91 protein-coding genes (1 of these 91 running past the window's edge) are annotated in these 92,719 nt (G+C 26.7%); 43 read left to right on the top strand and 48 right to left on the bottom strand.

Annotated features, from left to right (window positions below):
• Positions 1 to 1,065, top strand: a 1,065-nt coding sequence (locus CRU93_RS03030) for a DUF4153 domain-containing protein (protein ID WP_164967607.1), incomplete at its 5' end; no start/stop codon positions are given.
• A 429-nt stretch (positions 1,066 to 1,494) separates the two neighbouring features.
• Entirely contained in the window at positions 1,495 to 4,230 is a 2,736-nt protein-coding gene (locus tag CRU93_RS03025; protein WP_129102704.1) for a restriction endonuclease, read from the top strand.
• A 229-nt stretch (positions 4,231 to 4,459) separates the two neighbouring features.
• Here CRU93_RS03025 and recQ read toward each other — a convergent pair whose 3' ends face one another.
• The gene (gene recQ / locus CRU93_RS03020; RefSeq protein WP_129102703.1) at positions 4,460 to 6,568 is read right to left on the bottom strand and encodes a DNA helicase RecQ; all 2,109 of its coding nucleotides are present in this window, start codon (positions 6,566 to 6,568) and stop codon (positions 4,460 to 4,462) included.
• A 167-nt stretch (positions 6,569 to 6,735) separates the two neighbouring features.
• Between recQ and CRU93_RS03015 the strand changes: the two genes are divergently transcribed.
• Both CRU93_RS03015 and CRU93_RS03010 read left to right on the top strand, forming a co-directional pair.
• A complete protein-coding gene (locus tag CRU93_RS03015) occupies positions 6,736 to 7,059 on the top strand; it encodes a hypothetical protein (protein ID WP_129102702.1) in 324 nt (107 codons plus the stop codon).
• Positions 7,060 to 7,276: 217 nt separating this feature from the next.
• Entirely contained in the window at positions 7,277 to 7,825 is a 549-nt protein-coding gene (locus CRU93_RS03010; RefSeq protein WP_129102701.1) for a hypothetical protein, read from the top strand.
• A 19-nt stretch (positions 7,826 to 7,844) separates the two neighbouring features.
• Here CRU93_RS03010 and CRU93_RS03005 read toward each other — a convergent pair whose 3' ends face one another.
• The 3 genes from CRU93_RS03005 to CRU93_RS02995 all read right to left on the bottom strand — a co-directional run bounded on the left by CRU93_RS03005 (position 7,845) and on the right by CRU93_RS02995 (position 10,460).
• Entirely contained in the window at positions 7,845 to 8,672 is an 828-nt protein-coding gene (locus tag CRU93_RS03005) for a GyrI-like domain-containing protein (RefSeq protein WP_129102700.1), read from the bottom strand.
• Positions 8,673 to 8,851: 179 nt separating this feature from the next.
• Positions 8,852 to 9,481: a LysE family translocator gene (locus CRU93_RS03000; protein WP_258238813.1), complete on the bottom strand. Its 630-nt coding sequence runs from the start codon at positions 9,479 to 9,481 to the stop codon at positions 8,852 to 8,854.
• A gap of 1 nt (position 9,482) precedes the next feature.
• The gene (locus tag CRU93_RS02995) at positions 9,483 to 10,460 is read right to left on the bottom strand and encodes a hypothetical protein (protein ID WP_129102699.1); all 978 of its coding nucleotides are present in this window, start codon (positions 10,458 to 10,460) and stop codon (positions 9,483 to 9,485) included.
• Positions 10,461 to 10,638: 178 nt separating this feature from the next.
• Here CRU93_RS02995 and prpB point away from each other — a divergent pair, with 178 nt between their 5' ends.
• From prpB to CRU93_RS02970, 5 genes are all read left to right on the top strand, one after another.
• Positions 10,639 to 11,517, top strand: coding sequence for a methylisocitrate lyase (gene prpB / locus CRU93_RS02990; RefSeq protein ID WP_129102698.1), 879 nt, complete (start codon positions 10,639 to 10,641; stop codon positions 11,515 to 11,517).
• Between the two features lie 36 nt (positions 11,518 to 11,553).
• Positions 11,554 to 12,699, top strand: coding sequence for a 2-methylcitrate synthase (prpC, locus tag CRU93_RS02985; protein WP_129102697.1), 1,146 nt, complete (start codon positions 11,554 to 11,556; stop codon positions 12,697 to 12,699).
• 113 nt (positions 12,700 to 12,812) lie between these two features.
• On the top strand, positions 12,813 to 15,404 hold the full coding sequence (acnD, locus tag CRU93_RS02980) for a Fe/S-dependent 2-methylisocitrate dehydratase AcnD (protein ID WP_129102696.1): 2,592 nt from the start codon (positions 12,813 to 12,815) through the stop codon (positions 15,402 to 15,404).
• Positions 15,405 to 15,414: 10 nt separating this feature from the next.
• Positions 15,415 to 16,590, top strand: coding sequence for a 2-methylaconitate cis-trans isomerase PrpF (gene prpF / locus CRU93_RS02975; RefSeq protein ID WP_129102695.1), 1,176 nt, complete (start codon positions 15,415 to 15,417; stop codon positions 16,588 to 16,590).
• Positions 16,591 to 16,694: 104 nt separating this feature from the next.
• A complete protein-coding gene (locus tag CRU93_RS02970; protein WP_129102694.1) occupies positions 16,695 to 17,861 on the top strand; it encodes an NnrS family protein in 1,167 nt (388 codons plus the stop codon).
• Between the two features lie 25 nt (positions 17,862 to 17,886).
• Here CRU93_RS02970 and CRU93_RS02965 read toward each other — a convergent pair whose 3' ends face one another.
• The 5 genes from CRU93_RS02965 to murI all read right to left on the bottom strand — a co-directional run bounded on the left by CRU93_RS02965 (position 17,887) and on the right by murI (position 23,308).
• Positions 17,887 to 18,429: a hydrolase gene (locus CRU93_RS02965; protein WP_129102693.1), complete on the bottom strand. Its 543-nt coding sequence runs from the start codon at positions 18,427 to 18,429 to the stop codon at positions 17,887 to 17,889.
• A 43-nt stretch (positions 18,430 to 18,472) separates the two neighbouring features.
• A complete protein-coding gene (gene hemC, locus CRU93_RS02960) occupies positions 18,473 to 19,414 on the bottom strand; it encodes a hydroxymethylbilane synthase (protein ID WP_129102692.1) in 942 nt (313 codons plus the stop codon).
• Complete coding sequence (locus CRU93_RS02955) at positions 19,415 to 20,251, bottom strand: thioredoxin domain-containing protein (protein WP_129102691.1); 837 nt, start codon at positions 20,249 to 20,251, stop codon at positions 19,415 to 19,417.
• A 67-nt stretch (positions 20,252 to 20,318) separates the two neighbouring features.
• On the bottom strand, positions 20,319 to 22,520 hold the full coding sequence (locus CRU93_RS02950) for a DNA polymerase III subunit gamma/tau (RefSeq protein ID WP_129102690.1): 2,202 nt from the start codon (positions 22,518 to 22,520) through the stop codon (positions 20,319 to 20,321).
• Positions 22,517 to 23,308, bottom strand: coding sequence for a glutamate racemase (gene murI / locus CRU93_RS02945; RefSeq protein WP_129102689.1), 792 nt, complete (start codon positions 23,306 to 23,308; stop codon positions 22,517 to 22,519). Before murI ends, CRU93_RS02950 begins: the two co-directional genes overlap by 4 nt.
• Before the next feature lie 102 nt (positions 23,309 to 23,410).
• Here murI and CRU93_RS02940 point away from each other — a divergent pair, with 102 nt between their 5' ends.
• Positions 23,411 to 24,076, top strand: a complete 666-nt coding sequence (locus CRU93_RS02940; RefSeq protein WP_129102688.1) for a uracil-DNA glycosylase family protein — start codon at positions 23,411 to 23,413, stop codon at positions 24,074 to 24,076.
• A gap of 306 nt (positions 24,077 to 24,382) precedes the next feature.
• Here the strand turns inward: CRU93_RS02940 and rho are convergent, their stop codons facing one another.
• Together rho and CRU93_RS02930 are read right to left on the bottom strand one after the other, a co-directional pair.
• Positions 24,383 to 25,726, bottom strand: coding sequence for a transcription termination factor Rho (rho, locus tag CRU93_RS02935; RefSeq protein ID WP_129102687.1), 1,344 nt, complete (start codon positions 25,724 to 25,726; stop codon positions 24,383 to 24,385).
• A gap of 163 nt (positions 25,727 to 25,889) precedes the next feature.
• Positions 25,890 to 26,486 (bottom strand): peroxiredoxin, encoded by a 597-nt coding sequence (locus CRU93_RS02930; RefSeq protein WP_129102686.1) that lies wholly within the window; start codon positions 26,484 to 26,486, stop codon positions 25,890 to 25,892.
• 142 nt (positions 26,487 to 26,628) lie between these two features.
• On the opposite strand from CRU93_RS02930, the gene metK reads away from it, so the two are divergent.
• The 8 genes from metK (at position 26,629) to CRU93_RS02890 (ending at position 31,719) form a co-directional block, all read left to right on the top strand.
• On the top strand, positions 26,629 to 27,780 hold the full coding sequence (gene metK / locus CRU93_RS02925) for a methionine adenosyltransferase (RefSeq protein ID WP_129102685.1): 1,152 nt from the start codon (positions 26,629 to 26,631) through the stop codon (positions 27,778 to 27,780).
• 112 nt (positions 27,781 to 27,892) lie between these two features.
• Positions 27,893 to 28,168: an NADH-quinone oxidoreductase subunit I gene (locus CRU93_RS02920; RefSeq protein ID WP_129102684.1), complete on the top strand. Its 276-nt coding sequence runs from the start codon at positions 27,893 to 27,895 to the stop codon at positions 28,166 to 28,168.
• Between the two features lie 119 nt (positions 28,169 to 28,287).
• The gene (gene ndk / locus CRU93_RS02915; protein WP_129102683.1) at positions 28,288 to 28,701 is read left to right on the top strand and encodes a nucleoside-diphosphate kinase; all 414 of its coding nucleotides are present in this window, start codon (positions 28,288 to 28,290) and stop codon (positions 28,699 to 28,701) included.
• Positions 28,702 to 28,711: 10 nt separating this feature from the next.
• Positions 28,712 to 29,089 (top strand): hypothetical protein, encoded by a 378-nt coding sequence (locus CRU93_RS02910; RefSeq protein WP_129102682.1) that lies wholly within the window; start codon positions 28,712 to 28,714, stop codon positions 29,087 to 29,089.
• 11 nt (positions 29,090 to 29,100) lie between these two features.
• A complete protein-coding gene (gene rpmF / locus CRU93_RS02905) occupies positions 29,101 to 29,253 on the top strand; it encodes a 50S ribosomal protein L32 (RefSeq protein WP_099342659.1) in 153 nt (50 codons plus the stop codon).
• Positions 29,253 to 30,245: a phosphate acyltransferase PlsX gene (gene plsX / locus CRU93_RS02900; protein ID WP_129102681.1), complete on the top strand. Its 993-nt coding sequence runs from the start codon at positions 29,253 to 29,255 to the stop codon at positions 30,243 to 30,245. Before rpmF ends, plsX begins: the two co-directional genes overlap by 1 nt.
• Positions 30,246 to 30,261: 16 nt before the next feature.
• Complete coding sequence (locus CRU93_RS02895) at positions 30,262 to 31,260, top strand: beta-ketoacyl-ACP synthase III (protein WP_129102680.1); 999 nt, start codon at positions 30,262 to 30,264, stop codon at positions 31,258 to 31,260.
• Between the two features lie 96 nt (positions 31,261 to 31,356).
• Positions 31,357 to 31,719: a hypothetical protein gene (locus tag CRU93_RS02890; protein WP_129102679.1), complete on the top strand. Its 363-nt coding sequence runs from the start codon at positions 31,357 to 31,359 to the stop codon at positions 31,717 to 31,719.
• On the opposite strand, the gene CRU93_RS02885 is transcribed toward CRU93_RS02890, so the two are convergent.
• The 3 genes from CRU93_RS02885 to CRU93_RS02875 are packed head-to-tail and all read right to left on the bottom strand — an operon-like array spanning position 31,714 to position 33,151.
• Complete coding sequence (locus tag CRU93_RS02885) at positions 31,714 to 32,034, bottom strand: branched-chain amino acid transporter permease (protein ID WP_129102678.1); 321 nt, start codon at positions 32,032 to 32,034, stop codon at positions 31,714 to 31,716. The genes CRU93_RS02890 and CRU93_RS02885 overlap by 6 nt on opposite strands.
• Complete coding sequence (locus tag CRU93_RS02880; protein WP_129102677.1) at positions 32,027 to 32,713, bottom strand: AzlC family ABC transporter permease; 687 nt, start codon at positions 32,711 to 32,713, stop codon at positions 32,027 to 32,029. The genes CRU93_RS02885 and CRU93_RS02880 overlap by 8 nt, the downstream gene beginning before the upstream one ends.
• The gene (locus CRU93_RS02875) at positions 32,714 to 33,151 is read right to left on the bottom strand and encodes a hypothetical protein (protein WP_129102676.1); all 438 of its coding nucleotides are present in this window, start codon (positions 33,149 to 33,151) and stop codon (positions 32,714 to 32,716) included. It abuts the gene before it with no gap.
• A 42-nt stretch (positions 33,152 to 33,193) separates the two neighbouring features.
• On the opposite strand from CRU93_RS02875, the gene CRU93_RS02870 reads away from it, so the two are divergent.
• Positions 33,194 to 33,835 (top strand): transglutaminase-like cysteine peptidase, encoded by a 642-nt coding sequence (locus tag CRU93_RS02870; protein WP_129102675.1) that lies wholly within the window; start codon positions 33,194 to 33,196, stop codon positions 33,833 to 33,835.
• Here CRU93_RS02870 and CRU93_RS02865 read toward each other — a convergent pair.
• Positions 33,817 to 34,407, bottom strand: coding sequence for an aminotransferase class IV (locus tag CRU93_RS02865; RefSeq protein WP_258238812.1), 591 nt, complete (start codon positions 34,405 to 34,407; stop codon positions 33,817 to 33,819). The genes CRU93_RS02870 and CRU93_RS02865 overlap by 19 nt on opposite strands.
• Positions 34,408 to 34,457: 50 nt before the next feature.
• Here CRU93_RS02865 and CRU93_RS02860 point away from each other — a divergent pair, with 50 nt between their 5' ends.
• A complete protein-coding gene (locus tag CRU93_RS02860) occupies positions 34,458 to 35,222 on the top strand; it encodes a hypothetical protein (RefSeq protein WP_129102674.1) in 765 nt (254 codons plus the stop codon).
• On the opposite strand, the gene CRU93_RS02855 is transcribed toward CRU93_RS02860, so the two are convergent.
• The 3 genes from CRU93_RS02855 to CRU93_RS02845 all read right to left on the bottom strand — a co-directional run bounded on the left by CRU93_RS02855 (position 35,219) and on the right by CRU93_RS02845 (position 38,211).
• Entirely contained in the window at positions 35,219 to 36,289 is a 1,071-nt protein-coding gene (locus CRU93_RS02855; protein WP_129102673.1) for a Cj0069 family protein, read from the bottom strand. The two genes, CRU93_RS02860 and CRU93_RS02855, sit on opposite strands and share 4 nt — an antisense overlap.
• Before the next feature lie 82 nt (positions 36,290 to 36,371).
• On the bottom strand, positions 36,372 to 37,328 hold the full coding sequence (locus tag CRU93_RS02850; RefSeq protein ID WP_129102672.1) for an aminodeoxychorismate synthase component I: 957 nt from the start codon (positions 37,326 to 37,328) through the stop codon (positions 36,372 to 36,374).
• A 7-nt stretch (positions 37,329 to 37,335) separates the two neighbouring features.
• Positions 37,336 to 38,211, bottom strand: a complete 876-nt coding sequence (locus CRU93_RS02845; RefSeq protein ID WP_129102671.1) for an aspartate carbamoyltransferase catalytic subunit — start codon at positions 38,209 to 38,211, stop codon at positions 37,336 to 37,338.
• A gap of 156 nt (positions 38,212 to 38,367) precedes the next feature.
• Here CRU93_RS02845 and CRU93_RS02840 point away from each other — a divergent pair, with 156 nt between their 5' ends.
• Positions 38,368 to 39,561, top strand: coding sequence for an aspartate aminotransferase family protein (locus CRU93_RS02840; protein ID WP_129102670.1), 1,194 nt, complete (start codon positions 38,368 to 38,370; stop codon positions 39,559 to 39,561).
• Positions 39,539 to 40,720, top strand: coding sequence for a TolC family protein (locus CRU93_RS02835; protein ID WP_129102669.1), 1,182 nt, complete (start codon positions 39,539 to 39,541; stop codon positions 40,718 to 40,720). Before CRU93_RS02840 ends, CRU93_RS02835 begins: the two co-directional genes overlap by 23 nt.
• Before the next feature lie 77 nt (positions 40,721 to 40,797).
• Here the strand turns inward: CRU93_RS02835 and CRU93_RS02830 are convergent, their stop codons facing one another.
• The 9 genes from CRU93_RS02830 to pyk form a co-directional block, all read right to left on the bottom strand.
• A complete protein-coding gene (locus tag CRU93_RS02830; RefSeq protein WP_129102668.1) occupies positions 40,798 to 42,180 on the bottom strand; it encodes a tetratricopeptide repeat protein in 1,383 nt (460 codons plus the stop codon).
• Positions 42,177 to 44,291: a DUF3137 domain-containing protein gene (locus CRU93_RS02825; protein ID WP_129102667.1), complete on the bottom strand. Its 2,115-nt coding sequence runs from the start codon at positions 44,289 to 44,291 to the stop codon at positions 42,177 to 42,179. The genes CRU93_RS02830 and CRU93_RS02825 overlap by 4 nt, the downstream gene beginning before the upstream one ends.
• Entirely contained in the window at positions 44,288 to 44,863 is a 576-nt protein-coding gene (locus CRU93_RS02820) for a LemA family protein (protein ID WP_129102666.1), read from the bottom strand. The genes CRU93_RS02825 and CRU93_RS02820 overlap by 4 nt, the downstream gene beginning before the upstream one ends.
• Before the next feature lie 24 nt (positions 44,864 to 44,887).
• Positions 44,888 to 47,323, bottom strand: coding sequence for an ankyrin repeat domain-containing protein (locus tag CRU93_RS02815; protein WP_129102665.1), 2,436 nt, complete (start codon positions 47,321 to 47,323; stop codon positions 44,888 to 44,890).
• Positions 47,324 to 47,461: 138 nt separating this feature from the next.
• A complete protein-coding gene (locus CRU93_RS02810; RefSeq protein WP_129102664.1) occupies positions 47,462 to 48,502 on the bottom strand; it encodes a tetratricopeptide repeat protein in 1,041 nt (346 codons plus the stop codon).
• 2 nt (positions 48,503 to 48,504) lie between these two features.
• Complete coding sequence (locus tag CRU93_RS02805) at positions 48,505 to 49,191, bottom strand: tetratricopeptide repeat protein (protein WP_129102663.1); 687 nt, start codon at positions 49,189 to 49,191, stop codon at positions 48,505 to 48,507.
• A complete protein-coding gene (locus CRU93_RS02800) occupies positions 49,184 to 52,129 on the bottom strand; it encodes a hypothetical protein (RefSeq protein WP_129102662.1) in 2,946 nt (981 codons plus the stop codon). The genes CRU93_RS02805 and CRU93_RS02800 overlap by 8 nt, the downstream gene beginning before the upstream one ends.
• Positions 52,130 to 52,270: 141 nt before the next feature.
• Positions 52,271 to 53,137 (bottom strand): hypothetical protein, encoded by an 867-nt coding sequence (locus tag CRU93_RS02795; protein WP_129102661.1) that lies wholly within the window; start codon positions 53,135 to 53,137, stop codon positions 52,271 to 52,273.
• A gap of 167 nt (positions 53,138 to 53,304) precedes the next feature.
• The gene (gene pyk / locus CRU93_RS02790) at positions 53,305 to 54,756 is read right to left on the bottom strand and encodes a pyruvate kinase (protein ID WP_129102660.1); all 1,452 of its coding nucleotides are present in this window, start codon (positions 54,754 to 54,756) and stop codon (positions 53,305 to 53,307) included.
• 120 nt (positions 54,757 to 54,876) lie between these two features.
• Here pyk and CRU93_RS02785 point away from each other — a divergent pair, with 120 nt between their 5' ends.
• Positions 54,877 to 55,617 carry an OmpA family protein gene (locus CRU93_RS02785; RefSeq protein WP_129102659.1) on the top strand — a complete coding sequence of 247 codons (741 nt, stop codon included), beginning with the start codon at positions 54,877 to 54,879 and terminating at the stop codon, positions 55,615 to 55,617.
• 31 nt (positions 55,618 to 55,648) lie between these two features.
• Entirely contained in the window at positions 55,649 to 56,659 is a 1,011-nt protein-coding gene (locus CRU93_RS02780; protein ID WP_258238811.1) for an SAM-dependent methyltransferase, read from the top strand.
• Positions 56,660 to 56,663: 4 nt separating this feature from the next.
• Here CRU93_RS02780 and CRU93_RS02775 read toward each other — a convergent pair whose 3' ends face one another.
• Both CRU93_RS02775 and CRU93_RS02770 read right to left on the bottom strand, forming a co-directional pair.
• Complete coding sequence (locus CRU93_RS02775) at positions 56,664 to 57,041, bottom strand: DUF779 domain-containing protein (protein WP_129102658.1); 378 nt, start codon at positions 57,039 to 57,041, stop codon at positions 56,664 to 56,666.
• Between the two features lie 58 nt (positions 57,042 to 57,099).
• Positions 57,100 to 58,596 carry an aldehyde dehydrogenase family protein gene (locus CRU93_RS02770; RefSeq protein WP_129102657.1) on the bottom strand — a complete coding sequence of 499 codons (1,497 nt, stop codon included), beginning with the start codon at positions 58,594 to 58,596 and terminating at the stop codon, positions 57,100 to 57,102.
• A 178-nt stretch (positions 58,597 to 58,774) separates the two neighbouring features.
• Here CRU93_RS02770 and CRU93_RS02765 point away from each other — a divergent pair, with 178 nt between their 5' ends.
• The 4 genes from CRU93_RS02765 (at position 58,775) to CRU93_RS02750 (ending at position 61,969) form a co-directional block, all read left to right on the top strand.
• Entirely contained in the window at positions 58,775 to 60,697 is a 1,923-nt protein-coding gene (locus tag CRU93_RS02765; protein ID WP_129102656.1) for an FIST N-terminal domain-containing protein, read from the top strand.
• Entirely contained in the window at positions 60,678 to 61,337 is a 660-nt protein-coding gene (locus tag CRU93_RS02760) for a response regulator transcription factor (RefSeq protein ID WP_129102655.1), read from the top strand. Before CRU93_RS02765 ends, CRU93_RS02760 begins: the two co-directional genes overlap by 20 nt.
• 80 nt (positions 61,338 to 61,417) lie before the next feature.
• Positions 61,418 to 61,618 (top strand): sulfur carrier protein ThiS, encoded by a 201-nt coding sequence (gene thiS / locus CRU93_RS02755; RefSeq protein WP_129102654.1) that lies wholly within the window; start codon positions 61,418 to 61,420, stop codon positions 61,616 to 61,618.
• 18 nt (positions 61,619 to 61,636) lie between these two features.
• The gene (locus CRU93_RS02750) at positions 61,637 to 61,969 is read left to right on the top strand and encodes a YraN family protein (protein ID WP_129102653.1); all 333 of its coding nucleotides are present in this window, start codon (positions 61,637 to 61,639) and stop codon (positions 61,967 to 61,969) included.
• On the opposite strand, the gene CRU93_RS02745 is transcribed toward CRU93_RS02750, so the two are convergent.
• Entirely contained in the window at positions 61,959 to 62,627 is a 669-nt protein-coding gene (locus tag CRU93_RS02745) for a DUF502 domain-containing protein (protein ID WP_129102652.1), read from the bottom strand. The two genes, CRU93_RS02750 and CRU93_RS02745, sit on opposite strands and share 11 nt — an antisense overlap.
• A gap of 233 nt (positions 62,628 to 62,860) precedes the next feature.
• Between CRU93_RS02745 and CRU93_RS02740 the strand changes: the two genes are divergently transcribed.
• The 5 genes from CRU93_RS02740 to mqnE are packed head-to-tail and all read left to right on the top strand — an operon-like array spanning position 62,861 to position 66,246.
• Complete coding sequence (locus CRU93_RS02740; protein WP_129102651.1) at positions 62,861 to 63,955, top strand: pyridoxal phosphate-dependent aminotransferase family protein; 1,095 nt, start codon at positions 62,861 to 62,863, stop codon at positions 63,953 to 63,955.
• Positions 63,952 to 64,194 carry a hypothetical protein gene (locus CRU93_RS02735; RefSeq protein WP_129102650.1) on the top strand — a complete coding sequence of 81 codons (243 nt, stop codon included), beginning with the start codon at positions 63,952 to 63,954 and terminating at the stop codon, positions 64,192 to 64,194. The genes CRU93_RS02740 and CRU93_RS02735 overlap by 4 nt, the downstream gene beginning before the upstream one ends.
• 56 nt (positions 64,195 to 64,250) lie before the next feature.
• Positions 64,251 to 64,847: a carbonic anhydrase gene (locus CRU93_RS02730; protein ID WP_129102709.1), complete on the top strand. Its 597-nt coding sequence runs from the start codon at positions 64,251 to 64,253 to the stop codon at positions 64,845 to 64,847.
• Positions 64,848 to 64,849: 2 nt separating this feature from the next.
• On the top strand, positions 64,850 to 65,182 hold the full coding sequence (locus CRU93_RS02725; protein ID WP_129102649.1) for a hypothetical protein: 333 nt from the start codon (positions 64,850 to 64,852) through the stop codon (positions 65,180 to 65,182).
• Between the two features lie 2 nt (positions 65,183 to 65,184).
• On the top strand, positions 65,185 to 66,246 hold the full coding sequence (mqnE, locus tag CRU93_RS02720) for an aminofutalosine synthase MqnE (RefSeq protein ID WP_129102648.1): 1,062 nt from the start codon (positions 65,185 to 65,187) through the stop codon (positions 66,244 to 66,246).
• Between the two features lie 50 nt (positions 66,247 to 66,296).
• On the opposite strand, the gene CRU93_RS02715 is transcribed toward mqnE, so the two are convergent.
• Genes CRU93_RS02715 through CRU93_RS02700 form a run of 4 tightly spaced genes read right to left on the bottom strand, consistent with a single transcriptional unit; the run spans position 66,297 to position 70,077 of the window.
• Positions 66,297 to 67,862 (bottom strand): hypothetical protein, encoded by a 1,566-nt coding sequence (locus tag CRU93_RS02715; RefSeq protein WP_129102647.1) that lies wholly within the window; start codon positions 67,860 to 67,862, stop codon positions 66,297 to 66,299.
• A 9-nt stretch (positions 67,863 to 67,871) separates the two neighbouring features.
• A complete protein-coding gene (locus CRU93_RS02710) occupies positions 67,872 to 68,498 on the bottom strand; it encodes a lysophospholipid acyltransferase family protein (protein ID WP_129102646.1) in 627 nt (208 codons plus the stop codon).
• Positions 68,499 to 68,500: 2 nt separating this feature from the next.
• Positions 68,501 to 69,817 carry a tRNA (N6-isopentenyl adenosine(37)-C2)-methylthiotransferase MiaB gene (gene miaB, locus CRU93_RS02705; protein ID WP_129102645.1) on the bottom strand — a complete coding sequence of 439 codons (1,317 nt, stop codon included), beginning with the start codon at positions 69,815 to 69,817 and terminating at the stop codon, positions 68,501 to 68,503.
• A gap of 8 nt (positions 69,818 to 69,825) precedes the next feature.
• Positions 69,826 to 70,077, bottom strand: a complete 252-nt coding sequence (locus CRU93_RS02700; RefSeq protein WP_129102644.1) for an HP0268 family nuclease — start codon at positions 70,075 to 70,077, stop codon at positions 69,826 to 69,828.
• Positions 70,078 to 70,230: 153 nt separating this feature from the next.
• Here CRU93_RS02700 and nusA point away from each other — a divergent pair, with 153 nt between their 5' ends.
• Positions 70,231 to 71,415 (top strand): transcription termination factor NusA, encoded by a 1,185-nt coding sequence (nusA, locus tag CRU93_RS02695; protein WP_129102643.1) that lies wholly within the window; start codon positions 70,231 to 70,233, stop codon positions 71,413 to 71,415.
• Complete coding sequence (cysS, locus tag CRU93_RS02690) at positions 71,415 to 72,821, top strand: cysteine--tRNA ligase (protein WP_129102642.1); 1,407 nt, start codon at positions 71,415 to 71,417, stop codon at positions 72,819 to 72,821. Before nusA ends, cysS begins: the two co-directional genes overlap by 1 nt.
• A 78-nt stretch (positions 72,822 to 72,899) precedes the next feature.
• Here cysS and rpsR read toward each other — a convergent pair whose 3' ends face one another.
• The 4 genes from rpsR to holA form a co-directional block, all read right to left on the bottom strand.
• Positions 72,900 to 73,157 carry a 30S ribosomal protein S18 gene (rpsR, locus tag CRU93_RS02685; protein WP_099342693.1) on the bottom strand — a complete coding sequence of 86 codons (258 nt, stop codon included), beginning with the start codon at positions 73,155 to 73,157 and terminating at the stop codon, positions 72,900 to 72,902.
• Between the two features lie 16 nt (positions 73,158 to 73,173).
• Positions 73,174 to 73,722 carry a single-stranded DNA-binding protein gene (locus CRU93_RS02680; protein ID WP_129102641.1) on the bottom strand — a complete coding sequence of 183 codons (549 nt, stop codon included), beginning with the start codon at positions 73,720 to 73,722 and terminating at the stop codon, positions 73,174 to 73,176.
• 23 nt (positions 73,723 to 73,745) lie between these two features.
• Positions 73,746 to 74,099: a 30S ribosomal protein S6 gene (rpsF, locus tag CRU93_RS02675; RefSeq protein WP_129102640.1), complete on the bottom strand. Its 354-nt coding sequence runs from the start codon at positions 74,097 to 74,099 to the stop codon at positions 73,746 to 73,748.
• A 73-nt stretch (positions 74,100 to 74,172) separates the two neighbouring features.
• Positions 74,173 to 75,153 (bottom strand): DNA polymerase III subunit delta, encoded by a 981-nt coding sequence (gene holA / locus CRU93_RS02670; RefSeq protein ID WP_129102639.1) that lies wholly within the window; start codon positions 75,151 to 75,153, stop codon positions 74,173 to 74,175.
• A gap of 77 nt (positions 75,154 to 75,230) precedes the next feature.
• On the opposite strand from holA, the gene fliW reads away from it, so the two are divergent.
• Positions 75,231 to 75,599: a flagellar assembly protein FliW gene (gene fliW, locus CRU93_RS02665; RefSeq protein ID WP_164967606.1), complete on the top strand. Its 369-nt coding sequence runs from the start codon at positions 75,231 to 75,233 to the stop codon at positions 75,597 to 75,599.
• Here the strand turns inward: fliW and CRU93_RS02660 are convergent.
• Positions 75,589 to 77,442, bottom strand: a complete 1,854-nt coding sequence (locus CRU93_RS02660) for a ribonuclease R family protein (protein WP_129102637.1) — start codon at positions 77,440 to 77,442, stop codon at positions 75,589 to 75,591. The two genes, fliW and CRU93_RS02660, sit on opposite strands and share 11 nt — an antisense overlap.
• A gap of 169 nt (positions 77,443 to 77,611) precedes the next feature.
• On the opposite strand from CRU93_RS02660, the gene ilvC reads away from it, so the two are divergent.
• From ilvC to CRU93_RS02645, 3 genes are read left to right on the top strand one after another with little or no spacing between them, the layout of a single operon-like run.
• Positions 77,612 to 78,634, top strand: a complete 1,023-nt coding sequence (ilvC, locus tag CRU93_RS02655) for a ketol-acid reductoisomerase (protein ID WP_129102636.1) — start codon at positions 77,612 to 77,614, stop codon at positions 78,632 to 78,634.
• 40 nt (positions 78,635 to 78,674) lie between these two features.
• Positions 78,675 to 79,790 (top strand): divergent polysaccharide deacetylase family protein, encoded by a 1,116-nt coding sequence (locus tag CRU93_RS02650; protein WP_258238810.1) that lies wholly within the window; start codon positions 78,675 to 78,677, stop codon positions 79,788 to 79,790.
• A gap of 34 nt (positions 79,791 to 79,824) precedes the next feature.
• The gene (locus tag CRU93_RS02645) at positions 79,825 to 80,601 is read left to right on the top strand and encodes a DNA-processing protein DprA (protein WP_129102635.1); all 777 of its coding nucleotides are present in this window, start codon (positions 79,825 to 79,827) and stop codon (positions 80,599 to 80,601) included.
• On the opposite strand, the gene nhaA (CRU93_RS02640) is transcribed toward CRU93_RS02645, so the two are convergent.
• The 6 genes from nhaA (CRU93_RS02640) to CRU93_RS02615 form a co-directional block, all read right to left on the bottom strand.
• Positions 80,591 to 81,757 carry a Na+/H+ antiporter NhaA gene (gene nhaA, locus CRU93_RS02640; protein WP_129102634.1) on the bottom strand — a complete coding sequence of 389 codons (1,167 nt, stop codon included), beginning with the start codon at positions 81,755 to 81,757 and terminating at the stop codon, positions 80,591 to 80,593. The genes CRU93_RS02645 and nhaA (CRU93_RS02640) overlap by 11 nt on opposite strands.
• Positions 81,758 to 81,850: 93 nt before the next feature.
• The gene (nhaA, locus tag CRU93_RS02635) at positions 81,851 to 83,038 is read right to left on the bottom strand and encodes a Na+/H+ antiporter NhaA (protein WP_129102633.1); all 1,188 of its coding nucleotides are present in this window, start codon (positions 83,036 to 83,038) and stop codon (positions 81,851 to 81,853) included.
• Positions 83,039 to 83,110: 72 nt separating this feature from the next.
• Positions 83,111 to 84,418 (bottom strand): UDP-N-acetylmuramate--L-alanine ligase, encoded by a 1,308-nt coding sequence (gene murC / locus CRU93_RS02630; protein WP_129102632.1) that lies wholly within the window; start codon positions 84,416 to 84,418, stop codon positions 83,111 to 83,113.
• Positions 84,419 to 84,422: 4 nt separating this feature from the next.
• Positions 84,423 to 84,998 carry a hypothetical protein gene (locus CRU93_RS02625; RefSeq protein WP_129102708.1) on the bottom strand — a complete coding sequence of 192 codons (576 nt, stop codon included), beginning with the start codon at positions 84,996 to 84,998 and terminating at the stop codon, positions 84,423 to 84,425.
• The gene (locus tag CRU93_RS02620) at positions 84,991 to 86,121 is read right to left on the bottom strand and encodes a succinyldiaminopimelate transaminase (protein WP_129102631.1); all 1,131 of its coding nucleotides are present in this window, start codon (positions 86,119 to 86,121) and stop codon (positions 84,991 to 84,993) included. The genes CRU93_RS02625 and CRU93_RS02620 overlap by 8 nt, the downstream gene beginning before the upstream one ends.
• Positions 86,122 to 86,130: 9 nt before the next feature.
• On the bottom strand, positions 86,131 to 87,555 hold the full coding sequence (locus CRU93_RS02615; protein ID WP_129102630.1) for a COG3400 family protein: 1,425 nt from the start codon (positions 87,553 to 87,555) through the stop codon (positions 86,131 to 86,133).
• Positions 87,556 to 87,696: 141 nt separating this feature from the next.
• Between CRU93_RS02615 and tgt the strand changes: the two genes are divergently transcribed.
• The 3 genes from tgt to CRU93_RS02600 are packed head-to-tail and all read left to right on the top strand — an operon-like array spanning position 87,697 to position 89,520.
• Entirely contained in the window at positions 87,697 to 88,827 is a 1,131-nt protein-coding gene (gene tgt / locus CRU93_RS02610; protein WP_129102629.1) for a tRNA guanosine(34) transglycosylase Tgt, read from the top strand.
• Between the two features lie 57 nt (positions 88,828 to 88,884).
• Positions 88,885 to 89,175 (top strand): Asp-tRNA(Asn)/Glu-tRNA(Gln) amidotransferase subunit GatC, encoded by a 291-nt coding sequence (gene gatC / locus CRU93_RS02605; protein WP_129102628.1) that lies wholly within the window; start codon positions 88,885 to 88,887, stop codon positions 89,173 to 89,175.
• A gap of 3 nt (positions 89,176 to 89,178) precedes the next feature.
• Positions 89,179 to 89,520: an arsenate reductase family protein gene (locus tag CRU93_RS02600; protein ID WP_129102627.1), complete on the top strand. Its 342-nt coding sequence runs from the start codon at positions 89,179 to 89,181 to the stop codon at positions 89,518 to 89,520.
• 20 nt (positions 89,521 to 89,540) lie between these two features.
• Here the strand turns inward: CRU93_RS02600 and CRU93_RS02595 are convergent, their stop codons facing one another.
• The 3 genes from CRU93_RS02595 to serB all read right to left on the bottom strand — a co-directional run bounded on the left by CRU93_RS02595 (position 89,541) and on the right by serB (position 92,640).
• Positions 89,541 to 90,908, bottom strand: coding sequence for a class II 3-deoxy-7-phosphoheptulonate synthase (locus CRU93_RS02595; RefSeq protein WP_375153641.1), 1,368 nt, complete (start codon positions 90,906 to 90,908; stop codon positions 89,541 to 89,543).
• Between the two features lie 70 nt (positions 90,909 to 90,978).
• Positions 90,979 to 91,971, bottom strand: a complete 993-nt coding sequence (locus CRU93_RS02590) for a transaldolase (protein WP_129102625.1) — start codon at positions 91,969 to 91,971, stop codon at positions 90,979 to 90,981.
• A 24-nt stretch (positions 91,972 to 91,995) separates the two neighbouring features.
• A complete protein-coding gene (gene serB / locus CRU93_RS02585) occupies positions 91,996 to 92,640 on the bottom strand; it encodes a phosphoserine phosphatase SerB (protein WP_258238815.1) in 645 nt (214 codons plus the stop codon).
• Positions 92,641 to 92,699: 59 nt separating this feature from the next.
• On the opposite strand from serB, the gene CRU93_RS02580 reads away from it, so the two are divergent.
• Positions 92,700 to 92,719, top strand: the 5' end (the start) of a protein-coding gene (locus tag CRU93_RS02580) for a methylenetetrahydrofolate reductase (RefSeq protein WP_129102623.1). It continues 892 nt past the right edge of the window; 20 of the gene's 912 nt are visible here — the first part of the coding sequence; its start codon is at positions 92,700 to 92,702; its stop codon lies off the right edge, out of view.

Below are 92,719 nucleotides of genomic sequence, written 5' to 3'. Positions count from 1 at the left end.
GTTTTTGTATATACAATTATTTTATATATATATTTTGCCAAAATAACTATTTTACAAGAACTTCCAAAAGGAAACTTAGCATTTATAATTTGCTTATTTTTTACTATAGTTATAGTTGTAAAAAGTTTACTAATAGGTTTAAAAAAGCACAATAAACTAACTAACTTTATACTTAAATTTTCAACTTATTTTTCAATTATCCCTATAATATTTTTATCTATCTCAATATATACTAGAATTTCTGAATATGGAATAACACCTTCAAGATACGTTCTTATTGCTTGTGCTATTTGGTTTATTTATCTATTAATTTATGAATTAATAAAAAAACAATTTAATATAAAAAATGCTGTTATATCTCTTTTTATACTTTCTATATTTAGCTCAATAACTCCATTTAATGCTCATAATGTATCTATTTATTCACAAATTAATAGATTAAAAAATATATTTATAAAAAATGATATGTATATAAATAAAAAAGTAATTCCTGCAAAAAATGAACTTCCAAAACAACAAAGAGTAGAAATAACATCTCTTTTGAATTATCTAGAAAATAGTAGAAAAGGGAAAGAAGAATTAAAAAAAATATTTAAAACAAAAATGAATACAAAATCTCATTTAAAATACTTAAATATAGAATATACAACAAAATACTCTTTAAAACAAAAAAAATACCTTAAAAACTTCAAGCTTGATGATATTGCAATAAATTCTAAAAACTATAACTATTCATTTGTATTTAATTTTTCAAGTTATATAAAAAAAGCATATTATGGAACTAAATATTTTACATACTGGTTAGAGAAACATTCAATATTAAACCTTAAAATAGAAAATAAACTTTTTCAACTTGATTTAAGACATATTTTAGAAAAACTAAAAAAAGAAAAAATCAAAGTTATTGATAAAACAAACTATAAAAAAATGATTTTTAAAATAGAACATAAAGATCTAATAATCAAATTATTTATTAAAGATATTTATTTTTCAAATAAAGATAATAAAGTAGAAATTTATTCTGGTAATGGACTACTTTTATTTAATATAAAAAATAAAAAATAAAATTTTATATTACAACTTCAATTTGATAAAGAAAAATTGAAGTTGTTGAGACTGTTCAGAATTTTGTGTCAAAATTTGATAGTCCTAGAATTTATTTTACTTAACCAAATTTGTGCAAAAAAGTACAGGTTATTGAACTTATTTTTATGACTCATATTTGTATCAATTATTATCTACATTTCACCTCTTAATATATTTAACATTTCGCAGGTTTATGGCTGTTTCAACATATAATATCTTTATCTACGTTATTTATTTTCAGGCTATCTTGTATATAATGTATGTTTAGGAAATAGTTAGAACAAAGAATTGAAATGTCAATAAAGTAATACAGAAGGTAATTACTTTAAAATCGTACCAATAAAGATATAATCTAGCCAATAGTTATTTAACTACCATGTTGAACACAATAGAAGGGATATTAAGATAATGAAAATAGAAGTTGCTTGTAAAGATGATGATAGTAATAAGAAAAAAGGTGACTTACTAGAATCCCTTTCAAAAAAGTTACTGAAAGCATATGGTTACTATGTAATAGAAGAGATTCGAATAGTAGGAGCTGAACTTGATTTATTATGTGAACATAAGGTTAATGGTAAAAAAATTTATGTTGAGTGTAAAGCTCAAAAAGCTCCTATCGCAGCTCCTATTCTAAGACAATTATGGGGTACAGTTGATTCTGAAGAATATACAGAAGGATGGTTAATATCAACATCTGACTTTACTAAAGATGCAAAAGGTTTTATTGAGAAATGGAAGACAAAGCCAGAAAATAAATCATCAAGATTGAGTTTTTATTCACCAAATCACGTAATATCTTCATTACAAGATTCTTCAATAATTACAACTCCACCAACTTCTAAAGCTGAAGAATTTGTTAGTGGTTCAGAATTTTTGGGTGATTGGACTTTATTAGTTACCAAATATGGAATATTTTGGTGTGTTTATACATTAAAGGGTGGAACACCATATGGTGTTCTAGTATACAATGCTTCAAATGGAAGGCAAATAGAAGAAAAAGAAACATTAGATAATTTATCAAGTCTCGAAACAGTATTAGCAGATTTTGATTTAAATATAGGCTTACAAAAAAAGGAAAGCAGTGAACTTAAAATTCCTTCAAAATTACCTACAGTTATAGAAGTTCAAACTGGAGAATCTTGGAATGACTACAGACCTGCACGACCTCAAGATTTTGTAGGAAGAGATTCCACACAAAAAGATATTTTTAATTTCTTGGAGTCAGCAAAAAACTCTAATGGAAGTAGAGTATTTGCAATTACTGGAAATTCAGGACTTGGAAAAAGTTCACTAATTGCAAAACTTCGAGATAGGTCTAAGAACCAACATTATAAGAAAAAATACTTTGTATATGCAGTTGATATTCGTGGTGCTAGATCTCCATTATATATTTTATCTTCTTTCATTTCATGTTTAAAAGAAGCTCAAAAAAATGGATTTGGAGATAAAATGGATTTGAATTTAACTGACCCCACAACACCATTAAGTTCTCCAAATATTCAAAAATACTTTGACTCTTTGGAGGCTAAAGGACAAGTTATTTGTTTAGTATTTGATCAATTTGAAGAATTGTATTCTAAACCAGAGTTATTTGGTGTATTTAAATCTGCAAGAGATTTAATGCTAGATGTAGCGGGAAGTAAAAGAAATTTTGTTTTGGGCTTTGCGTGGAAGACAGATAGCACTACTCATCAGGATCATCCTGCATATCATATGTGGCATGAACTTTCAGATCACAGACGTGAATATAGGCTTGATGTATTTGATAATGGAGAAATTTCTAAATCTATTACTAAATTTCAAAAAGAAATAGGACATAATATTACTGCTGAAACTAGACATCAAATTACACAGTCTAGTCAAGGTTTCCCCTGGCTATTAAAAAAACTATGTATTAATTTACATGAAGGAATAATTAAAGGAGAAGGCTCGGAATCAATACTAGTTGATTTAGATGCTGGTCGTATATTTGAATCTGATTTGGAATTATTATCACCACAAGAACTAACATGTCTTAAGTTAGTTGCACAAAAAGCTCCTGCTGACTGGAGTGAAATTATAGAAATCTCTGGAATTTCTATTTTAAATAATTTAGTGAATAAGCGGTTGGTAGTAAGAAGTGGTGATCGACTTAATATATATTGGGATATATTTAAAGATTACTTGCTTACAGGTAGAACACCTATTATACCATTTAACTATATACCAACCTCTGATCCATCTTCTATGCTTAATATTTGTAAAAGACTTGTCAATGATAGATTTATCGACTCAATTGATTTAGCAAAAGAAGCTTCTTTAAAAGATAGAACTATATGGAACATAGGCGCTGATTTAGTAATGTTTGGTTTAGCTGAAAGGGATAGTATAGCATTTAAGCTTCACCGAAATATGCATATTTATACAGAAGAAGTCGCACTAAAATTATTAAGAGATAAACTGAATAAACATTCTTTAAAAATATTACTATATAAAAAATACGCAGGAAAGACTATTCAGCAAAATGATATTAAAGAAACTTTGATAGAGAGTTTACCAAAAGCAAAATTTGGTGAAAAAACATGGTCAACATATTCTAATAAACTAACAAATTTTCTTATATATTCTGGTTTTCTTTCAAGAGCTGGTAAAAATGTGATTGTTCAAGATTCTGGTTCACCTATCTCTAATATAGAACAAGTAGTTAGAAGTGGAAAGCAAAGAGGTAATGTGTTTTCTGTTTCTGTTTCACCGTATTCTGTTTATGAAGCAATTGAAGCTATTAGTAAAGGAACAAAAGAAGTAAAAGATGTAAGTCGGAATGCATTGACAGTTTTAAAGAGATTTGAACTTGTCTCATTAAATAATGACTACGTAACTATACAAAATGAATCAATTAAAAAGTACGGTGGTAAATTAGAAGCAATTTGGTCTGTAGCAAAAAATGAAGGTTCATTAAATAGGTGTGTTGAAATACTTACTGAAACACCAAAAATTTCAAATAAAGATTTAGCTGAACGAATATCTGATGAATTTCAATTGAATTGGTCCGAAGGATCAAAAACAAGAAATGGTGGAATATTAAGCCAATGGTCTCGTTGGATAAAAGAAGGAATAGAAACCTCAAGTATACCAATTCCTCCTGGTCGTTCTAACAAATCATAGAAGCTAACAAGTAACCTTTTGCTACTTGTAGCTTAACTTTAACGTTAGTTCAAATACTTCTTATATTTGGAACAAAATTAAAAAATCTAATTTATTGGCTTTATAACCTTTATTTACAGATATAATTTGTTCCAAGAAGTGTTCAAGAAGTAGAATTTAGAGATTCTCTCAAACCCTTAGTACTTTTTGAACAACAAAAATCACTTTTTTTGTTCATCATCAAATAATTTCAATCATTTTCTTTATTTAGATACTCATATAAATATAAGTATTGTCTTAGTTCTTTTAAACTCTCATACTCTAAACCAGTTTTTATCCAATTTTGAATTTCATCTGGAATAGTAAGTGAGCTTAAAAGTTGTTCTTTTCTCTCTTTTGATATTTTGTTATGTTCAAATAAAAGTGAAACATGAGATAAAATAGAACTAGTTGATAATTGTCTAATTTGAGATATTTCTTCTAAAGTTTTATTTTCATTAATAAGCTCTAAAGTTTCAAGATAAGTTTTTGTTAGTTTTTTTAACTCTTTTTTTTGTTCAATTTGTTCACTAAATTGCTCTTTTATATCTTTACATAATTGCAAAAAACTCTCACCATATTTCTCATATTTTACAAGCCCTACTCCATTTACATCTAACATCTGCTCTTTTGTAGTTGGAAGTTTTGAACTAAACTCTTTTAATGTCTTATCTGAAAAAATCACATAAGCTGGAACTTCATGCTCTAAAGCTATCTCTCTTCTTAATTCTCTAAATTTTTCATATAACTCTTCATCAAATGTAAGTTCTGTTTTTTCTTCTTCTATTTGATTTGCAATTCCAAGTTTATCACTATCTATTAATAACTTTTCATTTCCTTTTAGTATCTGCATTCCCAAATTTGTAAGCTTTAAAACTCTAAATTCACCTAAACTTAAAGCTTCAATATCTATTAGTTTATCAACTATTGCTATCCACTCATTTTTACTTTTGTCTTTTCCTAATGCATATACATTTAACTTATCATGCTCAAACTCTAATATTTTTTGATTTTTAGAACCTCTTAGTACATCAATTATATGATTTGTTCCAAAACGCTGTTGTGTTCTATAAACTGCACTCAAAAATTTCTGCGCATCAATTGTCACATCAACTTGTGTTACTTCGCCTTTTGTGCAGTTATCACATATACTTTTGCAATCTTCTATCTCATCTTCAAAATACTTAGCAATCATCTTATGTCTACACTTATTTGATACACAATATCTATACATTGCTTCTAATTTATCAAGACCTATTTGCTTGTAGTTACTATCAATAGCCTCTTGGATTTGTATCTTTCTTTTTACCTCATCAGATTTTGAGTAAAGCAAATATACATAAGACATCTCACCATCTCTTCCTGCTCTACCTATTTCTTGATAATAGTTCTCTAAAGTTTTTGGAAGTGAAGTATGTATTACAAATCTTATATTTGATTTGTCTATTCCCATTCCAAAAGCAATCGTAGCTACTACAATATCAATATTTTCATAAATAAAATCATTATAAACTTCATCTTTTATTTCTGCTTTTAAACCTGCATGATAAGCTCTTGCTTTGTATCCATTTTCACATAAAAATTGTGCTGTTGATTCTGCTTCTTTTCTAGTAAAAGTATATATTATTCCACATAGACCTTTGTGACTTTTCAAAAAATTTAAAATCTGTTTTTTACCATTTGAAACTCTTGGCTCTACTTTTATATCTAAGTTATCTCTTTTGGTTTTAGCTCTAAAATGTCTTGGATTGTCTAAATTTAAACTTGCAGCAATATCACTTTGCACTTTTTTAGTAGCAGTTGCAGTAAATGCACAAATTGAAGTATTTGGAAAATATCTTTTTAGTTTATCTAAGTTTCGATACTCAGCTCTAAACTCATGTCCCCATCCACTAACACAATGGGCTTCATCTATTACAAAATAATTTATATTTACTCTTTGTAAAACAGATATAAACTCTTCTGAAGTAAATCTTTCTGGTGCAACATAAATAAACTTTAACTGTTCATCTAAAAGCATCTGCATTGTAAGATTGTTATCTTCATTTGTTTGAGAAGAACTAATCATCGCAGCTTTTATATTTAAATCATTTAAAGCTTTTACTTGGTCTTGCATCAAAGCAATCAAAGGAGAAACTACAACAGTCACACCATCCATCAATAATGTTGGAAGTTGATAACAAAGTGACTTACCACCACCAGTTGGCAAAATAGTCAATACATCTTGCTTATTAATAATACAATCAACTACATCTTCTTGAAAACTTCTAAAATGCTCATGTCCAAAAACATCTTTTAATATTTGGTATTTGTTATTCATAGTGTGATGTTAGCATAGTTTGAGTTATGGGCATATGAAAATTTGCATAAAATACAAAATAGTAAATTATAGTTTTTAAATGATATTTTTGTAATATATTTGAAAAATAATAATATCAGTCTAATTGATAATATAAATTAAATAAAAATAGTTAAGAAATTTAAATAATGAATGATAAAACAAAAGAGATAAAATTAAAAAAATATGCCATGGGAAATGTTTCTTGCTTACTTTTTATGTTTGTTATCTCAATTTTTTTTGGAAAAGAGTATGGCAGATTAATCCTTTTTACAATTATTCCATTGTATTCAATTTTTTATATTTTTATATATCGTAAAATATCTAAAAGTTATAAAAGTGCTGATAAAAGATTACTTGCCTTTGGTATGGTTGCAAGAGGCACTTTCACAGGATCAATATATTACTTATCTATTTTTATATTTGTATTAATATCAAGTCTATTTATTTTAACTTTTATACAATATTTATAAAATTTAAATAATATTTTTATATTAATTATTTTATAAAAATCAATATTCATTAATTTAAATAAATAATATTTTATTTATTTTATTAAATCTTCATATTTCCCTATACTAAAAGCTATAGATTATCATACTTTTATTTTTATATTTCAAAACCTTATAAAATAATTAAATAATTTAAGTATTATTAAAATATAATACAAAAAATTTTTTAAGGAAACAAATGAAAAAAAGTGTTATTTTAATTACAAGTTTACTTGTTGTATTTTTATTTACTGGTTGTGCAAATAAAGTGTATGACTATTCTATGTCAACAGATAATATACTTAATTTAAAATCTATAGCAAAAAATGGACAAAAAATAAACCTTGGTGATTTTGTAGATGAAAATAATGAATCTACATTAATGTGTAGACTTGCAACTCCTGTAGGAACTGCAAAAGGGTCTACTTTTATTTCTTATATAAAAGACGCTTTTAAAAAAGAATTAGTAGTTTCTGATTTACTTGATACTCAAGCAAAAACAACAATTGGAATGAAATTAAATGATATATATGGAAGTACAGTATTTGGTAATGCATATTGGAAATTTGATGTAACAGTTAATTCATCAAATGGAGAAAAAATGTCTATAATCTCAAGATATGATTATGAATCTAGTTACTTAGCAACTTCAGCTTGTTCAGAAATGCAAAGAAGTTTTGTCCCAGCAGTACAAAAACTTATTGGTGAAATTGTTAAAAATCATAAATTTAAAGATCTTTTAAAATAAAATAAATATATTCCAATTATCAAATAATTGGAATATAAATCTCTGTTCTTAAATCCTGTTTATCACAAGTAATTGGATTCTTATTTAAATATTTTTCAATAATAGGTAAATCTCTTAACTCTACGCCACTTTGAATAATCCAATTTGATACTCCATCATAAGTATTTATCAACTCTTTATAATCACCCTTATGTAAAAATACAGCATATTTTCCACCATCTATTATTTTACTTTGAATCTCACCTTTTTCTTGAATTGATTTATCTACCCAAGAAAGGCAAGCATCGTATCTAAGTTTATCTATCTGCGTAATGTTAGGATTATCATGTCCTATTCCAAACATCATTACATCATCTCTTATAAAATACTCTGTACCTACAAAGTTTATAAGATTTTCCCATGCTTCAATACTACATTTTGTATACTCACCTGTTTTTCTTACATACAAAATCTCTATATCTTCAAGCTTTATTATTTTTGGCTCTAACATCTTATTTCCTCTTTTTAATTTTGCATTTTTTGCAAACTCTTTAGGAGTTATTCCAAAATGCTTTTTAAAAGCTTTTGAAAAAGAGGCATTAGTTTCATAACCACTATTCATAGCTATTTGAGTAATTTTTTGATTTGTCTTAAACTGTAAAGTAGTACTTTGAAGTCTCACTCTTCTAATATACTCACCCATACTCTCACCAACAATTGATTTAAAAATACGGTGAAAATGGTATTTAGAAAAACTAGCATGTTTTGATAATATATCAAGAGTTAACTCACTATTATAATTTTGTTCAATATATAAAATTACTCTACATATACTTTGAACATAATCATCTTTAGTACTATTTCCCATTTGCCCTCTTTCAAACTCTTTTATGTAAAAATTATATTAAGATTTAGAAATTAAAACTACTCCAAGATTGCTATTATAATATATTTACTTGAAGAGCTACACAAAAAAGTATTTTAAAGCTATTAGTGAAGAGTTGGACTTGATATGATACTTATAAATAAATATGCTAAAAAGCATATTTATTTACTAAACGCTACTTTTAATCCTAATCCAATCAATACAAAACCAACTGTTCTATCAAACCAAACTCCAAATTTACTAAAGAAGTTTCTAACTTTACTATGGCTTAGTATCAAAGATACAAAAATAAACCAAACTGTTGTTGCTAAGATACAAAACAATCCGTAAAGACTTTGAATATAAAGTGGTGTATTTATATTTATTACAACTGTAAACATTGATAAGAAAAATAGCGTTGCTTTAGGATTCAAGGCATTACATAAAAATCCAGATGTAAATGATTTTAAATCACTAATCTCTTTATTTGTTGATTTATCTTTATTATCTAGTTTTATTCCTTTTGATTTCAAGCTTTGAATTCCTAAGTAGATTAAATATGCTGCACCCAAATACTTAATAATATTAAATAAAATTATTGATTTAGAAATAATCAGCCCTATTCCTAAAATTGAGTATATAATATGTACTGAAATTCCAAGTCCTATTCCAATACTTGTAAAAATAGAGCTTCTTTTTCCATATGTGATACTTTGTTTTACAATCATTGCAAAATCTGGGCCTGGAGATAAAAGGGCAATAAACATAGCAGCAGCTAAAATAAAAAATTGATGCAAATATAATGCTTCCATATTAATTCCTTCTTTGTCCTGGTTTTGGAGGAGTCACCTCTTTTTGTAAGTCAACTGATAAGTTATGATAAAAAAGCTCACCATAATCTGTTGTTCTGTTTATTGTTTCATAAGCTTGTGCTAAAGTATTATTGTACTTTAATGCATCTTGTAAAATCTTAATAATTTTAACTGATTCTAAAAAATTAACATGACTTGGTGCTTCAATGGGAGAAGAATAATATCTGTGCATTCTCTCAACTAAACTTCTATTTCTTATTTCAATAAATACTGATTCTATTGGTGATTTAAAAAATAGAATTTTTTGTTTTACATTTATTGAAATATATGTTGTTTCCATTCCATATATTTTTCTTGAAAAAGAATCAAAGAAAAAAAGCTTTTTATTATAGTTATTATTAAATAACTCATAAATTAGTTCTAATATTTTTATTTTTTCCTCTTTTGTAAAAAAGTTACCAATTTTTGCATAACAAAAACTAAGAATTGATTTGATTGAATACCACTCTGTTGTATCATAATCATATCTTAGCATTTGATCAATTCTTTTTTGTTTTAAATCTTCAATATTTTTATCTGTTCTATTTCTAAAAACACTTTGAACAGCAGTATCTCTATACATTGGTCCAGGAAATTGTGCTTGAATAACAAATCTTCTGTTTTTTTCCACATCCATTATATATTTGAGTCTTCCTTGATAATCCTCATCTATTATTCTTACTTCTTTTTGAGGAATTTGAGTAATTGATTTAAGAAACTCATCACCGCTACATCCAGATTCCCAAATATAATCAGGATATCTAAATAAACTACAGATTCTTTTTTTTACTTCATCATTTGGTTCAACATCGGTTAATCCATCTACCCAAGAAGTAACAGTTCTTCTATCTTTTTGAATTAATGATGAAAATTTTGATATACTTAAATGAGATCTTTTATATATTTCAATTATCTTTTCTATTCCTGTTTTAAATGACATTACTCTTCCCTTAGTAAAATTTATCATTTATTGTACTATTCTTAAACATAAAAACAAATATTGTACATTTTTTACTTTTTTGTAAAAAAATTGAGTTTTCTCTTACAAAAATTATACAATCTTTAATTTATTCAATGATGTATAATTAATGTATAAAATATAAAGGAAGGACTATTATATGAGCGCAGGAAAAAAATTTAGAGAGGCATTAAAAGAAGAAACTCCACTACAAATTGTAGGCACAATAAATGCTTACCAAGCATTACAAGCTACAAGAGTAGGTTTTAAAGCTATTTACATTTCTGGTGGAGGTGTTGCAAATGCTTCTTATGGTTTACCAGATTTAGGTATGACAATGATTGAAGATGTATGTATTGATATTAGAAGAATTACTTCAATTTGTGATACTCCTTTAATTGTTGATGCAGATACTGGATGGGGACATGCATTTAATGTCGCAAGAACAGTAAAAGAGTTTATTAGAGCTGGAGCTGCTGGATTACATATAGAAGATCAAGTTGCGGCAAAAAGATGTGGACACAGACCAAATAAAGAGTTAGTATCAACACAAGAGATGTGTGACAGAATTACAGCTGCAGTTGATGCAAAAAAAGATTTAGATCCTGATTTTTATATTATTGCAAGAACTGATGCTCACGCAAGTGAAGGTCAAGAATCTGCAATTGCTAGAGCAAAAGCATATGTTGAAGCTGGAGCAGATGCAATTTTTGCTGAAGCAATTCATACTTTAAAAGAGTACCAAGAGTTTACAAATGCAATAAATGTACCAGTATTAGCAAATATTACTGAATTTGGTGCAACTCCAATGTTCACAGTTGAAGAACTTGGAAGTGTTGGAATTGATATGGTTCTTTATCCATTATCAGCATTTAGAGCGATGAATAAAGCTGCATTAAATGTATATCAAGAATTAAGAGAAAAGGGAACTCAAGAGGGAGTTCTTGATACGATGCAAACAAGAATGGAGCTTTATGATATGTTAGATTATCATAAATATGAGCAAAAAATGGATGAACTTTTTGCTAAAAGCAAATAATAATATCAATTAATAACACTAGATTAAGGAGAAAAAATGAGTACTAATACAGGATTTAAACCAAAAAAATCAGTTGCATTATCTGGACATGCAGCAGGTAATACTGCAATTTGTACAGTTGGTAAAACAGGAAATGATCTTCACTATAGAGGTTATGATATTTTAGAGTTTGCTGACAATTCAGAATTTGAAGAAATTGCATATTTAATAGTACATGAAAAGCTACCTAATAAAGAAGAATTAAAAGCGTATAAAGAAAAACTAAAAGGAATGAGAGATTTACCAGATGGCGTAAAAGTTGCTTTGGAACAACTACCAAAAACTGCCCATCCAATGGATGTTATGAGAACTGGTTGTTCTGTTCTTGGAGCAATTATGTCTGAAGATGAAGCTCATCCTAAAGAAGAAGCTCAAAATATAATTGATAAATTAATGGCTTGTTTTGGTTCGATGTTAACTTATTGGTATCACTACGCATTTAATGGAAAAAGAATTGATGTTGTAACTGATGATGATACAATCGGTGGACATTTCTTACATCTATTACATGGTGAAAAACCAAGAGAATCTTGGGTAAAAGCAATGCATACTTCACTAATCTTATATGCAGAGCATGAATTTAATGCATCAACATTTACTTCAAGAGTAATTGCTGGAACAAATTCAGATATGTTCTCATGTATAACTGGTTCTATTGGAGCATTAAGAGGTCCAAAACATGGTGGAGCAAATGAAGTTGCATTTAGAATTCAAGAAAGATATTCAAGTGCTGATGAAGCCCAAAAAGATATCAAAGAAAGAATGGCAAGAAAAGAGATTATTATTGGATTTGGACACCCAGTTTATACTACAAGTGATCCAAGAAATGTAGTAATTAAAGAAGTTGCTAGAAGACTTTCAGAAGAAAACAATGACATGTTAATGTATGATGTAGCAGAAAGAATTGAGTCAATTATGTGGGAACAAAAGAAAATGTTTCCAAATCTTGATTGGTTCTCTGCAGTATCTTATAATCAAATGGGAATTCCAACTGATATGTTTACTCCAATATTTGTTATTTCAAGAGTTACAGGATGGGGTGCACACGTAATTGAACAAAGAGAAGATGGTAAAATCATCAGACCTTCTGCAAATTATACAGGACCTGAAAATTTAAAATTTGTTCCATTAGAAGAAAGATAAAATCATCAAATTAGTGACTTTTCACTAAATAAAAATAGTGCTAAGTTTAGCAAAATATAGGATTGTCTATAGTTATAGGCAATCCTTTTAAATTTAAAATAGGATATATTAATATGAATAATGAAAAATATCTTAAACAATTAGATAATTTAGATGTAAAATATTATGATGTAAAAAGTGCAGTTGAAGATATACAAGAAGGTTCTTTTGAAAAGTTAAATTATACTTCAAGAGTTTTAGCAGAAAACTTAATTAGAAAATGCCCAAGTGAAGACTTAGAAGATTCACTTATTCAACTAATTGAAAAAAGAACGGACAAAGATTTCCCTTGGTACCCAAGTAGAGTTATATGTCATGATATTTTAGGTTTAACTGCTTTTGTTGATCTTGCAGGACTTAGAGAAGCAGTTGCTGCAAAAGGTGGAAACCCTGATAAAGTAAACCCTGTAGTTCCTACTCAACTTATTGTTGATCACTCACTTGCAGTTGAATGTGGAGGATATGATCCAGAAGCATTTCAAAAAAATAGAGATATCGAAGATAGAAGAAATGCAGATAGATTTCACTTTATTAACTGGACTAAAGAGGCATTTAATAATGTAGATGTAATTCCTCCTGGAAATGGAATTATGCACCAAATAAACCTAGAAAAAATGTCTCCAGTTGTACATTTAAATGATGGTATTGCAAGTCCAGATACATTAGTAGGAACTGATTCACATACTCCTCATGTTGATGCACTTGGAGTTATTGCAGTTGGTGTTGGTGGATTAGAAGCAGAAAATGTAATGTTGGGAAATCCATCTTTTATGAGAGTTCCAGAAATCATCGGAGTTGAAATTATTGGTAAAAGAGCAGCTGGAATCACTGCAACTGATATTGCACTATCTTTAACTTCATTTTTAAGAGAGCAAGGTGTAATCTCTGCATATTTAGAGTTCTTTGGTGAAGGTGTAAAATATCTAAACTTAGGAGATAGAGCAACTATTTCAAATATGACTCCTGAATATGGTGCAAGTGCAGCTATGTTTGGAATTGATGAACAAACAATTGATTATTTAAAATTAACAGGTAGAGAACCAAAACAAGTTGAATTAGTTGAAAAGTATGCTAAAGCAAATGGTTTATGGGCAGACCAATTCAAAAATGCAACATATGCAAAAACTTTAACTTTTGATTTAAGTTCAGTTACAAGAAGTTTAGCAGGTCCATCAAAACCACATAAACTTGTACCTACTTCAACTTTAAAACAAGAAGGTATTATAAAAGACTTTGTTCAAGAAGGTGATAAAATGCCTGATGGTGCAATTTTAATTGCAGCTATTACTTCATGTACAAATACTTCAAATCCTAGAAATGTTGTGGCAGCTGGATTATTAGCTAAAAAAGCAAATGAATTGGGATTAAGTAGAAAACCATGGGTTAAATCTTCCCTTGCACCTGGTTCAAAAGTTGCACAAACTTATTTAAAAGAAGCAAAATTATTACCAGAGCTTGAAAAACTTGGATTTGGTATTGTAGGTTTTGCTTGTACTACTTGTAATGGTATGAGTGGGGCACTTGATCCAGCTATTCAAAAAGAAGCTGTTGACAATGATATTTATACCACTGCAGTATTATCAGGAAATAGAAACTTTGATGGAAGAATTCATCCATATGTAAAAGAGGCATTTTTAGCTTCACCTCCACTTGTTATTGCATATGCACTTGCTGGAAGTATTAGATTTGATATTGAAAATGGTGTTTTAGGTAAAGATAAAGATGGCAATGATATTAAATTAAAAGATTTATGGCCAAGTGATGAAGAGATTGATGCAGTTATTGAATCATCTGTTAAACCTGAAATGTTTAATGAAGTATATGATCCAATGTTTGCAAGAAATCCACTTGAAAATATAAAAGTTGAACCATTTTATAAATGGAATAAAAAATCAACATATATTCAAAAACCACCATATTGGAATGATGAGTTTATGAGTATGCCAGCACTTAAAGATTTAAGACCATTAGGTGTATTCCCAGATAATATTACAACAGATCACTTATCTCCTTCAAATGCAATTTTACCAGATAGTGCATCAGGTGAATATTGTATAAAAATGGGATTACCAATTGAAGATTTAAACTCTTATGCAACACATAGAGGTGATCACAATACTGCTTCAAGAGCAACATTAGCAAATCCAAAACTATTTAATGAAATGGTTAAAGATGAAAATGGAAATGTAAAACAAGGAAGCTTAACTAAGATTATGCCAGAAGGTACTGAATCTAGAATGTGGGAAGCAATAGAGACTTATAGAAACAGAAAACAAGGTCTTATTATAATTGCAGGTACAAACTATGGACAAGGAAGTTCAAGAGATTGGGCTGCTAAAGGTGTAAGACTTGCTGGGGTTGAAGTTGTAATTGCTGAATCTATTGAAAGAATTCATAGAACAAACTTAGTAGGAATGGGTGTTTTACCATTACAATTTAAAGATGGAGATACAAGACACACTTACAATATTGAAGGAACAGAAACTTTTGAAATTGTAGGAAAAATAACTCCTAGATGTGATTTAACAGTTCTTATGACAAAAGCAAATGGTGTAAAAGTTGAAATTCCTGTTACTTGTAGATTAGATACAAGTGCTGAAGTTGAAGTTTATAAAGCTGGTGGTATTTTACAAAAATTTGCAAAAGATGTAATTGCAAATAGCTAAAGGAATAGTAATGAGTTATGAGTCACAAATCACTGTAAAAGCCACTTATATGCGTGGTGGTACAAGTAAAGGTACATTTTTTAATATAAAAGATTTACCACTTGAAGCACAAAATAATCAAGAGGCAAAAGACAAACTTTTATTAAGAGTTGTTGGAAGCCCTGATCCATATGGCAAACAAATAGATGGAATGGGAGGAGCAACTTCTAGTACTTCTAAAACTGTTCTTGTAGGTAAAAGTCAAAAAGATGACCATGATGTGGATTATTATTTTGGACAAGTATCAATTGATAAACCATTTATGGATTGGTCAGGAAATTGTGGAAACTTATCAAGTGCTGTTGGACCATTTGCAATAAAAAGTGGTTTAGTAGATAATGTGCCCCAAGAAGGAATTTGTTGTGTTAAGATTTGGCAAGCAAATATTAAAAAAACAATTCTTTGCTATGTTCCTATTAAAAATGGAGTTGTACAAGAGATTGGCGATTATGAAATTGATGGTGTTGCGTTTCCTGCGGCTGAAATAAAATTAGAATTTGTAGAACCAGTTGATCCAAGTGAAGAGCTTTTTCCAACTGGTAATTTAATTGATGATTTAGAAGTTCCAGGAATTGGAACTTTTAAAGCAACTATGATTACTGCTGGTATTCCTACAATCTTTTTAAATGCAGATGAATTAGGATATAAAGGAACAGAGCTACAACCTGATATTAATTCAGATGAAGAAGCTTTAAAAAAATTTGAAACAATTAGAGCTTATGGTGCTATAAAAATGGGATTAATTTCTGATATTAAAGAAGCACAAACAAGAGCACATACTCCAAAAATTGCTTTTGTTTCTAAACCACAAGAATATACAGCATCAAGTGGTAAACAAATTACTACATCTGATATTGATTTAAATGTTAGAGCTTTATCTATGGGACAATTACATCATGCTATGATGGGTACAGCTTCAGTTGCCATTGGTGTTGCAGCTTGTGTTCCTGGAACTTTAGTAAATATAGCTGCAGGTGCTGAAGAAAAAGATAATGTAACTTTTGGGCATCCATCTGGAACGCTAAAAGTTGGTGCAATATTAAGCCAAAACAACGGTAAATACAAAGTAGAAAAAGCTAGTATGAGTAGAAGTGCAAGAGTTATCATGGATGGCTTTGTACATGTACCTGCTGATACAATGAAATAATTTTAAATATAAGTAGTGAATCTTTTCACTACTTTTAGCATTGATATTAATCAATGATTAGAACTTCTTGTTATGTCATACTTCCTAAAAACAAAGGATGACATATGCAATTTAATACAGCTCCTAACCAACCAATTATTGAAAAAACTTGGTGGGGAAGATTTACTTCACAACCTCATCAAATGTTTTTCTCATCTGCAATATTTTTTGCACTGCTTGTTATGACTTTAACACTATTTACATTTATAGGTATTGGTAATTTTGATTTTAGTTTAATTCATGGATTTGGATTAAATTATGCACTTTTTACAAATGCTTTTTTAGGCTTTTTAATAACTGTAATGCCAAAATATAACTCAACAGCTGTAATAGCAAAAAATAAATACATATATTCATGGATATTTTATCAATTAGGCTTAATAATTGCACTATTTGTAAATGAATTATTTGGAAAAATAATTGTAAGTTTTATTATATTTTATTTTGTAAAATTATTTTATGAAATAATAAAAAATGCAAATGCAATAATAAAAGAAGATAGTATATATATAAACTCTATTTTATTTTTTGGTGGGATTTTATTATTAATTGAAGCACTGTTTTCAACTAATCTATCAAATTTGATATTTTTTGCTTATCTTTTATCTATGGTATTTATCATTTCATTAAGAATGATTCCTGCTTTCTTTTTTTCATTTACAAGAGTTCCTATGTGGCAACTTCCAAAATATGTGAAACCTATATCAATATTATTACTTATAACTACTGGTTTTGCTTTGCATACTAATAACAGCATATTTATTAGTGTTACATCATTTCTTGGTTCAATCTTTTTTGGTTTTGTAATTTATAAATTAAACCTTTTTAGAAAAGTACCTGCAATTTTATACATATTAAGTATTGCATTATTTTGGTTTGAAGTTGCATATATTTGTCTATTTTTAGAAAATATATTTATAGAATATAGCTTTAAATTATCTTTTCATATTTTTGCTTTAGGATTTGTTACTACACTTCTTATTGGATTTGGTTCAAGAGTTAGCTTAGGTCATGCAGTACCAGCTCAACCAATAGTTGCAGATTCATTTACTAAATTGCTTTTTGTATTAACACAAATTGTTTTATTTTTAAGAGTGATGACTTCAATTGGTTTTATTTTAAATAGTAATATTTATACTATGTTTTTACATGCAAGTTCAACACTATGGATTTTACTTTTTATATTATGGTTATTTAAATTTGGTAAATACTTACTAAGAATAAAAGCGTAAAATAGTTAGTAAAATAGAAAAAATTCTATTTTACTAATTTTGATATATCTTTAAATGCTGGATGTTTTGCATTTACTGTAAGTTCAAATAATAAAGATTCATATGTTGTAGGAATTACTCCTGCTTGAATCAATCTATCTACTGCTACTTTTGTATCATGTTCTTTTCTAGAACCAACACAATCAATAACTAATACAGGTTGTAATCCAGCTTCTAATAAATCAATACAAGTTTGTAATACACAAACATGTGTTTCTATACCTGCAACAATTACAAATTTTCTTTTTAGATTTTTTATTGCTTCAAATGTTGGTTCATTTTTACAACAAGAAAAAGTAGTTTTTTCAAAATGAGGATAAGACTCAACTAGTTCATTTAAACTTGGTATTGTCTCACCTATTCCTTTTTTATATTGTTCATTTATAATAAAAGGCATTTCGTGCAGTTGTAAACCTTTAACAAGTGTTAAAAGATTTTTTTCCAACTGCTCATTTTCTTTTATATGCGGGAATAATCTCTCTTGTACATCAACAAGACAAAATAAAGCGTCATTTGCATGAATTCTCATATGGCTCTCCTATTTAAAAAGATGTACACTAATTATACATAATTTATTGGAAAGCTACCTTTTCTGCTTTTGCTAATAACTCTTTTGCACCTTTTGATATGAATTTTTGTGCCATTTCTTTTCCAACTGTTTCAAATTTACCTATTTCAACAGTTTTACTATCTTGAATATATTCACTAGCATCTGGCATTCCAACTATTGCATCAACTTTTACACTCTTTTTATCTTCACTAATTGTTGCTTTTACACCAATTGGAACTTGACAACCACCTTCAAGAACTCTTACAAAATCTCTTTCAATTGTAGCTTCAATATGTGCATCTTCATCATGTAAAGCAGACAAAATATCAATTACTTCTTTATTATCTAAAGTTTCAATTCCCAAAATTGCTTGTCCCATTGAAGGAGTCATTTTATCAGTTGAAATAGGTGCAAAATATTTAACTTCATCTTCAATTTGAAGTTTTTGCACACCAGTTGCTGCTAAGATAATAGCATCATACTCACCTGCTTTTAGTTTTGCAATTCTTGTATTAATGTTACCTCTTAAATCTTTTAGATTTATATCAGGTCTTAACATTTTTAATTCCATTCTTCTTCTAAGACTTGTAGTTCCTACAACTGCACCTTGTGGCAATTCATCAATACAAGAGTATTTCTCACTTAAAAATGCATCCCTTGGGTCAAATCTTTTTGTAACAGCTGCAAGTTTAAATCCATCTTCAAATACAACTGGAACATCTTTTAAACTATGAACTGCAATATCTGCTTCTTTGTTTAATAGTGCAACTTCTAACTCTTTTGTAAATAAACCTTTACCACCAATTTTTGCCAATGGCACATCTAAAATTTTATCTGCTTTTGTTGCTATTTCATTTAACTCAATTGTCATATCTGGGTATAATTCAAGTAATCTATCTTTAATATATTCACTTTGCCATAACGCTAATTTACTTCTTCTTGTCGCAATTACTAATTTTTTCATCTACTCTTTTCCTAACATCTCATATTCTAATTTTGTTTTATCTTGTTTTCCATTAACAAATATTGTAGGTGTTCCTTCAACCATCACATTTTCACCCATATTTATATCTGTAAAAACTTCTTCATCAATAGATTTTTTATTTATTTCATCTAGTTTTATATTTGTTTTAAGAACTTTATTGAATGCTTTTAAGATTTTACTTACATCTTTTTCATCAGGTTCAAAATATTTATTGAAGTTTGCTTTGTAAACTTTTAATTCTACATCTTTAACACCTTTTTGCTTAGCAACAATCATAGCTCTTACAATTGTTTTAGATGCTGGATGAAGTTGAAAAAGTGGGAAATGATAATAATATAAAGCAATATCTTTATGCTCTTTTACATACTCAATTACTTTTGGAATAAACTCTATACAAAAAGGACATAACGGATCTGAAAATACAACTAATTTATCACTAGCATTATCTGTTCCTGCAATTAGTCTTTTTTTACTATAATAAATACTAGTTAAATCTGGAGTCATTAAGTCTTTATATGACTTTCCAGTTTTAATATCAACTAATTGAGGAGCCATAACTTCCCCATTTGAAAATATAATATCTTTAGCATTTAAGTTTTTGTTTGCAATTTGTGCATTTACATCAATAATAAATCCATACCAACCTTTTAAAGGCAACTCTTTTTTCAAACTTATTGATAAATCTTTTATTTCTACTCTTTTATTTTTAGAAAATCTATTTTTTTCAAAATTTATAACTTTATCATCTATACTGTTTGCATATGCACTACTAAAAAGAAGTGAACTTATAAGTAGCATCTTTGTTGTTAAAGACATAAATAAATCTCCTTAATTAAATTTAAAACATTATATTAAAACATGACTTAAAGCCCAAAAATTGGTTTTAACTCTTTGTTTTAACTGTGATTTTCTTGATATCAAAAAGTTCTTTTGCTTTATTTAGCATTTTTGAGTTCAAGATGTCATTTATTTCTAGTTCTTGTTGAGAAGGTTTAGGTTTTTCAGTATTGTGCATAGTTGCAACACACCCAGAACCTCCTTGTAAATCATCTTCAATAGCTTTTGGTTCACTATCATGAGGAATATCAACTGGTGGTTGATTATTTTCCTCAGTTTCTTGTTTTTCTTCTACTTTATTCTCTAAATCAGTTTTTTTTTTTTGATTTGGTGAATCATCTTTTATAAAATCTAATTCAGTATCACTACCAAATACATCATAAATAAATGTTTTTAATATTCCAAAATGTTTAAATAAAAATTTTCTTTCATCACCTTGTGCATATGAGATAATTTCTAATTTTTTATTTTCATAACTTTTATAAACAAAATTATCTTCAAAACACTCACCTAATCTTACATCTCTATCATAAACTCTATTTATTACTATTTCATACAGTTCAAAAGATGGATCTTTATCTTTTTCTAACTGAGAATTAAGTGCATCAGATAATGCATCTTCACTACTTTCATTTTCCGTGTTAATAATTTCTGGCTTTTCTTGTGTATTTGAAAGTTGATTATTCTGTTCTTGATCGTTCACTACAGGTTCTTCTACTTCTTGTTGGTTCTCAACTTGATTAGAAACTTGTTCTTGTGTGTTAACATTTTCTTCAGGTATAAAAGCTGTTTCTTGAAAATCTTCATCAAAAGGTGTAACAAAAGGTACGGCATCAATAGATTCTATAGATATATTACTTTCATTACTACTTAATGCAAGATCAACAACTGTAGGCTCTTCGATTTTCGTTTCAGATAACTCTTGATTTTGTGTCTCAAATGGATTTGAATCAGATTGAATACTATTTTCTTGTTCACTTTTATTTTTTATACTATTTAAATCTTCTTCTAATTTTTGTCTAATTTCTTCTTTTGAAGGTTCTTGTTTTATTGGTTCTTGTTTTACAACTTCTTCTTTTTTAGGTTCATCATTAATAACTTCACTACTCATCTGACTTATATTACTATTTTCAACTATATTTTGTTTTGAAATAACTTCTTTTACAGCAGGTTGTACTTCAACTTCTTCTACTTGATTAATAATATCTTGAATTGATTTTAAATTTGTTGCTTCTTGCATTTTTAATAAACTTAAAATCAATACAAAACTTGCATCTGAATTTAATGCTAATAAATGTTTCGCATCAGCTAATATTCTAAAAAATCTATCAAATAAAAGTAAATCAAATTTTGCATCTTTTTCAAGCATTTTTTGTTTTAAATAAATAGTCATTTCATCACAAACTTGTGAAACTTCATAGTTTTCTAGTTTTTTAACAAGAGTTGTAACATCTTTTTTATTTAAAATAATATCAAAAATTTCATCCATAACTTTTGGTTCAATAAGTCCTAGCATTTCAACAACTGAAATTGTGTTTACTTTACCTTTAGAAAAAATAATAGCTTGGTCAAGTAAAGTTAAAGTATCTCTTAAACTTCCTTGTCCACTTCTTGCTAATATTTCTAAAGCATCTGTTTCATACTCTACATCTTCTTGTATTAATATATGTGCTAAATGATGAACAACATCAGCATTTGATATTTTATTAAATCTAAAGTGTTGTGTTCTACTTAAAATTGTTGCTGGAAGTTTTAAAGGATCAGTTGTTGCTAAAATAAATTTAACAAAACTTGGTGGCTCTTCTAAAGTTTTTAATAGTGCATTAAATGCTTGAGTTGTAAGCATATGAACTTCATCGATTATAAATACTTTAAATCTTGCACTACTTGGCTTATATTTAGTATGTTCAATCAAATCTTTAATATCATCAATTCCTCTATTACTTGCAGCATCCATCTCAATAATATCAAGATGTCTATTTGCATTTGCACTTTGACAATTTTCACAAACTTCACAAGGTTTTGATGTTGGGCCATTTGAACAAAGTAAAGCTTTTGCCATAATTCTTGCAGTACTTGTTTTTCCACTTCCTCTTAACCCACTAAAAAGGTATGCATGAGATAATCTATTTGAGTCTAATGCCAAAGATAGTGTTTGAGAGATTGTACTTTGACCTACTAAATCTTCAAATCTTTTTGGTCTATATTTCAGTGCTAAAACTTTTTTATCTGCTATTGGTTCACTCATATCTTGCATTTCCTTATTTCTATCTTATTTTTATAATTTTTAAAAATTTTATTTATCATATTTTTGTTTATATCACCTGTGTGACAAATCGATATTTTTAAAGGTTTTATATCATTATGCCCTTTTAAAGAAGATAAATAAATTAATCTATTAGCAATTGCTTCACCTGTTTCAATTAAGTTTATTTCATTCCCCATAATATCTTTTATAATTTCACTAACTAAAGGGTAATGTGTACAACCTAAAACAATTGTATCAACACCATTCTTTTTCATTGGTAAAAGCCAATTATTTAACATATTATAAGTTTGCTCTGAATTAATTTCACCCTTTTCAATTTGCTCTACTAATCCAACACAAGCTTTTTCATATAAAGTTATATTTTTACCTTCTGAAAGCTGTTTTACTAACTGTTGATACTTTTCACCTTTTAATGTCGCTTTTGTTGCTAGTACTGCTACATGAGAACTTTTTGTCAAACTAAGTGCAGGTTTAATTCCAGGTTCTGTTCCAATTACAATTAGTTCTTTATAAGTTTGTCTTAAATACTTTATTGCTGCAGAGGTTGCTGTATTACAAGCGACAATTAAAGCTTCTATATTATGTTTATTTATTAAAAATTCAGTGATTTGAACACATCTTTGTTTTATCTCATTTTGTGTTTTATCCCCATATGGAGCATACTGTGTGTCTGCTATATAAAAAATATCTGCACCTTTAAATTTTTCACTAATTGCTTTTACAACAGTTAAACCTCCAAGTCCAGAATCAAATACTCCTATTTTCAACTTCTACCTTATATCAATTTTGTTGATTATAACAAAAAATTGATAACTACTTTGTTAAAATAATTAATATTAAATCAAAATTACAAAATCAAAAGGAAGCCCTTGTTTAATCACTTTCATCCATATGAACCCTTTTTATATAAAGAGTGCGAAACTTTAATTGTTGGAACATTACCTCCACCAAGATTTTGTACAAAAATATTAAAAAAAGATGATGTTGATTTTTGTTATGGTTCTAAAGATAATCTACTTTGGCCTATATTAGAAAATATTTTTCATCAAAACTTTACATATGACAATTCTAATATTGCAATAAAACAAAGAATTAATTTTTTAAAAGAAAACAAAATTGGAATATGTGATATAGTAGATTCATGCAAAAGAGATAAAATAGATGCAAGTGATTTAGGAATGAAAGATATAAAACTTAGAGATATTATTAGTGTTTTAAAAAGTTTTACAAAAATAAAAAAGATTATTTTTACTGGAAAAAGTAGTAAAAATTCACCAGAATTTTTTTTCAATAAAATAATAAAAAAGCAAAATTTACAACTAAATTTTATAAAAAATAAAAAAATTAGAGAACATAGTTTAATTTTAAATAATAGATTTATAAAAATATATAGTTTAACTTCTCCTTCAAATGCTGCAAATAGATCGATTGGGGCAAATAAAATATATAAAGAAAAGAAGTTAATAAACCCAAATTATTCAACACTTGATTTTAGAATTGATGAATATAAATTAGCTTTTTTATCTCATATTTAATTTTATTCTAATTTAAAATGCCCTAAAATTCTTTATTATGTTTATGAATGACTATTCATTTATAATATAAGGAAAGGGGACATTATGTTTATCACAGAGATACTACTTTTTATTGTTTCAGGGCTATTAGCATTTGCAGGTTTTAGCTGGATAGTGGGACTTTTTGTAAAAGAAAAGTAACTTTGTATCTACATTATAAAAGAGGTATGTTTACCTCTTTTTATTCTATAATTTACTAATAAAAATCAATATATCAAGTTAAATAAATTATTTAAATAGATAAAATTCTAATATTTAGAATTTTATCTACTCATTCATAGAAGCAAAAAACTCTTCATTATTATCTGTTCTTTGCATTTTTGAGTATAAGAATTTAAGTGCTTCTACTTCATCCATTGATGAAATCGCATTTCTTAAAATCCATGTTTTTTGTAATACTTCAGGAGTCAATAATAACTCTTCTTTTCTAGTACCAGATTTAATAATATCAAGTGCTGGATAAACTCTTCTATTAGCTGCATTTCTACTTAATACAACTTCACTATTACCAGTACCTTTAAACTCTTCAAAAATTACTTCATCCATTTTTGAACCAGTTTCAATAAGTGCTGTTGAGATAATAGTTAAAGAACCACCCTCTTCTATATTTCTAGCTGCACCAAAAAATCTTTTTGGTTTATGTAATGCATTTGCATCAACACCACCAGAAAGAACTTTACCAGAACTTGGAGTTACTGTATTATATGCTCTTGCTAATCTTGTGATTGAATCAAGTAAGATTACTACATCTTTTTTCATTTCAACAAGTCTTTTTGCTTTTTCAATAACAATTTCGGCAACTCTTACATGATTATGTGCAGGTAAATCAAAAGTAGAAGAGTAAACTTCACCTTTAACACATCTTTGCATATCAGTTACTTCTTCAGGTCTTTCATCAATTAATAAAACCATTAGATGAGTTTCAGGATGATTCTTTGTAATACCATATGCTAAATCTTTTAATAACTCTGTTTTACCAGTTTTTGGTGGTGCAACAATTAATCCTCTTTGACCTTTACCCATAGGAGCAAATAAATCAAGTATTCTTCCTGTCATTTTTTTTGAATTGTATTCAAATTTAAATCTTTCAGTTGAATATAAAGGAGTTAAGTTATCAAATAGTGGTCTATTTTTAGATTCATTTACAGGTAAGTAATTAATAGCTTCAATTTTTAATAAAGCATAATACTTTTCACTCTCTTTGTTTGGAGGCCTTACTTGACCAGTAACAATATCACCTGTTCTTAATGCAAACTTTCTAATTTGAGTTGCAGATACATATGAATCACTTGACGTATCTGAAAAATTGCCATCAATTGCTCTTAAAAAACCAAATCCACCCTCTTTTATCTCTAAAATACCAGTAAATAATACAAATCCACCTGCATCAATTTGATTTTTCAAAATTGAGAACATTAAATCTTGTCGTTTTAATTCTTGGGGATTTTCTACTTTTAATTCTTTAGCTATTTTTAACAGATCTTCTAAAGGATATTCTCTTAGTTTTTCAATTGTATGCCCTTCTACAGGAATATGAGTTCTAGTTTTTCTACTAGAATTCCCATTAGTCTTGGGACTTTTTGTTTTAGATTGAGTTTTTGACTCTTCCATAAGTTTATTTAACCTTTTATTTCGATACACATAAAGTATGTAGTTTTTGAAGTTTTAGTTTAAAATTAAGTTCTGTAATTGTAGTGTTTATTTAAAAAAAAGTCAATTAAAAGGAGGAAGCACCATAAAATGGTACTTCCTTTAAGATGAATACAATTAAATATTATAAATTATCTTCATTTTTAGCAAGATAAGAAGCAACACCTTCTCTATCTGCTTTCATTCCTTCATCACCTTTGTTCCATCCAGCAGGACAAACTTCACCATGCTCATTAGTAAATAACATTGTATCTACCATTCTTACCATTTCGTCTATATTTCTTCCTAATGGTAAGTCATTTATTACTGCATGTCTTACTGTTCCATCTTTGTCTATTAAAAATGATCCTCTTAGTGCAACTGATTCTTCGAATAATACATCAAAGTCTCTTGAAATTTGTTTTGTTATATCTGCAACTAATGGGAAATTTACTCTTCCAATTCCACCTTGTTCTACTGGTGTTTCTCTCCATGCAAAGTGTGAAAATTGTGAATCTACTGATACACCAATTACATTCACTCCTCTTTCACTAAATTCTGCTGCTCTTTTTGAGAATGCTATAATCTCTGATGGGCATACAAATGTAAAGTCCATTGGATAGAAAAATACTACTGCACCTTTTTCTCCTATATTATCATATAAATTAAAATCCTCTACAATTTGACCATCTGCTAATACAGCTGCTGCTGTGAAATCTGGAGCTTTTTTTGTAACTAACATGTTCTTTCCTTTCAAAGTTAAAATTAATTAAGTTGTGTAATTATATAATAATATCCTAAAAGAAAACATTATAATTTAGTTAGATTTTTAATTTAAGAAAAATTTTACTTATTAATAATATTTTTCCAGAAGGAAATATTTTATGACTAATAACTATTTATTTACAAGCGAATCAGTAACAGAAGGTCATCCAGATAAAATTGCAGATCAAATATCTGATGCAGTTCTTGATTACATAATAAAAAAAGATAAAAATGCTAGAGTTGCTTGCGAAACAGTCTTAACAAATGGATTGTGTTTAGTAGCAGGCGAATTAAAAACTGAAGTCTATGCTCCAATACAAGATATAGTAAGAGAAGTAATAAGAGAAATTGGATATACAAATTCAGCATATGGACTTGATTATAGAAGTGCAGGTGTTTTAAATGCAATTGCAGAACAAAGTATAGATATATCAAGTGCAGTTGATAAACAAAATGGAGAGATTGGTGCAGGTGACCAAGGAATGATGTTTGGGTATGCTTGTAATGAGACTAAAGAATTAATGCCTTTACCTATAAATTTAGCACATAAATTAACTAAAAGATTAAGTGATGTAAGAAAAAAAGGAATATTACCTTACTTAAGACCAGATGGCAAAGCTCAAGTAACAGTTGAATACATTAATAATAAACCAACAAAAGTAAAAACAGTAGTTATTTCAGCTCAACATTCAGACACTATTAAATCAGATATATTAAAAGAAGATATATTAGAAGAAGTAATTTATGAAGTAATACCAAAAGAGTTAATAAATAAAGATACAGTTTTTCATATCAATCCAACAGGAAGATTTGTAATTGGTGGTCCACAAGCTGATGCAGGCCTTACTGGAAGAAAAATTATTGTAGATAGTTATGGTGGAAGTTGTCCTCATGGAGGTGGAGCTTTTTCAGGTAAAGACCCAACTAAAGTTGATAGAAGTGCAGCATACATGGCAAGATATATTGCAAAAAATTTAGTTGCTGCAAAATTATGTGAAAGAATAGTAATTCAACTATCTTATGCAATTGGTATAAGTAATCCTACATCTATAATGATAGATACATATAAAACAAATAATATAGAAGAATCAAAAATTCTTGAAATTATTAATAAAGTATTTGATTTAACACCAAGGGGAATTATAAATCAATTAGATTTATTAAGACCTATATATAAGCAAACTGCTTCATATGGGCACTTTGGAAGGGATGATATTGAACTTCCATGGGAAAAAATAGATAAAGTAAAACAGATAAAATCATTAGTATAACTTATTATTAATGTACAATTTCATTACATATACTTATCAAATTACGGATAATATTTAATTATATATTTATTTACAGTATGATAAAGTTTCTAAAATTTTCCAAGGAGATAACATGGCAGTTAAAATTACTGACATTTGTATTAGTTGTGACGCTTGTTTAGATGAGTGTCCTGTTGAAGCTATCGTTGACAATGATGAAAATCCAACAGGTGAAGATATCTATTTTGTTCACGCTGATAAATGTGTAGAATGTGTAGGTCATCATGATTCTCCAGCATGTGCCGATGCATGTCCAACAGAGGGATGTATTGTATGGGATGAACCAGGTGTAGGTTCAGTAGAAAGCCCAGAAAGAGGACAAGCTGGAACTCCTGTAGTAGAAGACTAATATATAAATTTTACAGATTTTTACTAAAAAAAGGCAAGTAGATGTAATTCTGCTTGCCTTTTTTTTATTTTTTAGGTATAATCCGCGACTTAATAAAATTAGTAGAGGAATATACTTAAATGGAACAAACATTATCAATCATCAAACCTGATGCAGTGAAAAAAAACGTAGTAGGAAAAATCCTTGACAGATTTGAATCTGCTGGATTAAAAATTGCAGCTACAAAAAGACTTCAATTATCAAAAGCTGATGCTGAAGCATTTTATGCAGTACACGCAGAAAGACCTTTTTTCAACGATTTAGTTGAATTTATGATTTCTGGTCCAGTTGTAGTTTCAGTTTTAGAAGGTGAAGATGCAATGGCAAAAAACAGAGATTTAATGGGTGCAACAAACCCAAAAGAAGCAGCAGCTGGAACAATTAGAGCAGATTTTGCAGACTCAATTGATGCAAATGCGGTTCATGGTTCAGATTCTTTAGAAAATGCAGCTAATGAAATTAAATTTTTCTTTTCAGATAGAGAAATTTGTTAAGAATCTTTAAATGAAAATTGAATTTAGAAAAGTACCTACAACTCCAAAAGAGTTTACTAATAATTTTGCTTCAGTAAAATTAGAGGGTTCTTTTTGTAAAATATCGCCAACTCTAATCAAAGTAGATGCACAATTAACAGGAGAAACTCCTGTTTTATGTATAAGATGTGGCGAAGAAGAGAACATTAATTTAGATGAAAAACTTGATTTTCTTCTAAGTGATGGGATGTTTAAAGATAACGAATCAGAAGATTTAGTTATTGAAATAGAAAATGGTATAATTGATTTTGATGAAATTTGTGAAAGTGAACTTTCATCAATTGAGAGCGATTATCATATTTGTAAAAATTGTCTTGATGACAACATAAAAATTGAAAAAGAATTTTAAGGAGATAAATTATGGCAGTACCTAAGAGAAGAGTATCTCATACTAGAGCAGCTAAAAGAAGAACTCACTACAAAATAGCTTTAAAAAGACCTGTTAAAGATAGTGATGGAACTTGGAAAATGCCTCATACTGTTAACCCAAATACGGGTGAATACAAAAGCTAATGATTAAAATAGCTATTGATGCGATGGGAGGGGACTTTGGTCCTGAGCCCATTGTTGATGGACTTGTTGCAGCTTTAAGAAGCAACACAAACTTCAAAGCAATTGCTGTTGGAGACAAAGAAGAACTACTAAACCTTATACCTAACAATTTTCTTAATAGAATTGAAATTCTTGACACAAAAGATGTAATATCAATGAGTGATAGTGCAACTGATGCGTTAAAAAGAAAAGATTCTACAATATATAAAGCAATTGAATTAGTAAAAGAAGGAACAGCTGATGCTTTAGTATCTGCTGGACACTCTGGTGCTACAATGTCACTTGCAACACTTAGAATTGGTAGAATTAAAGGTATTTCAAGACCAGCTATTGCAACATTAATGCCAACTATTGAAAATCATAATACATTAGTATTAGATGTTGGTGCAAATGTTGATTGTGACGCAAAAAACCTTTTTGAATTTGCTATTATGGGACAAATGTATGCTCAAGATGTGTTAAAACAAGAAGAGCCTATTGTTGGACTATTAAGTAATGGTGAAGAACCAAGCAAAGGTAATGAAGTTACAAAAGAAGCCTTTAAACTAATTTCTAAAATTCCTAACTTTGGTGGGAATGTAGAAGGAAGTGATGTATTTAAAGGTTCAGTAGATGTTGTTGTTTGTGATGGTTTTATTGGTAATATATTACTTAAAACAGCTGAAGGTGTAGCTGATACTATCGGAACAATTATAAAGAAAAATCTTAAAAGATCACTTATTTCTATTGCCGGTGCAGTGTTAATGAGAAAAGTATTTAAAAGGCTTAAAGTAAGAGTTGATTATGCAGAATATGGTGGTGCACCATTATTAGGTGTAAAAGCTCCTGTTATTATTGCCCATGGCAAATCTAACGCTAAAGCAGTAAAAAATGCAATTTTTCAAGCTATAACTGCGGCAAGTTCTAACTTAAATATTAATATTGAAGATAGAATAAATGAGTATAAACAATAATTAAGGATTTAATATAATGGCTTACGCAGCTTTTAGGTCTATTGGTGCTTATATACCACCAAAGATAATGACAAACCATGATTTTGAAAAAATCATAGATACAAGTGATGAATGGATCACAAAAAGAACAGGAATAAAAGAAAGAAGAATTGCGGAAGATAATGAAGCTTCATCAGATTTAGCAGTAAGAGCAGCAGAAGTTGCTATACAAAGAGCAAATATTGCAAAAGAAGATATTGACTTAGTTGTTTGTGCTACTGTAACTCCAGATTATTTATGTATGCCTTCAACTGCATGTTTAATTGCATCTAAACTTGGATTACCTCCTGTTATGGCTTTTGATATTAGTGCTGCTTGTACTGGTTTTGTTTATGTTCTAAATGTTGCAAAAGCATTTATTGAATCTGGCATGAAAAAAAATGTATTAATTATTGGAGCTGAAAAATACTCTTCAATATTAGACTATACTGATAGAAGTACTTGTTTCTTATTTGGTGATGGCGCTGGTGCAGCAATAATCTCAGCAACAAATAACAAAGAAGAAGCAATAGTTGATGTTCAATGTTCAAGTGATGGAAATCATAATGATGTGATTCAAACTCCAGGTGGAGGAAGTAAAAATCCTTGTTCACAAGAAGTTTTAGACAATAAAATGGCTTGTATTAAAATGAAAGGTAATGAAACTTTCAAACTTGCAGTTAAAACATTAACTTCTGACGTAAAAGAGATTATGGAAAAAAACAACGTAACTAATGATGATATTGACCATTTTATTCCTCATCAAGCTAATTACAGAATTATAAAATCAGTTGGTGAATCATTAGGATTAAAAAAAGAACAAATCGTTGTTACTGTACATAAATATGGTAATACATCAGCAGCTTCTATTGCAATGGCGATGAATGATGCTTATGAAGAAGGAAAAATAAAAAAAGGCGATACAATTTTATTTGACGCTTTTGGTGCAGGTCTTACTTGGGGAAGTGCACTTTTTAAATTTTCTCCTAAAAACTAGCATTATACTTGGGTTCTTCCCAAGTTTCTTACAACTTGTAATAAAATCAATAAAAAACAATTTATTTTTATATAATCCTTCAAAAGGAGTAATATTATGATATTAGGACAATGCCCTTACTGCAAAGGTAATGTTATATCAAAGAAAATAACAGCACAAGGCAAAAAAATAAAACTTTACAGCTGTGAAAATGCAAAAAAAGAGTATGATGAAAGTGATACATATGTATATACTGCTGATTCAACATGTAGATTTAGAATATATTCAAATGCACTTCTTAGATGGAATAAAAGAAGTATTTCAGAATATGAAGTTAAAAAACTTTTGCAAGATGGACAAACAGTTGTAAGACTACATGGAAGAAAAGGAACAAAAGAGTATTTTAAATATGCAATACCCCATGAAGAGTATGGAGTATCAATTTTATGGGATGAAGAAGTTAATGAAGAGTCACTATAAATATTGTACTAAAGCCATATAAAATATAGTTCCACCAAATATAGATATCAAATAATTTTTTATACTAAGATGCAAAATAGCTGTAAAAAATATACCCAATATCTCTTTTAAACCATATGGATACAAAGAAAAATCGGTATCTTTTAATGTATATACAATTAAAATTACAATAATTACAGCTGGAAAAAATCTTTCAATAAAAACTACAAATTTTGGTGGTTGTTTTTTCATAAAAAAAATAAAAGGAAAAACTCTAGTAAAATAATTAACTAAACTCATAATTGCTATTGCTATAAAAATCTGTGTATTATCCAATTTCTACCTTTTTTCTAAAAAATAGTAACATTAATAGTGATATAAAAATTGAAACAATTAACATTTTATCACTTGGAATAAAAATCAAAGAAAAAATAGAGGCAAATAAACCTATCAAAAATGGATAGATATTTTTTAAATTTTTATACTGTTCTATGCACAGTACAACAAACAAAGCAGTTAATGAAAATTCTAAACCTGCTGTGTCAAATTTTGTAAAAGAACCTACAAAAGAGCCAGCAATTGTACCTATTATCCAATAAATTTGACTTAATAACCCTAAATAAAAATAGAAATATTTTTTATTTATACTATTGTCTTCTTTTATGGTAGTTAAAAGTGCATATACTTCATCTGTTAAACTAAATATCAAATATGGTTTTAACTTTCCACTATTTTTGAACTTTTTTAATAAAGATAATCCATAAAAAGATTGTCTAATATTTACAAACCAAGAAGCAATTGCAATATCAACATATCCAGCTTTTACACTAAAAAAATTAATTGCCACAAACTGAAGTGCACCAGCGTAAATAAAAACGGACATTAAAACTGCAATATACCAAGCATATCCAAAACTTGTAATTAATAAACCAAATGCAAAACCAAGAACTATATATCCCATCAAAATGGGGATTGATATAGTAAAGGCTTTTTTTAATTCAATGGAAAGACTCATTTATTTAATTAAATCTTGATTTTTGGGATTGTTTTTAAATACATTTAAAGATTTAGATTTTGGATCTTTATTAAATTTATCTACTGTTGCTATTGGATTTAAATATAAAATTGAATCATCAATTATTATTTGAAAAATTGAATACAATGGTACATTAACTACTGAACCAAAGTTTTCACTTCCAAAACCTGCTTCAAAACTTAAAAAGCCATTTTCAATTTTTGCAGTTGTATATGTATAATTTGATAATATATATAAAGAAAATTTTGCCAATTGTGATTTTACCCCCAAAGGAAGTTCTGGATTAAATTTTAAAGCATCTAAATTTGCTGTAATTGAAAACTCTTTATTATTTCTTAATAAATATGTAATAACTTCTTCAACTTGTTTACTTATTAAATCTTTATAATCATTTTGTTCTAATATGTTATTAATCATTTAATTTATCCTTTTTTATAAATTAACTTGTTATTATATCTTATGAAACAAATAATCTTACTTATTTTTATTTTTATATCTACAATTGAAGCAAAAAAAATAACTTTAACACAAAGCGAATATAATTCAATTTTAAAAAGTACTAATCATAGGCAAATTGCAATAAGATTAGTAAAATATAATAGATTATTAAAAAAAGCAAAAAACTTTCCTTTAATAAAAAAACTAGGATATACAAATAGTTTTTATAATAAAATACTACCTGTTGATGATGAAGATAAGTATAAAGTTGATGATTATTGGGCAACACCAAAAGAGTTTCTAATTGAAGGGAAAGGGGATTGTGAAGATTATGCAATTGCAAAATACTTTACACTTTTATCACTTGGTGTTAATAAAAAAAATCTTTATTTAGCTGTTGTTCAAGTAAAAGGTGAAACTTCTTACCATATGGTTTTACTATACTTTAAAAATAAAAAAAGCATTCCTTTAGTTTTAGATAATCTAAGTTTTAAAGTAATCACATTTGATAAAAGACCAAAACTTATTCCTAAATACATCTTTAATGAGTTTGGAGCATATATTTTAAAAGATAAAAAAATCTATAAAAAAGTTAAAATAAAATGGGGTAAAACAAACAAATGGAAAGTTATTTTAAATAGAGTCTATAATAAAAATGAATAATCTTCCAAAACATCAAAATCAATCATTGCATTTAATAAAGCAATTTTTTCAGCATTTTTTAACATATCAAAAGTAATATCTGCAGTTTTCAAAATACCTAAATCTAGATATCTTTGTCTAGTTGTCCCATTTAATAAAGGCTTTGAAGGAGTAATCCATAAATCATTATAAAAAATTGCGATATTTGCTATTGATGTATCTGTTAATAAGCCATTTTTAAAAATCATAATTTCATCACAATTATCTTTTTTTTCAAATAGGCAATTTAATTTTTCTCTATTAAGATACTTCTTTTCATAATTAATTTCATCATCATATACAATTTTAAATTTTTTAATATCTCTTTTTTTATATTCAAAAAAATCAATCTTTAATATCTCATCATCATTATAAATAATTTTACAACGTAAAAGTTTTTGGCTTAACGGATAAATATATTCACTTAAATCGAAATTTTTTGCAATTGTTTTTGCAACTCTTTTATTATGATATTCTATATTAAAAATATTATAATCATCACATTTTATTGTTTCAAAGTATTGTTTTTCTTCCATAAAATATTGTAATCCCATTGTTTTTTTCTTCTGTTATAATAACTAAAAATATTTTAGGAATTATAAAAATGAGTAAAATAAAAAAAACAATAAAAAAATATAATAATTTTGAAGAAACATATAAAGAAGCATATATTGCACTTCCAAAAGGATTTGAAGGTATAAAAGAACCACTATTTTTATCTATTAAAAAGTTTAAAGAAAAATTCAACACCTTTAAAAATAAACAAAAATATCCTGTAGTTTTTTATATGCATGGATCAGCAGGACTTTCATATGGAAAAAAATACAAAGATGCAATAGTAGATGAAAATTATATCTTTTTTGCTCCAAACTCTTTTAAATTAAAAAATAGGCCAACATATAAAACTCCTGATAAATTAAAAAAATATGAAGAAGTTCATAAAGTTAGAGTTGCGGAAATTTTCTATAATATCAAAAAATTAAAAGAGTTTGATTTTATTGATTTTAAAAATATATTTTTAATGGGGAGTAGTGAAGGAGCACTTGCTGCTGCAAAATATTCAAGGAATGAGTTTAAAGGTAGAATTATTACAGCATTTGCTTGTGAAAATGGATATTATAGTAATGATTTCAAAATTGGTGCCAAAAAATCAGATCCTTTTTTAAATATAATTGGAACAAAAGATGAATTTTTTAGTAACAATTCAAAATTTGAGCATAATAAAGTGACTGGACACTGTACAAATGCACTTTTAAAATATAAAAATGCTAAAGTAGTAATCTTACCTAAAACAAGACATAATGTGATTGAAAACAAATATACAATTCCTGAAGTATTAAGTTTTCTAAAACTTCATATCAGTAATTAACTTACTGAATATGAAATCAATCCATCATTGATATTATTTATTATTAAATCTCTTTTAAATACAGATGCAACTTCTTTTGCATATTCCAAGTGAGTAGTTATACCAACACAAGAGCAGTTTATTTCACTTAAAATATAAGAATCCTTGCCATTTTCATCATAATCTAAAATATAATCCATTGTCCATAAAAGTGGAAATTCATGTCCTTCACAATATTTTTTCAATTTTTTTAATCCTTTTACACTCAAATCAACAACATCTTTATTTTTGGGATTTTCAACTGATTCATAAATATATTGTGCTCCACTAAAAAGTGTAGCGGAGAATTCACCATTTTTTGGTTTTTTATGAACTACACAAATTGGTCTATTTTTTACAAATAGTACTCTTATTTCACCTTCAGAGATTCTATTTAGGTATTTGCAAGATACAAAACCTTTTTTATTTCTAAAATAGACTGCATTTTCATCATTTTCTTCAAATTTCCATGTAAAATCAGTCATAAAATCTTCAATAGAAGAAAATTTTTCTTTTTCATTATTTACAGCTTCTGTAAGAGTTACACTATTATCACTATTTAACCTAACAAGATAAATGCCCTGACCTGTTGAACCATAATTTGTTTTTAAAACTCTAATTTTTTCTTCTTTTAAAACAGTTGGAAAATCTCGATGAAAATCTTCTACTTTTTGATAAAATTTAGTACTTTTTTCACCTAAACTTGTATCTTTTAATTTATATAAAATATCTTTAAAATCTAAATTAATCATAACATTAGGATGAGTATAAACTTCAATATTTTCCTTGCTTAAATTATTTAAAAATTGAAAATATTCATCAACTTCTTTTAAATTCCCAGGATTAATTCTACTAATTACTGCATATGCTTGTTTTTTTAAATATTCAAAAAGAAGTTCTTTTTTTTGTGAATTATAAAATACAATTTCGGTTTCATATGCACCTACTTTTTGAATCTCATTTAAAATTGGTTTTGTGTCTGCCCTAAAGCCATCAAATCCCTTATCACTCCCTACACTACACTCAATAATAAAGATTTTATCTTTCATAATATGTCCCCTACAACATTTTATTTATAAATAGCAATTATAAAAATTTTATAATAGGTAGGTTACAAAATAATTACATTAATTATGAAGGAATATAAATCTTATCTATAATCTCTTGATACTCTAACTTTGCATCAGAATCACAAGTTATTCCTCCCCCACTTTTGTAGAAGAGTTCACCATTAATATTTTCAATAAATCGAATAAGAACAAAACTATAAAGATTTTCACCATCAAATATTCCTGCAATTCCTGTATAATAATCTCTTTTGTAGTTTTCCACTTCATTTAATATCTCAACACTTTTCTTTTTAGGTGTTCCAGTTATAGATCCTGCTGGTAAAAGTTCAGTAATAATATCACCAATATGATTTTTCCAATTGTTATTAAGTTCTCCTTTTATTTTAGAGCTAACTTGAATTAGTCTTTTTTCTCCAGCATTAATTTCTTCACAATATCTAAATTTTTCAACTCTTACTTTTGAAGATACTATGCTAAGGTCATTTCTTAATAAATCTACTACCATCGTATGTTCAGCCATCTCTTTTTCATTGGATAATATTTTCTTTTTTGCATTTAAAATTGTTGAATCAATTGTTCCTTTCATAGGATATGTATAAATATTATTATTTTTAATTTCAACAAATTTTTCAGGAGAAAAACAAACAAAACTATTTTTATATTTTAATTTAAATCTAGCATTTGCTTTTTTATAAATCTCTTCTAAAGATAAAGGGGTTTGTATTTTTGTCTGAAAAGTTAAATTTAATAGATATGAGTTTCCCTCTTTGATATTATTTTGCAAAATATCAAACTCTTTTTTGTATGTTTGAAAATCAATTGGATTTTTTTTCAATAAAGAAGTATTTGAAGAATTAGAAGAAACACTTTGAGATATTTCAAAATTTATATATGAAGGTAAATCTTTTAATTTAAAGATTTCATATTTATTTAAATCATATGAAACCATAAAAAAAAATGGTTCTTTTGATGAACCATTTTTATTTAAAAGTTTTCGAATATTCTCTTTTTTATTCAATTTTACTTTATTTAACTAATTTTTTTAGAACTGCCATTCTTACAGCAACCCCATTTGATACTTGTTGTAAGACTTTACTTCTAGGATCTAATAACATTTCATCATCTATATCAATATTTCTATTTACAGGACCTGGGTGAAGTAAAATTAGATCTCTATTTGAAAAAGTATCTTTTGTAATACAATAATCTTTTGCATACTCTTGCATTGATGTATAATAAACTTGTGAGTGTCTTTCAAGTTGAGTTCTTAAACTCATAACAACATCAACTTCATCAATTACTTCATCTAATAACGTTACTTGTCTTATACTTTGATCATCAGATTTAAAATGATCAGGTGCAACAAAAATAGGCTCAATTCCAAATCTAGGGAAAAGTTTAGAATCTGATGATGCAACTCTTGAAGTTTTAACATCTCCAACAATTGCAACTTTTTTACCTTCAACTTTTCCATCAAAATTATCAATAATAGTAAATAAATCTAAAAGAGCTTGTGTTGGATGTGCATTAAATCCATCACCTGCATTTAAAATTGGACAATCTACATGTTCTTTAAGGCTTTCAGGTAAACCACATTCACTATGTCTAATAACAATTGCATTTGGTTTCATTGCATTTATATTTGCAACTGTATCAAAAATTGTTTCACCTTTACTTCTTGAACTACTTCCAACATCTAAAGATACCACTTCAGCACCTAATCTCTTAGCAGCTATTTCAAAAGAGCTTCTAGTTCTCGTTGAATTTTCAAAAAAAAGTGTTACTATTAATTTACCTTTTAAATATTCACTAGATTCTAAGTCTCTAAACATTCTTGCATCATCAAATAACTCAATAATTTCATCTTTTGTAAAATCAGAAGTTGTAATCAAGTGTTGCATTTTCTTCCTTTAATTTTAGTTTGAAATTATACCCGAAATGCCATTAAAAAACTCTACATTATATAGTGATTTTTAACTAAAATTTATGAATTAACATTTTGTTTAAATAAATTAGATATAATCTTTAAAATATAAAAAATTATACTAGGATAAGAGATGTCAACGCAGTTAGAAAATCTTGATAAACAGTATGTACTTCATACTTATGCAAGAAACTATGTAAATTTTAAAAAAGGGATTAATGCTACACTTTTTGATGAAGAAGGAAAAGATTATATAGATTTTACTTCAGGTATTGGTGTAGTATCTGTAGGTCATGGTAACAAACAAGTTGCCGATGCAATTTATAACCAAATTAGTAATATCACACATATTTCAAATATATATGCAATTGAACCACAAGCAAAACTTGCACAAAGAATTGCACAATTAAGTGGATATGATGTAGCTACTTTTTTTGCAAATAGTGGTGCTGAAGCTAATGAAGGTGCTATTAAAATTGCAAGAAAATATGGTGAAAAAAACTTTAGTAAAAAAAGATTTAAAGTAATAACATTAGAACATTCATTTCACGGTAGAACAATCACAACAGTAAAAGCTACTGGACAAGATAAATTTCATTCTCCAAGCTTTGCACCATATCCAGAAGGTTTCTCATATGATCATACTATTGATGATATTTATAACTCAATAGATGATGAAACTGTTGCTGTGATGATTGAATTAGTTCAAGGTGAAGGTGGAGTTCAGCCATTTGATAAAAAAGCTATTCAAGAGTTAGCAAAATTTTTAAAAGAACACCAAATATTATTGATTGTAGATGAAGTGCAATCAGGTGTTTTTAGAACAGGTGAATTTTTAGCTTCAAACTTATATGAAATACAACCAGATATTATAACACTTGCAAAAGGTTTAGGTGGAGGTGTTCCAATTGGTGCAGTTTTAACTACACACAAAGATATCTTCTCACCAGGTGATCATGGATCAACTTTTGGAGGAAATTATCTAAGTACAGCAGCTGGAATTGAAGTTGTTGATATTTTAGAAAATTATAAAAATAGTGGAAAATTAGATGAAACTATAATTTATTTTGAAAGAAAACTAAAAGAAATTTATGAAAAATATCAAAATTTATTCATTGATAGTTTAGGACTTGGACTTATGAGAGGATTAAGAGTAAAAGATGAACAAACTCTATCTTCTATAATTTCAAATGCTTTTGAAAATGGAATTTTAGTTTTAAAAGCAGGAAAAAATACCTTAAGATTCCTACCTGTTCTTACTATTTCAAAAGATGAGATGGATGAAGGCTTCAAAAGGTTAGATAATGCACTTGGTAAAATCTCTTAATATTTTACTTCTCATTTCTCTTTGTCCTTTTGCATTATTAAATGCAAAGGATGAAGATATCCTTTCAAAAGATAGACTAAAACAGTTCAAACTAAGCGAGCAACAAGTAATAGAAGATAGTGCAAAACTTGAAAAAAACTGGATTAACCCAATAACAATAACTTATAGTAAAATTGATGGAGAAATAACAGATACAGAAAAAACTGTTATTAGTGTAAATCAACCAATATTTAAAAGTGGTGGTATTTATAAAGCAATTTTATATGCAAAAGCTAATAAAGAGTACTCAAATTTAGATATTGATTTACAAAGAAAAGAGATGATTAGAAAAGCATATAATCTTCTTTTTAATATTCATAAAACAGATTTAGAAATCCAAAAAAGTAAACTTGTTTTAAAAAATGCACAAATTGATATAATCAGAAAAAAAGAGCAAGTTCTAAATGGTTTTTTAGATACTTCATATTTGGATAATGCAATTTTAGATGCAAATACAGCCAAAAAGAACCTTGTAGATTTAAAGTACCAAAAAAAAGAGTTAATTAATAGTTTTAATAATCTTGCTAGTAATGATTATAAAATATTTAAACTTCCTAAATTTAATATTGTTTCACAAAAACAGTTTTTAGATAAAAACTTAGAAATAGAAAAATCAAAAGCAGATATAAATACAAAAAAGCAATTAAAAGGCATGACAATTTCTCAATATCTTCCAACTGTTAGTGCAACATATGATTTTACAAGAAATCACGGAAACTCATCTTCTAATATTGTAGAAAAAGAGGTACAAAATGTTGGTATTTCAATATCCATGCCAATAGATGTTAGTACTTTTAATGATATTGAATCTTCTCAAATTGATTATTTAAAATCTAAACTCTCACTAAAAACAAAAAAACTTGAAGAAGAGAACTTTTTCAAAACAAAAATGCAAAAAATTGATACAATTGAAGAGAAAATAAAAATCACAAAAGATGATTATAAACTTTATGACTCTTTGTTAAGAACAATTACTGAAGAGAAAAATGCAGGTCTAAAAACAAAAAGTGATGTAGACACACTTCTTAATTCATCAAAAGTTAAAAAAGTAGAGTTAAAAATATTTAATATTGATAAACAGTTAGAACTATTAGAGTTATATGCGAAGCTAAAGAAGTAAGAGAATTCTTACTTCTTATTTTTTTCTAGTGTTAAATAGTTAAAAATCACAAGAATTCAAAAGATACTACTTTTTGTTTATAATCCTAGATTACCTTTAAATTTAATAGGAAATTCATCAGAATTTAATTGAAGTTTATAGCCTTTTTTTATTGTTTCATTTGATATTTTCCAGTTATTTTGAAGTAAGTTTAATACTGATTTTTTATCATAAATTGTATTTATTGTGGCAATAAAATATGCTGTTGCTTTTATATCATTTTTTAAATCATCATGGTAAAAATATGAAATATGCTTGTATGCTTCTCTTTTATTATTTTTGATAGCTTTTTTATACCACTTTTCTGATTCTTTATAGTTTTTTAATTTTGAATAAACAAATCCAAGATTTAATTCACTTGTTTTTCCTATTTTTGAAGATTTTAAAAAATATTTTAATGAATTCTCATATTCTCCCAAATAAAAGTAAGTAGTACCAAGTTGAAACAGTGCTTCTTTACTTCCTTGCTTTTTAGCTTTTTTACACCATCTAAGAGCTCTATCATATTCTTTTAGTTTTTGATAACAATAGCAAATATAAGTAGATGTTTTGGGAAGAGGTTTAATAGCATCTGAATATTTATACCAATAAATTGCTTTTTTATAATCCTTCTTATACTTTTTATAAGCATATGCTATTGTAATTGCTGCCTTTGGGTCTTTTTGTGCATTTTCCCACAAACTTTTTAATTTATAATTGAGACTTACTACTTCTTTTAAAGAAGTCGGTTTCTGTGCAATTAACTCAAGCTTCTTTTTATATTTATATTTAAAATCTAAGGAATTTAATTGAACTTTATAACCTTTTAATATATCTTTATTAGATATATGCCAATTCAATTGTAATATATTCAAAACATCTTTTTTATTAAGTTTTTTATCAATAATAGAAATCATATAAGCTGATGCCAATACATCATTAGTAAGTATTTTAGAATAAAACTTTGCTATTTGAAAGTAAGAATTTTCTATATCTTTTTTTATTGCTTTTTTATAAAGAAGTTCTGCTTCATTATAATTTTTAAAAAGTGTATAAATATGTGCTAATTCAAATAATGATTGATTATAATTTAAGCTAATTGCTTTTTTACACCAATCTATAGCCTCATATTTCTTTTTTAATAAAACTAATGTTTTACAAATTAAATATGAATTTTCTCCTGAACTTTTTATTTTATCAGAATATTCAAACCATTGTAATGCATTTTCATAATCTTTGACATCTTTTAAATAAGCATAACCTATTAACATGGCAGCTTTATTGTTTGTATTAGACTTCTTCCAAAAGAATCCTAAATTTAAATTCAATTTTTTTATTTCATCTAAAGAATTAGGTTTTATATTTTTTATTTCATCGTTAGCTTTTAAACTATTTATAAATAAAATAGAGATAATTGTTAATAATCTAATTACTTGAATCATAAAATATCTTTTTTGGCACTAAAATACATTTTTAAAACTATTCCAATAGAACTACTATAAATAAGAAATAATAAAAATATAGAGAATAAATTTCCGAATGAATATCTTAAATCAATTGAATTAATAAACACATAATTTTTATTTTCTTGATGTCTAATATTTTCTATTAATAAAAACATATCTTTTAAATTTTTAGATTTTTCTATAGGTAGATTTTCTTTAAATAAGTCAAGTCTAATATTGTTATATGGAACTAAAATATAATTTATTTTATATTTTTTTATAAGATCATTTTGTACCTTTTTAAAAATATGTTGTAGTTCTTCTTTTAATCTATCATTGAAGTGATCTTTTTTTGATCTTGATATCTCATCATATCTATGAATAAGCATTTTAATATTATTTTTACTTTTTGTCCATCTTTTTATTGAACCTGAAGCATCAAACATATCTCCAAAATATAAATTATAAAAAATATAATTTATTCTATCAAATTCTATATCATCAAACTCTTCAAGTGATTTTTCTAAATCATTAGTTAGTTTATTAGTGACGTGAGTTATCTTAAGATTCCAAATTGTATTTTTATTATAAAAACGACCTGGGACTTCTTGCCCTTCATATAATAAATACCATGAAGACTTTACAAACTTGTAATATTCATCAAAAAGATTTTTATATTTGTATATTTGTTCTTTTAATAAGTCATATTTCTTTTTATCTTTTAATAAACTTATCTCTTTACATTTAGCGAATCTTTTTAGTATATTAAACTTTGTACATAATGCATTAAAAGACAATTTATTAACTTCAAAATTTGATCTTTTTTCTAAATCTTCAAATTTAGTAATCACTTTTGGTTGTGTATAAAAAAGCAAGGTAAGTCTTTCATTAAGGGAATCAATAAAACTCTTTTCTTTTATTAAAGTAGAATTTACAAGTATGAAAATATAAAGACATATTGAAATAAAAATAAATCTACCACCAACATATGGACTATTTGTATTAGCAAAGAATAAATTAAAATATGAATCTCTTGATGGTACATTTGTACTTATATTAAAGCTTAATTTATCTTCTTGTGATAGTTTACTTATTTTATTTAAAGATGTATTTTCTTTATTTTTTGTTTCATTCAAATCAACATCTATTTGTTTATCTTTTTCTTTTAATAATAAATTAGAAATATTGTTTTTTTCAATTTTTAAAGTTTCATTATAAGAACTCTTTTTTATAGATGATAACGTAAATTCAAAACAATCAATTAACTTAAAAATAAAAAATATTCTTTCTTCTATATCTTTTAAGTTTTCATTAATATTTTGAGAATTAATTTCTGTTTCAAATAAATCCTTTTTTATAGAAAAAATATTATAGTTTTTAAAATGTATAATTAATTTATTAGAAAATATATTAATTTCAAATTCTTTATTCATATTTTTATTTATTAATTTAACTAAATTATCCATAACTATTGGGCTTAGGATAAAGTTTATAGTAGTTGCATCACTTCCATTTACATAAAAATTATTCATAAAATCTTTATTACTAAAATTAATTGAATTCTCAAAATATTTTGCTTTTCTTATAATAATAAGATCATCTATAGAAAAAGGCAATCTCATAATAAAAAGAGTTCCATCAAATAATGTACTTTTATATTTATCTTTACCTATTGTTAAATGTGAATAAGCTAATAAAGAACTAAAACCTTTATATTTAAGATCAAAGATATTATTTGAATAATATGAAAATTCTTTTTCTTTATCAAAATCAAAATCAACTAATTGAGAAAATAATTCTTTATATTCTTCATCTTTATTATCTCTAAAAAAGCCATTAAATTTTTTTACTAAAAAGGGTTTTACTAATAGCTTACGATATTCACTATAAAGCTTATATGTTTTACTATTAAATAATATTATAAAAGATATACCTAAAAGTAATACGCCTAGAAGTCCAATTCCTACATTATTTGCTAAGTAACTAATAATTATCATGAAAAATGATATTGAAAATAAAAATCCTACAAACTTATCAATTATTTGATTTATTTTTAGCTTTTTTCTTAACTTTTCTAATATCACCACTTCATCATCAAATTTTATCATAAATAGTCTTCTGCTTTTATCTCTTTCTTTTCTTCATCTTTTATCTCAAACATTGGTTTTGATTTTACTTTTAAAAAAGCATCATTTATGAATTTTCCAGGATATATTTCAATACTATTTTTTAAATATGCAATAGACTGATTATAGTTTCTTCTTGCCGCAGATATATTTCTTTCTACTTCACTATAAGATTGTTGAGCTTCTATTAACAATTTATGAGAATATAAGTCAGGATAATTCTCCAAAGAAATATTTAATTCTTTCATCTTTAAATCTAATTGATCTTCTAATTTAAATCTCTCTTTTATATTTTTGTTATCGTCACTTTCTTTATAGTTTTTCTCAAGCTTTGTACGTATATTTGTAATATCAAGTAATACATTTTTCTCATATTCCATATATTTTTTTGCAATTGTTAAAATATTTGGAATTAAGTCATACCTCTTTTTTAATTGCACATCAACATTTGCATATGCTGCATCTAAAAAATTCTTATTTGATATTATATTAGTGTAACTTCTATATAGTATCAGCCCTATTATAAATATAATAGTATAAAAAAATAAACTCATAATGTCTATACTCCTTTTGATTTATTATATATCTAATATTTTGATAAATGATTCATTCTTACTTAATTTAGCAACTTCTAAAGCTGTATAGCCATTATCATTTTTAATAGTAAGATCAATTTTCTTATTTATTAATTTTCTAGCAATATCTAAAAAGATACTTTTTGATGTCTGGGAATAACGATTAACACATAAATGTAATAATGAATTATTAAACTCATCAGTAACATTAATATCTGCTCCTGCATCAATTAATTTTTCTACCATACTATATTGACCAAAGCCAAGTGCAACAAAAATAGGTTCTTTCATAATATTACTTGTTACTAAATTTAATTCAGGTTTGTACTTTAGTAGTAAATTAAATATTTTTAAATCTTTACTAAATATAGCTCTAATTAATGGTGTTCTTCCATCTGGAGAATAATGATTAATATTTGCTCCATTTTCCAAAAGGACTTTTACTCTAATATATTTTTTATCATCAATTGCATTCATAAGCTCAGAATAACCAATTTCATCAACTTTTTCTTTTGGATTATTTTTATATTTTCTTTTAAAGTAAATATATTTTTTTACAAATTTATTATTATAAAATCTGGATTTTGGATCTTGTGTTGAATCATAAAGATCTGAAGACTTATCTAAATAAGGATTATTCCCTCTTATTTTATTATAATAATCAGTTACGTCTTTATCTGTAATCCCATAATAATCTACATTAGAATTATTATTTGAAATAGGTTTTTCAACTTTTTTTATAGTATTTACATTATTGATATTTGTAGTTTTTTTTAGTGTCTTATCTTTATTTAAAATACCTAGTATTTTTTTTGATGCTAGGTCTCCGTTCTCAACTCCTTTTCTAAACCATTTTTTAGCCTCTTTGATATTCTCTTTTATTGAACTATCAATACTTTTTTGTATGTTATTTAAGTAAGCCATATTGCTTACACCTCTTTCGGGAATGCTTCTTAAATAGCTAGTTTGGTTTATTAAATATAATTTGCCAATATCAGTAGCAAGTTCTTTACATCCAGAATAATAAAATCTTATATAAGAATTAATATTATCTCCAAATTCTTTTTCTGTATAAGCTAGAGAAATAGAATCAAAGTTATTTTTAACACTAGATATATAAAATTTTTTATATTTTTCTAGTTTAATTTTTGCAGCTTCACAATCGCCATTTTCATATGCAATATTAAGCCATTTATAAGAGTTTTCTTTATCTAGTTTATATAAACTAAATGGATTAAAACCTAGCTTATAAGCTTCTTTAAACCAATACTCTTTTTTATTTACTTCAGTATATGCTAATCTTATTGCAGCCATTGGATTTTCTTGATCTACTGATTTTTTGAACCAATATATAGCTTTTTCTTTTTTGCCATGGTTAAGATAAAATAATGCTAATTCAAAAGTTGAATTAGCATCATCTCTATTTTCATATAACAATTTTGCATGTGGGTAATTTTCTAACTCTTCATCATATCCATAAGGATATATATATAAGATAAAACTTAATACTACTATTACTAGAAGTAGTAAGAAAGGTATTATTTTTTTTCTATTTAATTTATATTTATTAGATTTGTCTTTAATAATTTTTTTATCTTTTTTTTCTAAATTATTATCTTCACTTATATTTTTTTTAAAATTAAGTTTTCCTTTATATCTTCTAGGAAGCCTTGGCATTGTTAGTTGTAGTTCATAGCCTTTTTTTATTGTTTCATCATCAATTTCAAAATCTTCTTTTAAGATTTTTAAAACTTCATCTTTTGAATATTTTATATCAATTAATGCTATATAATAAGCACTTGCTCTCACATTATCATTTAAAGTTTTATGATAAAGAAGTGCTAAATTCTGCATAGAATCAAGATTTCCTATTTTTAGTGATTCTATAAAAAACTCTTTTGCTTTATCATTATCATTTAATTTATTTTTATAGATAAGTCCTATAATATTTAGTGAATTTTCATTTCCTTGTATATAAGCTTTTTCATACCAAGAAATTGCTTTTTCATAATCTTTCAATATTTCTTCATAAAATATTGCTAGGTTAAAAGCATCATTATTTTTATAATATTGTAATGCTTCAGGATAATCATTTAATCTTTCATCAATAATATCTTCTTGGGGTAAAAAAGATTTTTTTAGAAGTTCTAATTCTTCTTGAGTGTTAAAAGCATAAATTTTTCTCATAAACAACATATTAAAAGTAATAAATACTATTATTATAAGTACTATTATTTTTAATGGAGGAGCTAAAAAATAACTTAATATAAACAAACCCGAGACAATAATAAACATAATAGGATTTTCTTCATTAAATTTTAAATTTGGGAAATAAGATTGTTTATTACATTTTCTGCAAGTTAATATTTTTTCTTTGTTATTAAAAGCATTAACATCAAAAAAAGACAGACCTTCTTCTTTACAATGAGGACAGTGCATTATTAAATCCTAACTATATATAATAGTTTGGATTCACAATCTCTTTTTATATATTCAAAATTAGACTTATTCATAATTTTCCTAATTATTTTTTTTGCATATAATAGTAAAAAATAATTTAAAATCTTATTATAAAGGTTAAATCCCACCTTTATATCTTCTTGGAAGTCCTGGCATTGTTAGTTGTAGTTCGTAGCCTTTTTTTATTGTTTCATCTGATATGTTCCATCTATTTTTAAAAAAATTAATTAAATCATTTAACTCTTCTTTATCTTTTTCTTTATCTTTTGTAATAGTTAATCTATTTATCATATATGCACTTGCTTTTATATCATCTTTTAAGTTTTCATGATACAACCAAGCTATGCCTCTTCTTGCACCATAAATATATTCTTTTATTGCTATTTCATAATATTTAATTGCATTAGTGTAGTCTTTTAATTTACTTTTATATAATAAGGCAATGTTCATTAATGCATCACTCCTGATTAATCCATCACTTTTCATTAGTTTAAAATACCATTCTATAGCTTCTTCATAATTTTCTAAATCCTCATAAGCTAATGCTATTTTAAAAGCAGCCTTTTCTAAAGAATCAATTTTGTAAGCTTCTTTATAGTATTTAATTGCTTTTATATAATCTTTATATTTATTTATATAAAAATTACCTAAGTTAAATGCAGATTCTGAAAATACTGAAGACTCCTTATACCACTCAACAGCTTCTCTATATCCTTTCAGTCTAATATCCATATCTTTAGTTGATTTAAATACAACTTTTTTGCCTATTGGTTTATCTTCTGATCCATTATTAAAAATAAATACAACTACAGCTATAAATATAAGTACAAAAAAAATAGAAGACGAACTATTTTCCTCTTCATCATATAATTCTTTCTGTGGTTTATATACAATAGTATCTTTATTCATCATTAGATAAATAGCTATTATAATAGCAACTATTAGCATCATTATATTTAAAGGAAAAGAAACATAAAAACTTCCGATAAATAAACCACTTGCTAATGTATATCCTATTGGGTTTTCTTCATATGCTTTTAGCTTTACTATATATGATTTTTTGTTACACCTTTTACATTCAAAGACTTCTACTTCTCTATTCGATAATTTCTCAGAAGATGAGGAAAGTAAGTTTTCATTGCAATAAGGACAATACATTATTAAATCCCACCTTTATATCTTCTTGGAAGTCCTGGCATTGTTAGTTGTAGTTCGTAGCCTTTTTTTATTGTTTCATTATCTATTTTTAAATCATTTCTTAGATAATTTAGTACTTCTTCTTTTGTGTAATTTGGATACTCTATAAGAGTTAATAAATAAGCAGAAGCCTTTATATTATCACCTAATTCATTATATAAAGTTGCTATACTTTTAGTTGCTTCTATGCTCTCTCTCTGTATCGCTAATTTATAATATTTTATAGCATTTGAATAATTTTTTAATTTTTGTATATAAAGTAGTCCCAAGTTACTTAGAGAGTCTACACTATTAGATTTAAGATACCATTTAACTGCTTCATTATAGTTAGCTAAATATTCAAAGACAATTCCTAAGTTATTTGCAGCTTTTTTATATCCCATCTTATATGCAATTAAATACCAATTTTTTGCTTCTTCATAATCTTTGATTTTTGTATGATAAAGGACTCCTAAGTTAAAAGCAGAAACTTTATCCATATCCGAATTCTCATACCACTCAACAGCCTCAGGATAAGCTTTAAGTCTTGGGTCCATTTCTGATTTTAAATTATAGGTATCTTTAGTGATTTTTCCTATAGGTTTTTCTTCACATCCAGTGACAAAGATTAAAAGTGAGAGTATTGCTAGTATTTTTATTAGTTTAGTCATTTGTTATTGTTCCTATAAATTTTTCGTCTTCTTGGTCTATAAAGGCTTCTTCAAAGTTTAATACTGATACATAAACTATTTCTTTTAAAAAATATGTGTAATTATATTTTAATGATATATTTTCTGTTAAAACTATGATTGAATATTTTTTATGATTTAACTCTTTTATTTTTGAAGTATGAACTATATCATTATTTGATAAATCATAAGTATAGAAGTCTTCATAAATTGTTGCTTCAGGTTTCTGCATTACTTTATATTCATTTCTATCAGTTTTTATAATTAGTTTAAACTTACTATCATCAAATATTTGCTTAGGTATTTTAACTCTTGTTGCTTTATACAATCCTGATTTGTTATCTATAAAAAACCTAGAACTAAACAACTCTAAATCCAATCCAAAAAGTGTTTTTTTAAGTACTGATATTTCATTTAATAAAGCTGAGTCGAGTATTCTTTTATTTTTATCATAATTATCTCCTATAAAGTTTTGGATATCTTTAAAGGTATCAAATTGTGGTATGTTTAAATCAGAGTCTTTAAGTGTTTTATGCAAAATTGTTGTCCTAAATTTTAAACCTTCATCTGTTTTTGTTTTGTAAAGTAGTGATTTATTTATATAGTTTTCTATTGGGCTATTTATTATGTGTGTTAAATTTAGGATTAACTGATATGCTAATTCTGTCAAACCAGCCAATACAAAGCCAACCCAAGTTGCTCTTAAAAGAAAGATTACTTGTAGTGTTGTTGTTACTGTTGTTATTACTTTTCCATCTATATCTTCATCATCAAGTTCTACAAATCTATTTACACCAGTTATTATTGTTATAAAGATATCTAATCTATATGCAAATATACCAATATTTAGTTTTGCTTTGTTTGCTGCTTGTGATATCAAAGTTGTGGCTAGTTTTGCATTGTTTCTTGCTTTTTCTAATCCTTCTAAAGCTAAGACAGATAAGGTTGATACATCTGATGCAAAAGCAGTTAGATTTGACAGTTTTAATTTGTCATAAGAGTTATAATAGTTTACTATTCCCATAAGGGCTACTACATTTGAGAGGGCTTTAGTTGAGGCTAGGTTTTTTTTGAAAGTATATGAATCAAAAGTATAAATAATTTGATTTTTACCTCTAAGTCTTACATTAGATATCTTTCCACCAAGTTTACTAATCTTAGATTCTTTCTCTTCTATCAGCTTAATAATCTCTTTTTGTCTTCTCTTTTTAATAGTTCGTCTTGTACTACTATCTAGTTTCATCTTTTTTATTTCATCACTTAAAGCTTTGTTTTCTTCTTTTAAAGCTTTTATATCTTCTAAGACTGAATTCATCTCATTTAATCTTTTTGTGAAACCATTTATTGCACTTAGTGTTAAGTAAAGAGCTTGTGCAGTATCTTGTGATTTTTGAGCCATATCAAAGTTTGTTGAGATAAGTGATTTATAGCTTTGATTTGGATTTTTCTTTTTTTCTTGGGAGAATTCAAAATCAATTTTTGTTTGTAATCCTTGTAGTTTTGAGATTGTATTTAAAAACTCTAAAACATTTTTTTGTCTCTCTTTGAACTTTTTATCTGCATCATTTTGTCCATTTTGTATGCAAGAGTGAGTTACTACTGAGTTTGTTACCATAGAATAAGTTTCAAAAAATAGTTTTTTGTTTTCTCTATATTCAGCCCATTTATTCATATCTTTGATATTTTCTCTTGATTTTGCAAGCTCTTTTATAAATGTTAGAATATGTTTTGAGGATGTATTAAAAATAGAAGAGATATTTAACTCTTCATCCATAAAAGCTATTATTTTTGTTAAATCATATGATAAATTTAACATATTATAATGATATACTATTTCTTCATCTGCATTGTCAAACTCATTTATACCTGAGTATAAACCTAAAAGCTCTTTAATCTTTGGATTTTCTTGTTGCTTTACGATAAGTTTTAGTAATTTATCAGGAGATAATAAAAAGTCATCACTTTTAAAGGATGATAAATCTTTACTTTTATATAAGTCTTCAAATTCCAAAGCTGTTTGAATTTTTATTTTTTTAGCTTCTTTATATGAAAATGATACTTTTTTATGTATATATTCTAGATTATCAAATTGTGATAAAAGTGTATTTTTATCTTTACTCTCTTTTGTAAAAATAAAGCCACTTTTTTTTGTACTTCCTTCAAATATCTCTTTATATAAAGTTTGATCTTTCATCTTATAATTTATATCTTCAATATCATCATCACTTATTGCAGGTAATGCTCTTAAATTTATAAGAAGATTGTAAAACTCAAGTTTCATATCTTCTATATATTTTTGAGCTCTTATTTCATCATCATAATCCCCAGAAAATAAAACAGAAAAAACGATTAATGCAAGTAACTTATTTGAATTTTCTCTATATATTTTATATTCATTATGATAATTTGAAAACTTTAAATATCCATGAACAGGTAAACCCCTTTTTAGTTTAATCTTTTCAATTTCACTATTATTATACTCTACATCTGTACTGCTAAGTCTTGGAGAATACTGATAAATCAAACTGCCTTTTTTAAATACTAAATTTCCAAGGTGATTAGTAAGTAAACTAAAATTAAAAAATGATTTACTTAAAAACTCTATTTGCTTAAAATATCTAGATGCAATATCAAAATTTGGAACAACAATATTTGCCAAATCTAAAGTTCCATCTTCAAATATAATATCTGATAGCTTACCAGACATTATTTCTCTTGCTAAAAACTCATATTGATTTCTTAGTTTTTTTATATTTTTGTCATATTTTTCTTTTCTATCTTTTGGAACATAAAAATAGTTCAATTGATTTGAAACAGTATAAACATAAGCATTTTTATCTCTAATATCATCTATTATACTTTCATTATCAACAAAATTTTTTTTAAAAGAGAATTCATAATATTCTTTTAAATCTTCCAAAACTCCTAACTCATCTTCAATAACTGTAATTATGTTTAATGGATATAATTTAATATTCTTTTCTTTTTCATGTTTAGATAAAGGATCAAATCTCTTTTGTGTTTTTATATCTTGCTTTGTAATTTCACTTAATGCTAAACTTTATACATCTTTGATATAAAAGGCTTTTTCTTTTGTAGAGTCAAGGGTTTTAGGATTTAACTTAATCGCTTTAAATTTTTTAAAATCATTAGCTCTTTTTGATTGTACTTTTCTAAGTTTTATATTTGAATAAATAATTTCTACTTCATCATCATCTTCTAAAGCTATATATTTTTTAAGAATATTTTGTTCATCTTTATAAAATATTTCATTTAAATTTTCAGAACAAAGAGTTCCTCTTGATACAATTTTATATTCATCAATAGACTTTTTTGTTTTTACATATATATATGAGGCTAACTGCGAATATATCCTATCTTTTATTCTTGGATTTATATCTTTATCTACTGAGAAAAAATTTTTTGTTTTTAGAAAAACTCTTGTAGCTCTTAAAGGTTTATATATATCTATATTTTTATTATCTTTTGTTTTTCTTATCAAATATAATTTGTATTTTTCTTTTTCTTTTTTTTCTTCTGCTTCTTTAATTGCTTCTTGCGTAGGTTCTTCAGAAATAATATCTTCAGGAAAGAGAGAAGGAGGAGCAGAAATCTTAGAAGTATATTGTCCTGGATCTACTAAAATTACAGCTCTTCCTTTATCTGTTTTAAATCCATCTGTTCTTAATAAAAAATGATTTGAAGTTGATTTTACATTTGTTTCTGTTCCAGCTGTTGATATTGAAGCTACTTTTGTACACGGGTTTTTACTTCTTGGACAATCTACTGGTGCACCTATTATATCTTTTAAGTATAAAGGTTTTTTTCCTGCTATTCGTTCTACTTTTGCACTAGAAGTTAAAGTTACTTTACCTCCACACGCACATTTTATAAATCCTGATTCTATTACCTTATATTCATTTCCCATAATTTTTCCAATTATTTTTTCATATAATAGTAAAAATGGATTTAAAGTTTTATTATATTTACAGTAGAATTGTAAAATTTTATAGTATAGTTATAATATCTTAATAAAATATAACTTTTGAAATTTTAAATAGTTTGATAAATATGTAAAGAAAACAAATAAGAAGATTAATTCTTCTTATTTGCTGGTAGATTTAAATAATAATCTATTTCACTTTTTGTTAAGATTTTAATTGTATTTGTACTTCCTGGTATTCCTACTGGATAACCAACAGTTGCAACATATGGTCCTTCTTTATCTAGTAAATCTCTTGCTTCTAATGCTTTTAACATCTTTTGAAACATTTTAGTTGTTTGAGACTCTTTTATTGTTCCTATTGGATAAATTCCCCAAACAGCAGTCAAAGAATTTAACACTTTTTTCTTATGAGTAAAAGTAAAAAGTTTTGTATGTGGTCTATATCTTGACATTCTAATAGCAGATTGTCCAGAACTTGTTAAAGCTAGAATACCTTTTGCATTTATATCATCAGCTAGTTTTGTAACTGTTGATTGAATAACATCAAATTGATCAAGATACTCAAATTTATCATGTTTTGCAAATTGATAAATCTCTTCAGTTTTATGAATAATATTACTCATTGTATCAACTACATTTATAGGATCTTCACCAACTGCACTCTCTTCACTTAACATTACAACATCAGTTCCATCTAAAACTGCATTTGCAACATCTGAAATTTCTGCTCTTGTAGCTCTTTCATTTTGAGTCATTGATAAAAGCATTTGAGTTGCTGTAATAACTGGTTTACAAGCCATATTTGCTTTTTTAATCAATCTTTTTTGAATTGTTGGTACTTCATAATAAGGAACTTCAATACCTAAATCACCCCTTGCAACCATTAATCCATCACTCTCTTCTAGAATATCATCAATATTTTCAACTGCATCAAATTTCTCAATTTTTGCAATTAATTTACCTTTATAATCTCCTAAAAGTTTTCTTGCATGTTGCATATCTTTTCTATTTTGGACAAAAGAAATAGCGAAATAATCAACTTTATTCTCTACTCCCCATTTTATATCTTTTTCATCTTTTTTTGTAATTACATCGATATCAATTATTGTATTTGGGAAATTAACTCCTTTTCTAGAGTTTAATATTCCATGGTTTTCAACTTTTGCTTTAATTTCAATTCCAGTTTCAATAACTTTTGCTCTAATTGTTCCATCATATAAATAGATATATTCACCCTCTTTTACTTTGTCTAAAAGTTCAGGATAATTTATTGATACTACATAACTTTTATTGCTTTCTTTATATCCTAAAATTTGTTCTTTTAAAAAAGTAATAACATCCCCTCTATGAAGTTCAAAAGGTTCTTTAATATCACCAATTCTAACTTTTGGTCCAGAAATGTCTTGCAAAATTCCAACTGTAGTATCTAGATTTTTCATAGCAGTTCTAATATTTTTTAATGTTTGTAAATGATATTCATGGTCACCATGAGAAAAATTTAATCTAAACATGTTTGCACCAGCTTTTATAAGCCCTTCAATCATCTCAATACTATCACTAGCTGGCCCTACAGTTGCTAAAATTTTTGTTCTTTTTGTCATGGGCTTCTCCTTTTAATATTTATTAATCTTCGATATTATATCTAAATTCATCTACAAAATAGTTACATTTACTATTTATTCATATATAAATGATATAATTTTTTCAAGAAGGAAAGAATAATGAAAACAAGAAAAATAAAACTAATATCAACAATACTATTAACAAGTTCACTTCTTTTTTCAGGATGTGCACAAAAAAATGAAGATTTATCAACAAATAAAAAAGATGAATATGCAAGTACCAAACAAGGTGCAGTAATGGGTGCTTTTTTAGGTGTTTTAATTGGACTATTAGCAAATGGCAAACATAAAAAACAAAATGCAGCAGTAGGTGCTGTTTTAGGTGCTGGAATTGGTAGTGCAATTGGTTATTCTGTAGATACTCAAGCAAAACAGATTGCAAAAGAGTTAGATACAAAAGTAGATAATAAAAAAGAGGCTTTATCAAATCCAGATAATGATTTAGTAATATCAAATACAGATAAATACGTAAAAATAATGCTAAGAGATAAAATGATGTTTAAAACTAACTCATCTATTCCTACGCAAGAGGCTTCTTTAAAATTAGACAAAATAACAAAAGTTTTAAGAAAATATCCCAATACAATTGTACAAGTTGTAGGATTCACAGATAGTAGAGGTAGTTATGAATACAATCAAAAGCTATCAGAACAAAGAGCAAAAAATGTGGGACATAGAATTTATAACAGTGGAATAGAAAATCTTATTTATTCAAAAGGTTGCTCATATAATAAACCAATAGTTGCAAATAAAACAAAAAAAGATATGGCAATAAACAGAAGAGTTGAAATTTATTTATATCCAAATCAACAAGATATAATTGATGCTTGTAAAAAATAGTAATTTAACAACTTTTAGATAAAATTATTGTATGAATACAAAAATAACTTTTTCAAAATATATGTCATCTTGGTTATACGATAAAGATGGATATTATTCAAATTATAAACAAATAGGTAAGCAGGGTGATTTTTTCACTTCTGTTTCAGTAAGTAAATTTTTTGGTGGAGCAATAGCAAGTAAGATTGTAAAACTAATAGATAAAAAAGAGTTACCAAAGAATTCTACTATAATCGAAATTGGTGCTCATCATGGATATTTACTTGCAGATATTATTCAATTTATTTATACTTTAAAACCTGAGCTTTTAAATACTCTAAATTTTGCAATAGTTGAGCGATTTGGAAATCTACAAAAAAAACAAAAAGATTACTTATATGAATCATTTGGTGATGCGATAAAATTAACTCATTATAATGATATTAAAGAAGTAAAATCTTCAAATGCTTTTATTTTAGCAAATGAAATATTTGATGCTTTTGCATGTGATTTAATCTATAAAAAAGATGATGAACTTTTACAAGCTTATGTTGAAAAAAACTCTATTTTTTTTGATAAAATTGAAAATGAAAATATAAAAGAACATTGTGAAAAGTACAAAATAACAAAAGGTGAAATTTGTCTTGAATATAATGATTTTATAAAAACTCTTACAAGAAATATTGATAATTTTTACTTTTTAACTTTTGATTACGGGGATAAAGATCCAAGAAATGATTTTTCATGTAGAATATATAAAGATCATGAAACAACTCCAATTTTTGAAAAGAATTTAAATCTTGAAAAATTATATAAAAATAGTGATATTACATATGATGTTCACTTTAACTATTTAATAGATTTATTTAAACAAAATAATTGTGAAGTTACTTTTAATACACAAGCCAATGCACTTATTAATTTTGGAATTATTGATTTACTTGAAATTTTAAGAAATAATAGTGATGAAACTACTTATTTAAAAGAGACGCAAAAAATAAAAATGTTGTTAGAACCAACAGGAATGGGAGATAGATTTAAGATACTACTTGTTAAAAAGTAGTATTTTAAGATTCAAGTTTTTCTATTTCTTTGTATTCTTCATCAGTAAAAATTCTTGATTTTGTTAAAAACTGATAACCATAATCTATTTCTAAAGAAAAAGAGTTTCCAAATGCAGATTTTTCCTCTTTTACATCAATTATAATTTGAGAATGTCTAAAATACTCAAATTGATCTTTGTCTATAAAAAATTCACATCCACAAATTTCACCTAATTTTACATTTCTACTAGGTACATAAAAATCGCCTTTTTCATAACACATAGGTGCTGTTCCATCACAACATCCACCACTTTGATTAAATACAAGTTCACCATGCTTTTGTTTTAGCATTTCTACAACTTCTTTTGCTTTGGGTGTTACTTTTACTCTATTTATATCCATAGCATATCCTTTTTAACTTAGGCAAAAAGATACTCTTTTTGCCTAATATGATTATCTATTAAAAGAATCCTAAAGCTTTTTTGTCATATGAAGTTAAAATATTTTTATTTTGTCTATATGCATTTAACATCATCATATGAGTTTCTCTACCAATACCAGATTTTTTATATCCACCAAATGATGCATGAGAAGGATAAATATGGTAACAATTTACCCAAACTCTACCAGCTTCAATTGCTCTACTTACTTTATGTAATTGATGAGCATCTCTTGACCAAACTCCAGAACCTAAACCATAAACTGTATCATTGGCAATTTCAATAGCTTCTGCTTCATCTTTAAATGTAGTAACAGCAAGAACAGGTCCAAAAATCTCTTCTTGGAAAATTCTCATTTTATTATTTCCTTTAAAGATTGTTGGTTTAATATAGTTTCCTTTAGGGAATGCTTTACTTTCATATTGTTCACCACCAATTAAACACTCAGCACCCTCTTCTTTACCAATTTTAATATATTCTAAAATTTTCTCTTTTTGATTAACTGAAGCTTGTGCACCCATCATATTTGTTTCATCAAGTGGATTATCTTGAGTAATTTTTTCTACTCTTTCTAATACTCTTTTCATGAATGGTTCATAAATTGATTCTTGAATAAGTGCTCTAGAAGGACAAGTACAAACCTCACCACTATTAAATGCAAATAAAACTAAACCTTCAATTGCTTTATCAAAGAAATCATCATCTTCATCCATAATTGATTCAAAGAAGATATTAGGAGATTTACCACCTAATTCTAAAGTAGATGGAATAATATTTTCAGTTGCATATTGCATAATTAATTGACCAGTTGTAGTTTCACCAGTAAACGCAACTTTTTTAACATCTGGATGAGTTGATAATGCTTTACCAATTTTCCCACCTGCACCATTAATAATATTAATTGCACCTTTTGGTAATACATCTTGAATTGCTTCCATTAAAAGTAAAATTGACATTGGAGTAGCACTTGCTGGTTTTAATACAATACAATTTCCAGCTGCCAATGCAGGAGCTAATTTCCAAGCTGCCATTAATAATGGGAAATTCCAAGGAATAATTTGAGCAACCACCCCATATGGTTCTTTTATTTCTTGAGATACTGTATTTTCATCTAAATCAGCAACTGTTCCTGCTTCACCTCTAATTACTGAAGCAAAATATCTAAAGTGATCAACAACCAACGGTAAATCTGCATTCAATGTTTCTCTTACAGTTTTACCATTATCTAAAGTCTCAGCAACTGCAAGTGCTTCTAAATTTGCTTCAATTGCATCTGCAACTTTATTTAACATTGTACTTTTTTCAATAACAGAAGTATGTTTATAAGATTCAAATGCTTTTTTTGCTGCTGCAACTGCAAGATTTACATCTTCTTCATTTGATCTTGGAATTCTTGTTAAAAGTTCACCATCAACAGGTGAAAGGTTTTCAAAATATTCACCACTTTTTGGGGCTACCCATTCTCCCCCGATAAAATTTTCATATTGTTTCTTAAATGTAGGTCTTGAATGTATCATTTTAATATCCTTTTTTATTTTAATTTATACTAAGAATTCTACAAGAGAAAAATAGCGTGAATTTAGCAATAAAATAGCATGAAAATAGCGGAGTTTAAAAGCCTATTTTTTGGGTATTTTATATACAAATATTTATTTTTTTTTACTACTTTTGTCTTTTTTATGCTAAAATCTTGCTATGAAAACATACAATTATAGTATTGATAATCAAGATATTAATAAAATTATTGACTTTAACCTATTTAAAAATGAAAAAAATATTCTAATTCAAATATTTTGTGGAGAATCAAAAGATAAACTATCTTTTATTTCAAATATATTAATACAAGAACTACCTCAATCCATTTGTATTGGAACAACAACAGATGGTGAAATATATGAAGAGAGTGTAACTACATTAAATACAGTTATATCAATTAGTATTTTTAAAAATACTACAATAAATTCAACATATATTGAAAATGAAAATTCCTTTGAAAATGGAAAAATAATTGCACAAAATTTAATCAAACAAAAAACTAAACTTCTAATTGTTTTCACTGATGGGATAAAAACAAATGGAGAGGATTTTTTAAAAGGAATTGATTTTGTAAATAAAAATACAATTATATGTGGAGGAATGGCAGCAGATAATGGTAAATTTAAACAAACCTATATATCTTGCCAAAATAAAATTTTTAAATATGGTGCAGTTGCAGTATCACTTGAATCTGATATTTTAAAAGTATTTAATGATTATAGGTTTAACTGGGTACCAATTGGAATTGAGCATACTATTGATGAAGTAAAAGATAATAGAGTTTTTAGTATTTCAAAAATGAACCCAAGTAAATTTTATGCTAAATATTTAGGAGAAGAAGTAGCTAAAGAGTTGCCTTCAACAGGAATTGAATTCCCATTAATCATAAAAAATAAATCTTTAAAAACAGCAAGAGCAGTTATAAAAAAGCATAATGATGGAACACTTAGTTTTACAGGTAACTTTAAAAAAGGTGATATTGTAAAAATAGGATTTGGTAATGCTGAAACAATAATGCAAGATCCAGTTAAGCAGATAAAAAAAGCACTTGATAAATTAAAACCTGAAAGTTTCTTTCTTTATTCATGTATGGCAAGAAGAAGATATATGCAAAATTTGATTAATGCAGAGATTGAACCTTTTAATAATATAGCACCAACTAGTGGATTTTTTACATATGCAGAATTTTTTCATAATCAAGGGCACAATGAATTACTAAATCAATCTTTAACTATTATTGCTTTAAGTGAATATGAACAAACACCTAAACATATATATTTAGAAGATGCAAAAAAAAGTACAAATAGTGATTATGCACGAACAATAAAAGCTTTAACACATTTAATTGAACAATCTGCTATTGATCATGATTTACAAACACTAAAATTAAATACTCAAAAGAAATATTCAAATAGATTACTTGCTTCACAAAAACAATTTTTAAGATATGTTGTTCATGAAACAAATACTCCCCTATCTGTTATTATGAGTAATATTGAATTATATGAGATGAAATATGGGAAAAATAGTTATATTTCAAATATTGAAGTTGCTATGAAAAATATATATTCTATATATGATGATTTAAGTTTTTTAATAAAAAAAGATCAGCTATTTTATAACAAAATAAAAATAGATTTAGTTGATTATATAAGAAGTAGAGTTGATTTTTTTTCACAAGTTGCCTCACAAGCACAATCAAACTTTATTTTTACATCAAATTGTACTAATATGCCTATATTTTTTAATGAAACAAAACTACAAAGAATAATAGATAATAATTTAACAAATGCTATTAAATATACTAGAGAAAAAGAAGATATTTATATCGATTTAAAAAAAACAAACTCAGATTATATTTTTAATATATCAAGTCATTCTTCAATTATTCAAGACCCTAAAAAGATTTTTGAAGAGTATTATAGAGAAGAGAAAACTCAAGAAGGGTTTGGACTTGGATTAAACTTAGTAAAAAGAGTTTGTCAAGAAGAAAATGTCGAAATAAAAGTGATCTCAAATGAAGATTCAACTTGCTTTACATACACTTTTAAAGGAGGTGCAAGTGAAAATACTACTTCTTGAAGATGATATTATGTTAAATAATGCCATCAAACAATATTTAGAATCAGTTAACCATGCAATAATATCAACAAGAGATGGGAAAACATGCTTAGATATATTAGAAGATAATAAATTTGATTTACTGATTTTAGATATAAATGTACCAAAAGTAAATGGTTTAGCTATTCTTGAGGAATTAAATAAAAATAAAAAAGTAATACCTACAATATTCATCTCTGCATTAATAGATATTGAAGATATATCAAAAGCTTTTGATATGGGTTGCTATGATTATTTAAAAAAACCATTTCATCTAAAAGAGTTACATCTAAGAATCAATAGACTTTTACAAAATAAAGTTGTTCCACTTCAACATAAAAGATTATCAAGAAATTATAGTTTTGATTTAGAAACAACAACACTTTATTTCAATAATGAACCACATATTTTACCAAAAAGACAACTTCTAATTATCTCGCTATTAGCTAAAAATAGAAGCTTAGTAGTAAATTATGATATGTTTAGAACTTATGCATATGAAGATGATAATGTAGATATTGCTACAATTAGAGCAGAAGTAAATAGAGTAAAAAAAGTTTTAAAAGAAGATTTTATTATAAATGTAAGAGGTGTAGGATATATGGTTGAAAGACCAAATTAAACAATTTTTTACAAATCTTATTTGAGTTATACTAAAGAATAATTAGCTAAAATTTTACTATTTTAATAAAGGGGTGATAAATGCAATTAATTATTAATGGTGAAACAAAAGAGTTTGCAGAAAATCTTACATTAACAAAAATTATGCAATCTTTAAAAATTGAAGATAAAGTTATGGCAGCAGCTGTTAATATGGAGATTATAAAAAAAGAAAATTGGGATAGATTTATACCAAATAATAAAGATAAATTAGAACTATTACAATTTGTAGGTGGTGGTTGATATTTAAAGGCTGCTATTGTGAGTAAACAAAAAGGTGATTTAGCAGAAAATAAAGCAGTTTTATATTTAGAATCAAAAAAATATAAAATTATAGAAAGAAACTTTTATGCTAAAAAATTAGGGGAGATAGATATTATTGCAAAAATAAATAATATTTATCATTTTTTAGAAGTGAAATCAGCAAATGATTATGAAACAGCTATAAATAATATTACAAAAACTAAACTTTCCAAATTAAAAAGAAGTATTGATTATTATTTACAAATTAATAATTTGGATGAAGCTTATTGTATAGATGCAATTATAGTAATAAATGATGATATTGAACACCTTGAAAATATTACTTTTTAAGATACTCTTCTAATGAAGGAAATTTATCAAGTTCCCTTGGTTCTACATTTAAAATGTCTGCTAAAGATTTTACTCCCATTGAAAGTAAATATTGTAAATTACTATCAAATGTAGCCTCTTGTATTACAAAAATCTTATCTTTTGGTACTTCAAACATAAATCCACCATTTGGAATTGGAGTCATTGACAAGGTTACTGTATAGTGATCTTTAACAATACTTTGTCTTGTAGAGTACATAAGCCCAATATTAAATCCCTCAGTTGTAAAACCTTTGATTAAAACAACCAAAACTTTTTTCTCTCCTGATTTTGAAGTATTAAAAATATTTACTAACTCTTTAATTGTTTTATACCCTGGAATTTTAGAATAGAGTTTTTGAATAAAATCTCCTAATCTTGTTTCAACAAATATACCTACAATATAAGCAACAAGTGCAAGAATAAGTACTCCAAAAATAGTCCATAAAAATGGATGATGAAGTGGATTTATTCCAATAAGCTCAAACATTGTTTTTGTAAGAGCATTTATATTATTATAAATCCAAAGTATAATTAAGGTAATTGCAATAATTGGTGCCAACCAAAATAAACCTTTCAAAATTACAGTAAAAAAATGATCTTTCCCATGTCCAAAATAGTTTTTAATTTTATTTATCATTACCTCTTCCTTTATTAAACATAATTGATTATATCAAATAAAAGTAAAGAGTGTAAAGTTAAGATTAGTAATAAAGAAAGTAACTAGATTTCTCTAGTTACTTTCTAATGTGAAGGAGTACTGATTAAGTACGTAGAAATTATAACTACCTAAAATAGCATAATAGTAGCATCAAAAAATTTACCAAATATTTATATATATTTAAATATAATATTAAAATTTTAGGAGATGCTTTGTACTCTAAAGAATTAAATTCTATAAAAAAATCAAACAGACTTAGAACACGGGAAATTTTCGATGAATCTCTTGTAGATTTAGCTTCAAATGACTACTTAGGACTTACAACAAATAAACAACTTTTTGAAGATGCATATAAAAGAGTATTAAAAGAAAACTACACTGGTCCAAAATCATCACAACTAGTTAATGGTTATAACTCAATTCACAAAGAGTTTGAACAAATGTTATGTAAAGCTAATAAATTTGAAGCTGCAATTACTGTTGGTTCTGGCTTTTTAGCAAATCTTTCAATGATTGAAGCATTAGTTAGAAAAGGCGATAGATTATTCATTGATTCAGATTATCATGCAAGTGGAATTTTAGCTACTAAACTTCTTGAAAAAAACCAAGTTATTTTATTTGATCATAATAATATTGAAGATTTAAAAAATAAATATAAAGAGTTCTCAGGTCCAAAAAGAAATATTATTGCTATTGAAGGTGTTTACTCAATGCAAGGAGATTTAGCAAAAAAAGAGTTTTTTAATTTTGCAGATGAGAAAAATGCACTTTTAATTGTAGATGAAGCCCACTCAAGTGGAGTTTTAGGTGAGAACCTACTTGGTATATTTGATTATTATAAAATAAAACCAAAAGAAAATCACATTAAGATGGGAACTTTAGGAAAAGCATATGGAAGTTATGGCGCATATATTTTAGCTAGTTCACATATTATTGAATATTTACAAAATAGAGCAAAAGCAATTATTTATACAACAGCTCCATCTTTATTTGATATTAGTCTTGCATTACAATCTTTAAAATATATATTAGCTAATCAAAAGCTTATAAAATCTAAGATTTCTGAAAATTTAAATATAGTAAAAGATATTTTAGATATAAACTCAAATAGTTTAATCATCCCAATTGAAATTAATGATAATAAAAAAGTAGTTGAAATTCAAGAAGAGTTAAAACAAAAAGGCTTTTTAGTTGGGGCAATTAGACAACCAACAGTAAAAAGTGCAATTATAAGACTAATTGCAAAAGTTGATATTGATACAAAAGATTTAATATCAGTTTGTAAATTTCTAAAGGAAAAAAGATGAAAAAAATATTAATATTAGCAATTTTTGCTCTTATGTCATACGCAAATGAGAACATTATTAAACCAAAAAAATGTGAAATAATTAAACTTTCAAATTTTACTACATTAGTATCGTGTAATAAACTTGATTATATTGTTCAAACTAAAGAATCAAGAAGAGAAGATGAAGACAACATGAAAAAAATCACAGTTTTATCTAAAAAAGATAGCAAAATTATTGTAAATAAATTAAGTGAGTAGAAGTGAAAGAATTAATAGAAGGTAACAAAAGATTTAGAGAAACTAAGTTTCCAGATATGAAAGAAAATGTTCAAAAGTTAGTAAAAGAAGGTCAAAAACCTGAAGTACTTTTTATTGGATGTTCTGATAGCAGAGTAACACCAGATATAATGCTTGATATAAATCCAGGAGATATGTTCATATTGAGAAATGTGGGTAATTTTGTTCCACCTTTTAAATGTGATGAAGATTATCATGGAAGTGCAGCTGCAATTGAATATGCAGTATCAGTGCTAAATGTAAAACATATTATAGTTTGTGGTCACTCACACTGTGGAGCTTGCCAAAGCTTATATATTGATATTCCACTTGAAGAGCAAAAAGTTGTTCATGTGAAAAAATGGCTAGAACTTGGGGCTAAGGCAAAAGAAAAAACTCTTAGTTTAATTAAAGACCCTAATGATAAAAATAGTCTTTACAGACTTACAGAAAAAATTTCTGTAACATTTCAACTAAAAAATCTATTAACTTATCCAGATGTAAAAAGAAGAATTGATAATGGAACTTTAAAAATTCATGGATGGTATTATAAACTAGAAGATGGTACTATACAATTTTATGATCAAAAAGAGGAAAAATTTAAACTATTAGAAGAGTCTGAATATGGAAAATAAAAATGTCTAATGAAAGCCAAGTAAGAAAAATACCAAAAAAATCTAAGATTATAATAGCTATTTTAATAGTTATTGTAGCAATATTATATGCAGGAACTACATACTTAAAAGATATGAAAATGAAAGAGATTTTAAACTCTTTAGGTTATAAAAATACGGGAAGTATTCAAGTCATTAATAAAATGAATGTTGAAAACAGAAAAACAAATAAAAGAGGTACTTTATATAAAGTAGTATTTGATAATAAACAAACAAATGAAGAATGTATTGGATTTGTGCATAAAGATGCAGAAGGAAAATATTATGATGATTTTGATTGTAAGAAAAGTGAGTAAAAATGAGCGTATTAGAAAAACTTAGAAATAATGAAAGATTAGAATTAGAAGATGCAGTAAAATTGTATGATTTAGAATTATTTGAACTTGCAGAACAAGCAAATAAAATAAGAGAGAACATGCATGGCAAAAAAACGTATTTTAATATTAATAGACATATAAATCCAACAAATATTTGTAAAGATGTTTGTCAATTCTGTGCTTATAGTGCGAGTAGAAAAAATCCACACCAATATACAATGACACATGAACAAATATTAGATGTAGTTGAGAGCTCATCAAAAAATGGTATAAAAGAAGTTCATATAGTATCAGCACACAATCCAAATACTGGATTACAATGGTACTTAGATATTTTTAAAAAAATAAAACAAAATTATCCATCAATTCATATAAAAGCATTAACAGCTGCAGAAATACATTTTTTAGCAACTGAATACAATTTATCCCATGAAGAGATAATAAAAATGATGTTAGAACATGGTGTTGATTCAATGCCAGGTGGAGGTGCTGAAATTTTTGATGAAAAAGTTAGAAAAAGAATCTGTGGAGGTAAAGTGACTTCACAAGAGTGGCTTGATATTCATAGATTATGGCATAAAAGTGGAAAAAAAAGTAACGCAACAATGCTTTTTGGACATATAGAATCAAGAGAAAATAGAATCGATCATATGTTAAGACTAAGAAAATTACAAGATGAAACTGGTGGGTTTAATGCATTTATTCCACTTGTTTTTCAAACACAAAATAACTACTTAAAAGTAAAAGAAGCACTTACAGGTCAAGAAATCCTAAAAACATATGCAATTGCAAGAATTTTACTTGATAACATTCCTAATATAAAAGCATATTGGGCAACATCAACTGTAAAACTAGCATTAGTTGCACAAGAATTTGGTGCAAATGACTTAGATGGTACTATTGAAAAAGAATCGATTCAAAGTGCAGCAGGTGCCAAAAGTGCCCATGGTGTACAAGTAGAACAATTTGTAGATTATATTAAAAACTCTGGATTTACTCCAGTTGAAAGAGATTCAATTTATAACGAAATAAAAGTTTGGTAAAATTAAAGGATAAAAGAGTAAAACTCTTTTTATCCTACTTTATAATTAAACTACTTTGGTTGATGAAATTGTAATATAAAATCGATTTGTATTCCAGCATCTGTATTAGTAAAAGTTATTGGATATGAGATATGAATTGAATATAATTCATTATTTAATACATCAATTAAGTGGAAAAACTCTTTTGGATCTTTAACCACAAAACTTACTGCATAATTAAATGTAATCACATCTGATTTATAACTTGATTTAAAATTCACTTTTGCATTTTTTGGTAGTAATGTTTCTAACTGTTCTGTCACTCTAATAATAGGAATAAATTCATCAGTAATATATGTTTCTTTATATATTTTCATAGATGGTTCAATAATTTTTTCACCACTATTTTCAATTATTCCATGATAAACCACATCTTTTTTTTCTTCAAAATCTATTTTTGAAGTTTTATAAAGTTTTAGTAGTTGTGGCTGCATTGTTTTTATATATATATCATCACTTAAAAAATCTGCACTAATTGTAGAAGTATCTTTTGTTAACTCTAACTCTTTTAAAACAACATCAAAAGGAATAATATTAAATAACTCTTTTACTCGTTGTTCTACAATTAAATTTTTTTCAACATGATTTGGAAGAGTAAATGTTTTTTTAGCATACTCTTGTGTTTGATTCTTTTGATTATTGTTTTCACTTATTAAATCTTGAAATGGAATAGTTAAATATGCAACTAATCCTATGATTACAATTGATAAAAATGTAAGTAAAACTTTTGTTCTATTTTTACTTTTTTTCTTTCTAGCAATAATAAAACTTTTATGTTGTCTTTTATCTTTTACTAGTTCAAATAATTCTTCATCAATTGAAATTGGATGATAAAAAACATCTACTAATAATTCATCTTTAATTTGTTCAATTTGTTTTTCATTTAACTGTTTTACAGTATATAAAAATCTTATCTCTTCAATAAAAATATCATTTGTTGTTTCATAAAATTCATTAATAATAGTATTTATAGTATCAGTAACTTCAAAAAAATGTAATTCATCAAATAGTTTTTGACCTATTACATCATTATCATAAAATTTACTATTTTTTACACTTTCAAATGTCGTAAAAGTTACAACTTTAGCAAAAACAATCTCACCTTTTGCATTTAAAATTACAATATAACCTTTATTATTAAAAAATAGTACTATCAATGAATTTGTATATGGATTTTTTTCTATAAAAGAGTTTAGAATATGAAAAGTAGAATAGATATAATCAATTCCTGTTGCTTCAAAATAATGTCTTGTTTCAAATAATTTACTTTTTGATATTGCAATATCATACTCATTATTTAAATTTGTAGTAGCGTAATCTTTTAATCTTTTTGACAAATTTCTTTTAACTAATTTTGTGTCATCACTCATTAAAAGTGTAGTAATATAAGTCCTATTTATTTCATTTTGAGAAGCATTTATTTTATGAACTGCATCCCTTGGTAATATTTCATCTTTTGAAATAAAAACAGATTGATTTGATTCAACAATTTGTTCATTGTCTAATTTTTTATAATCTAGTCTTAATGAATTATTATTTTTTATAGCACTAATATATAAAGAGTGATCACCAAACATTAAATTTCCCTACTTTAAAGCATTAATCAACATTCTTTCAGTTATTAAAGCTTTTGCATCTTGCATATCCAAATCTTTTATATCAAGTGGCTCTTGAATAAAAAATTCTAATGTACCAAAAGGTTTTGGTACAACAAACTTATCCCATGATTTCATCTGCCAATATTTTGTAGGTTTGCAATTAAAAATTGCAATTCTACAATTACTTTTTTTTGCAATTGCTACAATACCATCTGCAACTGAAAATCTTGGACCCCTTGGACCATCAGGAGTAATTGCAACATCATTTTTTGCTTTTAACTCTTTTATTGTACTAATTAATGCTTTAGCACCACCTTTGGAAGAGGAACCTCTAATTGATCCTATACCTAAATATTCAACAGTTCTTGTAATTGCCTCGCCATCTTTATGTTGACTAATAATTGCTTTTACTAAAGAATTTGGTCTCAATTTTTGATAATTAAAAGGTTGCATTAATAATTCACCATGCCAAAAAGCCACAATTAAGGGCTCTTGGGGGTCAATTTTTGCATGGTGATAAACTTTTTTATTTGTTAAATAAATAAATCTAACTATTAATTGCATTATAAAAGGTATTAATTTTTCTGCAATAAAAGTTTTTATTCTTTTTTTCATTATTATTTTACTATTTCACCTTTTAATGCTGTTCTTGTTACATCTGTAATTTTAACATCTACAAATTTTCCAATAACATCATCACTTCCTTTTGCAAATACTTGCAAATAATTATCTGTATATCCAGATACTTCTCCATTTGGTTTTAAACTCTCAACTAAAATATTTACAGTACTACCAATTAAATCTGGCATGTGTTTTTCTAAATATCTTTTATGAAGTTCAATTAAACCTGTAAGTCTTGCACTTGCAATTTCATCATCAATTTCTAAATCTTCTAGCTTTAAAGCTTCAGTTTCAGGTCTTGGAGAATATTTAAAGTTAAATATTTGATCAAATTTAACTTCATTTACCACATCCAAAGTATCTTCAAAATCTTTTTGTGTTTCCCCTGGAAAAGCTACAATAATGTCAGTAGTAATTCTTAAATTTGGAACTAAATCTCTTAACTTTTTAGCTCTATTTAAAAACCATTCTTTTGTATATCCTCTTTTCATAGCTCTTAAAATTTCTGTAGAACCACTTTGTAATGGCATATGAATACATTTTGATATTTTTGGATTTTTTGCAAATTCCTCAATAAATTCATCATCCATATGTAGTGGATGAGGAGATGTAAATCTTATTCTTTCTAAACCTTCAATTTTTGAAACATCTTGAAGTAATTTTGTAAATGAATATTTAGGTCTTTTATCACTAAATCTTCTTCCGTAAGAGTTTACATTTTGCCCTAAAAGCATCACTTCAACAGCACCTTCTTCAACTGCTTTTCTAACTTGATCTACAATCATTTCAGGAGGAATTGAAATCTCTTCACCTCTTGTATTTGGTACAATACAGTATGTACACTTTTTATCACATCCTATTGAAATATTTACACTTGCTCTATATTTATTAGTTTTTGCAGGTGCAAATTCATAAGTTGACTCATCATTATCAATTGAAATTTCAACTGCACCTTTTACGTCAACTACGTCTTTTATTTTTGAAATATTTCGTGCCCCAACAACAAAATCTACATAAGGGGCTCTTTTTATAATATCTTTTCCAAGATGACTTGCAGTACAGCCACATACTCCAATTTTTGCACCATCTTTTTTCTTTATGTTAAATTGCCCTATTTCAGAAAACAATTTTTGCACTGGCTTTTCTCTTACAGAGCATGTATTAATTATGATTAAATCAGCATCTTCCATATTGTCTGTTTTATCATAATCTTTATACTTTTTTAACTCTGCTGCTATATGTTGGCTGTCAGTATCATTCATCTGACAACCTAGTGTTTGAATAAATAATTTCTTAGTTTCTTCTTTACCCATATATTTGCCTACTTAATTAAAAGTGCATGTACCTCATACATATACTCATCATCAGCTAATCCATATTTTACTTCTCTAAAATATACATTAAACCCTTCTTCTTCTAATGCATCAACCAATGCCATCATATCTTTATGAGAATTATCTCTATCAAAATAGAAGATTTTTTCACCAGCTTTTAATAGCTCTTCTTTAATTTTTTCTAATTGCACTTTTTTTGGTTTTTCATTTAACTCATTTCTTGCAAATAATAATTCCATATACCTAAACCTTTTTGTCATTTAAATTAGCTATATATTCTAGCTTAAAATGGCTTTAATTTGTATAAAAGAACTTTTAGATATAATATGACTCTAACAATAACATTGAAAATCATGAATATACATTTCAATGTCAAATAATAAAGGGTTTTAATGGATAAAATTATTGATATTTTAGACTCAATTGCTTATGAAAAAGGTCTAAAAATTGAGGACGTAGAGCAAGCGTTAAAAGAAGCATTAATCAAAACAGCTGAGAAAATGGTAGATCCATCATTAAATTTCGATGCACAAATCGATAGAGTAAATAAAAAACTTGAACTATTTCAAAAATTAGAAGTAGTAGAAAATGATGATGAGAGATTATCTGGAAACTCATTAGATGAGTATAATAATTTGATTAACCCTGAAAACTTTATCACTTTTGATGAAGCAAAAGAGATAGATCCAGATTTAGAAATTGGTGATAGTGTTAATTATGACTTAGAATTCGAAAATATGGGTAGAAATGCAGCAACTATTTTACATAATAATTTTGAGTATAAAATTCAAAGATTTATTGAAGAAAACCTTGTATCAAAATATAAAAATAAAATTGGAAAAATAGTAAATGGTTCTGTAACTAGAATCGATAGAGCTGAAAATACTTTTATTGAGATTGGTGAAGTTAAAGCTATCTTACCAAGAAAAAATAGAATCAAAGGTGAGTTTTTCAGAATTGGAGACAATCTAAAAGCAGTTGTAAAAGCAGTAAAAATTGATAAGTCTTTGGGATTAATCATTGAGATTTCAAGAACATCTCCAAAATTCCTAGAAGCACTATTAGCACTTGAAGTTCCAGAAATTAAAGATGAAAGAATCACAATTGAAGCCAGTGCAAGAATTCCAGGTAGTAGAGCAAAAATTGCACTATCTACAATAGAACCAAACATTGACCCAATTGGTTCAGTTGTTGGTGTAAAAGGTGTAAGAATATCATCTGTTAGTAGAGAATTAAATGGTGAGAGTATTGACTGCGTTGAGTACTCAACTGTTCCAGAAATGTTTTTATCAAGAGCTTTATCTCCAGCAATTATAAAAAGTGTTGTAATTGATAGAGAAGGTAGTTATGGTAGAAATGCAAAAGCAACTGTTACTATTCCAAGTGATCAAAAATCAAAAGCAATTGGGAAATCTGGATTAAATATCAGATTAGCATCAATGCTTACAAAAACTGATATAGAACTAAATGAAATAGAAGCAACTAATACATTATCTTCAAGTTTTGCATCAAATGATGATGATAAAAAAGAAGAAAAAGTTGCAGATACAAAAGATTTAGAGGCACTATTTAAATAATGAAAACTTTACATCTATTTGACTCTGTAAAAAAAGAAAAATTAGCTTTTGAACCAATTTTTAATAATGATGTAAAAATATATGTATGTGGCCCAACAGTGTATGATGATGCACACTTGGGTCATGCAAGAAGTGCAATTGCCTTTGACTTATTGCATAGGGTTTTAAAAGCAAATAACTACAATGTCACTATGACAAAAAACTTTACTGATATTGATGATAAAATCATAAAAAAAATGAAAGAAACTGGCAAATCTTTAGAAGAGATAACTACTTTTTATATTGATTCATATAAAAAGGACATGAATGCATTAAATGTCTTAAATAATACATTAGAACCAAAAGCAACACAAAACTTAAAAGTTATGATTGATATGATTGAAAACTTAAGAGAAAAAGACATCGCATATGTTATTAGTGATGGAGTATATTTTGATACATCAAAAGATAGTGAGTATGGAAATATAAGTCATAGAGCAAGTGATGAAAATTCACAAGCTAGAGTTGAAGCAAATAGTGAAAAAAGAAACTCAAATGATTTTGCACTTTGGAAATTTCAAAAAGATGAAAATGAAGTAGCCTATGAAGCTGCTTTTGGAAAAGGAAGACCAGGTTGGCATATTGAGTGTAGTGCAATGATAAATGAACATCTAGCATACAAAGATAAAGAGTATGCAATAGATATCCATGGTGGTGGAGCAGATTTACAATTTCCACATCATGAAAATGAAGCAGCTCAAACTAGATGTGCAACACATCAACACCTAGCAAAATATTGGATTCACAATGGTTTTGTAAATATTAATGGTGAGAAAATGAGTAAATCTTTAGGAAATTCATTTTTCTTAAAAGATGTTCTAAAATCTTATAGTGGAGAAGTTATAAGATTTTATTTATTAAGTGCACACTATAGAGCAAACTTTAATTTTAATGAAGAAGATTTACAAGCAAGTAAAAGAAGATTAGATAAAATCTATAGAGTAAAAAAAAGAGTTTATGGACTTGGTAAATCTGCTGTTAATAAAGATTTTAAAGAAGAGCTATTAAATGCATTAAATGATGATTTAAACACTTCTATTGCCCTTTCAATAATTGATGAAATGATAAATAAAGCAAATGAAACATTAAATAATGAACCTAAGAATAAAGCTTTTAAAAAAGAGCTTGTTGCTAATTTAGAATTTATTGAAGATATTTTAGGAATTGCAACTCAAGATGCTTATAAATATTTCCAATTTGGTATTTCAGATGAACAAATAAAACATATTGAAGAGTTAATTAATAAAAGAGTAGAAGCTAAAAAAAATAAAGAGTTTGAAAAAGCTGATGCTTTAAGAGATGAATTAAAACAACTTGATATTTCGATTATGGATACACCAAATGGCGTAGTTTGGGAGAAATTATAATTTTATAATTTCTTTTGATTAAGCATAAAAAAAGGGAAGAAGTTAAACTTCTTCCCTTTTTTATTATCAAATCTCAGACTATTTAATGTGTGCTGGATCAGTAACGTTTTTAGTATCAACAATATATGGAACTAATGCCATGTGTCTAGCTCTTTTAATAGCTTTTTCAACCATTTCTTGAGCATTTTTAGAGTTACCTGTAAGTCTTCTAGGCATAATTTTACCTCTTTCACTCATTGATAACTTTAATAAATCAGTGTTTTTATAATCAATGAAATCAATTTTCATCTCAGTATATTTACAATATTTTTTTCCGTATTTTCTTTTTTCTGCCATTTTTTATCCTTATTTTCTAGAAAGGTATTTCGTCTTCATCAATATCTATTTCAGGTATTTTATGCTCAGGTGCTTGTGCTTGAGTATTCATACCACCATAATTATTCTTTTGACCATACTCGTTTTGAGGATTAGAAGGTGCATTATATTGATTTTGTTGTGGTTGAGAATAACCATTGTTATTGTTATTATTATAGTTATTATATCCACTATCATTATTTTGCATAGATTGTGAATCAGATTTACTATCTAACATTTTCATAGTATCAACTCTTAAAGAGTGTTTACTTCTGTTAGTTCCATCTTGTGCTGTCCACTGCTCTAATACAAGTCTTCCTTCTAATAAAACTTTTGAACCTTTTCTTAAGTATTGATTAGCAACTTCACCAGACCTACCAAAGATATTAAAATCTAGAAAACATACTTCGTCTTTTTGCTCTCCAGTTGAAGTTTTATACTTATAACTAGTAGCAATTGCAGATTTAGCTATTGCTGCTCCACTTGGTAAATATCTAAGTTCTATATCTCTTGTTAGGTTTCCTACCATTACTATTTTATTATACATTTAAAAGGTCCTTGTTAACTTAATTAGTTAGCTTTTTTAGCTGCCTCATCACTCATTTTAGTCCATGCACTAATCTCTTTTTTGCTTTCATATTTAATGAAAATAAATCTTAAGATTTGTTCATTGATTCTGTAGTTTCTTTCTAATTCTAAGATTGCATTAGCAGGAGCTTTAAAATAAATTACGAAGTAATAACCTCTTTTATTTTTTTCAATTTCATAAGCTAATTGTCTAGTTCCCATATCATCAAAAGATGTTACTTCACCACCATTTTTTTCGATATTAGCTTTAACTAATTCGATTTGAGCCTTAGTCTCTTCTTCAGTAAGAGTTGGCTTTAAAATAAACATTGTTTCATAATGTTTTAATTTTGACATTAATTTCTCCTTATAGTGTATGCCGGTATCTTTACATAAATATCAGCAAGGAATTTTTGTAAAGTTCGTGATTTTATCTAAACATAACTGTGAATTTTCTTAGACTTGCTTGTAAAAATAGATTTTGTTTATTAATTTTCGTAGATTTTATTTCTAACTCTAAATTTAACAAAAATTCAAACATTTCTTGAAAAGTTTCAGGTTTAATTGATATTGCTAATTTTGCTTTCTTTTCCCAAATATTTTTAGGTGGCACAAAACCTAAAATTTCTTTTGCATTAGGTGTACCAAAAGATCTTGTATATGCACTAATCATAAATAATTGTTGAACAAAAGAAGTAATCTGTGTTAATAGATATATTTCATTCATTCCCTCTTCTAAAAGAATTTGAAGTTCATCTGAAATATCATTTCCTAAAATTAAATCATTTAAAAAATCTTCAAATGATACATTTCCAATACCAAAACAATGAGAGTTTACAAGTGTTGTTGTAACTCGTTTATTTAAAATAGCTAATTTACTTAAATCATTAAAACATAAACTTAAATCTTGTCTATGCATAAAAAATAGATGATTTAATGCAGAAACATCTATTTGTAAATCTATTTTTCTTGCTTGGCTTTCTAAAAGTTTAATTGCTTCATTAGTAAAAGGAGCAAACATTCTTACACTAACAGAGTTAGTTTTTGTAGTAAAATATGATCCCATAGTTTTAAAATCACTATCCCCAATACAAGAGAAGATAATTGTAGAATCTGGGTTTATATTACAAGCATTAATTAATTCTGTGACTTCATTTTTAGGAAGCTTTTTTTCAATTCTTACTATTATCAAGTTATTTGAAGAGAATAATGAAGATTGCAATAATTGGTCTTTGATATACTTAAAATTATAATCATCATAATAGATTCTTTGAATATCTTCTTTAGATGCAATACTAGTTGCAACTAAATTAGTATAATAATCTATAAGGAAAGTTGATTGCCCATAAAACATGTATGCATCAAACTTTTTATTTTGGTTTAGTAAGTTATCAAATTCTTTTTTATACATTTAGATATAATACTTAATATTAAGTTATTTTTTAATAAAATGGCTCGAAATTCGTAATAATAATGAAAGGTTATATCTTGTATGAAGTAAAAGTACCTATTTTAGGTTTTAATGACAAAAACAAGATGAATATAAAACAACTAGATAATAACTACTATATATTAGAAATGGATAGAAAAGAAGATACAAATATGTATTTATTATCTTCTAACTCTGTTGCAAGTTTTGATATTGATATTAATGATGAAGATTTAAGAAAACTTCAAATTACGGAAAAAACAAAAATATCTATATATTATACTATATTAATAAACAATCCTGTTTCAGATTCACTCGTAAACTTAAGTGCCCCAATTATTATAAATGAAGATAAAAAACTAATGGGACAATGTATTATTAATAGTTCAAACTATTTATATGATACTCTTGGGAAAATCAATATTTAATTGATGCAACAATTTGTTTAGTTACAACATCTGCTGATTTAATAATTACTTTTAATTTACTATATAAAGTTTGTGCTTTATAATTTTCTAAAAGTAATTTCATCCCTGGAATTTTATGATAAACTTTTGCTATACCTCGTTGTTCATCAATTACTTCAGCTTTTAATTCAATTCCAATATTCTTTTGGGCCCATCTTGCATATTTTCTATCTTCAAAATCCCAAACTAATTGATCTATTTTTCTTTCTTGAATAGAGATATGTTCACAAATATCATCAATATTACTTGGTGTTTGTTTAGATTTCAACATTCTATGTAAAACTAGATCAGAGTATCTTCTAATTGGACTTGTAAAATGTGAATATGAATCAAATCCTAAACCAAAATGTCCAGAATTTCTCGATGAGTATTTTGCTTGTGTTTGTGAATGAATTATAAGTTCATCAATCTCTTTTGAAAGAGTAGTTTGTCTTGCTTTTTCTTGAATATGAGTAATTGTATCATGAACATCTGATTGAAGTTTTACACTAACACCTAACATATTTACTTCATCAACTAATTTTGATATTGCTTTAAAAGCAGGTTCATCATGAACTCTAAAAATTCCAACAGTATTTACTTTTTTACTAGCTTCTATATTTGCTAAAAGCATACACTCTTCAACTAGTTGGTGAGATGAAGTAGAGTGTTCTTGTGTAATTGAATCAATTTCACTGTTGTTTGTAAGTTTTAATCTTAATTCACTAGTTCTAAAATCATACCCTTTTTTCAATCTATTTTTTCTATAGGCTTTTGTAACTTTATAAAGTTCTTCAATAGAAATAAATAGCTCTTTTTCCAAGTCAGTACATGTGTCATATTTATTTTCTAAAACTCTATCAATTCTTCCATATGAAAATTTTCTTTTTGATTCAATAATTGCTTCATAAAGTTTTGATTTTTTAATACCAAAATTTTTAATATCCAAATGCAATTCAAAAACATAAGCATATCTTTTTTCATTCTCTCTTAAAGAGCACATATCTTCACTCAATTTTCTTGGTAACATTGGTAAAACTTTTGAAGGTAAATATATTGAACTTGATTTTATAAAAGCCAATTTATCTAAAGGTGAATTTTCCTTTACAAAATAAGATACATCTGCAATTGCAACATATAAAACTTCATTTTTTTCATCATAATAAATTGCATCATCATGATCTTTTGCACTTGCTGGATCAATTGTACAAAAATTCAAATGTGTTAAATCAACTCTTGGATTTTTATCATCCATTTTTGCATCAACATCAATCTCTTTTTCTAATCTAATCAACTCTTTATATAAATATAAACTTATATATTCATCAATTTTAGGATCTGTTAAATTACCAACTTTTTTTATTAGTTCTAAACTATTTGAATCAACTACTAAAACATCGCCATCCTCAAATTTTTCTTTTAATTTAAAACTTAATTCAATATTCTCTTTTACAGTATAAAAAATATTATCTTTAACATAAACTAATAGCTGTTTTTTCTTATCATTAAATACTTCAACTATCTTAGCTTTAATTCTACTTCTTGGATTGAAAACTCTTTTTGCAATGACAAAATCACCATCATAAGCTCCATTTAGATGTTCAAATTCTAATTTTATGCTTTTATGTTCATTAGCTAAGTCATTTAATAATGCATATTTTTTTTCAAAACTTAAAGTACCTACTCTAAATTTTGAATTAATTTCATAATATTTTTCTTGTTTAAAAATTACATCTTTTTTTATTAAACTATTAATTAGGTCAATCTCTTCTTTCGAAAAATTTTCTTGTTTTTTTATAATCTTTTCAAATAGTTTTTTGTACAAAATTATTCCTTGGTATTATTCTTTTATAATATTATCTAAAAAAATTTTAACTTTTTTAATTGATACTATACCATAAATTATATACATCTGTTTGGTTGTCAATCTATTACTTAAATTTTAGAAACATTAGAGTATAATTGCCAAAAAATTAATTAATAGAGGGAAAATAATGGCATTAAATGTTTACTATGATAAAGATTGTAATATCGATTTAATAAAATCAAAAAAAGTTGCAATGATCGGATTTGGTTCGCAAGGACACGCTCATGCTGAAAACTTAAGAGACTCTGGAGCGGAAGTTGTTATCGGTTTAAGAGAAGGTGGAGCATCTTGGAAAAAAGCTGAAGCAAAAGGTTTTGAAGTAAAAACTGTTGCAGAAGCTACAAAAATTTCAGATATCGTTATGATTTTATTACCAGATGAAAATCAAGCATCTGTTTATGCAAATGAAATTGCTCCTAACTTAAAAGATGGTGCAACAATTGCATTTGGTCACGGATTTAATATTCACTATGGAAGAATTACTCCAGCAAAAAATATCAATGTAATGATGGTTGCTCCAAAAGCTCCAGGTCATACAGTAAGAAGTGAATTCCAAAGAGGTGGAGGAATTCCAGATTTAATCGCAGTTGAACAAGACCCAGCTGGAAATACTAAAGAAGTAGCTCTTTCTTATGCATCTGCTATTGGTGGAGGAAGAACTGGAATTATTGAAACTACATTCAAAGATGAAACTGAAACTGACTTATTTGGTGAGCAAGCAGTACTTTGTGGTGGTGTTTCTGCATTAGTTCAAGCTGGATTTGAGACATTAACTGAAGCTGGTTATCCTGCTGAGATGGCATATTTTGAGTGTCTTCATGAATTAAAATTAATCGTTGATTTAATGTTTGAAGGTGGAGTTCATGATATGAGATACTCTATTTCAAATACTGCTGAATATGGTGACATGGTTTCTGGACCAAGAGTTATCAATGAAGAATCTAAAAAAGCTATGAAAGAGATCTTAAAAGAGATCCAAAATGGTAAATTTGCAAAAGACTTTATATTAGAAGGTCAAGCTGGTTACCCAAGAATGACTGCTGAAAGAAATAACTTATTTAATCACCCACTAGAAATCACAGGTAGAAGATTAAGAGATATGATGCCTTGGATTAAAGCAAATAAACTAGTAGACGAAGATAAAAACTAAAAACAAGGGTTTCCCCTTGTTTTACATGAAATTATAATATATGGCAAAAAGAAAAACTACAACTAATAAAACTAAACAAAAAAAAACTAAGACACAGCAGAAAAATTCTAAAAGCAACAATCAAAAATTAAAATTAATCAATCTTGTTTTAGTTATATTAATACTTTCACTAGTAATTTCTATACTAAGTTACTTTTTTATTCTAAATGAACCAAACAAAATTGATACAAAAAAACATGTACAGAAAAAAGAGCATTCAATTAAAAAAGATGTCGATCTAAATAACTATGCAAATAAAAAATTAAATGAATACTTTATGGATAGTGCAAAAGATAATAATGTAAAATATGAAGAATATACAGATGAATTTGAAAAAGAGTATGTTCATAAAAATAACAAAGAAGACAAAAAGATATCAAAATCTAAAGAACAAAAAGAAGATAAAAAACAAACTAATAATAAAGAAGTTGCGGTATTTCCTAAGAAAATAGAGAATAATAAACCAAAACTTGCAATTATAATTGATGACGTAACACTTCAAAGACAAGTAAAAGCAATCAAAAAAATTGGTTATAAAATTACTATGTCTTTTTTACCTCCAACAAAACATCATCCAGACTCAGCAAAAATTGCACAAAATTTACCATTTTATATAATTCACTTTCCAATGCAAGCACAATCTTTCAAATTTGAAGAAGAGCATACATTACATGTAGGAGATTCTTTTAAAAAAATTGAAAATAGAGTTAAGCAGTTAAGACATTGGTACCCAAATGCAGAATATACAAATAATCATACGGGAAGTAAATTTACATCAAATGATAAAAGTATGGACTATTTATTTAAAGCATTAAAAGAGTATAACTTTTTATTTGTAGATAGTAGAACAACAGCAAAAACTGTTGCAAAAAAATATGCAAAAAAATATGATATGCCTTATATCTCAAGAAATATTTTTCTAGATAATAAACAAAAATTTGACTACATTCAAAATCAATTAAAAAAAGCTATTAGAATTGCTAAAAAAACTGGATATGCAATTGCAATTGGACATCCACACTCTATAACTCTTAAAGTTCTTAATGATTCAAAACCACTATTAAAAAATTTAGATTTAGTATATGTAAAAGAATTACCAATTTCAGTTAAACCTTGATATAATAATTTTATAAATTATTTATTGGGGTTTTATGACAAATTGCATTGATTTTAAAATAAAAGAGTTTGAAAAGTTAAAGAAATATCCTAAAGAGCTATTTTATAGGGGTAATTTAGAACTACTAAAAAAACAAAAAGTCTCTATAGTTGGAACAAGACGTCCTATTTCATACACAAAAATCCAAACCCATAATATATCATCACTTTTATCAAGTAGGGATATTTGTATTGTAAGTGGAGGAGCAATGGGAGTAGATGCAATTGCCCATCAAGCTGCAACACCAAAAAATACAATTTGTGTTTTAGCAAATGGCCTTAATATAAAATACCCAAAAGTAAATAAAAACTTATTAGAGCAAATAGAACAAAATGGCCTACTTATAAGTACTTATAAAGACGATACACTTGCAACAAAATATACTTTTGTACATAGAAATGAACTTGTGGTTGCATTAAGCGATATCTTAATAATAATGCAAGCAGATGAAAATTCAGGAAGCATAAGAAGTTTAGAATATGCTATAAAAATGAATAAAAAAATCTATACAATTGCTCATAGAATAGATGAGAATAAAGGATTATTACCTTTTATAAAAAATGGCCAAGTAGAAGTTATTTATGATATAAATGAGTTTTTAAATAGTGTAAAAAAAGATGATTCAAATAATAATAAAGATGAAGTTTTAGAATACTTAAAAACAAATCCAAGTTATGAAGAGGCTATATGTAAATTTCCTGAAAAGATATTTGAGTATGAGTTAAACTCCATTTTCAAAGTAGAAAATGGAGTTTGTAAAGTTATTTTTTAGCAACAACTTTTAGAACTAAATATCCTATAATTCCAGATAAGAATGAACCTAATAAAATTGCTAACTTATCAGTATATGCAAATAATGAATCATCAACAAATGCAAGTGAATCAACAAATAAACTCATTGTAAAACCAATACCTGTTAATATTGCAATTCCATATAATTGCTTAAAATTAGTTCCTTCTGGTAAGCTTGCAAATTTCATTTTTATTGCAAGATAAGAGAACCCAAATACTCCTAATTGTTTACCTAAGAAAAGTCCAAGCATAATTCCTAAAGGAACACTTGTAGTTAATTGGTTTAAAGAAATACTTCTTAAATCTACTCCTGCATTTACAAATGCAAATAAAGGTAAAATAAAAAATACTACCCAATAGTGTAATGAGTGTTCCATATCTTTTAACATTGAAAAAGCAGTACCATCTTTTCTTTTAGAGTGTAAAGGAATTGTAAATGCCAAGGCAACTCCTGCAAGCGTTGCATGTACTCCTGATTTTAGTACAGATACCCAAAGAATAACACCTAATATAATATATGCAGCTGGTTTTATAACTTTAAATTTATTTAATAAAATAAGTCCAATCAATGCTGATCCTGCAATTAAGATTGACATTATTGATAAATCATTTGTATAAAATAGTGCAATAATAACAATTGCTCCTAAGTCATCAATAATAGCTAATGCCATAAGAAATATTTTTAATGATACTGGAATTCTACTTCCAAGAAGTGATAAAATACCTAATGCAAAGGCTATATCAGTTGCTGTTGGAATTGCCCATCCTCTCATTGCAACCTCATCACCTATATTAAAATATACATACACTAATGCAGGAATAACCATTCCTCCAACAGCTGCAATAGCTGGAAGTGTTATTTGCTTAGCACTTGATAAATGACCTTCTAAAATCTCTCTTTTTACTTCAAGCCCAATAAGAAAAAAGAATATAGCCATAAGTCCATCATTTATCCATAACAAAAGAGGCTTTGCAATATTTAATGCGCCAAATCTTATCTCAACTGGAGTATGTAAAAAAGCATCATATGCTGCTGAAAAATCTGTATTTTTCAGTATTAATGCTAAAATAGTCACAAAAATTAAAACTATTCCAGCACTTGACTCCTTTTTTATAAAATCTTCTAATACACCCATTGTTGCCCTTTTTTATTTAAGTTTATATTATTTTACTTTAACTAAGTTTAAAAAAACTCAATAAGATTTTTTAAATATGATAATTAAATAAAACTATAAATCGCAAAGCTTTTTAGTCTTTGTATATCTTAATATCAAATACCCTACAATTCCTGAAACTATTGATCCTATTAAAATAGCCAATTTATCTGTGTATGCATAAACATCGGAATCTTGAAATGCTAATGAATCTATAAAAAGACTCATCGTAAATCCAATTCCTGTTAAAACTGAGACTCCATACATTTGTATCCAATTTGTACATTTAGGTAGTTTTGCAATTTTTAATTTTACTGCAATAAAAACAAAACTCATTACACCCAATTGTTTTCCTAAAAATAATCCTAGCATAATTCCTAAAGAAACATTACTAAATAATTGCTCAAAAGATAATCCTTTTAGACTTACTCCAGCATTTACAAATGCAAAAATTGGTAAAATAAAATATGCAACCCAGAAATGTAGATTATTTTCTAAATTTTTTAAAGGTGAAATAGTTTTATTTTTTTCATCTTTGAGTGCTATTGGAATAGTAAATGCTAAAATTATACCTGCAAGAGTAGCATGAACTCCTGATTTTAAAACAGAAATCCATAAAATAATACCAACTAAAATATATGCAGTTGGTCTAATAATTTTTAATTTATTCATTATGATTAGAACAATAGTACAAGTGACAGCTGCGAAAATAGAAAGAATAGATAAATCACTAGTATAAAATATAGCTATAATTAAAATAGCGCCTAAATCATCAAAAATAGCAAGTGCCATTAAAAAGATTTTTAAAGAAACAGGTACTTTTTTTCCAAGTAAAGATAAAATTCCCAATGCAAATGCAATATCAGTTGCAGTTGGAATTGCCCAGCCTTTCATAGAAAAATCATCACCATAATTAAAAACAGTAAAAATAATTGCAGGTATTGCCATACCACCTATTGCACCTATTGCAGGTAATGCTATTTTTGATTTTGATGATAAATGTCCAGCAAGTAACTCTCTTTTTATTTCCAAACCTACTAATAAAAAGAATATTGTCATTAAACCATCATTTATCCAAAGTATCAATGGTTTTTGTATTAAAAGAAGATCACCAAAAGCAAAAGTAATTTGTGTTTTTAATAGTGTATTATATTCACTTGAAAAATAACTATTTTGGAAAAGTAATGCCAACACTGTAATAAATATTAAAATTACTCCAGATGATGATTCTTTCTTGATATAATCTCTTATTAATATTTTCATATATCTGCCCTACTTTCACTTATAATAATTATTTTATACTTTTAGCCTTTAGTTTTACTTAGAATTATTAATCTATTTTCCTCTTAATTGATATGTAATATCACCTGCACCTACACCTAAAATAATACCTTCAGTATATGTTTGAATAATTTTTTCATTTTTTATTATTTCAATTGCGCCATTTTTTGAATTAATTCTATCTGCAAAAATTGGATTATAAAAATCAAACTCTTTTTCAAAATCTATATCAATTTTTTGTTCTCCTGGAATTGTCCAAATTGGAAGAATAATAAGTTCATCACATCTTCTAAAACATTTTTTAAAACCTTCTAAATTGTCTTTTGTTCTAGAATATTTATGTGGTTGCCATATAACTACTCTTTTATTTATATTTGTAAGATTATCATAAACTTCAACCGATTTTATTGTTGCTTCAATTTCAGTTGGATGATGTGCATAATCATCTATTACAACTAAATTATCATTTTTTTGTACAATATCAAATCTTTTCTTGATACCTTTATAATTTAATAAATTTTTTCTTATTACTTCAATATTAAGTTCATTTAATGCTGCTAATATTGCTAAAGATGCATCAATTACTACATGATAACCAAATCCCCAAACTTCAAATGATCCTAAATCTTTTAAATCAAATTTAGTATATGGTTCTGCATTTTTTAGTAAAAAACATAAATTTCGTATATCTTTACTAGGATATAAAAAATTTGGATTTTTTATATTTAATTTTTTTATATATTTATCTTCACCATTTAAGACATTCTTTTTTGATAAATTAATAAATTTTTCATAAGCTTGAAAAAACTTTTCATAATCATAGTGATAATATTCCATATGTTCAGGTTCTGCATTTGTTACAATAGAACAATAAGGGTTTGATAATAAAAAACTTGCATCAGATTCATCTGCTTCAAAAGCAACTAAATCATTTATATACCTAAAGTTTGAATTAAAATCTTTTGATATTGCACCTATTAATGCTGAACTATTTAAAATTGAAGCTAAAATTGCAGTTGTTGTACTTTTACCGTGTGCACCTGCAACACAATAATTCTTTTTATCACCTAAAATAATAGGTAATGCCTCTTTTCTAGATAGCGTTCTTATTTGTTTTAATCTTGATTCAATTAGTTCTGGGTTCTCATCTGTAACAGCAGCTGAATAAATAACTAAATCTAAATTTTCACTTATATTTGAAGCTTCTTGTGAACAAAAAACTTTTATACCTTCTTCTTTTAAAGCTTTTGTTATTGGTGTACTTTTCATATCTGAACCACTAACATCGTGCCCATCATTTTTCAAAAATCTAGCTAGTGCAGAAAGTCCTATTCCACCAATTCCAATAAAATATATTTTCATCAATTTAATCCAATAAATATTTTAATTTTTCATACTCTTGCTCTAAAATTTGAGCATTTTCGTTTAAGTATTTTTCTATTTCAAAAGTAAAATCTACGATAAAATAACCATATTTTTCATCTTCAACATTTTTAGAATCTACATTTTTTTCATAAAATGAGTCTAAATCCACATTTTTATTCAAATTTATCAAATGAACATTTAAAGCATCCACTAATTTATTATCATCCACAATATTTGAAAGAACAAAGAAAAGTTGTTTTGCTGAATCCATATCACCATAACTCCATTTTTCTATTGCAAATTCATAAAAAGCTCTAATATAAAATAATTCATCACCTTCAAATTTTAATTTTCTACCATTATTTACAATTTCATCAACTTTTGAAAAAGTAATTTTTAGAATATTTTCATAAACTTCATTAATTTTTTCTTCTTGTAAATCAAGTATCAACATAGAATCTAAAACTTCATACAATGCAGATATATTACCTTGGCTTATTGCATCAACTCTTGTCTCTTCTAAATATTTTAAAAAATCAGGATTAGTTCTTGCTTCATTTAGTTCCTCTTTAGTCATCAATAAAATCCTTCAATCTCTTTAAAACATCTTTTGTTTTTATGGCATTTTCTACAAGTGCAATTCTTACATAACCTTTTCCCATACCTTCTCTTCCTAAAAAACTCCCAGGTAGAACTTTTATACTTTTTTCTTCATATAGTTTTTTTGTAAACTCTAATTCATCATCTACTTTTAACCAAATATAAAATGTGGCAACTGGAGGATTTATTCCTAAAATTTCTTTTGCAATTTGAAAATTTTGTCTATATATTTGTCTAAATCCTTCTACATGTTTTTCATCATTCCATGCAGCTACTGCAGCTTTTTGTAAAGGAACAGGACTAGCACATCCAACATAAGTTCTATATTTTAGGTACTCTTTTAAAATTGTCGTATCTCCAGCTATAAAACCACTTCTAAGACCAGGAGCACTACTTCTTTTTGAAATTGAGTTCATTACTAAAATATTTTTAAACTCACCATTTCCAGCTTTTATACTTGCTTCAAGTAGTGACGGTGGTTTTGTTGCTTCATCAAAAAATATCTCACTATAACACTCATCGTTTATTAATATAAAATTAAATTCTAATGCTTTTTTAACCCAAACAGCTAATTCATCAATAGACATAACAGCTGAAGTTGGATTATTAGGATAATTTAATACAACTAAATCACATTTTTTCAACTCTTCATCACTCAAATTTGCTTTAAATTCATTTGAATCATCTAAATTAATATGAATAACTTCTGCTCTACTTGCAATTGCTGAACCTTCATATATTTGATAAAATGGGTTTGTAAATGCCATAACAGGATTTTTTTTATCAAAAAGTGAAAATTGGGGAAAGTTAAATAACACTTCTCTTGTACCAAAAGTCGGGATTATTTGCTCTTGATTTAAAAGAACATTAAATCTTTTTGAAAAGAAACCAATCATTGATTCTTTTAATTCTGGTAATCCTGCACTTGCTGGATACTTTTTTAATAATGTTGAATTAGCTTTTAATTCATCTTGAATAAACTGTGGTGTTTCAAATTGTGGTTCACCAATAGTTAAAGAAGATAGTTCATATTCACTATTTGGTGTAACTCCTTGTAATAATTTATTTAATTTTTCAAATGGATAAATCTCAAAATTCATTTATTTCCTTTAATCTTCAATAACAGGTATTAATAGTTGATTATATTTTGCCATATCAAATGATAATAAGTCTGAGTTTGTATATAAAAAACTCCAAGAAAATCGTTTATGAAACATACTTTTTTTCAATGGCAAGATTTGTAAAATATTCTCTTCTTTTCTTAACTCTCTAATAGGATTTTTTTCACAAGATACTACTTCTATTTTTTGACTGAAAATTTTTGATAAATTTTCAAAATGATCTAAAAGTTTTGATTTATCTTCTTCTTCTATTGGATCCATATCAAATATTTTTGTTTTTGTTTTTAATTGACTAGAAATATCAAAAACAATAGGAGATATTTGTTCGTATGATTTTGTATCATTTAATAAAATAAGAGTATTTTTTGTAGCTCCAACAGGCTCTTTCCCTAGTTTAAACAATGGCATTTTTAACTGCATTAACTCAAGTGAGATATCTTTTATTTTAAACATCTCATTTGTTAACATAAGCATACCTATATCAAACTTTTTAAAATCCATTTTTCTTATTCTTCTAAAGCCTAAATTGTGATAATCTATTTCAATTATCACTGTTGAATCATCTTTAAATTTACTTTTTATCATATTCATAATTCCAACTGTTGTTGGTCTTGTGATTCTTATAATTAACTTACTATTTTTAAGTTTTTTATTTAGATGTTTTGCTTCGTATACTGCTTTTTCTATTCTTGATTTTTTCATCAAAAATAAATCAAGATACAAATATATATTATGTCCAAAAGGCATTGGAAATTGTCCTCTTGTTTTACCAATAGCACTATAAACTTGCATTAATACTTTTGGTTCACCAATTACTAAAATAATATCATTTGGTTTTAAAATAGAAGATGGCTTTAAATCTTTTAGTTTTTCATTTCTATATAATGCAAATATTCTCCAATTTTTTTGCTCAATAGAACCTATATACCTATATGCATAAGAGCTACCAAAAGGTATTCTTATTTCCATAATTTCACCGTGCTTTAATCCTATATTTTGTGCAATTACAGGAATATTTGGAAGTCTTTCAACCATTCCATTTGCTAAAACTTCTATTCCTTTATATACATTAACATAGGGGTCTTCAAGCTCCAAATTCCAATAATCTAAAATATTCATTTGTAAGTTGTGTTTATGTGATTTTATATTACTAATTACACTTAACATATCATCTTTTGAATTAAGAACAATCAACACTTCATAATGAATATTTTTATCTAAAACCATTGCAAGTTTTGATTTTGATGTTGGATCAAATTTATAAAATGTAAAATTTGATAATTTTTGCTCTGGGATTATTGCATCATTAACATATATAATATCATAATAGTTTTCACCTGTATTAGTTTCAACTATCCTTTGCATTAAGTTCTTTGCAACAATACCATCTAATATTACGAGTATCTTTTTCATAAAAAATATTATATCTAAATCTTCTAAATTTTAATTTTATTTATTTTTTTAATTTTGTATGAAAATTCATATCTTTTATACAAAATATAAATTAAACTTGATTTTTGATATAATGTGCGTTTTTTAAAAGGATTTTTTTATATGCAATTTAAAATAGATGCAACACAAAACAAAGCTAGAGCATGTACAATTAAAACAGCTCATAGTACTATTACAACACCTGTATTTATGCCTGTTGGAACACAAGCAACTGTAAAGGCACTTGATGCCAATGATTTATTGACTATGGGTGCAAAGATTATACTTGGGAATACTTACCATTTATACTTAAGACCAGGTAGCAAGCTAATCAAAAAATTTGGTGGACTTCATGGATTTTCAAAATTCCCAAACTCATTTTTAACTGATAGTGGAGGATTTCAAGCTTTCTCACTAAGTGATAATTCAAAACCAGATGAAAATGGAATTATGTTTAGATCTCATATTGATGGAAGCAAACATTACTTTACACCACAAAGTGTTTTAGATACTCAATATGAATTAGGTAGTGATATTATGATGATTTTAGATGACTTAGTAGCTCTACCAAATACTAAAGAAAGAATTAAAAAATCTATTGAAAGAACTACAAAATGGGCAAAAGAAGCTATTACTTACCATAAAGAACAACAAGAAAAAGGAATTGGTGTAAATCAAAATATATTTGCTATTGTTCAAGGTGGGACAGACAAAGAGTTCAGAAAAATGAGTGCTGAGCAACTAAGCGCTTTAGAGGATTTTGATGGATATGCAATTGGTGGATTAAGTGTAGGAGAGCCAAATGAGCAGATGTATGAAACAGTAGAGTGGACAACACAATTTTTACCTGAGAATAAACCAAGATATCTAATGGGAGTTGGAACACCAGAAGATTTAATAGAAAATATCCAAAGAGGTGTAGATATGTTTGATTGTGTTATGCCAACTAGAAATGCAAGAAATGGAACACTATTTACTAGTTTTGGAAGAGTAAATATAAAAAAAGCAACATACAAAGAAGATCCAACACCTATTGATGAAGAATGCGATTGTTATACTTGTAAGAATTTTAGTAAAGCATATTTAAATCATCTATTTAGAGCAGGTGAAATTACATATTTTAGACTTGCATCAATTCACAATATAAATTACTATTTAACATTAATGAGAAACGCAAGACAAGCTATTTTAGAAGGTAAATGGAGTGAATTTAGAAAAGAATTTTATGAAAAAAGAGGCGTTAGTATAGACTAAACTCTTTTTAGATATAATTTAAAAAATTTTAAACCGAAAACAAAAATAAGGGAAAAAATGACAGTTGATGATAAACTAATAGAAAAGCTATCAAAACTATCAAGTCTAGAGATTGATGAGCAAAGAAAAGAGAGTTTAAAAAGTGAACTTGCAGATATTATAAACTTTGTTGAAAACCTAAATGAAATTGATGTTAGTAATATTGATGCAACATTTAATACAGTTGAAGGTGGAACTCCATTAAGAGAAGATATTGCTCAACACGATTTAGAAAGATCTAAACAAATTTTAGAAAATGCTCCAAAATCTGAAAATGGATATTTTGTAGTACCAAAAATTATTGAGTAACCTATGATAAAAGTATATGGTATAAAAAACTGTGATAGTGTAAAAAAAGCACTTAAATTTTTTAAAGAACATGATTTTGAAGTAGATTTTTTTGATTTTAAAAAGCAAGAAGTTACATCTTCTATGATTAATCATTGGGTAGATAACTCTTCTATTGATAAACTATTTAACAATAGAGGAACTACATATAGAAACTTAAAACTAAAAGATTTAAACCTTGATGAAGAAGGTAAAAAACAATGGCTTAGTAAAGAGTCAATGCTTATAAAAAGACCTGTAATTGAGTATAATGATAAAGTTATTGTAGGTTTTGATGAGCAAGAATATAAAAATATTTTTCTTTAAAAAGAGGAATTAACCTCTTTTTATATTATTAAATCTTTTCTAGCTTCTTTTAATGTTTCAGCTATCATGAAAGATAATTCTAATGCTTGATCAGCATTTAATCTTGGATCACATTGAGTATGATATCTACTTGCTAACCCTTCTTGAGTAATTGCAGAAGAACAAGACCCTGTACATTCTGTTACATTTTGACCAGTCATTTCTAAATGAATCCCACCTGCATATGTACCTTCAGCTTTATGAATTTGAAAAAATTGTTTTACTTCTGATAAAATAGATTCAAAATCTCTTGTTTTAAATCCATTATCAGTTTTTATTGTATTTCCATGCATTGGATCACTTGACCACAATACATTTTTACCTTCAGCTTTAACTTTTGCTAAAAGTTTTGGGAAATTATCTGCAATTTTTTCTGCACCCATTCTAACAATTAAATTTAATCTTCCTGCTTCATTTTCAGGGTTTAATTTATCAATTAATTCTATAAGTTCATCCTCTTTCATTGAAGGACCTACTTTACAACCAATTGGATTTTTTATACCTCTAAAATATTCAATATGAGCATCATTTAAACCTCTTGTTCTATCACCAATCCATAACATGTGTGCACTACAATCATACCAATCACCAGTTAATGAATCTTTTCTTGTTAATGCTTGCTCATAATTTAATAATAATGCTTCATGAGAAGTATATAAAGTTGTCTCTCTTAATTGATGCGAATTTGCAGAATTAATTCCACAAGCTTGCATAAATTTAAGAGTTTCTGAAATTTTATCTGCTATTTGTTCATACTTTTCACCTAAAGTATTACCTTTAACAAAATCTAAATTCCAAGAGTGTACTTTATTTAAATCTGCCATACCACCTCTTGCAAATGCTCTTAGTAAATTAAGAGTTGAAGCACTTTGATTATATGCTTTTAGTAATTTTTTAGGCTTTGGAATTCTTTCTTTTTCATCAAAGTCAATACCATTTACAATATCTCCTCTATATGAAGGTAAAGAGATTCCATTTATTTCTTCAAAATCTGCACTTCTTGGTTTTGCAAATTGACCAGCTACTCTTCCTACTTTTACAACAGGACAACCCCCTGAAAATGTTAAAACAACTGCCATTTGCATCATTACTCTAAATAAATCTTTTATATTATTTGCATTAAATGCATTAAATGACTCAGCACAATCTCCACCTTGAAGTAAAAAAGACTTTCCATTTACAACATCTGCTAATTTACTTTTTAAACTTCTTGCTTCTCCCGCAAAAATAAGTGGAGGATATGAAGATAATTCTGCTTCAACCTTTGCTAAATTTTCTAAGTCTTTATATTGTGGCTGTTGCTTTATAGGAAAATCTCTCCAGCTACTTGGACTCCAATTATTCATTATAAACCCTTTTATTCTTATTCTGATTGCACAAAGTTTAGCAAAATTTCTCTTAAGAAAGTAGTCTTTACGGCTATTTTGCTAACTTATTTAATAAATCACTAAATGAAACTTTAAACGCTTCTAATCCATCGTTTAATAATTTTTGTGAAACCTCATCAATATTTATTCCCTCTTTTGATAATGTTGCAAAATATTCATCACAATCATCTAATGAAGGAATTTGAGCAGGCTCTTTTTGTCCATCATTTACCCAATCTTCAATTGTTCCTAAAGGAGCAGTATTTACTGAGTTTGGATACAAAAGACTATCAACATAATAACTTGGTAATAACTCATCATCTTTTACCCCAGTACTTGCAAATAAAGTTCTAATATTATCATTTTCAAATTTATTAATTTCATGATAACATTTTGTTGCATTCATAATCCCTAGTTTTGCTTTTTTAAAACCTTTAGATACAACTAAATCATCGCATAATCTATCAAATCTTGATACAAATACAGAAATTACTGCTTTGATATCTTTGTTTGATTCTCTTATTCCTTCATTTAGTGCTTTTGCACATTTTATAGCTTGTTCACTTGAAAAAATAAGTGTTGCATTAACATTTATACCTTGACTTGTCAACTCTTTCATTGCTACATATCCAGCTTGTGTTGCAGGTACTTTAATCATAACATTATCATAACCAATTAAAGAGTTAAGTCTAAGCCCTTCATCAATAGTACCTTGGGCATCATCACACAATGTTGGATCAACCTCTAAAGATACAAATCCATCATTGTTATTTTCTTTATATAAAGGTTTTAATAATTCTGCTGCTCTTTTAATATCTTTGATAGCTAATTCTTCATATATAGTTTTTGAACTATTTGCTTTTAACATATCAATTTGTTGTTTATAAGCAAGAGAACTTGTAATTGAAGATTCAAAAATTGCTGGGTTAGAAGTTGCTCCATAAATTATATTATCATTAATAATCTCTTGAAATCTATTTTCTAAAAAATCTCTTTCAATAAAATCACACCACAATGAAAAATTAATATTCTCTTTTAAACTCATTTTCGTTCCTTTAATGCTTACTATTTATATATGATTTAAGATTTGTGTCAAATCTTTTTTATCTACAATTATATTTGCTTCTTTTTTTAGCACATCTTTAGCACAAAATGCAACTTTTTTAGATGCATATGGAAACATACTTACATCATTTGCACCATCTCCTGCTACTAATGTATTTTCAACTGATACTCCAAGCATAGCTTGAACTCTTTGAATCATATCACCTTTGGAAAAACCAAACATCATATCTCCTCCAACTAAACCAGTTAATATTCCATTCTTTTCATGCAAAATATTTGAAAAATCTGCATCAAGCCCAAGTTTTTCCTTTGCAGGAGTTGTTCCTATTCTAAAACCACCTGAAAAACAAACTACTTTATAACCCATTTTTTTTAATTCTTGAACTGTTTGATAAGCACCTGGCATAAGTGGTAAATCTTTACAAATATCAACTGCTTTTTGGTACTCTAATCCTTTAAGCAAAGATACTCTTTCAACTAATGATTCAAAAAAATCTAATCTTCCTGCCATTGCTTCTTTTGTTATACTTGCAACTTTTTTTTCAAGTCCAAGTGGCTTTGCTAAAAAGTCTATTGTTTCTCCATCCATAAGTGTAGAATCAAAATCAAAAACTGCTAATTTCATCGTCTTTTCCCTGCTATAATAAATACTTTTAATCTTTAAAAGGTATAATAATACCTAAAATATACTAAAAGGATAGTTTTTTAATGTTTCAAAGCCTTATACA

The organism is Arcobacter sp. CECT 8985, assembly GCF_004116495.1.
GTDB lineage: Bacteria > Campylobacterota > Campylobacteria > Campylobacterales > Arcobacteraceae > Malaciobacter.
The sequence above is the reverse complement of the archived record's forward strand: the minus strand, read 5'-3'. Positions and strand labels throughout refer to the sequence as shown.

Coding starts and splice junctions, on each gene's coding strand:
- CRU93_RS02715 (WP_129102647.1), bottom strand. CDS start 67,862: ATGTTTGGTGATCACTCTTTATATATTAGTGCTATAAAAAATAATAAT.
- pyk (WP_129102660.1), bottom strand. CDS start 54,756: ATGACAAAAAGAACAAAAATTTTAGCAACTGTAGGGCCAGCTAGTGAT.
- CRU93_RS02855 (WP_129102673.1), bottom strand. CDS start 36,289: ATGAAAGATAAAATCTTTATTATTGAGTGTAGTGTAGGGAGTGATAAG.
- CRU93_RS02775 (WP_129102658.1), bottom strand. CDS start 57,041: ATGGATATAAATAGAGTAAAAGTAACACCCAAAGCAAAAGAAGTTGTA.
- hemC (WP_129102692.1), bottom strand. CDS start 19,414: ATGAAAAAATTAGTAATTGCGACAAGAAGAAGTAAATTAGCGTTATGG.
- ndk (WP_129102683.1), top strand. CDS start 28,288: ATGGAACAAACATTATCAATCATCAAACCTGATGCAGTGAAAAAAAAC.
- tgt (WP_129102629.1), top strand. CDS start 87,697: ATGCAATTTAAAATAGATGCAACACAAAACAAAGCTAGAGCATGTACA.
- CRU93_RS02965 (WP_129102693.1), bottom strand. CDS start 18,429: ATGAGAATTCATGCAAATGACGCTTTATTTTGTCTTGTTGATGTACAA.
- CRU93_RS02815 (WP_129102665.1), bottom strand. CDS start 47,323: ATGCACTGTCCTCATTGTAAAGAAGAAGGTCTGTCTTTTTTTGATGTT.
- CRU93_RS02995 (WP_129102699.1), bottom strand. CDS start 10,460: ATGTCATTTAAAACAGGAATAGAAAAGATAATTGAAATATATAAAAGA.
- CRU93_RS02795 (WP_129102661.1), bottom strand. CDS start 53,137: ATGGGAAATGAATATAAGGTAATAGAATCAGGATTTATAAAATGTGCG.
- CRU93_RS03010 (WP_129102701.1), top strand. CDS start 7,277: ATGAAAAAAAGTGTTATTTTAATTACAAGTTTACTTGTTGTATTTTTA.
- CRU93_RS02820 (WP_129102666.1), bottom strand. CDS start 44,863: ATGAGTTTATTTTTTTATACTATTATATTTATAATAGGGCTGATACTA.
- miaB (WP_129102645.1), bottom strand. CDS start 69,817: ATGGGTAAAGAAGAAACTAAGAAATTATTTATTCAAACACTAGGTTGT.
- prpC (WP_129102697.1), top strand. CDS start 11,554: ATGAGTACTAATACAGGATTTAAACCAAAAAAATCAGTTGCATTATCT.
- CRU93_RS02730 (WP_129102709.1), top strand. CDS start 64,251: ATGAAAGAAAATGTTCAAAAGTTAGTAAAAGAAGGTCAAAAACCTGAA.
- mqnE (WP_129102648.1), top strand. CDS start 65,185: ATGAGCGTATTAGAAAAACTTAGAAATAATGAAAGATTAGAATTAGAA.
- nusA (WP_129102643.1), top strand. CDS start 70,231: ATGGATAAAATTATTGATATTTTAGACTCAATTGCTTATGAAAAAGGT.
- CRU93_RS02835 (WP_129102669.1), top strand. CDS start 39,539: ATGCACTTGGTAAAATCTCTTAATATTTTACTTCTCATTTCTCTTTGT.
- holA (WP_129102639.1), bottom strand. CDS start 75,153: ATGTATAAAAAAGAATTTGATAACTTACTAAACCAAAATAAAAAGTTT.
- CRU93_RS02920 (WP_129102684.1), top strand. CDS start 27,893: ATGGCAGTTAAAATTACTGACATTTGTATTAGTTGTGACGCTTGTTTA.
- CRU93_RS02745 (WP_129102652.1), bottom strand. CDS start 62,627: ATGATAAATAAAATTAAAAACTATTTTGGACATGGGAAAGATCATTTT.
- CRU93_RS02765 (WP_129102656.1), top strand. CDS start 58,775: ATGAAAACATACAATTATAGTATTGATAATCAAGATATTAATAAAATT.
- CRU93_RS02955 (WP_129102691.1), bottom strand. CDS start 20,251: ATGTCTTTAACAACAAAGATGCTACTTATAAGTTCACTTCTTTTTAGT.
- CRU93_RS02840 (WP_129102670.1), top strand. CDS start 38,368: ATGTCAACGCAGTTAGAAAATCTTGATAAACAGTATGTACTTCATACT.
- CRU93_RS02590 (WP_129102625.1), bottom strand. CDS start 91,971: ATGAGTTTAAAAGAGAATATTAATTTTTCATTGTGGTGTGATTTTATT.
- murC (WP_129102632.1), bottom strand. CDS start 84,418: ATGAAAATATATTTTATTGGAATTGGTGGAATAGGACTTTCTGCACTA.
- CRU93_RS02895 (WP_129102680.1), top strand. CDS start 30,262: ATGGCTTACGCAGCTTTTAGGTCTATTGGTGCTTATATACCACCAAAG.
- CRU93_RS02930 (WP_129102686.1), bottom strand. CDS start 26,486: ATGTTAGTTACAAAAAAAGCTCCAGATTTCACAGCAGCAGCTGTATTA.
- CRU93_RS02880 (WP_129102677.1), bottom strand. CDS start 32,713: ATGAGTCTTTCCATTGAATTAAAAAAAGCCTTTACTATATCAATCCCC.
- rpsF (WP_129102640.1), bottom strand. CDS start 74,099: ATGTCAAAATTAAAACATTATGAAACAATGTTTATTTTAAAGCCAACT.
- prpF (WP_129102695.1), top strand. CDS start 15,415: ATGAGTTATGAGTCACAAATCACTGTAAAAGCCACTTATATGCGTGGT.
- rho (WP_129102687.1), bottom strand. CDS start 25,726: ATGGAAGAGTCAAAAACTCAATCTAAAACAAAAAGTCCCAAGACTAAT.
- CRU93_RS02970 (WP_129102694.1), top strand. CDS start 16,695: ATGCAATTTAATACAGCTCCTAACCAACCAATTATTGAAAAAACTTGG.
- CRU93_RS02865 (WP_258238812.1), bottom strand. CDS start 34,407: ATGGGATTACAATATTTTATGGAAGAAAAACAATACTTTGAAACAATA.
- CRU93_RS02725 (WP_129102649.1), top strand. CDS start 64,850: ATGTCTAATGAAAGCCAAGTAAGAAAAATACCAAAAAAATCTAAGATT.
- recQ (WP_129102703.1), bottom strand. CDS start 6,568: ATGAATAACAAATACCAAATATTAAAAGATGTTTTTGGACATGAGCAT.
- CRU93_RS02860 (WP_129102674.1), top strand. CDS start 34,458: ATGAGTAAAATAAAAAAAACAATAAAAAAATATAATAATTTTGAAGAA.
- CRU93_RS02770 (WP_129102657.1), bottom strand. CDS start 58,596: ATGATACATTCAAGACCTACATTTAAGAAACAATATGAAAATTTTATC.
- CRU93_RS02845 (WP_129102671.1), bottom strand. CDS start 38,211: ATGCAACACTTGATTACAACTTCTGATTTTACAAAAGATGAAATTATT.
- CRU93_RS03000 (WP_258238813.1), bottom strand. CDS start 9,481: ATGGAAGCATTATATTTGCATCAATTTTTTATTTTAGCTGCTGCTATG.
- CRU93_RS02870 (WP_129102675.1), top strand. CDS start 33,194: ATGAAACAAATAATCTTACTTATTTTTATTTTTATATCTACAATTGAA.
- CRU93_RS02680 (WP_129102641.1), bottom strand. CDS start 73,722: ATGTATAATAAAATAGTAATGGTAGGAAACCTAACAAGAGATATAGAA.
- thiS (WP_129102654.1), top strand. CDS start 61,418: ATGCAATTAATTATTAATGGTGAAACAAAAGAGTTTGCAGAAAATCTT.
- cysS (WP_129102642.1), top strand. CDS start 71,415: ATGAAAACTTTACATCTATTTGACTCTGTAAAAAAAGAAAAATTAGCT.
- CRU93_RS02620 (WP_129102631.1), bottom strand. CDS start 86,121: ATGAATTTTGAGATTTATCCATTTGAAAAATTAAATAAATTATTACAA.
- CRU93_RS03005 (WP_129102700.1), bottom strand. CDS start 8,672: ATGGGAAATAGTACTAAAGATGATTATGTTCAAAGTATATGTAGAGTA.
- gatC (WP_129102628.1), top strand. CDS start 88,885: ATGACAGTTGATGATAAACTAATAGAAAAGCTATCAAAACTATCAAGT.
- CRU93_RS02600 (WP_129102627.1), top strand. CDS start 89,179: ATGATAAAAGTATATGGTATAAAAAACTGTGATAGTGTAAAAAAAGCA.
- rpsR (WP_099342693.1), bottom strand. CDS start 73,157: ATGGCAGAAAAAAGAAAATACGGAAAAAAATATTGTAAATATACTGAG.
- CRU93_RS03015 (WP_129102702.1), top strand. CDS start 6,736: ATGAATGATAAAACAAAAGAGATAAAATTAAAAAAATATGCCATGGGA.
- rpmF (WP_099342659.1), top strand. CDS start 29,101: ATGGCAGTACCTAAGAGAAGAGTATCTCATACTAGAGCAGCTAAAAGA.
- CRU93_RS02650 (WP_258238810.1), top strand. CDS start 78,675: ATGGCAAAAAGAAAAACTACAACTAATAAAACTAAACAAAAAAAAACT.
- CRU93_RS02615 (WP_129102630.1), bottom strand. CDS start 87,555: ATGAAAAAGATACTCGTAATATTAGATGGTATTGTTGCAAAGAACTTA.
- CRU93_RS02785 (WP_129102659.1), top strand. CDS start 54,877: ATGAAAACAAGAAAAATAAAACTAATATCAACAATACTATTAACAAGT.
- CRU93_RS02890 (WP_129102679.1), top strand. CDS start 31,357: ATGATATTAGGACAATGCCCTTACTGCAAAGGTAATGTTATATCAAAG.
- CRU93_RS02735 (WP_129102650.1), top strand. CDS start 63,952: ATGAAAAAAATATTAATATTAGCAATTTTTGCTCTTATGTCATACGCA.
- plsX (WP_129102681.1), top strand. CDS start 29,253: ATGATTAAAATAGCTATTGATGCGATGGGAGGGGACTTTGGTCCTGAG.
- CRU93_RS03025 (WP_129102704.1), top strand. CDS start 1,495: ATGAAAATAGAAGTTGCTTGTAAAGATGATGATAGTAATAAGAAAAAA.
- CRU93_RS02645 (WP_129102635.1), top strand. CDS start 79,825: ATGACAAATTGCATTGATTTTAAAATAAAAGAGTTTGAAAAGTTAAAG.
- CRU93_RS02805 (WP_129102663.1), bottom strand. CDS start 49,191: ATGACTAAACTAATAAAAATACTAGCAATACTCTCACTTTTAATCTTT.
- CRU93_RS02625 (WP_129102708.1), bottom strand. CDS start 84,998: ATGACTAAAGAGGAACTAAATGAAGCAAGAACTAATCCTGATTTTTTA.
- CRU93_RS02910 (WP_129102682.1), top strand. CDS start 28,712: ATGAAAATTGAATTTAGAAAAGTACCTACAACTCCAAAAGAGTTTACT.
- CRU93_RS02780 (WP_258238811.1), top strand. CDS start 55,649: ATGAATACAAAAATAACTTTTTCAAAATATATGTCATCTTGGTTATAC.
- nhaA (WP_129102634.1), bottom strand. CDS start 81,757: ATGGGTGTATTAGAAGATTTTATAAAAAAGGAGTCAAGTGCTGGAATA.
- CRU93_RS02825 (WP_129102667.1), bottom strand. CDS start 44,291: ATGATAAAATTTGATGATGAAGTGGTGATATTAGAAAAGTTAAGAAAA.
- CRU93_RS02810 (WP_129102664.1), bottom strand. CDS start 48,502: ATGTATTGTCCTTATTGCAATGAAAACTTACTTTCCTCATCTTCTGAG.
- CRU93_RS02875 (WP_129102676.1), bottom strand. CDS start 33,151: ATGATTAATAACATATTAGAACAAAATGATTATAAAGATTTAATAAGT.
- CRU93_RS02950 (WP_129102690.1), bottom strand. CDS start 22,520: ATGAGTGAACCAATAGCAGATAAAAAAGTTTTAGCACTGAAATATAGA.
- metK (WP_129102685.1), top strand. CDS start 26,629: ATGACTAATAACTATTTATTTACAAGCGAATCAGTAACAGAAGGTCAT.
- CRU93_RS02710 (WP_129102646.1), bottom strand. CDS start 68,498: ATGAAAAAAAGAATAAAAACTTTTATTGCAGAAAAATTAATACCTTTT.
- prpB (WP_129102698.1), top strand. CDS start 10,639: ATGAGCGCAGGAAAAAAATTTAGAGAGGCATTAAAAGAAGAAACTCCA.
- ilvC (WP_129102636.1), top strand. CDS start 77,612: ATGGCATTAAATGTTTACTATGATAAAGATTGTAATATCGATTTAATA.
- CRU93_RS02830 (WP_129102668.1), bottom strand. CDS start 42,180: ATGATTCAAGTAATTAGATTATTAACAATTATCTCTATTTTATTTATA.
- CRU93_RS02700 (WP_129102644.1), bottom strand. CDS start 70,077: ATGGAATTATTATTTGCAAGAAATGAGTTAAATGAAAAACCAAAAAAA.
- acnD (WP_129102696.1), top strand. CDS start 12,813: ATGAATAATGAAAAATATCTTAAACAATTAGATAATTTAGATGTAAAA.
- nhaA (WP_129102633.1), bottom strand. CDS start 83,038: ATGAAAATATTAATAAGAGATTATATCAAGAAAGAATCATCATCTGGA.